An 85,147-nucleotide genomic window follows, 5' to 3' on the forward strand; every position below is an offset into this window, starting at 1 on the left:
ACGTGACCGATTGTGCCCACGTTAACGTGTGGCTTATTACGTTCAAACTTAGCCTTAGCCATGTTCATCTTCCTCGTTTACGTCGAACACAGGTATAAACAACTCAGTATCGACACATCGCCTAAAAAATCAAACACCAAATACTTGAAAAGCAGACTAATAAGCCTGCTTCTTTAAAAATTTGTAGAAATTCTACTAAACTGTAATCTGGAGCTCTTATCGAGATTTGAACTCGAGACCTCTCCCTTACCAAGGGAGTGCTCTACCACTGAGCTATAAGAGCAAATATAAAACTTCAAATGGAGCGGGAGACGAGGGTCGAACTCGCGACATGTAGCTTGGAAGGCTACCGCTCTACCAACTGAGCTACTCCCGCACGATGTTGGTACAAAGACCACTTTCTTAAAGTCTTAAAATTGGTGGTGAGGGAAGGATTCGAACCTTCGAAACTTTCGTAGCGGAGTTACAGTCCGCCCCCTTTGACCGCTCGGGAACCTCACCATTTTACACTTACTTCAGTGTCGCTCTTTACTTAACCCACTCAACTTCCTAAGATGGTGCCGGCACACGGATTCGAACTGTGGACCTACTGATTACAAGTCAGTTGCTCTACCAACTGAGCTATGCCGGCGTTTCTTAGTGTTTCGTACGTTTCGTATCGGAACGGTGTGCAGTTTAGCAAAACTCAAAATCCTTGCAAGTGTTTTTTTCAAAAAAAACGTCAAAAACTCACAAAATCAATCCGTTTGACGATAATTCAACCGCTTTGATCACTGCGCGAGCTTTTATTTGGGTTTCATTCCACTCAGATTCAGGATTTGAGTCATAAACAAGCCCCGCTCCTGCCTGAACATACACCTTATTTTCACGAATAACGCAGGTACGAATCGCAATCGACATGTCCATTTCGCCATGCCAGCCTAAATAACCAACAGCACCACCAAAAATTCCACGTTTTACGGGCTCAACTTGGTCAATAATTTCCATCGCACGGATTTTTGGCGCACCTGAAAGTGTGCCTGCTGGGAAAGTTGCTTTAAAAACATCCAAAGCATCCACATCATCACGAACTTCGCCTTGTACATTGGAAACAATATGCATGACATGTGAATAACGTTCGATCACCATTTGATCAGTCACTTGCACTTTGCCAATTTTCGAGACACGACCGACATCATTTCGACCCAAGTCAATCAGCATTAAATGTTCAGCAATCTCTTTTTCATCCGACAGCAAGTCTTGTTCAAGCGCTAAATCTTCTTCTTTGGTTTTACCACGTGGACGCGTTCCTGCCAGCGGACGTACGGTTGCAATCCCATTTTCAAGGCGAGATAAAATTTCAGGGGAAGAACCGACAATATGAAAAGGCTGATTATTTTCCAAAGTTTGCCCTTGTACCAAGAACAAATAAGGCGATGGGTTCAAATGACGTAGCGCACGATAGACTTGTAAAGGCTCACCATCAAAGTCAGAGACCATGCGATGCCCTGGTACCACCTGCATCACATCGCCCGCACGGATGTATTCTTTCACCGTTTCAATCGATTCTAAGAATTTTGCTTTGCCCGTGAGTGACTCAAAATGCGGTGCAGTATGCGGCGTGGCTTTTAGACTAATGGGCGTTGCGAGTAAATCTTCCAATGCATCCAGTTGCTGCTGAGCTTGGTTATACGCATCCGCGTCAACCACATCGGCATGCACGATCAGGAATAAAGTATCTTTTAAGTTATCAAACACTATCACTGTTTTAGACAGCATCATCCAAATATCAGGCAAACCCACTGGATCTGCTTCTGGCGCGTTGTTTAAACGCGGTTCAATATAACGTACCGCATCATAACCAAAGTAGCCCACCAAGCCCCCTGTAAAGCTTGGCAGAGCAGGTAAATCAGCTTGAGTAGGTACTTTATACCGCGACTGAAAATCCCGGATGAATTGAAACGGATCTGTACAAGGTTGTTTTTCTATGGTGCCGTCGGCTTGTTGAATGGTTAGCTCACCCGCGTTGCATGAGAACACGGTAGATTCACCTAAACCAATAATAGAATAGCGTGCCCAGTTCTCCCCACCTTCCACAGATTCAAACAAATAGGCTTGCTTATGCTCTTTTAGGCGCGCAAAGACGGACAATGGTGTCTCAGTATCGGCTAAGCGCTGACGATAGACAGGAATCAGGTTATAACCTGCTGTTTTGAGTTGATCGAATTGAGTTTGCGTTGTCATGAGTGTTCTCTATTTTTTCAATATGGCGTGATCAGTTTTTAAAATTAGTGCTTGGAGTTTCGCCATCGAAAAGTCATATGTTTACTCATGTTCATTCCTTCGTTTGCAAAGTTACCCGATCAGTTCACACAAATTATCCACCACTTGCTGTGGCTGACAGTCTAAAATATTTTCACCATGATTATAGCCATAGCTGACCACAACACAATCAATACCCGCACGGCGTGCAGCCTCAACATCATTGGATGAGTCCCCAATCATTAAGACCTGACCTTTGCTTTGTGCATATTGCTCAACACAATGTAACAATTGGCGTGGATGAGGTTTGCGCTCTTCGAAACGATCGCCGCCGATGACATCAGCAAAATAATGGGTCATGCCTAAGTGATCGACAATAGCACGTGCAGGCAATTCAGGTTTATTGGTCACGCAAATCATGGTTTTCTTTTGTGCCAAGCCCCATTCTAAAAACTCAAGAATGCCATCGAAAGGCTGAGTTTCCACACATGGGTCGGCATTATAAATTTTTAAAAACGTCTCCAACAATTGTTGTTGCTGGGCAGGATCGACTTTACCCGTTAAATGTTGCAAGGTACTTTGACAAAATAGCGCCGTTCCCTTACCAACCCAGACCCGCACCTGCGCTTCAGTAACGGTAGGCAGTTGCAAAGCATTCAGGCTCATATTCATGGCACGATGCAAATCTGTTGCTGAATCCACCAAGGTTCCATCTAGATCGAAAAGTAAAACCTCTCGCTGTGCCACATTTGCAATATTCATTCACCCTCACCCAATTTTATCGTGTACTGCCCAAAAACAATCAAGGCATGCTTGTGCATGCCTTGATTGTAGTGTGATCTGCGTTTTATTTGAACATCAGCCAAGCAATAATCGCTAAAATAATCAAGACAATAATCGAGATTAACCCCAGCGAGGCATTTTTCTGAGTTTCCACCTCTTGCTCAACCTGTACTTTTGAAGCCTCGTTGTTCTCAACCTGAGGTACGCTAGGCGCAGTCAAATCCACCCCTGCAGGAATAGGAGCGGGTTTCGGAATACCGACATTTTGCGGCATCCCGTCACGCGTTAAACTCACATTACCATCGCGTTCTTTTAGCTCAGGCATACCCTGATCGCTCATATGCTGAGCTGCCGTTTTCGGCAGTTCTGGCTCAACAACAGGCGCATCAGCACTCACTTCCGCTTGAGCCGTTTCTGAAGCAGCTACTGCTTCAGATGGCTGGCTAATCGGTGTTTCAACCACAGCTGCGCCCAAAGTTGCAGCCTCTACCGATTCCACCACATCTTCTAACGCTTTAGCAGGCTCAAAGACCGAAAACTTTAAGCTTGCAAACTGGACGATATCACCCTTCTTCAACAACGTTTCTGCCGCAATTTGCACATCATTCACATACGTGCCATTTGAAGAACCCAAGTCTTGTAGCCATAAAGCCTGTTCTTTCAGTAAAAAGGCCGCATGTTTACGCGAAATTTCAGATTGTTGTAATACAATATCCGCTGCTTGATGACGACCGACCAACATATCACGGTCAATGCTAATTTCCTGACCCGTTAATTCGCCAGTAATTGCTTGTATTTTCCAAGTCATGACTTATCTCTCTATGTGCTGATTTATGATAACACAGAGAATATTCTTTACCATTTCACCTTCCCTCACAGACGAATGGCAGGACAGCTAGGCTGAACCTATCGAGACATTCTCAGTATATCGCTCAGGGATGGAATAGCTTGTCGATACCGCCTGAGCCATGTGTACCACGCGAGCACCTTGGACATTTTGCATCATCAAGTTCAAGCCAATCTGGGGATGAACCATTGGATATAGCTGACGCGAGGTGGTATTTTTAGGAACACTAGCAATCGGCTGTTTACGAATCGCAGGTTCAATAGCCACAGGCGTTGTTTCAACCATCGGTTGCGTTGTGGTTGGACTGCTTGGCACCTGTTGATACGATTGTGGCAAGGTCGGTTTGGTTGATGTCACAGGCAAACGCTGTTGGAAGACATCATCGACATTTTCAGGCAACTTGGCAAAGCTACCATCTTTATCCATGGCCAACTGCAAACTATAAAGCTGACTGTAGCGCTGCTGAGAGAGGCGACGTGCAGACTCTCCATCTCCCACAATCGTCGGATGAATAAAAACCAGCAAATTGCGTTTCTGATCTGACTTGCCATCTGAGCGGAACAAACGCCCCAACCCCGGTATTGCACCAAGGCCTGGGATCGATTGGCGTGAATAAGACGTATTATCTGAAATCAAGCCGCCTAAAACGATGGTATTGCCATGCTCAGCCAAGACCGAAGTTTTAATCGCACGCTTACTGGTGACCAAATCCTGTGCTTCACCTTTATTGGTTTTGACATCCGAGACTTCTTGTTCAATCTCTAAGCGGATAGTTCCACCTTCACCAATATGCGGTACCACCTTAAGCGTTACACCCACATCTTTACGCTCGATGGTGGTGTAAGGGTTGGCTGTACCTGAAGAGGTCGTAGAAACTGAGCCTGTTACAAAGGGCACATTTTCACCCACGACGATATAAGCCTCTTCATTGTCCATAGTGACAATCGATGGGGTAGACAGCAAATTCGACTTGGTATTACTTTTTAATGCTTGGATCATCGCGCCATATAACTGACGCGAGCCATCACTGCCTTCTTTATAATCCCCAAGGATTAACGAACCACCCGCGCCAATTGCACTTGCAGCCCCCGCACCGCCACCCGTTAAATAATTTGCAGCAATGCTTTTAAGACTCGAACCAATATTGTCAAAATTGATAATCCCAACACCACTACTTAAATCACCCATCGCCCATTGCACGCCCAACTGGTCGGCATCGTTACCTTCCACCTCGAGAATAGTCGCCTCAATTAGGACTTGCTGACGGCGGGTATCCAACTGTTGAATAGCCGACTCAATTTCACGCATCAACTGAGGGTCTGCTTTGACCACCAATGCATTTTGCGAACTATCGGCAATAATACTGACCCCATTACTGTTAAAGCTGGTGATGTTGTTCTGATTGCGATTGGACTGGCTATTTAAGTTAATACTTGGGGTGGAAATCTGTGAAGATGAACCTTCACTCACGCTATTATTTTGGTTATAGCTGGAATTGCTATTGTTATTGCTGTCGTTAGACTCGCTAGAATTAACAGCCTGCCCTGAGACCAAACCTTGTAAAATTTCGGATAAGCTTTTAGCGCTGGCATATTTTAAGCGGAACACTTTCAATCCGCCTAGACGCTCCGCAGCAGGTACATCCAGCATCTCGATCATTTGGCGAATACGTTTACGCGTCGCGGTATCCCCTTTTAGAATAATCCGATTGGTACGGTTATCTGCAATGATTCGTATTCTGGAACCCTTTAAATCTTTGATCGAGCCTGTTCCGCTCATACTTTCCAACAACCCAATCATTTCCTCAGCCTGACTCGACTGCAACGACACCGCTTCGATATCATTTTGTCCCGTCCCATCCAAGTTACGGATGATGGTCTCAAGCTGATAAATATTGCTGGCGCGATCAGACACAATCAGTGCATTGGTGCCATTCACCGCAGATAAATGTGCAAACTGCGGCATCAATGGACGCAGTGCAGGAATCAAGTCATTGGCATTGGTGTTTTCCAGCCAAATCACCCGCGTCACAACCTGATCGCCTGTGGCACGGTGACGAACATCATAGGGAATGCCTGAACTTTTAACATTACTGTCAGGCACAATTTTAATGGTCCGACCAGAAGGAATCGCGACCACACCGTTGACATTCAAGACTCCTAAGAACAAGTCGTAGACTTCTTGCTTATTCAACGCTTTGTTTGAAATCACCGTGACATTACCGCGTACCCGTGGATCAACTGCAAAGTTTTTCCCCGTAATATCCGCAACCTCATTAATAAATGCAGTTAAGTCCGCATCGCGCAGATTAATTTTCCACGTTTGTGCATAGCTGGCTGTACTCACCATGGCAAGCAAAGGCGCTGCGATTGTCAGTGCCCAAGCAGGGCGGTGATTCAATAAAGCCATAAATCCAAGTCATTCCTAACTAATATTGGTGATGTTCGATCACTGAAAATTCTGTTGTACCGTAATGATACGATCACCACGTTTCACTTCTATTTTTACTTGTCCTTCACGGCGCGCACGTTCTAACAACTGCGCGTCGTTTTGCCCCTGTCCGATCGTTTGACCATTTAAAGACATAATCTGATCCCCTGCCTGCAAGCCTAAACGGCTTCGCAGTGCAGCTGGTGTTTGCTCAGTGACTTGATAACCTTGCCCTGTATTACTGGTATTTACACCCAAATCTTTTAAATATTGCTCACGATCTTGTTGTAAGTTCTGTACTGCTTGGCCTAATACTTGCTGCTCTTGACTCACAGCAGGCGCTGCAACGGGTGCTGTTGCTGGGGGCACAATTTGCTGATCTAAATTATCAATCCCTTGAAAAAACAATTCTCGGGTTTGCCCACTGTTATTTTTGAGAATCGCGCGATCCCAATACACCTCTGACAAATAATAAGCGCTGCCTTCGATGTTTTCCCCCACCCGATAGCGCTCTGCTACATTATTTGCCTTAATCACAGCAGATGAGAACTGACTGGGTTGCCCAACCACCACCCCTTGTAGCTGTAAATTGAGCTGATCATCTGCGGGATTCTTACTTTGCTCTGCAAATAACGCAAAATTGGTAATATTCGGAACTTGAGGTTGCTGCGAACCCAATTCAACGCGTGGCATTTGCATGACTTGTGGTGGCGCCACCCAAAGCCAAAATAAGCCAGCCAACTTCCAGCATAGTGCCAAGATCAAAAGCATTAAGCACAGTGGTGCTATACGTTCAAACTGTTTGAGATTTAGCTCTGGTAATTTTTGCAGATCAAAACCCATTAAAAGCCCCCACTAAGCAAAGGCTGACGTGAACTCACCACATAACTATCTAGGCCTGCTTTGCCTTGATATGACGGGACATTCAACATGAGACGCTGGGTTAATTGCACATCTAACATCAGACTTGGGTCGATGGTCAGGTTCATCAGTTTTTGTTGTCGTTGATCGCGTAAATCGACTATCAGCTTATTTTGCTCCTGCGACAAACGACCCGCCAACGATGGAATCTGCATTTGTTGTGGGCGCTGCGCAAAGATATACATGAGTTCGCCGCCTGCCCATTGTACCCCCCCATCCACTTGGTCAAATCCCTGCTCTTTTTTATAATTAAAATCAATTTCTTGTAACTGAACCGCATTACTCGGCCATTGCCAATTGGCCAACGACTTTAACGTTTCGGGTGCAATTTGTCCGTTTAAATCACGCACCATTATTTTTTTTCCAAACCCATAGGCCAAAACGCCTTCAAGCTTGGTATTGGCACTATAAATTTCGAGATTGGCACCTGCACGAAGGAGCAGTAAATCTAAAGGTCGGGTGGTCCAAAGCACCGTCCCGCGCAATTTTCCAGTTTGCCAATCAGCCTGTCCATGCCAAATATTACCGCTGACGTTATGTAAAACTTGGTTGTTTTTATAAAATTTTGCAATGAGCCATGCCGCAGGAATTTGCAGCAAAACAAAAATTAAAAACGCAACGACTGCAAACATCCACCACGTGATGTATTTAGGTTTTGTGATTCTCCCACCACGAACTTTCAATTATTCTTCCTTGCTTCATTTCTTGTCTTTCTTTGATAGACATTATGCATAATTTTACAACAACACCAAACTTTAACTATAAAAAAAACCAAGCAGATAATGCTTGGTTTTTTGAGCTTATGTCACATCTGTGACAAGGTGATGACTTAGATTAGAAAATCTTCAAGCTTCGCACCTTTTTCTAACTGAGCCACCAACCAACGTGGTTGCTTACCACGGCCAGTCCATGTCTCAGCAGCATTGCCTTTGTTACGGTAACGCGGTTCAACCGACTTACGTGTGCCTTTTTTACGCTTAGTCGCGCCAAACTCTAAAATTTGTTCAATGCTTAAACCTACATTTTCCGCAATCGCGTTAATTTGGGTATAAGCATCTTCAATTGCTTGATCTTTTTTAGATGCAATTAAAGCTTCCGCTTCGATTTGTAGACGCTTTAACTCTTCTACGGATAAATTACTAATATCTGGCATTACATTAACTCCATTAACCAACATTTTATTTACTGAGTCTATTTAATAATATTTTGATTAGACCAAAGACTCAACTCATCCATGACTTAAACAACAATACTTAGACAGTATTTATATAGTCTAGCGACTTTTAAAATAAATAAAAAGATATTTATATTTGGTGACCGACCGTCAACTCAAATTCTTTGAGTTTTTGACGCACCAGTTCAGGAATTAATGTTTTCTGCATATTGGTTTTATCGACACAAACAATGACCGCTTCTGCTTCCGCAACGAATGATTGTTGCTGTTCACTCCATAATAAATAATGCATACGAAATGCACTATTTCTGAGTTCTTCAATACGCGCACTAATTTTCAATTGATCTGGATAAAATACTGGTTTTAAATATTTGCACTGATTTGATGCAACAACGGTCAATACATCCGCAGATAAAATACCCGTATGTTCAATATAAGCCAAACGCGCACTTTCAACATAACGATAATACATGACATTATTAACATGACCAAAGGCATCCATATCTCCCCAAGCCACGTGTTGAGTATAAACCAATGGGTAATCTAAAACGCTCTGCATTATGCACCTATATTTTCATTTCTACAAAATTTGCATTATTTTCAAAAATTAAATTTAACTGTTTAATTAAATCTTCATCACCATTTAAAGTCGATTTGATTCTTAAATAGTTCATTAATACATTATCGGGATATAAAATTAATAACGCATCTGCCTGCTCTTGCATACCTAAAGCAGTATAAATATGCCACTTGGCAAAACTCAAAACCGGCACACTCGTATACTTTGCTTCCCATGCTTCTATGTGCTGCTGCAAATCCACATAATCGGGTTGCTGTTTCAAAAGCTGTTGCTGGAACCACAAATAAAATACTTCCGAATTAAACTGCTGATTGAGTAAATAAATCGACAAATGTTCGTGCTGTTCACTCATGTCTGGCATACGTGCTAATAACTTAAGCCACAGCAGTTGAACATCATAACTGCGGCTGAAAATCTGATCAGACAAGTCCAAATAACGTTGTTTTAAATCCTCTAAATTTTCATAATTGGCTTGATCAAATTTTATCAACAAACGCTTCAGCCATGCTTTTTTCACATCTTGATCTAAATGACCATATTGGGTTGAGCGTAAATACAGCCACGGAAACTGAATCGCAAAACGCCCCCACAGCTCTTTTAAACACGCTTCATAAGCAGTTTGTACATCTTTAAGCCAAGGTGAAAGTTCATGTTGGTTGAGAAACTCAAGATGGGTTAACGCTTGTTCTGCATCTTCTTGTGCTAAGAACAGCTCAATACGTTGCAGTTCAGCCAACTCAAAGGCCATAGCATTGCTTTGGCTCAAAGCGCTTAAGGCTTCAGGGAACTGCTCCTGCATCAGATATAAACGTGCATCGATAATACTTTTGAGCAAGCCCGACTGCGCGAAGGCATTTTGAATAAAGGCTTGTTGATCTCGGCCTGCATCCAACAACCAAATCACAGCCAGTTGTTCATAAGGATGCAAACTTTTAAAATCAAAAACAGTTTCCGCTTTGCGTTTTTCTCGACTGAGATACCGTTTTAGCCCCAACCAAACCAAATGCAAGCTAAAACTAAGCAGTGCTAGCGCAATAAATACGATCCAGAGATTGGTTTGTAACTGCCAGTCATGCCAAAACACGTAGACATAACCCGCACCATGCCCATAACTCAAGACACTCAACACAGCAATTGCAATTAAACTCACCAAACCATAAGCAATCAGTATTTGTTTCATTCCATTACCCCAACAACGCACGCGTACTTAAAATAGGCGTTGGGACAACCACCAATGTTTTCAGCTTATTCAGCTGTTTCAGCAGCTCTTTGGCTTTAGGGTCTGGAAGTTGCTGGATCAACAGCATTACTTCGGTTAAGTCTTTTTGGTATTCGGTATATTGCCCTGCAGCTAAGGCTTGGCGTGCCAACAATAAGCGTAACTGGGCTTCTTTAAGCACGATTTGTCGTTGCATTAACGCTGTTGCAGGTGCTTGCGCAGGTTCGAGCCTCAACCATTGCTTCCAAAAGGATTCGGACGTATCGCGCGTGGTGTTTAACTGAGGTTGTTGTATTTCTCGACTTAAAGCCTGATCAATCTGTTGCAGCTGGCGGTTAATCAGCGCTTGCTGCTCATTGCGCTCAGCCACAAACTTCTGAATGGTTTGCATATCTCGCGCTATGACCTGATGCAAACTTTGCTTCAACGCCATAGCCAAGTTATATTTTTCCAGCTGCATATCTAAAAAAGCCAACTTATCGGTGGCCACCACATACTGCTGTTGCTTTAAGGCAAACTCAACCAAGTCCAACTGTTGCTTAATAAACAAAATTGGATCAATACCCTCAATCACCAATTCGGCAGGTTGGCTACTCATCGTATTCACTGTTGCAGGGTTTTGTTTCAAAGTTTCTTTTTGACGCTGCATAGCCACGACTTGATCGTTCAAATTGGCGCTGCGCTGTTCGATTTGGTGCATTTCATTGAGCAAAGTAGCTTGTTGTGTACTCAGCCCCCACACGTCATAACTTAGCTTCGCAATCCACGCCAATGCAGCCATCAATACAATGATAAGAATCTTCTTCATGCGTTCCCTTGCTCACTTTGTAACAACTGTACAATCGTGGCTGTCTTTAAATCTTTCAGTACACTCATTTTAAACGGCACATGCATTTGCTGTTGATACTGCTTCAAGATCTGTGCCAAACGCTCACCCAACACCAAAAAGTGTCCTTGTTGCAGAAGCTGAATATTTGAGTCCAGCAGAGCTAACCAATTCAGCCAACTGGCCTCACTGCTGATCAGTGCGACGTAGTGATTATGTTCTGATAAACATTGAATTAATTCAGCCTGTTGCTGCATCGTTTCATTTGGACAGCGACGCTCATACAAAACAAAATTCAGTATAAGACGCCCGTGTTGCATTAAGGTGTCCATCATAAACTGACGCCCACCTTCTCCTCGCCAAAATGCAATACTCGCATCACTGGCCAAGTTCTGCAAAACAGGCAGTTGTAACATCCCTTCAGAGGTTTCTACCTCAGGCACCACACTGCCCAAACCATATTCGGCCAAAGCCTGTGCTGTTTTTTGTCCGACTGCAATCCATTGAATATGCTGTAAATCAGACACCGTTAAACCGCTTTGCAGCAAATGTGCCATACCAAACTGCACAGCACTAGGGCTGACCACCACAATCACTTGGGTGTACACTAGCTGCTGATACAAGCGCTCTAGGTCATGACTCCATGCTCTAGGCAACAACTCCAGTAACGGCAATGGATAGACCTCAACAGCCTGTTGCTCTAGTGCCATCGTGAGGCTTGCCGCGCGATCAACAGGACGCGTATTAATAAACAGCATCGTTAAGCAATATTAGTGATAAAAGGCTTTGAGTAAATCACCTGCACCTTGAGCCAATAACTCTTGTGCAAGGACAACCCCCAAATGTTCAGCTTCAGCGGCATCACCCGCCACTTGTGCTTTGAGGAGCGTTTGCCCATCGACACTCCCCACACGCCCTTCGATCTGGATGAGGTTGTCTGCTAACGTGGCATAGCCTGCAATGGGTACCTGACATCCACCTTCAAGATAAGCATTGAAAGCACGTTCAGCGCGAACACAGGTATCGGTTTCTACATGCAGTAAAGGATGGATCAAATCCAATACCGCTTGATCATTTGCACGGCACTCTAACCCTAAAGCGCCCTGACCCACGGCAGGTAAACTCAACTCAGGTCGAATGGTATGACGGATACGTTCTGCCAACCCCAAGCGTTTTAATCCCGCACTGGCCAAAATAATGGCATCGTACTGACCCGCATCCAATTTAGATAAACGCGTTCCCACGTTACCACGTAAATCGATAATCTCTAGGTCAGGTCGTTGTTTTAAAATTTGGCATTTACGGCGTAAACTCGAAGTGCCGACCTTTGCTCCTTGTGGCAATGCATCAAAACTCGCGTAACTATTCGATACAAAAGCATCTAAAGGATCTTCACGCTCACAAATGACGGCCAGCGATAACCCCTCAGGCAAAGCCATTGGAACATCTTTCATCGAATGCACCGCTAAATCGGCACGACCATCCAATAACGCTGCTTCAAGCTCTTTGACAAATAAACCTTTGCCACCAATTTTTGCCAATGGTGTATCTAAAATTTTGTCCCCTTGGGTAACAAAAGTCACCAACTCTACTGTGAGCCCCGCATGCAGTGCTTCTAAACGAGCACGAATATGTTCAGCTTGCCAAAGAGCAAGCGGGCTTTGTCGAGTAGCGATCTTTAGGGTTTTCATAAATTTTAGTATGTGCCAATAAGAATGAAACTATCTTAAACTGAATTTCCCCCATTGGAAATGTATTCAGCCCAAAGCGCCCCGTCTCATCAGCAGCAGAGTCATTAAATTGGTGTGCTAAAGCTTATGTAAGCGCTCACGCAAACCCGGTAAATGCCGTCGACTCACCGCTAGACGCTCATCTAACTCACGGCAACGCACTTGATACTGCCCAGAGTTGACCACTTCAAGCCCTTCTAAAAAGTGAACTGAAACCAAGGCATTACGGTGAATACGAATAAAGGCCTCCCCAAACTCATGCTCTAAGTCTTTTAAGGTTTCATCAATTAAGACACTGCCGTTTTTGTGGCGTACCGTGACATATTTTTGATCCGCCAAAAAATAATAAATATTTTCAATGGGCACCAATTCCACACCACGATAGGTTTTCGCTGCGATTTGATGTCGCTTTACGTTAAATTCGTCCATATTTTCTTTTTGTTTTATCTCGCTCATTTGAGCTTGGGTTAATTTAGTGAGGTGACCAAGCACCTGTTGCAATTCCTGTTGCATCACTGGTTTTAATAAATAACCTTCAGCATGTGACTTAAATGCATCAAGTGCATGTTCATCATAAGCTGTACAAAACACCAAAGCAGGCATCGGTTCAAGTTGGCGCAAATAATGCGCACAGGTCAATCCATCCATTTCTGGCATCTGAATATCTAAAAGTACCACATCTGGTTCATATTGTTGAGTTAATTCAATTGCTTGTTGACCATGTGAGGCTGTTGCCACCACTTGATGTCCGAGCTGACTCACCAATCTAGACAAACGTTCGATTGCTAAAGGCTCATCATCACAAATTAGGATGTCCATTTATCTCCTCCCCAACAGTCACCTTGTTTATTTTTATAGGTTCACTGCGGCTTATTTATATTGATACTGCACAACAGTGGTATACATTCCCTCCCCTGCATAGGTTTGAAAGCTCACAGTTCGCCCAAAATATGCTTCTAGACGCTGCTTCACATTTTCAATGGCAATACCATGTCCTTGTCGTTTATGAATTGTTTCCTTTGTAAATGGGTTAGTTATGACGATATTAACTTGATTTTGCAATATTTCAATCAGTACACTTATCGTACTCTTAGTTAAAAATTTTTCAACACCATGAAAAATACTATTTTCAAGTAAAGGTTGTAAAGTTAAGAGTGGAATTTGTACCTGCTTACACAATTCGGCATGCTCGATTTTCCATTCAACCTGTAAACGATCCCCCAAACGAATTTGTTCAATCGCCAAATAACGCTGACACAACTCAATTTCATCACTGAGCTTGACCAGTTTTAACTCTTGGAAACTGGCTCTAAACAGACGCGATAGATTGAGCAACATCTGTTCGGCTTTATCTGGATCAATCGCGATCAAGCTAATCACATTGTTTAAACTATTAAACAAAAAATGCGGGTGGATACGGGCTTGCATCGCCTGCACCCGTGCATTCAGCTCACTGTTTTGCTGCCTAAACCACTGTTCTCTTAGATACAAATAACGAAAACAAAAGCTGCCTAACAGCAAGCCATAACCCAAATGCAAGGCCACATCATTCCATAAGATGACCGAAGTCAAACCATTGAAACTAAAATTAGCTCCAAAGAAGATCAGTATATTAAGGCTGAGCGTGGTCACCAACACAATGATCTGTAATAGAAAAAAGCCTGACAATAAAGTCATACCGAGACTCAAATCTTGCAACTTTTTTTGTCCATATTGCATTAGCGCAGCAAAAGACAGTAAAACCCAATTGATGTACAGCATATAGCCCAGCACATGCTCAAACACTAAGTTTGACCAAGACTGTGCCTCGGCCAAAGCCAACAGCATGGCCAACAAATTTCCACCAACAAATAATTCCAACAAATGCGGCCATTGCACGATTTTGCTAAATAAATAAGAGATATTTGGCTTAGCCATGCTGGAAGTTAAACTTTGCGCATCTTGAACTTCGGCAAGTTGTCTTGAATTTGTTATACTCATGCGAGTTCTACCGCTTTTTATCTTATTGAGCCGACATGACCACATCTTCTAATTCCTCAAATCCGTCACAAGCCCAAACTTCGGGTATGTGGGGCGGTCGTTTCTCTGAAGCTACTGATGCCTTTGTTGCTGAATTTACAGCATCTGTACAATTTGACCAACGCTTTTATAAACAAGATATTGCAGGTTCCATTGCTCACGCGACCATGCTTGCTAAAGTTGGCGTTCTAACTGAACAAGAACGCGATGACATCATCAATGGCTTAAACACCATTCAAGCTGAAATCGAAGCGGGTCAGTTCGAATGGCGTATTGACCTAGAAGATGTACACATGAACATTGAGTCGCGTTTGACTCAACGGATTGGCATCACAGGTAAAAAGCTCCACACCGGTCGTAGCCGTAATGACCAAGTGGCAACCGATATTCGCCTCTATGTTCGCGATGAGATCGATGCCATTTTAGAATTACTAAAAAAATTACAAAAAGGTATTTTGAGTATCGCTGCTCAAAACACACACACCATTATGCCGGGCTTCACCCACTTACAAACGGCACAGCCTGTGACTTTTGGTCACCACCTGTTGGCATGGTTTGAAATGTTAGTGCGTGACTCTGAACGTCTCATTGACTGCCGTAAGCGTACTAACCGCATGCCTTTAGGTTCAGCGGCACTTGCAGGCACCACTTACCCAATCGACCGCGCATTTACAGCAGAGTTACTGGGTTTTGAAGCCGTTTCTGAAAACTCACTCGATGCAGTATCTGATCGCGACTTCGGTATTGAGTTCAATGCTGCGGCTTCTCTGATCATGATGCACTTATCACGCATGTCAGAAGAACTGATTATGTGGACGTCTGCACAGTTTAAGTTCGTAAACATTCCGGACCGTTTCTGTACTGGCTCTTCAATCATGCCACAAAAGAAAAATCCAGATGTTCCAGAGTTAGTGCGCGGTAAAACAGGCCGTGTCTATGGCGACCTGATGAGCTTGTTAACACTGATGAAAGGTCAACCATTGGCGTATAACAAAGACAACCAAGAAGACAAAGAACCTTTGTTTGATGCGATTGATACCGTGCGTGGCTCGCTCATGGCTTTTGCAGACATGATTCCTGCTTTGGTGCCAAACATTGAAATCATGCGTGAAGCAGCACTGCGTGGTTTCTCAACCGCAACGGACTTGGCTGATTACCTTGTGAAAAATGGCGTGGCTTTCCGTGATGCACATGAAATTGTGGGTAAAGCCGTTGCTTTAGGTGTTCAAGAGTCAAAAGATCTTTCTGAATTAACTTTAGAACAACTTCAACAGTTTTCTGATTTAATTCAAGCGGATGTGTTTGAAAAAGCGCTGACCCTTGAAGCGTCAGTCAATGCACGTAACCACATTGGTGGAACTGCACCTGCGCAAGTAGAAGCTGCAATTGAACGTGCCCATGCGCGTTTAGAAAAACTTTATGCTCAATAAGGACGTCTAGATATGACTCGACAAGTTTTTTGCCGTAAATATCAAACAGAAATGGAAGGTTTAGACTTTGCACCGTTTCCTGGTGCAAAAGGCCAAGAACTTTTTGAAAGCATCTCCAAGCAAGCTTGGGGAGAATGGTTAAAGCACCAAACCACTTTAATCAATGAAAAACGCCTAAATGTGTTTGAACCTGATGCGAAAAAGTTTCTTGAAGAACAACGTGAGAAGTTCTTTAACAATGATGAAAGCTTAGAAAAAGCAGAAGGCTTAAAGCCTGAGGCGTGATAAAGCGGAGCACTGCTCCGCCACGCTGCAAGATGAAAAGCTATGCTTGGCGTGACCAATAGAGTATTACTCTGAAAATTATCTAAACTAAGCGAAGCACACAGTTTCACATTTGAAAAGCCCCGACATCGGGGCTTTTCATTTTTATTCGTACAATGTTCTATCCAAGTATAGGGATGACCCCCCAAATAGATGACATATTGATGACTCAATCAGACTATAGAACAGCTATTTGTATCTAAATAATTAAGTGTAAACATAGCGCTACACAACCATTGCAAAACTCAACATTACACTACAAGAACCTACATGACGCAGAAAAGCATCTTTCCTATAATGGCATTCAAGGATAGAGGGAAACCTCTTATCGATAACGATAAATATCCCCGATTTTAGTCTCAGATTTCCCCCAAAGTCTGAGATTTTTTTTATCCGAAAATTAAGCAACCATTAAAAAGCACAACCGAAGTTGTGCTTGAAAAATAAGTTTCGCTTTTTTTATTTTTGGATATGTTTTTCAACTTCTTCAAAACTGGTATGACGTACATCCAAACCTTTCACCATGTAAATCACTTGTTCAGAGATATTACGTGCATGATCGCCAATCCGCTCCAATGAACGTAATACCCACATCACATTAATCACACGCGCAATATGACGCGGGTCTTCAATCATATAAGTCATCAAAGTACGCGTTGCAGATTGATATTCACGGTCAATATCAGCATCAGCCATCATCACACGTAGCGCTTGTTCTGCATCTAAGCGTGCAAAAGCATCTAGGGCATCATGAATCATGACACGGACTTGGTTACCAATATGACGCGTTTCCATATAACCGCGAGGGGATTCACCGTCTTCACATAAACTTTGCGCAATACGAGCAATTTTCGCCGCTTCATCACCAATACGCTCTAAGTCGGTATTGGCTTTCGACATCGCAATTACCATACGTAAATCAATCGCAGCAGGATGACGACGCGCCAAAATCAACGTCAAAGCTTCATCAATTTCACGTTCGAGCTGATTCACCGCATTGTCTTTAAACTGAACATCAACTGCTAAGTTGGCATCGGTGTCGAGTAGCGCATGAATTGCATTTGCCACTTGTTGTTCTACCAAACCACCCATGGTCATAAATTTGGTGTTCACATCCTGCAAATCTTCATTGAACTGCGAAGAAATGTGATGGTTTAAAACAGGACTATTTGGCAAAGGACGTACTCCACAGCAACATCATGAGGGACTAAAGATTGAGCGATATTAAAGCATAGCAATTGTGAAGATTTGATGACAAGACCCTTTTATAAGCGTGCTTTGTCCACCAACCATGCATTCATTTCTTGAATATCTTGTTCAGTCAACTTACCCACAGATGCCTTTAAATGCAAGACATTGATCAGATAGTCATACTTGGTGTTGACATAGTCTTGCTTGGCTGAAAAAGCATTGCGCTGTGCCAGTAAAACATCGACCATGGTTTTTAAGCCTTCTTGATACTGCGCTTGTGAGGCACGAGAGACGAGGCTGGATGATTCCATGGCAGCTTTACGTGCTTGCAACTTGGCTTGGTCTGTTTCCACTTGTAAATAAGACTTTTTCACCTCGGTGTTGGCTTTACGGATGGCGGCATCTAGTTCAGCTTCAGATTTTTTGACGTTGACGGCGGCTTTTTGAATCGACTTCTTGGTCCGCCCCCCCGTATAGACATTCCAATTCATCTCAATACCAATCTGATCAAAGTTACCTTGGGCCGACATAATATTCTCAGGAGTCTGCTCACTATAACCATAGCTTCCCACAGCTTCAATTTGCGGATACAACGCAGCTTGTTCAACCCGTTTTTGATCTTCAGCATAGCGCTGTTGCAAGCGTGCCTGCTGAATGCCTAAGTTCTGTGCGAGAGCCAAATTAGTCCATGCCGAAAGCTCTGCTGGATAAGGCTTTTGAAACTGAAAGTCTTCTCGCAACACTGCCAAGTTTTCTTGATAAGGCCCGATCATTTGCGCCAGTTGTTCCTGCGCCAAGACCAGTTGTACATGCGTCGCAATGCGGTTAGCTTGTGCGCTTTGGTACTGTGCATTAGCTTCACTCACATCACTTTTTGCTACCAAACCCTCTCTGAGTTTGGCATTCATCATATTCAGTTGTTCAAGTAAGGCTTGTTCTTCTTGTAAATTGGCTGCGGTTAAACTTTGTTGGCGCAGTACATTAAAATAGGCTTCCGTCACGTCTAAAATGTGTTGCTGTCGCTGTAGCTGTAAATTGACTTCACTTAAACTGAGGGAGGTCTTGACTTGTTTCAATCCTTCCCACGCATCCCAACGAAAAAGGGGTTGGCGCGCCGTAATCGCCACTTGTTTGGTGGTGGTCGTATCGGGCATGGAAAGAACCGAACTCACCTGCCCAATGGGTTGATTTTTTCGAGTCACATTGCCAGACAGACTAATAGTAGGTAGTAAGTTGCCTTGAGCAATGCCTAAATTGAGTTGATCTGCTTCATATTGGAGTAAATTGGCTTGCCAGTTGGGATCATTGACTTTGGCGCGTTGTAAAGCGTCGACCAAATCCAAGGCATGACTCCAAGGTGCGAAAAACAACACACAGCTGGCTAGGATACATTTAATCTTCATTGTTTTCAGTCAACCTTTCCGCCTCACTGGCCTCGTTCTGAGCAACGCTATACTAAAACGAGTCGTCATTTTTTTCGTATATTTTTTATTGCACTGGTTACAGTAGCACGCACTAATTTGTTCATTATGAAGTAAATATTGAACAGTGTCACAGCCCATTAAACAAACTCATTCACAATACTACACATTAAAAATTCCATTCCCCCTATAAAATAAGTTACGGAGAAAGGGAGTTTCTCTACTGTGTTGTCGCTGAACTGAGTTTGTTGATCGAGTCGCTGTGAATCATTCTTCTTTATTTTCGCTTAAACCTTACGTACTGATTTTCATGTGCTCACTGTTGGCTGCCTGTCAAAAACCTGAACCAGTGAGCGTTCAAGAGCCTGCGCAAATTGAAACGTCTTCGCCTCAAACCTTAGACTTAACCGACTTGTGCCAAAAAATTGACAAAAACATGTCAGAAATAAATGCACAACGTACGACTTTTGCTCTAGAACAAATCAATCAAGATCTTAAGCTGTGTTTGCCTTTACTCGGTTTTCCACAACAAAAGCATTTATTGGGTTTATCCAATAAAATGTACCGTGACTTTTTATCGGTTGAACGTACACCGCAACAGCAGCGTGCTTTTGAAAGCTATGCCCTAGAAATGGCTCAATATCCGACCATTCAACAAAGTCTTTTTGAGCAACTCACCATTCGCGACCAATACCTCATCAAACACCAAGGGCAGTCTTATGTCGAGCTGTTTGATGCAGGCGAAGGACAAGTGCATTACCGCCGTAGCCCTGAATATTTAGCCAAAATTTTTGCGCCTTATCTCCCTGTCGCAGAGCAAGAGTTTATTGAACATCTGGCAACACAAAATCAATACCCTGCCGTGATTGGTAGTCAGGTCAAAATTGACGCCAAAGAAATTGCGGATCGTGCGCTGTATTGGGAAAGCTATTTACAGCAATATCCGAAAAGTAGCTACCACCAAGATGCACGTCATCTATTGAATCTATACTGCACCCTCTTGTTTATCGGACTCGATACTCAACGCGTTTACGATGGCTATACCGTGCAAAGCAACTATTTGGAAGAAATTAAACGCCTCGCTGAACTGAAAAATTCAATTGTGACAGATCAAGCGCGCTTATTTTTAAAGTTCGTGGCGCTCAGCCCTGAACAAAGAGCGGCTCAAATCATCTTGCCTGTTTCCGCTCATGCGCAGCGCCTCGGTGCAGATCAACTATTACAAAGACAATTGGCGCATTTTATTCAACTACGTATGGTCCAACCCGATCAAGGCAAAGACTGCTTAAGCGATGCCATTTGCTTAGAACGTTGAACAGATATCCCTTCACACTTTGAATAAAAAGATCGCTGTTTTTAACAACAGTGCATGTTAAGATGATGCATCGCTTGACGGAGCGCGAGTAATTGCTCGCTGAGATCAGCTAAGACTTTTCAATAAAGTTTTGAAGCTGAGTACCGTTGAACCTGATCAGGTTAAGACCTGCGTAGGAATCAAGCCATCTAAAAACTGAACGCCTTTCATTGAACTATTTCCAGTAGAAATACATCCGTTGCATTTGTATCACCAAATCAACAACACACAGAAATAGCTTCAATTGCCATCGTTTTTGGTCGTGCTTGATTCGTTGATGTCATTCATAAGGATCATTGCAATGAACCATTTAACGAATCTTTCCGCTGAAATTTCAGCACAACATGAACAAGATGCCAAAGATCTGACCCGTATCTTGCCTGCCTCTAAAAAAGTCTATATCCAAGGTTCGCGCCCAGACATTCAAGTCCCCATGCGTGAGATTGAACTGACCGAAACCCCAACAGGCTTAGGCGGTGAGTACAATCCACCAGTGATGGTGTATGACACCTCTGGTGTGTATACCGACACCAATGTCAGTATTGATCTGAACAAAGGTCTACCGAATGTCCGTGAAAGTTGGATTGAAGAGCGCAACGATACCGAAATGTTAGACAGCCTCAGCTCAAGCTTTGGTCAAGAACGTTTACGCGATATACGTACCGCTGATATTCGTTTTGCTCACATCCAGAAACCACGTCGTGCCAAAGCAGGCCTCAATGTCACGCAGATGCATTATGCCAAACAAGGCATTATTACTCCTGAAATGGAATACATCGCTATTCGTGAAAATCAGCGTCAACGTGAAGGGGTCGATGCACGTCAACACGCGGGGCAAAACTTTGGTGCGCATAACCTGATGGAAATCACGCCTGAATTTGTGCGCAAAGAAGTGGCTGAAGGGCGTGCCATTATTCCTGCCAATATTAACCACCCTGAAATTGAACCCATGATCATTGGCCGAAACTTCTTGGTAAAAATCAATGCCAATATTGGTAACTCGGCTCTAGGCTCTTCAATCGATGAAGAAGTCGCAAAAATGACGTGGGCAACTCGTTGGGGTGCAGACACCATCATGGACCTCTCCACAGGGAAGAACATCCATGAAACGCGTGAGTGGATTATCCGTAACTCACCTGTTCCGATTGGTACCGTACCTATCTATCAAGCTTTAGAAAAAGTTGATGGGGTGGCTGAAGACCTGACGTGGGAAATCTTCAAAGACACGCTGATCGAACAAGCGGAGCAAGGCGTAGACTATTTCACCATCCATGCAGGCGTCTTATTACGTTATGTTCCAATGACGGCGAATCGCCTCACTGGTATCGTGTCACGGGGTGGTTCGATCATGGCGCAGTGGTGTTTGGCCCATCATCAAGAGAACTTCCTCTATACGCATTTCGATGAAATCTGCGAAATCATGAAAGCCTATGATGTGTCATTCAGCTTAGGTGATGGCCTACGTCCGGGGTGTATCCAAGATGCGAATGACGAAGCACAGTTCTCTGAATTACGCACTTTAGGCGAGCTGACCCATCGCGCATGGAAACATGATGTGCAAGTGATGATTGAAGGTCCAGGGCATGTGCCTATGCATATGATCAAAGAAAATATGGATCTACAACTTGAAGTCTGCCAAGAAGCGCCCTTCTACACTTTAGGGCCATTGACAACCGATATTGCCCCAGGTTATGACCATATTACTTCTGCGATTGGTGCAGCGATGATTGGTTGGTATGGGACTGCCATGTTGTGCTATGTCACGCCAAAAGAACACTTGGGCCTGCCGAACAAAAAAGACGTCAAAGATGGCATCATCACCTATAAAATTGCAGCACATGCGGCAGATTTGGCCAAAGGTCATCCGGGTGCGCAAGTTCGTGACAATGCCCTGTCTAAAGCACGTTTTGAATTCCGCTGGGAAGATCAGTTTAATCTCAGCCTTGATCCAGACACGGCGCGTAGCATGCATGATGAAACCATGCCGAAGGAAGCGCACAAGTCTGCGCACTTCTGTTCGATGTGCGGTCCCAAGTTTTGCTCGATGAAAATCACACAAAACGTGCGTGATTATGCACAAAACCAGCAAAACGCTGCACTGAATAAAATTCAGCAAGAAGAGGTCGAAACTGGTCTCGATAGCATGAAAAAACAATTCCATGCAAGCGGACAAAACTTGTACCAAAAAGTGTAAGTTGATAAAAAACCTTTTGTAATCATGTGATTCTCAGTTAGGATGAAATGATAAATTTCATCCTGATTGCGCTTTATGAACATAATTAAGCAAGCTACATATCACCGTGAAGATGTCCAAATTGTAGACAGAGCCTTTGTTTTTCAGGGTTTTGTTCAAGTAGAAAAAGTAAATTTACGTCATCGCCTGTTTAATCAAACTGAGTACACCGCTGTGATTTCACGTGAGCTTATTCAGCGCCCTGAAGCTGCGGGTGTCTTGATTTATGATGATGCACAACAAAAATTTGCCTTGATTGAACAATTTCGTATTGGTGCTATGGATGATCAAGATTCAGCTTGGCAGCTGGAGATTATTGCTGGAGTACTCGATGGTGATGAATCACCTGAAAGCTGTATTCGCCGTGAAGCATTAGAAGAATCAGGCTGTCAGATTGAACACTTACAACATCTGTTTAGCTTTTATCCTTCTGCAGGTGCCTGTGCGGAACTGTTTCATCTGTATAGTGCTGCGGCCGATTTACCCGAACAAGGTGGTGTATTTGGTATGCCCGATGAAGGTGAAAATATTTTATTACACCTGATTGATTATGCGCAGATCGATACATTACTTTCCAATGGTCGGCTCAGAAATGCGCCTGTCATAATGGCCTTGCAATGGCTACAACAACAGATTAAAACGACAAGGAATGTCTAAGGGGTCAGGCATGACTTTAAATAATGAGAAAAATTGGACCATTATCCAAATTTCAGATACGCACTTGATGGATCAAGATCATCTGGAGTTTGTACGTATGAATCCAGAGCAAAGCTTTCATCATGTGATGCAACATATTGTTGAGCGTCACCCACAGCTGAATGCCATCGTCCATACAGGTGACTTGGCACAAGTACCTGTGCCTCGAACCTATCAACGCTATTTAGACTTTATGCAGAGTTTAAAGACGCCGTTTTATCAGGTTCCGGGCAATCATGACAATGCCGAACACTTCCCTTTTCATCAGCAGCAAAACAAAGTTCATGTGATTCACTTCGGCCCTTGGAGCGTGGTTTTACTTAATAGTGCTGTCAAAGGTAAAATCGATGGCTGGGTCGATGAAGCACAATTGAACCAACTGGAACAAATCCTACAAGAATTTGCCCAGCAACACATTGTGATTGCCTGTCATCATCATCCTTTTGAAATGCAGTCAAAATGGATTGATCAACATAAACTCAAGAACACCCAAGACCTTACTGCGGTTCTTGCGAAATACCACAATGTCAAAATTGTGCTGTCGGGACATGTCCATCAAGAATCATGGCGTGAATGGCATGGTATTCAGTTTTACTCGACGCCGTCTACCAGTGTCCAATTTAAGCCTTTAAGTGATCATTTCGCCTTAGATGAGCAGGCACCAGGTTATCGTATTTTACAATTAAACGCAGATGGCAGCCATGAAACCCACGTAGAACGTGTCTTACACGCACAGCAAAAAATAAATGTTGAAATTTCAGGTTATTAACTTTTCATTTTTATCGTTTTCAATTACCTTAGTTGCTCTTACGAAAAAGTGATCAATTTAATCCAAACATCAAAGACTATCAAAATACTTAAAAAGTCTATATGATGACGACCCCCGAGGGTAAATCTCCTCGAGGGTGGATAAAAACACTTGCATATCACCATATTTTTTGCGTATTAAAGATACGTATATGATGAGGATTGCCCTAAATGGCGAATGACAACCAAAATACTGTCTTAGACGAACAAACTGATGTTGTAGATGAAAAATCTACAAAACGTGTGCGCAAAACTAAGCCTAAAGCGACTGACGGTGGTTCTACTGCAAGCTTATTTGGTATTGAACCTTATCAGCCGAAAAAAAATGAAGAATACATGTCTGAAGGTCAGCTTGAGCACTTCCGCCAAATTTTGTTGGCATGGAAAGCAGAGTTGATGTCAGAAGTTGACCGTACACTCAACACCATGCAAGACGAAAACACCGCTTTGCCTGATGTGAATGACCGTGCGACACAAGAAGAAGAGTTTGCAATTGAACTACGTACACGTGACCGTGAACGTAAACTCATCCGCAAAATCGAGCAATCAATTGAAGCGATTAAAAACGATGACTATGGTTTCTGTGAAACCTGTGGTATCGAAATTGGTCTGCGCCGTTTAGAGGCTCGTCCAACTGCGACTTTATGTATTGACTGCAAAACACTGGCAGAAATCAAAGAGAAGCAAAATAACGGTTAATCATGTTATTCAATAACCCTCCCCCAACCCCTCCTTTACAAAAGGAGGGGGACAACAGGATGGCTTATGTGGGTCGGTTTGCGCCATCGCCAACCGGCCCTTTGCATTTTGGTTCACTCATCACCGCCGTTGCCAGCTATTGCGAAGCTAAAGTACATCAAGGCACATGGTTGGTTCGTATCGAAGATACAGATATCCCGCGTATTTACCCCGGCAGTGAAAGCCATATCTTGCGTTGTATCGAGGCTTTCGGCTTTCAGCCCGATGCGGAGATTATTTTCCAAAAAGATCGTCTCGACCTATATGAAGACGTGATTCAACAACTGCATCAACTCAAACTGGTCTATGCCTGTCAGTGCACCCGAAAAATGCTTGGTTCTAACCACATTTATGCAGGCACCTGCCGTGACCTTGCTCTGCCTTTTGAGCAACAAGCCATTCGCGTCAAAGTGGAAGATGTCGAGATTTGTTTTGATGATCCTCTGCAAGGCAGACACTGCTCACAACTGGCACATGAGCTCGGTGACTTTGTACTGAAACGCCGCGATGGCATTATCAACTATCAATTAGCGGTCGTGGTAGATGACTACCTACAAGGCATCACTCACGTGGTTCGTGGTGCAGATCTATTGGATAATACCGAGCGCCAAATTTATTTAGGTCAACTCCTAGATTACCCACGTCTTAGCTATATGCACCTGCCTTTAGCCATAAATGATCAAGGACAAAAGTTATCTAAACAAAATATGGCACAAGCGCTGGATCTCAGCCAAGCACCCACACTACTCGCTCAAGCAATACGCGCTCTAAATCAGCCAGCTGTCGAGCTAGACACCCCTGAACGAATGTTCCAACAAGCCATCGCACAATGGGATGTTTCGCTGATTCCACACTGTACCACCCTGCCTGGTACCTATTTATAGCAAAACCATTGCGGCAAACACTCAATACTACGCATAGCGCTCAACGTTTCAATTGAAGCAAATTCAAAAAAATTTAGACCATTACAGTCACATTCATCATAAAAGAATGATAGATGCGCTGATGAGAAACACAATTTAGGAAGGGCTCAAACGCTATCCGCATAACGAAAAGTGAGTTTCGTCTGCGGATAGCGTGATGAAAGAACAACCCGCTTAGAAGCTGGATTCTTCTTTGGTTGGATTGGCACTTTGTGTTGTTGCATCAATTTTCAAAATCAAACTGATCATCACTGCGCACATAATCAGTGATGAACCGCCATAACTAATGAAAGGTAGCGTCAAACCTTTGGTTGGCAGCATCCCCATATTCATACCTGCGTTTACCAAAATTTGCAGTAAGAAAATAATCGATACCCCATAAGCCAAATAACCCGCACGCAAGTACTGATTTTTCAAGGCACGATGACCGACTTTGATACAGCACAGCAACATGGTAAAGGACAGAATTAAGACCGTAGTGATCCCGAAAAAGCCAAACTCTTCGCCTAAAATGGCCAACATGAAGTCGGTATGCGCTTCAGGCAAGTAGGCCATTTTCTGTACACTGTGGCCAAGTCCTACACCAAACCATTCACCACGGCCAAAAGCCATCAAGGCATTGGAAAGCTGGTAACCAGTGCCTAGCGGATCTTCCCAAGGGTTTGAGAAAGACATTAGACGTTCAAAACGGTAAGGCTCAAACACAATCAAAAAGACAAAGGCCGCAAAAATTGCACCAAAAGCCATACCAAACTGAATCAACGGCGCGCCAGCAAGGAAGAAGATACCGAGCATCATCAAACTAATCACCACGGTTGCACCCAAGTCGGGCTCCGCGATAATCAAACCCACCGTCAACAGCATAATAATACCGAGACGGATCAAACCTTTGATGTTATTTCTTACTTCTTCGGCACGGCGTACCACATAGTCCGCTGTGAAAATCGCCATCATCACTTTGGCGACCTCAGAAGCCTGTAACGTAAAGCCCGCAACACGAATCCAGCGGGTCGAACCATTGACCTCCGTACCGACAACCAATACGGCGGCCAGCAGTAAGATGGTCAAAATCCACAGCGGAAAGGTGTTGTTGAACCAAACATTGAGTGGAACTCGGTATACCGCATAGGCCAAAACACCAGCCACCGCGATTGAAATCCCGTGACGAAGGACATAGTGAAATGAATTCTCATGAAGGCGTTCAGCATAAGGCATCGACGCAGATGCGACCATGATCGACCCTAAACACAACAATGCAATGACGCAAAAGATCAACACATTACGCGGTGTCACTTCGCTGGGTACACGCGGCGCCCAACGGCTATAAAACTGGTTAATTTTATTGATCGTTGTCTGAGCAAACTCAGCCATCTCAATTTCCTTATTATTTTTAGTGGAGTTCTTGCACACAAGCGACAAACTGATGTCCGCGCTGTGGGTAACCACTGAACATATCAAAACTTGCACATGCAGGTGACAATAACACGACATCGTGGGCTTGGGTATGTTGCTGGCACAGTTTAACTGCCTGCTCTAAAGTGTCGGCATGCTGTAAGCTGGTCGTTCCTGCCACAGCTTTTTCAATCAATGCTGCATCTTCACCAATCAACACCGCCACTTTCACGTATTTGCTCAAAGCTTCACGTAAAGCGCTAAAATCTTGTCCTTTGCCTTGACCACCTAAAATGATCGCGACCTTGCCACCTTTGGCTTCAATCGCAGTACCTAGACCATCAATTGCAGCCAGTGTTGCGCCGACATTGGTGCCCTTAGAATCATTGTAGTAGCGAACACCCTGAACTTCTTTCACAAACTCACAGCGGTGTTCTAAACCTTTGAAGCTTTTCAGCGTTTCCAACATCGACTCAAGCGGAAGATTAATCGCCTCGCCCAAAGCCAAACAGGCCAAAGCATTGGCCACATTGTGTGTGCCTTGAATATACATCTCTGCACTGTTCAATAAACGTGTGCGGCCACGAGCCAACCAGATCGTACCGTCGTCATCTCTTAATACACCGTACTGATTCATATCAGGTGCATTTAAACCAAAGCTTTGCATTGGCGTAGCATCAGGGACCAAAGGACGCGTAAGTGAGTCATCACGGTTATGAACGACTTTTTTTACGCCTTGGAAAATGCGATGCTTCGCAGTGTGATAACCCATCATATCGCCATGACGGTCAAGATGGTCTTCACTCATATTCAGTACCACCGCAACTTCAGCTTGTAAATTTGAAGTGGTTTCTAACTGAAAGCTAGATAGTTCTAAAATGTATAAATCTGGCTGATCTTTGGTTAGGTCCAAGGCTGGGCGACCAAGGTTACCGCCTACCGCGACTTTCACGCCTGCATGTTCAGCCATCAGACCAATCAAGGTCGTCACAGTACTTTTTGCATTAGACCCAGTAATGGCCATGATTGGCTTGTCAGTTGCACGGCGTAAAATCTGAATTTCACTCACAACGGGAATACCTTTGGCAATCGCAGCTTGAATTTCAGGTAGTTTCGGATCGAGCCCAGGGCTAATAACGATTTCTTCAGCAGACAACAACAGCTCTGCGTCAAACTGACCAAAACTGGTTTGTACCTCTGCTGGAATTTGGTCATGACCGGGCGGGGTCGATCGAGAGTCCGTTACTGCAACGCGGTAGCCTTGGTTATGTAAAAAATTGACCGCTGCAACACCAGAAATGCCGAGCCCTGCAACGACCTTAAGTCCACCACGTTGTATTAACATTTTCGCCCCATGCTTGGTCTGAGATTTATCTGCGGAAATGTTAGCACTTTGCTGTTTTGAATGCTTTTTCTGTTTTGACTTTCCTGCACTTTTTTTGTGTCAGTGCGTAAAAAAGCCTCCCTCTTGGACGACTTTTTAATTTGTGAACAAAAATCGTTTTATTTCCACTTCACCGCTTGAACTTCAGGCTTTTTCGCATTGCTGTCTTCTGTTGCCGGACAAGCACAGTTTCCGCCACACCCGCCAGCCATTGACGGCCTTAACCACGTCGCCAAACGGGTCCAACCGCGAGCCTCACACAGCGTGGACAAGGACATGAAAACTGAACCCGATGTCTTAGGAAATACTTTCTTAAATACCACCACTGCACTCCAGATCACTAGAGCAGCAACAATTAGAATTTCAATCATCTCAATCTCCTCGCCTATTTACGCCAATTAGCCCAAATAATGCGTTGCAATTTGATAGGTCAGGAATGACATTAAATAAGCCAAACCAAACAAGTAAATGGTCATAAAACTCACGGTTTTCCATGAACCTGTTTCACGTTTGACCGTCGCCAAAGTCGCCAAACAGTGCGGTGCATAAATAAACCACACCAATAAAGACAGACCAGTCGCCACCGACCAGCCGAGCTCACCGCCACTACTGATGAGCGAAGCCAAACCTTGTGACATGGCATCTTCATCAACAGCGGATAAGGCATATACCGTACCTAAAGCTGCCACCACCACTTCACGAGCAGCCATGGCTGGAATCAAGGCTATACAAATCTGCCAGTTGAAGCCCAGCGGTGCAAAAATTGGTTGCAGTAAATGACCGAGCATACCGGCAAATGAATAATCAATTTCAGGTAAAGTCGCGCCTTCAGGAGCTTGCGGGAAGGTACATAAGAACCACAGCAAAATAGACAACGCGAAAATGATGCCACCCACGCGACGCAAGAAGATCTTGGCACGGTCAAGTAAACCAATCCAAATATTCTTTAAGTCAGGGAAACGATAGCTTGGCAACTCCATCATCAACATATGCTGTGACTTGTCTTTATGGAAGAATTTCAGAACGAAAGATACACACAGTGCACTCACAATCCCGGCCATATATAAAGCAAACAACACCAAGCCTTGCAGATTGAAGATCCCCCAAACAGTTTGTTCAGGAATAAAAGCAGCAATTAACAAGGCATATACTGGTAAACGTGCCGAGCACGTCATGAGTGGCGCCACAAAAATCGTGGTCAAACGGTCACGCGGATCACTAATGGTACGCGATGCCATAATGCCCGGAATTGCACAGGCAAAGCTAGACAACAATGGAATAAAGGCACGCCCAGAAAGACCTGCCTTAAACATCAGCTTATCCAGTAAAAATGCGGCACGCGGTAAATAACCCGACTCTTCTAATACCAAGATAAAGAAGAACAGAATTAAAATCTGCGGCAAGAACACCACGACACCGCCCGCACCCGCAATAATCCCATCTACCACCAAACTGTTAAGTAAAGGGTGGCTAATAGACCCACCGATGGTTTCACCCAGCCAGCCAAAGAAGGTTTCAATCCCATCCATAAACGGTGCTGCCCAAGCAAAAACGGCTTGGAAGACAATAAACATCATGACTGCAAGGCTAACTAGACCCAAAACTGGATGTAGGAAAATCTTATCTAGAAAATCAGTTCGCTTGTCTTCTTCATCGACGTACTGCACAGCGTCATGTAATAAATTTTCTACTTTCTCATGTGCAGTGTCGCCTTTTAGACCCGTCAACTCGGTATAAGGCACGGCATATTTGCCCTGCTCTAAAGCGCTAAGCAGGCTTTCAATACCCGAATTACGCACCGCAACCGTTTCAACGATCGGCACACCCAAACGCTCAGAAAGCTTTTGGGTATTGATTTGCATGCCACGGCGACGTGCTTCATCCATCATGTTTAAAACGATTAACATTGGACGACCCAATGCAATCAGTTCAATCACTAAACCGAGGTGAAGTTTGAGGTTGGTTGCATCAACCACACATAAAAAAGCATCTTGCTGACCTTCGTCTGCAATTTTTCCCATCACCACGTCACGGGTAATCATTTCATCAGGACTAGTCGCATCTAAGCTATACGTCCCTGGCAAATCCAGAACGCGAACTGCTTGACCCGAAGGAAGAGTAAATTGACCAACTTTACGCTCAACCGTTACACCCGCATAGTTACCTACTTTTTGGCGTGTTCCAGTGAGATGGTTAAATAACGAAGTTTTACCGCAGTTTGGATTACCTACAAGGGCAACACGCAAGGCATCACTCATCTAGGTGCTCCTTCGACTTGAATTTCAATTTTTTCAGCTTCAACTTTTCTTAAGGCGAAACGTGTAAAACCCACTTGGATTAAAATTGGATCGCCACCAAAAACACCTTTGGTAATCACCTGTACTTTTGTACCTGCGACAAAGCCTAATGTTTCAAGACGACTAGCCACCAAATCAGTCTGAGCTTCGCCATCCAAAGTATGATTCACTTTGTTAATGATGGCAGTTTGTTTGACTTTTAAATCAGATAAACGCACCGCATCCAACCCTTTAATATTTTGAACAGTATACAAACAAATGAGAATAATTACCAAATCAGATTCGATAATGATTCGCATCTGTTATAACACATCGACAAGCGAGAATGATTACACTACATTGAATAAAACCCCTATTCCTTGTTTTTGTCTTTCCGTGATGATGTGCTTGAGAGCTTTATGTTAAATAAAAAACCGCGTGTGCCTGCGCCTGTTCAAATTCCAACTCGGCTCAGTTTTTTACACGGCTTTAAAGATTATCTCATTGCACAAACCGTCAGCCCACACACCCGAAATGCTTATCTCTCTGACTTATTGCAGTGCAGCGAGTGTTGTAGTCAGGTGAGCATGCCCGAATGGAGCAGTGATGATGTCGCCGATGTTCTGCTGACCCTCACCAAGCAAGGCAAAAGCCCGCGCTCCATTGCGCGCTGTCTGTCTGCTCTGCGTTCTTTTTTTAAATTTCTACGGGAACAAAAACTGCGTTCAGACAACCCTGTCGCACTACATAAAACACCCAAAATTGGCCGTGCACTGCCTAAAGATTTGTCTGAGCAAGACGTGGATGCCTTAATTCAAGCTCCCGATATTGAAACCGCTCTCGGACTCCGTGATCGCGCCATGTTTGAAGTGTTATATGCCTGTGGACTACGCGTATCTGAGCTACTGAATCTACGCCTAGACTTAATCAATTTGAAACAAGGCTATTTAAGGATTACGGGTAAAGGCAATAAAGAACGCTTGGTACCTTTGGGGCAAATCGCAGTGGAATGGGTCGAAAAATACTTAATTGAATCCCGCCCGCAATTATATAAATCTGCAACGGACTATCTATTTTTAACTCAACATGGCGGCATTATGAGTCGGCAAAACTTTTGGTATGCCATTAAACGCTATGCCTTACAAGCAGGGATTCAGGCTGAACTGTCTCCACACACCTTACGACATGCTTTTGCAACGCATTTACTCAATCACGGTGCTGACTTGCGTGTGGTACAAATGCTATTGGGACATAGTGATCTGTCCACGACACAAATTTACACCCATGTTGCACAAGTGCGTATGCAACAACTGCATGCCAGCCATCACCCAAGGGCTTAAGGTCTTGATCATCCATAACTTAAGGCTGTTTTTAGCACGAAGACTACGAAGTATTACCGAGTCCTGTACTTTTTTTGCTATGCTTGGCGCTCTGTTTTTATAAAGTCAAAAGAAAAAGGGTTATCTATGTTATTTACCCGTAAACCATTGTTCATTGCCTGTGCCATTGCTTCAAGTGTTCTATTTACAGCATGTTCAAATAACACTGAAGAAAAAAAACAAGACTCTTTAACGGCAAGCGCACCAGCCACAGGTGAAGCGTCGACTTTGACGGAACGCAATGCAAAGCAACGTTTAATTGATACCCTTCAAAAGCATTTCAAAACAGCCAATATCAATGCCAAAATCATCGATATCAAAACCACTGAAGTGCCAAATTTATTTTGGGTCAATCTTGAAGGGATGAGCTCGGTTTATACCACGGCAGATGGTAAATATATTATCCAAGGTGATGTGATTCGCTTGGGCGATAAAACCCTCCACAACGTCAGCGACAACCTGCAAGCTGAAGCCAACAAAAAACTTCTAGCTGGACTCAAAACTGAAGATCTGCTGGTTTATAAAGCCAAAGGCAAGACCAAACATGTGGTTTATGTCTTTACCGATGCCAGCTGTCCTTACTGCCATAAACTGCACGAGCATATCCCTGAAATCACGGCCCAAGGCATTGAAGTACGTTACATTGCATGGCCGCGTGGCGAACAGTTCATGCCAGCCATGGAAAGTGTGTGGTGTAGCGCAGACCGTCAAACTGCCTTTAATCAAGCAATTTCAGGTGCTCAACTTCCACCAGCGACCTGTAAAAACCCAGTGCGAGATCAATACCAGTTGGGTCTGAACATGGGCGTAAATGGGACACCTGCGATCTACAATGAAGATGGTGAATATCTCGGTGGTTATTTGGCACCAAGTGAATTATTAAATCGCCTTAAATAACTAATTTTTATTTGTTATTTAACTAATATTTATAGTTGAACATAAAATGATTTCTTTCCTAGAGTCTCACAGTTTTTTTAGCTATGATCTAGGCTTGGTTCAATATATATAAGTAAATTGGAGTGTGACGTGAAACCAGTTCGTCTGGCAATCCTCGGTCTTGGTACTGTGGGTGGTGGTGCCCTTAAACTACTAAAAGAAAATGCTGCTGAGATTAAACGTCGCACCGGTCGTGAAATTCAAATTACCTATGTCGGCACACGCCGCCCTCGTCCAGACTTAGACTTAGGCGATGAGGTCAAGCAAAGTGCTGACTTACTCGACATTGTGCGTCAGCCTGATGTCGATGTTGTGGTTGAAGTGATGGGTGGCATCCATCCTGCATATGAAGTGATTAAAGAAGCCATTTTACATGGTAAACAAGTCGTCACCGCGAACAAAGCTTTACTTGCTGAACATGGTAATGAGCTGTTCAAACTGGCGGATGACAATGCCGTGCAAATCGCCTATGAAGCTGCGGTTGCAGGGGGCATTCCCATCATTAAAGTGATGCGCGAAGGTCTAGCTGCAAACAAGATTAATTGGTTAGCGGGTATCATCAATGGTACAGGCAACTTTATTCTGACTGAAATGCGTGAAAAAGGTCGTGCCTTTGCAGACGTATTAAAAGAAGCACAAGAACTCGGTTATGCCGAAGCTGATCCAACTTTTGATGTCGAAGGCATTGATGCTGCACATAAACTCACGATTTTAGCATCGTGTGCTTTTGGTATTCCGCTACAGTTTGACAAAGTCTATACCGAAGGCATCAGTAAAATCACAGCGCAAGACGTGAAGTATGCTGAAGAGCTGGGTTTCCGTATTAAGCACTTGGGGATTGCGCGTCGCGCAGCGAATGGCATCGAACTTCGTGTTCACCCAACCTTGATCCCTGCGGAAGAACTGATTGCCAATGTCAACGGCGTTAAAAATGCCGTCTTGGTACAAGCACATGCTGTCGGCCCAACTTTGTACTATGGCGCAGGCGCAGGTGCAGGTCCAACCGCGTCTGCAGTCGTTGCAGATGTCATTGATATCGTCCGTGATATCTCGTATACCGAAGATGGCGCTGGAACGATTCCACAACTGGCCTTCGAAGCACTGACCAATGTGCCCATTTTAAGCCGTGAAGAGATGACTACAGGTTATTACATCCGGATTAATGCAGAAGATCAAACGGGCGTCTTGGCCGATGTGACCACGATTCTCAGTCGTGCAGGCATCAGTATCGATGCCATCATGCAACAACCACGCTTAAAAGACCTTATTCCAATCGTGATTTTGACTGATCCAGTCATTGAATCAAAAATGGACGAGGCACTTGCTCAAATTCAAGCCTTACCCGTCATTCATGGCGAAATCGTGCGAATTCGTTTAGAATCGCTTGATAATTAATCGGGTTGAGGAAAAGAACGCTCTTCTCTTCCTCACCAAGCTCTACACACAATTGGAACATCATCATGTCGAATGCCAATCGTTATACTGGTTTAGTTGACCGTTATCGCGACCGTTTACCAGTGTCTGCAACTACTCGCGCTATTTCTTTAGGTGAAGGTAATACGCCACTGATTAAACTCGAGAACATTCCACGTTTAATTGGCAAAAATGTTGAAATTTATGTGAAGTACGAGGGCTTAAACCCGACTGGTTCATTTAAAGACCGTGGTATGACCATGGCAGTCACTAAAGCCGTTGAAGAAGGCTCAAAAGCCATTATCTGTGCCTCTACAGGTAATACCTCAGCTGCGGCTGCGGCTTATGCAGCGCGCGCAGGCATCAAAGCGTTTGTGTTAATCCCAGAAGGTAAAATTGCCATGGGTAAAATGGCACAAGCGATGATGTATGGTGCCATCACCATGCAAATCCGCGGTAACTTCGATGACGGTATGCGTCTGGTCAAAGAAATTGCAGATAAAGCACCAGTAACCATCGTAAACTCAATCAACCCGTACCGTTTACAAGGTCAAAAAACCATTGCTTACGAAATCGTAGACGAGTTAGGCCGAGCACCAGATTACCACTGCCTACCAGTGGGTAACGCAGGGAACATTACTGCACACTGGATGGGCTATACCGAAGCGGTTGCTAACCAACCTGCGGATCAATTTGAGCAAGTGATTTACGACGCTGAAACAGATCAGTTCACGGGTCCTAAACCTGAAGGCTTACCAACTATGGTTGGTTACCAAGCAGCAGGTGCTGCGCCATTCTTACGTGGTGCACCCGTTGAGAACCCTGAAACAGTTGCAACGGCAATCCGTATTGGTAATCCACAAAGCTGGAACCATGCTAAAGCGGTGGTTCGTGACTCTCAAGGTTGGTTCGATGAACTGACTGATGCTGAAATACTAGAAGCACAGCGTTTACTTTCAATGTATGAAGGTGTCTTTGTAGAACCTGCTTCTGCAGCGTCGATTGGCGGTGCAATCCGTGACATCAAAGCAGGTAAAATTGCGGAAGGTTCTGTGATTGTCTGTACCGTAACAGGTAATGGTCTAAAAGACCCAGATACTGCAATCAAACAATGTTCTGATGCGGTCATGCTGTCAATCGATGCAACTTTAGAACAAGTTCGCGATTCAATTCTTTCAAACATGTAATTGAGAGAAGACAAAAAAGCCCTGCATATGCAGGGCTTTTTTATGACTCAATTTTTGTTGTTGAGTGAACAAAAACAAAGTCGGGTTAAATACGTTTTGGTAATTGGCTTGCCCAGTTCATTAGGCGCGTTGCATCATTGGTACGTGCTGCAGATGAGTCCGCGCCCAATAACACCACCACTGCTGGACGGTTATTTAAAGTGGTATGCATCACCACACAACGACCAGCTTCATTAATGAAACCTGTTTTTGAAATATTGATATTCCAACCACCATTACGGACTAAAGCATTGGTATTGTTTGATTTCAATACACGATAGCCCAAGTTAAAGTCATAGCTTGCTGTGGTTGAGAACTGACGAATCAGACCATACTGAGACGCGGCATTGACTAAAATACCCAAGTCACGTGCTGAAGCGATATTGCCTGGATGCAGACCTGTCGATTCCATATAATGGGTTGAATTCATACCCAAAGATTTTGCTTTGGCATTCATCGCCGAAACAAAGGCTGAGCGACCACCCGGATACGTCCGTGCAAGCGCTGATGCTGCTGGGTTTTCTGACTTCATTAATGCAAATAACAATGCCTCTGCACGGTTCATACTATCCCCTGCACGCAGTGATGAGCTTGAACTTTTACAACCCGAACAGGAAAAGTCCGCTTGCTGTAAAGTAATGTTTTCAGACATATTTAAACGCGCATCTGAAATCACCACTGCCGTCATCAACTTAGTAATCGAAGCAATCGGCAGCGCGGTGTTACTGTTTTTACTGTAGAGCACTTCACCTGTATTGCCATCCATCACCAGTGCTGCACGAGCATTGACACTGGGTTGGTTTGAATATTTCGACGTATCGAAAATTTGTACCGTTTTCGAGGTACTATTGTTCGTCACCACACCGTTAGAACTGCGAATACTGGTGGTGACTTTTGTTGAACCCTGAGGAGCGTACTCTTCAGGATCTTCCATGAGATCATCATTCAGAAGCTGTTCTGCATCTGCTGCAGACCAGCTCATGCTTGCTTGGCTAGGCCCCGAGCCCGGGTTCATCACCAAGTCTGCAAAGCTATGGGTACTGACCGTCATTGCAATCGACCATCCCAATAGATGCATTAAAAATTTATTTGATTTTTTCACTTTTCTTCACTCAACTTCATAACCCATAAGATACATTTGCGTATTCACGCCAATATGCCTTACATTTGTACACAATGCGAACAGCATTGCCGTCGACAGCGTGCATATCTTTTCAAATAAGCCTAAGAATAGGATTGCTAATTTTGTCGTTTCATTGCAAGCTTATTTTGCTTTATGTAACAAAAAATATGGTTTTTATAGTGAGGAAGAGCTAGGTGATCACAGTTTTAGTGGTAGATGACCATGAGTTAGTACGTACAGGGATTTGTCGAATGCTCGAGGACCATGCCGATGTTCAAGTTATTGGCCAAGCTGAATCTGGTGAAGAAGCAATTAATCTCGTCCGTCAACATCACCCGAATGTGGTTCTGTTAGATGTCAACATGCCAGGTATTGGTGGAGTTGAAACCACACGCCGCTTACTGCAAACCGCACCCGAAACTAAAGTACTGGCAGTCAGTGGTCTAGCTGAAGAACCTTATCCTTCCCTGTTACTCAAAGCTGGCGCCAAAGGCTACATTACCAAGGGTGCACCTGTAACCGAAATGGTACGTGCCATTAATAAAGTGATGCAAGGCGGCAAATATTTCAGCGCTGATATTGCTGAACAGCTAGCCAGTTCTTATCTGTCTGATACACAAACCTCGCCTTTTGATGCTTTGTCTGAACGTGAAATGCAGGTGGCCATGATGGTCGTGAATTGCATCAGTGCACAGGAAATTTCTGACAAGCTTTTTGTCAGCGTAAAAACGGTCAATACCTACCGTTATCGAATTTTTGAAAAGCTCAACATCGACAGTGATGTGAAGCTAACCCACCTCGCTATTCGTTATGGTTTAATCAAACCCTAATGCAAGCTGACTAACACCCGCATGCTGAAATACTCAACCAATATTCAGTTAAATCAATACCGTCTAGGTGTTTGGTATGCATCGTATCGACTGTTTATTGGTTGCTGTTTGTTGTTGGTTTATCTGCTGACTTATGAGCAGCTATTTTCAAATCATCAATATCCAATACTGTATCGTTCCGTCCTGATTGGCTTTATTTTTATTAGTGCCTTTCAGCTATTGAGCCTCAAGCATGTGCGCAAGCGCATACCACTTCAGCTCACCTTGCTGTTTATCGTCGATGTCATTAGCCTCAGTTTACTCACTTTTGCCACCGATGGTCCGAACTTACAGTTAAGCTTATTGTTTGTGATCACGATCTTTGCCGCTTGTGTATTGGTCGATAAACAAAAAGCGCTCATCATTACCTTGATTGCTGTAATTACACTGGTTTATCAACACTTTATTGGAACGCTATTTTCAATTAGTTCATTGAATACCATTGGCAACAGTGCCGTGCTCGCCTTTTTGTTCTTTGTGGTTTATGGGTCTGGACAAATTGCAGTCCGACGTTTTCAAGTCCTTGAAAATTTAAACTTCTATCAGTCCCAAGAGCTGGACCAACTGCAAAACATTAACCGTTATATTTTAGAGCAAACCGAGCTCGGCTATTTGGTGCTCGATGAAAACTGCCACATGGTGCTGAGTAATCCTGCCGCATGTACATTATTGGGCATCTCCCCGATTTATGCCTATGACAAATATCCTTTATATAAGGCACAGCCTGATTTATTTGAACTACTCAAATTCGACCAACTGAAAAATGGGGAAAAATTCCAATTTACATCCCAGCTGAGTCGCTTTCAGATTCAGATCGAAATTCAAAAACTTCAAGTACCGAATCAGACACTGACCTTATTCGTCCTGCAAGATGCACAAAAAATTAATCAACGTGTACAACAACTCAAGCTGGCTGCACTGGGGCAACTTTCTGCCAGCATTGCACATGAAATCCGTAATCCACTGGCAGCCATCACGCAAGCCAATGAATTAATGCAAGTCAATGACCCACAACAAGAACTGTTGCATAACATGATTGCCAAACAAGCCTCACGGATTGATAAAATTATTGGCGATACACTGAGCATGGCACGCAGTAAAGAAACCTATCCGACCTTGATTGATGTCGCCGCTTTTTTAGAACGTTTTATCGTTGAAGATTTGCCCGATGTCAAAGATCAAATTGATTACCGCATTTCCGATCCAGCTCAGATTCAGTTTGATGAACAACAACTGAGGCAAGTGCTGATCAACCTGATTCGAAATGCCATTCGGCATAATGCAGCTGAAGCCGAACATATTCACATTCGCATCTATAGCTATAAAAACCTCGTCCACATTGAGGTCCAAGATTTTGGTGAAGGGGTCGCCACTCAGGATCAAAGCACCCTATTTCAACCGTTTTTTAGTACCTCAATCAATGGAACTGGGTTAGGATTATATTTATCCCATAGTTTCTGCGAAGCCAACCAAGCTAAGCTATACTATGTAGAACAAAAAATAGGGGCATGCTTTCGGATTGAATGCCCCCGTATAAACAATGACGTGTAATTTTTGGGGTTAAACGTGGAAAAAAAACCACTTGTTTTATTGGTGGATGACGAACAAGACTTATGTACACTGATGCAAATGTCTTTAAGTCGGATGGGGATTGATACACATATTGCCTATCGCTTACAAGAGGCGGTTCAAGCCCTGAAAACGCATCAATATGATGCCTGTCTAACCGATCTTAATTTACCCGATGGTAATGGCCTGAGCTTGGTCGATTTTATTGCTCAAAATTATCCTAATTTGCCCGTTGCTGTGCTGACTGCTTACGGCAACATGGATATTGCGATTGCAGCACTTAAAGCCGGTGCTTTTGATTTTGTCAGTAAACCGATCAACCAAAAACATTTAGAGCAACTTTTACAAAAAGCCTTTAATCAGCCCATCAGTCAACTGCATATCCAAGAAGATACGCTTGAACATCGTCTGCTGATTGGTCAGTCCCTTCCTATTCAGCAACTACGCATCACCTTAAAGAAAATTGCACGCTCGCAAGCCCCTGTCTTTATTACGGGTGAATCAGGCACTGGCAAAGAAGTGGTGGCTAATCTGGTACATCGCCTGAGCAATCGCAATGAAGGACCATTTATTGCCATCAACTGCGGTGCCATACCGACTGAACTGATGGAAAGTGAATTGTTTGGACACCGTAAAGGTAGCTTTACAGGGGCGACTCAAGACAAACAAGGGCTGATTCTTTCTGCGCATGGCGGCAGTTTATTTTTAGATGAAATTGCTGAGTTACCACTCACTATGCAGGTAAAACTGCTGCGCGCGGTACAAGAAAAACGTATTCGTCCCATTGGGAGTGATACCGAAATTGATGTCGATTTCCGTGTGATTAGTGCCAGCCATCAAGACTTAGAAGCACTGGTGCAACAAGGCAAGTTCCGTCAGGATTTATACTTCCGCATCCATGTCATGGACATTGTGCTGCCTGCTCTACGTGAGCGTGGCAATGACATTATTCTTTTAGCACAACATTTCATTCAGAAAATCTGCCAAGAATGGGACATCCCAGTCAAACCATTGAGTGAACGTGCACGTGAATTTTTATTGGCCCAATATTATCCAGGCAATGTGCGTGAATTACGCAATATGATGGAACGTGCCATCACTTTAAGTGATGAAAGCAGTATCGACTTACCGCACTTGCAAACAGCCCCACTGCGACCGATTGCTCAGACCCACTATGCCAATGCCACCCAACAATGTGCTGTTGGCAATGATCAACTCAGTCATGTGCCTTCGCGTAAATTGCCCGAAGAGGGTTTAGAGCTGTATTTAGAAAAAATTGAAAAAGAAATTTTGATGAATGCGCTCAATCTCACCCACTGGAACCGAACACTGGCGGCTAAAAAGCTCGGCATGTCTTTCCGTTCTTTACGTTATCGCTTGAAGAAATTCGGGCTAGATGGCGAAGACGATTCCGTTTAGAGACTTAACGACGGTTAATTAGAATCTCTGCCACATGTTCAACATAGCTTTCGTCTTTGAGTTCATGTGGCATTGGATACACTTGATTCGGTGCAATTCCCACCCCTTCAATCATCCGACCACTTGGAGTGTAATAATGCGATACCGTCATTTGCAAAGCTGCACCATTCGATAGTGGAAATAGTTTCTGTACCACGCCCTTACCATAACTTTTTTCACCAATCACCCACGCCCGTCCATGCTCCTTCAGCGCAGCGGTAAACACCTCCGCGGCCGATGCAGAGCGATCATTAATCAGAATCCCTACTTTTAAGTTTTGAAACTCTAGGCTTGGTAGAGCTTGGAACTGTTGATCCCCTTCAGAACGGCTTTGGGTTGAAACAATCACCCCTTGATTTAAGAATAAATCAGCAGATTCAACTGCGGCAGACAACAGCCCCCCGGGATTATTTCTGAGGTCAATCAAGACCGCTTTTAAACGCGAAGACTGATGCTCTTCAATCAGTTGCTGAATTTCATTGGCCGTATCCTGCTGGAATACCCGCACCTTGAGCACCAAAACTTGGTTATTCAACAGTTGCGCCTGAATATCGGTTTCAACTTTTTTGGTTCGGACTAAATTGATCGGCGTTGAGTTGGCTTTCAACTGCAAGCTGACGGTACTACCAATCGCCCCACTGAGTAATTCATTGACTTGAGCATGGTTGAGCTTGCGTAGCTCTTGATCATCCACTTTAAAAACAGAGATCCCATTTTTTAAGCCCAGTTTGCTGGAATCTGAGTCAGGTTTTAATCCACGAATCAGCCATTGTTGTAAACGAGAATCAAACTCTAAACTGAAGTCAACTGAAGCCAAATCCCCTTCGGTATATTGCACCAATTGTTTATATTCTTGAGGAGATAAATAGCGAGAATAGCGGTCTAAGCCACTGACTAAACCTTTAATGGCCTGTTGAAACAGTGCTTCATCACTACGTTCAGCCACATAATTGTCTTTGACTAAACCGTAGATTTGCACAAATTGTTGAATGGATTCAATCGGAACCTCAACATAACCTTGTTCTAACTCATCATCAAAAGCGGGGGCTGCCGCAGTTTTTGCAACAGCCCCCATCGGGTGGATCAGACTCAGACCTAAAGCAATCACTACACCTATTGAAGTCCACGATGCTTTTGCCATTTACCCACCCAAATTGATTTATACGTCTAATGTAATTAAGTTACGACCTTGCATGTCTGCTGGAACAGGAAGATGCATCAAGCTTAACAAGGTTGGTGCGACATCGGCCAATACGCCACCCTCAGCAATGGTTGCTTGAGTTGGGCCGACATAGATAAAAGGCACCAATTCTGTCGTATGCTGGGTATGCACCTGACCACTGTGATAATCCTGCATTTGTTCAACATTACCATGGTCAGCCGTAATTAACATATGGCCTTTTTGTGCCATCACCGCTTCATAGACACGGCCTAGGCATAAATCAACAGCTTCCACAGCTTTCACTGCTGCATTAAACACGCCCGTATGACCAACCATGTCGCCGTTGGCATAGTTCACCACCAATAGATCAAACTCACCTGAGTTAATCGCAGCCACCAATTCATCGGTTACTTCATAGGCGCTCATTTCTGGCTTGAGGTCATAAGTAGCCACATTCGGTGATGGAATCAAAATACGTTTTTCACCTGGATATTCATCTTCACGACCACCACTAAAGAAGAACGTCACATGTGCGTATTTTTCAGTTTCAGCAATACGCAGCTGAGTTTTACCAAGGTCTGAAAGATATTCACCAATCGAGTTTTTTAATGCTTCAGGCATATACGCCACAGGTGCATCAATACTGGCTTGGTAGCGTGTCAACATCACAAACTTAGATAAGTTTGGTACAATTTTACGCGCAAAGCCTGCAAAATCTTTTTCAACAAACGCTTTGGTAATTTCACGCGCACGATCCGCACGGAAATTCATAAAGACAATGCTGTCACCATCTTGAACTTTTACGGCATCGCCAATGCGTGTTGCTTTGACAAACTCATCAGATTCATCTGCTGCATACGCCAAGGCTAAACCTTCAACTGCTGTAGCTGCAGTACGTGTTGCTTCAGACTCAGTGAGTAAACGATAGGCTTGTTCCACACGGTCCCAACGGTTATCTCGATCCATCGCAAAATAACGACCAATCAGACTCACAATACGACCTTGATTTGGATATTGAGCAAACAATGCATCTAATTTTTCTAAAGAGGGCTGTGCGCTGCGCGGCGGGGTATCACGACCATCTAAGAAAGCATGGAGATACACGGTTGCACCGCGTTTTAAAGCAAGTTCAGCCATGGCAACAATATGATCTTCGTGTGAATGCACCCCACCTTCAGACAATAGCCCCATAATGTGCAACGCACCACCCGCTGCTTTGGCTTTTTCAACAGCATCAACCAAAACTTCATGCTCGAAAAAAGCACCCGTACGAATGTCTTTGGTGATTCGGGTAAAGTCTTGATAGAGCACACGCCCTGCACCCAAGTTCATGTGGCCCACTTCAGAGTTGCCCATTTGGCCATCTGGCAGACCCACGTCTTCACCAGAACCTGAAATTAAGCTATGCGGATGCTTTGCTTCAATCGCTGTTAAATTCGGTCGATTCGCTGCTAAAAAAGCATTGTCTTCAATCGCTTCACGGTGTCCCACACCATCCATAATGACCAGTACGTGAGGGATTTTGCCAGCAGTTGCATCCGCCATAATAAGCACTCTTTTTTTGTCTACAAATTCATCGCCCTATCTTACCGAATTTTCGGTCAAGACTCTATGCAGGCATGATGGTTTAACACCATCATCCGCATTGTTTTCTTCAATATCGTACAGTTATCGCGCACGTTGTAATAAATAACCACCTGCGACAAACATCAGTAAAATCGGCACAAAAACAAACCATGCGGGTGAAGGCGAATACACCAAACTTGCATAACCTAAGAAGTCTTGTAGGTAAAAGAAACCTAGGCCTGTAAACAGTGCAATGACCAAACGAAAGCCCATCGATTGTTGGCGCAGTGGGCCAAAAATAAAGGAACAAGCAATCAACACCAAAGCAATCAAGGCAAATGGAGACGCCACTTTCTGCCAAAAAGCCAACTGATAAGTTTTCGGTACTTGGCTGTATTCATGCATATAGCTCATGAAACTGACCAATTGACTCGGTGAAAGGTCTTCAGGGTCAATTGTCACCATGTGCACATATTTCGGTTGCAGTGCCAGTGCCAAAGGTGTTTTAGCGGCCTGTTGTGCCGTGGCGTTGCCTGTCGGTAGTAAATCAACTTGGGCGGTATTTTCTAAAATCCAATGACCATCTTGCACAAACTGACCTTGCTCAGCATTTAAAACGCCTTTTAAACGAGCATTATTGTCAAAGTCGACCACTTGCACATTTTTCAGCTGACCTTGAGAGTTGGCATAATCGACATAAATAAAACGCTGCCCTTCTCGTGTCCAGTAACCACGTACTTCACCGAGCTCAGCCGCTGTTCGATGGCTTTTCACACCTTTGGCTTGCTCATTGGTATACGGAATCACCCATTCACTTAAAGCAAATGACAGTACCACCAAAATTAAAGCCGAACGAATCACCCAACCGACGATTCGCCAGAGACTCACCCCCACCGAGCGCATCACAATCAGTTCACTGTTTGAAGCCAAAGTGCCGAGGCCCAGTACCGAGCCAATTAACGCGGCAATCGGTAGAATCTCATAGAGATATTGCGGCGCCCCCCACAGTACGTAACGTAAAGCATCCCAAGCGCCATAACCTTCTTTAAGAGAGCCTAACTCACCCAAATAGGTAAATAGAATTTGCAAGACCGATAATATAGCGGTAGCACCCAGCATCGCCATCGCGGTGGTTTTGGTCACATGTTTTGCGACTATACGACGTGCGAACATGATTAAGACCCCGCTCGTTGTAATGTTTTCTTAATTTTCGGGGCCAGCTTTTGTTTACGCGAAAACAAAGCCGCTGCTATCGCATAGATCACCAAGATCATTGGATAAGCCCAAATCCCCATTTCTTCTTTACTGACTCGGGTTTTAATGGCCATCAAAGCCACGATTAAACTGGCAAAAATAAGCAATGCAGGGAACAGCTTTAAGTAACGTCCTTGGCGTGGACTCACTTCAGATAAAGCCACAGCGAGAAGCAACGCCACTACAATGGCAAACGGTACAAAAATACGCCAGCCCAACTCACTCGCCACAACAGGATCATGACGATTATCCCAAAGTTTCATGGTGGACAATGCTTCAACATCAGCACTTTCAAACTTCGCTTCTTTATCATTTTCTAAACGTAGGCGATAAGACTGAAACTCGGCTTGGCTATAACGCGGCTGTCCCGGATAAATTTCATAACGGCGACCTTGCACCAAATCCACCACATTGGCGGGATCATTTTCAATTTCAACCCGCGTGGCTTCTTTGGCCAAAATCATCACATCAGGCTTACCTTCTGCTTCAGCGCGTTGATAGAAGAAGATGTCTTTGAGGTTCTTACGGTCTTCGGATAAGTCACCCGCATAAATGGTATAAGGCCCCGATGAAATAAACTCTTTGGGTCGAACCAAATCAAAACCAGTACGCACCGCCTGACTGGTGGTGAGCTGCTCAAACTGACGAACACCCCACGGCGCCATCCAAAGCATCAGCACGGCTTGAACAGCAAGAAACACCACGGTCATAGGAATCAGCAGTCGCCCCAATTGGTTACGACTGACGCCACTACCATTGAGTACTGCCATTTCATGATCGACATACAAACGACCAAAAACCAGCATCAGCCCAATAAAAAAGCCTAGAGGAAGAATCAGCGTTAAAAATTCAGGCAAACGATAGCCAATAATGCTAAATAAAATACCTGCATCTAAGCGACCCTGCGCGGCTACGCCAAAATACTTGATCAAACGACCGCCCATCATGATCAAGGTCAATAAGGCGATCACAACCAAGGATGTCGACACCACTTGTTTGACCAGATAACGCCGAATAATCAAATTAATTCTTCCAAAAATAGGTGAATAAAAACTAGCGCTAGTTTACCCGAATAGTGAAAATATAAAACCTGTACTCTTGTTGCACTTTGCAACTCTATTCATGTTAATGTTTCAGTGGTTTAATCATTTTCAAACTTTATAAGGCTTAAATAAAACTTATGAAACTCTCTATTAATACGTCATTCACAGAGAATACGTCTAGCCAATTTTTGTTGATATTAGTAGATTCTGAAAACACGCAACACCTTGCAAATGCTTATCAAATTAATGATTTAAACAACTTAATTGAAGCGACTCAGTTTAAAGCCGCATTCAATGAAACTTTGAGCCTCATTGGTCAAATTCCAGCAAGCCCCAATGCAGCCTTGGTGGGTGTCGGGAAAGCAGCTGAATTACAAGCAGCAAAGCTGGTGAAAATTGCTCAAACCATTATCAAAGCTTCACAAAAAAAATTCAAACACATCAGCCTTGACCTTTCAGCCCTTCCAGCTGAACTCCATTATTTATTTGCCCTCAGTTTGACGCAAGCGGCATATGCTTTTGATGAATTCAAATCGAAAAAAGCCGACAACGTACTTGAACAGATCAGCCTGATTGCTACTGAGTCACCACTAAACGCTGCCCAGCTTAAATTGATTGAAGCCGTGCAATCTGGTCAAAGCTTTGCTCGTGACTTAGGCAACCGTCCGGGCAATATCTGCTTCCCTGAATATTTGGCAGAGCAAGCCTTAGAACTGGCAGCCCAATATCCTGACCTACTCCGTGTTAATGTCCTTGATGAGCAACAAATGGCTGATCTGGGCATGCATTCCTTCCTTGCGGTGAGCAAAGGTTCAGACCGCCCAGGCCGTATCATTACCCTTGAGTATCAAGCTGAACGTACTGAAGCCCCAGTGGTCTTGGTCGGTAAAGGAATCACCTTTGATACAGGTGGCATTTCATTGAAACCGGGCGCTGGTATGGATGAAATGAAATATGACATGTGTGGTGCAGCATCAGTTCTAGGGACGCTCCGTGCTCTATGTGAATCGCGTTTAGCCATTCATGTCGTAGGTACGATTGCGGCAGCTGAAAATATGCCTTCAGGCAAAGCTACACGTCCGGGTGACATCGTGAGCACCATGAGTGGTCAAACCGTTGAAATTTTAAATACCGATGCAGAAGGTCGTTTGGTGCTGTGCGACACATTGACCTATGTAAAACGCTTTAACCCTGAACTGGTCATTGATATTGCAACCTTAACGGGCGCCTGTGTCGTGGCACTCGGTTCAGTCTTAACAGGTATGTTTACCCCAGATGACAAACTTGCGGCCGAACTATCTGAAGCAGGTCAAAATAGCTTTGACCGCGTCTGGCGCATGCCTGTGATTGATGACTATCAAGAACAGCTAGACTCTCCATTTGCCGATATTGCCAATATTGGCGGGCCTAAAGCTGGTGCTGTAACTGCAGCGTGCTTCTTGCAACGTTTCACCCGTGATTACCGCTGGGCACATTTGGACATCGCAGGTACAGCATGGAACTCGGGTGCCAATAAAGGGGCAACCGGTCGCCCAGTACCCTTATTGATGCAATTCTTAGCTCATCGTGCGCAGTCTAATGGCTAATATTAGCTTTTATCTATTTGAACAAAGTCCTGAACGACAAGTCGAAAGTGCTTGTCGTTTATGTCGTAAAATCTTGCGTCAGCCAGAGCGAATCTGGCTGTATGCAAGCGACCCTGAACTACAACAGCAATTGGATGAACGTTTGTGGAGTTTTGATGACACGAGCTTTATTCCGCATGGCATTGATCAAATCGATGCGCGCATTTGTATCTCAGCCCAACTGCCTGAGCAATCCGATTGGATTGTGTTCAATTTTAACGATCAAGCTCTTGAACAGTTCGAAAAATTTAGCCACATTATAGAAATTATTGAAAATAACGAATCGGCCAAACAACAAGGTCGTGAAAAATTTAAACAATATAGACGTCTCGGGGTTGAAGCTCGAACCTTCAAGCTTTAAATGATTCCCCCGTCTAAATAAGGAGATGCTTAGTGGCATTGAATGTTGGTCCAGATTTTAAACAGCGCTGGTTAAATGTACCTGATGCTGTTCGTCAGGCCTTTATTGATGACCTGAGTCGCGTCTGCGATGTACTCAAACCTGAAACAGGTTTGCACAGTTGGATTGAACAAGACCAACGCGCTCAAGCCGTCTCGACCCAGAAAATTGAACAAGCGTATGCCGATCTGAAAGCACAGCTGATTGAAGAAGCGCGAATTCGTAAACAACAAGCGTTGGAAAAATCACTGGCAGACAAACGCGCAGCGCAGGAAGCTTATGCGGAAAGCCTCAAAAAAGACGAAATCCGTCAGTTCAATGAGCAAACCCAAGCTTTAAATGTGATGCGTCAAAGTGTCGATCAAGAAATTTTGAGCTACACCGCACGCTATGAGAAAACGCCTGAACAAGCTCTGGACTATGCCAAAGGTAAATTTGGCATTGATGACTCACAAATTTTGTCTGAGTTAGAAAGTGTTCGTTTACGTTTAGAGCTTGAAGCGGAAACCTTAATTGAAGAGTCCGTCGCCAGCTACCGCAGTAAGCTCCAAGCCGCGGCTCAAGAGGAAATTGACTATATTTTGAAAAATTCAAACTTTTCTGATGAAGTGGTATCCAACTCTGCCTAACTGGCCTTGGCTTCCGTTCAAACTCACTTCGGTGAGTTTTTTTATGCACTCTTGTTTTTCTCGGCTGATGTGATCTGTCTCGATCTCAAACCAACACATCAACCATAAACGATAAGGTATTGCCCACACCATAACCAATCGCCAACAAACTACCAATCCAAATCAGGCCACCGGTCACGTTATACCACATAAAAGTCGCCAAGCTCATATGTCCTGCGCCCGCAGCAAAAGGCGCGAAAGAACGTACAAAAGGAATAAAACGTGCCACTAAAATGGTTTTACCGCCATGCTTTAAGAAATATTGATTGGTCTTCATCATATATTCGGGTTTCAACCAACGCGAATGCTGATGGGCAAATTTAAAGCCCAGTTTTTGACCTGTATAATAATTGACGATATAACCCAATACCGCAGCAATCATCATCAAAATACCCATGGTGTGGATATGGATTAAATCCGAGCTAGAACATAAGGCACCAATGGCAATCAGTAAACTGTCACCTGGCAAAAAGAACATAAAAACGAAGCCCGTTTCTGCAAAAATAATCAGAAAAAGAATCGCATAAATCCAAAGGCCGTATTCTGCAAGCAGTACGGGCAATAATTGTTCTAGATGGAGAAAAAAATCAATCATTGTCACCTATCCGTGCAATGAACTGCGTACTATCTTTCATCATACTCAATTGCTTACCTATTCATTTCAAAAGAAAAACTCCCTCATTTTGGGCAAATAGGGAGCTCATCTTTTGTCTATTCTTGCTGCAATCTAAACGATTTTTCTATTTCAAGAAACCATTTTGTGCCAAAAAGTCTAAACTAATTTTAGATTGTGAGGGAGTTTCCGCAGCTTTGTCACCCATCATCAGACGTTCAATGTAGCGTGCTAACACATCCACTTCAAGGTTCACTTGACTGCCAGCCTTCCACGTTCCAATGTTGGTTCGTTCAGCCGTATGCGGAATTAAATTGAGGCTTAAAATACGCCCACGCAAATGATTAATGGTTAAACTGATCCCATCGACCGTAATCGAGCCTTTTTCTGCCAAGTAACGTGCAATCTCAGCTGGCGCAGTCACTTCAAAATAAAGCGAACGCGCATCTTCACGCACAACCGTGATTTCACCCACAGCATCGACATGACCTGACACAATGTGTCCACCAAAACGTGTGGTGGGCAACATCGCCTTTTCCACATTGACACGTTGTCCAACTTTCCAATGGGCCAGTGTGGTTCGGTTTAAACTTTCACGTGAGACATCGGCCGCATACCAGTGCTCACCCCAGTCAATCACTGTGAGGCAAATGCCATTGGTGGCAATCGAGTCACCCAAATGGACATCTGACATATCCAGATCCGTACCAATGCGCAAACGCACATCGCCACCGACATTTTGTACGCTTTCAACTGTGCCTAGACTTTCGATGATCCCTGTAAACATTTCTGATTTCTACCTCTATATTTTTACCACAGCGCCAACTGTGTCGTGACCCCAGATGTATCGACCCCGCCCAATTCGGCATAATGGTACAACTGCCCAAGCAGTTGACGAATTGGCGGACCTGACTTGGCATGGGTATCAGTAATCACAATAAACTCTAACACACGCGCACGCTCAGACTGACGCTGTTTACTCACGCGATAACGCGGTACATCCTGCGTTAATAAAGTCACGCGACCTCGCTCCAAATTGGCTTTGAGCAAGTCCCCTGCTTCAATATTACCATCGGTTGAATAACTGGTCAGAATGTAACGTGCATTGATGGTGGAAAGTAATTTTTCGTATGCCTCTTTGGCATACTTTGACGAGTTATAAGGACTCGGACGCTCTTTGCGCCACGCACGGTCAATTCCGCTTTTAAAACCTTTGGTGTCTGGTGTCGGTAAATCTACCTGATCCCATAGTGTTAAAGCATTTAAGACATGATAGTTACTGCTGTAAGCATGCTGGTTATAGGGTGGATCTAGATAGGCCACATCGACCTCAAAACTGCTCATTTGGTTTGCCAAATGCTGTGCATCGACACACCACATTTCAGCCATCGGGTTCTTTTGCTTATTATCACCCACTTCACTAAAGCGACTTGGGGTCAACCACAGCAAGGATTCAATCCGCTCTAGCGCTGTTTGGGTTTTACCGCCCCAACCGTGGTGGAAGCTTTTAAAGACGCCGGAAGTATTGCTGACAAAACTGGCAGAATACAGCAGCGGTGCCAGTAAAGCAGACATCTCCACATCATCGATTGCCCCTTGTGCCTGCCATGTGGCAATTTGCTGACGAATCGCATCAATGCGCATGCCGTTGCGACGCTTAAAGAACAAACGATCTCGGCTTGGATCATAGATTTCATCATTTCGCGGGCACAGATTATGCGTTACCCAGCCCTTAACTTCAGGCAATCGGTTTAAATAATCAATGGCTTTTTGATAACCACCCAACTCTTTAAATGCAGGCGCTTCGGTACAAGCCAAAATGGCATGGTTCAGCGCATGGCTATACGGTTCCCAGTCGTTGGCAATCACGCGATAACCATTTTGACGCGCCAAACGCGAGACCACGCCCGAACCCGCAAAGAAGTCGGCAAAAATAGGCGCACGACCATCTGCACGGTTTAAAGTCCCTGTACTCTCAAGCGCCTCTAAAATCAGATGCAACAGACGGCGCTTATTCCCCAAATAAGGAACAAGTTGATGAAAGAGATATTCATCGGTGGTACGTGCCGCGTGACGACGTTTATGATAAACCGTAGACTCTGAACTCATAATGACTCTTGAGAAGGGATAAGCGTTAAGCGCACATCATCACCCAATTGTGTGACATCCATAAGCTTAAAGCGGAGTTGCTCTGCCATCTGAGAAAACTCAGCATTGAACATTGCACGTGCAGACTGACCCAATAAGGTCGGTGCTACATAACTAATCATTTCATCGACCAACTTCTCTTGTAAAAAAGCCGTCGATAACGTTGCACCTGCTTCAACCATGACATCGTAAATCTGATGCGATTGAACCAACTGCTTTAATAACTGATCTAAAGGCTGTACAGCAAACTGTAGCACGCCTAAATCAGCCAATGCTTGACGATAAGGCCCCATCACCATCACAGTATCAGGCTGTTGTAAAATTTGAGCCATCAGCGGCAAGCGGCCTTGACGGTCCAACACCAGACGTTTCGGTTGTACAACCGTTGTCAGATCCGCAACACTCGGAAGCTGTCTGACATTGAGCTGAGGATCATCGGCCAATACGGTTTCAATGCCCGTGATCACGACACCAGAAATGGCACGAAAATGCTGGACATCCAACCGTGCTGCTGGGCCTGTAATCCATTTCGACTCACCCGAAGCCATCGCTGTTCGACCATCTAAACTAGAGGCAACTTTTAAACGCACATAAGGCATGCCAGTCGCCATGGCTTTTAAAAAACCAGCATTCAACTGATGTGCTTCGGTTTGACAAATACCGACATCGACCTCAATGCCTGCTTCTTTTAAAATTTGTACCCCTTTACCGGCAACCAAGGGGTTAGGATCTGGACAAGCAATCACAACGCGCGCCACACCTGCCTCGACCAAACCTTTGGCACACGGCGGTGTACGCCCATAATGCGCACAAGGTTCTAAAGTGACATAAGCCGTTGCGCCTTGGGTCTGCTCACCCGCTTCGCGCATCGCAAAAACTTCTGCATGTGGCTGACCCGCTTTAGGGTGATAACCCATCCCCAACAACTGCCCATCTTTGACAATGACACAGCCTACATTTGGATTTGGCTTGGTGCTGTATTGACCTTGCAGTGCTAAAGCAATCGCTTGTTTCATCCAAGCTTGGTCAGCTTGTAAAGCACTAGACTGTAATTCAGACATGGATGCCAACTCGCTTAATGTTCACGTTGTTGCATTTGTTCAATTTGGTGACGAAAGGCATCGACATCTTGAAAGTCTTGATAGACCGATGCAAAACGTACATACGCAACATGATCCAACGAAAATAAAGATTGCATGACAATTTCACCAATGGTGCGTGATTTCACATCACGCTCACCTAAACGGCGGATTTGCAGCTGAATATCGCTCAAGACGGTTTCAATTTGCTCTTGCGTCACGGGACGTTTTTGTAAAGCATGCATCAAGGAACGACGCAATTTTGCTTCATCAAAAGGTTCACTTTTGCCATCCGACTTGATCACACGAGGCATGACCACTTCATAACTTTCAAAGGTTGTGAATCGTTCACCACAACTAATACATTCACGACGACGACGAATTTGACAACCTTCAGCGGCCAAACGTGAATCGATCACTTTACTGTCTTCAGCGTTGCAAAATGGACAATGCATAGTGGTTAAATTGAACAAATTTGAATGGTTTTAGAGTGTAGCAAAAATTCAGTGTTTTGTAGAGTTTTACGCTAGATATAGAAAAAAAACAGCCCTTTCGGGCTGTTTCACACAATATATTGATTATACTGTTTATTTATTATTCTATTGATTAGTCTACGCGTTCGCCATGTTGGCTCAAGTCTAGGCCCATACGTTCATCATCAGATTCAACGCGAATTCCAATCACCAGATCAATCACTTTTAAGATAATGAAGGTTAATACTGCTGAGTATGCGATCGTTGCCAATACCCCTTCAACTTGAACCCAAAGTTGATGCATCACATCACTTGGTGCTTTGTCGCCCATGATGAAGTCGCTTGCAAAGAATGCTGTTAAGATTGCACCGACAATACCACCCACACCGTGTAAACCAAACGCATCTAAAGAGTCATCGGCTTTTAAAGCACGTTTCAATGCACTGATACCCCAGAAGCACACCACACCACCGATTAAACCCATCGCCAGCGCACCGCCGACAGTCACAAACCCTGCTGCTGGTGTAATCACTACCAGACCAGCAACCGCACCAGATGCAGCACCAAGTACTGAACCTTTACCACGTGCAACTTTTTCAGTAATTAACCAAGAGATTGCCGCTGCTGCTGCTGCTACTTGAGTCACGAGCAATGCATAACCTGCTGAGCCGTTTGCGCCCAATGCAGAACCACCGTTGAAACCAAACCAACCAACCCACAGTAAGCTTGCACCCACAACGGTTAATGCCAAGTTGTGTGGAGCCATTGATTCACGGCCTAAGCCCATACGTTTGCCCAGCATATATGCAGCAACCAAACCTGCCACACCTGAGTTGATGTGTACAACGGTACCGCCAGCAAAGTCGAGTGCACCATCATTTGCTAACCAGCCACCGCCCCATACCCAGTGAGTAATTGGTGCATAAACCACGACTACCCAAATCGAGATGAAAGCGATAAATGCGCCGAATTTCATCCGTTCTGCAATTGAACCACTAATAATGGCAACCGTAATGATGGCAAAGGTCATTTGGAAAATAACGAATAGAACTTCAGGAATCGTCCCTGTGAGTGCATCTGTGGTAATCCCAGTCAGCATGAACTTATCTAAGCCACCGATAAAGGCATTACCCTCACCAAAGGCCAATGTATAACCAATGATGACCCATGCAATACTCACCACTGCCGCAGCAACAAAGCTATGTGCCATAGTGCTTAAGACGTTTTTCTTACGAACCATACCGCCGTAGAATAATGCTAAACCTGGAATGGTCATTAATAAAACCAGTGCTGTGGAGACTAAAATCCACGCCGTATCACCTGTATCTAATGTTGGTTCTTCTTCTGCAGGTGCGGGTGCTTCTACTGGAGCAGCAACGGCTTCAACCGCTTGTACCGCTGGAGCAGCCACATCCGTTGTTTCAACCACTGTGACTTGTTCTGATGGCGTTGGCGCTGTTGCTGCTTCTTCAGCCCAAGCAACAGAACCACCTAAAAGTGCGCCAGATAAGCTCAGCGCGAATAGCATCTTTTTCATTCGTATCCCCCAACCTAATTTGTGCGAGTTATGTGTTACTCAGCAAACTTCATGCCAAATTAAACGGCATCGGCACCTGTTTCACCTGTACGGATACGGATGACTTGCTCTAAATTTGTGACGAAAATTTTACCGTCGCCAATTTTTCCTGTGCTAGCAACACGTGTGATTGACTCAATCACCGCGTCGACCATTTCATCACTGATCGCGATTTCGATTTTTACTTTTGGTAAGAAATCAACAACATATTCAGCACCACGATAAAGTTCAGTATGACCTTTTTGACGACCAAAGCCTTTGACTTCAGTTACCGTGATCCCTTGAACACCAATTTCAGACAGTGCTTCACGCACATCATCCAATTTAAACGGTTTTACAATTGCAGTTACGAGCTTCATGTTTGTTTTCCTTCGGCTTATTTCACCAGTAAGGTTTTATGTTCAAATTTCATGCCAAAAATTCTTAGGTTGGGGGGAAAAGAAAGTCTGACATGAGTTTTCTTTATACCCTATTCTATACATTTAAATGCGTTTTGAGCTTCAAAATTCAGGTTTTTTAGTCGAAGATTTATGATTTTTTTACAATCGATGAAATCATATTTCATCTGAAAGGCTATAGAGTCAGAAGCAGCAATGGTACACTGCTGTCACTTCTCCAACTGTTGGATATAGAAATGATTGAAACTTTATTACAAGCCATACTGGAACAAGTCGAACAACCTAAACAAGACTTAGAACATAATTTACGCGCACTGCTGAATGAAGCGGTGACCAAGATGGATTTGGTTTCCAAAGATGAAATTGAGCGTCAACGTACTGCACTGAATAATGCCAATTTGCGTTTAAATGACTTATTGAAACAAGTGGAAGCTTTAGAGTTACGCATTCAGAACAAAAAATGAGCACCTGTTTGGTGCAACAAAAGACGCATAACGAATTAAAATAATGCACTATAATGGAACAAAAGATGTCTTTTGCCAAAATTTACACTCGAGCTTTGCTCGGTTTACACGCACCTTCGGTTGAAGTTGAAGTTCATCTGAGCCAAGGACTACCCTCTTTAACCATTGTGGGGCTTCCTGAAGCAGCCGTTCGGGAAAGCAAAGATCGGGTGCGCTCCGCCATTATCAATAGTGGCTTTCAGTTTCCGACCAAACGCCTCACCATCAACCTTGCACCCGCAGACCTGCCCAAAGACAGTTCACGGTTGGATTTGCCTATTGCACTGGGTATTTTAATTGCCTCTGGTCAGCTCCCTGAGCAAGGAACTGAAAATTTTGAATTTATAGGTGAGTTGGCACTTGATGGGCAACTGCGACCAATTTCAGGTACTTTAAGTATTGCAATTGCCTGCCAGCAAGCTGGGCATCAACTGATTTTACCTGAGGCCAATGCGCAAGAAGCCTCTCAACTGCCCAACTTTCAAGTATTTGCAGCGCAACATTTAAAACAAGTCTGTGAGCATCTGTCGCAAAACCATCTCATCCAACAGTTTCAACCCACGGCGCTAAAAGCCTCACAGCACTACAAATTTGATTTGGCCGATGTTAAAGGTCAACTGCGTCCGAGACGTGCCTTAGAGATTGCGGCGGCAGGTGGTCATTCTTTACTGTTTAAAGGACCGCCAGGGACAGGGAAAACCCTATTGGCTTCACGTTTAGCCAGTATTCTACCGCCCTTGAACACGCAAGAGAATTTGGAAGTGGCGAGTATTTACTCGGTGGCCAATCATCAACATCCTTTTGGGCAGCGGCCATTTCGTGCACCGCACCATACAGCTTCTGCAGTTGCCTTAGTCGGTGGCGGGTCACAACCCAAACCTGGTGAAATTACTTTGGCACATAAAGGTGTACTGTTTTTAGATGAACTACCAGAGTTTGACCGCAAGGTTTTAGAGGTTTTAAGACAGCCGATTGAAGCCAAAGAGATTGTGATTTCGCGTGCTTCACGGCAGATCACCTTTCCAGCCAATTTCCAACTGATTGCTGCAATGAATCCTTGTCCCTGTGGTTATGCTTTTAATCAAGATAGCCGTTGCCAGTGCTCAGCCGAGGCGATTAAACGCTACCAAAACCGTATTTCAGGGCCGTTACTGGATCGGATTGATTTACATATTGATGTACCACCCTTGCATGCTTCTGAATTGCAGGACACACAAGTCGTAGAAGACTCGGCAACTGTACGTGAGCGCGTGATTCAAGCTTATCAATGGCAAATGCAGCGCCAAGCTTGTCTCAATATGGCTTTATCACCCAAACAACTCGAACAATTCGCACCGCTAGATGGACAAGCGGCTTTAATCTTTGAAAAAGCACAACAGCGTTTAAATTTGTCTGCTCGGGGTTATCACCGCATTTTAAGAGTCGCCAGAACCATTGCGGATTTGGCCCAATCAGAGCACATCCAAACAGGACATTTGACTGAAGCTCTCTCCTACCGACAGCAAAATGCCTAAAAATCGCTAAATTCCACATAGAAAAACCCCTCCAGTCCTATGGACTAGAGGGGGTTTGGAGATGCTAAAACTTAGAAAGTTTTAGTTAAAGTAAACACGGCACCTGTTTCTACACCACGTGCTGTCGCATGATTCATATCATCAGTATCAATATTGGTTCCTACTGCTGCCAATTCTGCTGTTGCACCAGGAATAGACTGGAATGCATAGGTCACACCCACTTTCCAATCGACATAATTGTCATCATCACCAAATGAATATTTATCTTCATCACTGACCACGGTATAACCCACATTCGCAACGCCACCAAAGCCCGTTGAACCAAATGGAATTGCATAACCTGCATTGATGTTCCAGCTGTCTGTATCTGCTGCAACATAATCATTGGTATAGTTTACATTGGTCAGTAGGCTGTCCCCTTCAGTAAAGACACTTGCAAAGGTTAATTTGCCATAAAACTCTAACCAGTTCAGATCATCTGCACTTGGATAGTTGTAGTACACCATACCCACATCAAGCACTGGCTTGCTGGCAAAGCTTTCTAATGTTGTTGCAAAACCAATCGATGGATCGAGCTCTAAGCTCGGTGAGCCTTCACCAAAATCAACATTTGAACCCCAAAGACCCAAATACAAGCCTGAGTCATGTGCCAAAGTAAAGCCCGCTTGTACCGCTGGATCATTTTGGGTTTGAGTTAAACCACGGAAACGATAGTCAGTTGTTACAGCAGCACTTCCACTAAAAGAGAAACCAAACGGTAATGCTGGCTCGTCATCTGCGAAAGTGAATGTAGAAGCTGAAGCCACCACAGCTAAAGATAATGCTTTAAGTGCAAATTTCATTGTTTGATTCCCCCACATCGTATCCGACGTTTTTTGGTTATTTCGATAAACTCATGTAGGTAGTAGCAATAGCTATGCCACATTCAACTCAACATCAGACACGCCCTTTACAAAATCATTATAAATGATTGTTTTTGTTAAAATTATATAAAATATAAGAAATTGAACTCGCACTCAACTTGATCGTTAAATATCTTCGCGGTGAATTGAAGCCAAGCCCATCAAGCAAACATAATTGTTTACAATATGCGCTATTTTGAGACTCATCTTTGGAACGTACGTTTTTAAGTGCATAAAAAAAGTGCATCCCCAACCGATCAGGATGCACTTTTCATATCTACAGAATTTAGAAGTTGTAAGTTAAACCCAGTACCAGATGGTCCTCTAAATCCTCTCCCATACGATTATGCACACCATAAATATAATCCGCAGACATCTCGATACCTGTCTCTGCAAAGGGTCTACTCAGCCCTAAGCGAACTTCATTAACAGTAAAGTTCTTCTCTGTAGTGAGTATGGCATCACCATGCTGACGATAAATCGATGCACCAATTGAACTATTGAGTTGAAAGTTTTGTGGAAGGGCATAATGATGTGCAAGGCTTAAATAAGTATCGCCTGCATTGGCATAACTCACATCCACTAAAGCCACCGTGACGCCTACATCAAAGTCTTTATAGCTCAGACTATTTACAAATTCCGCTCCAGTCGTACTTCGGCGTTCTGTGCGATCTTCACTATAGACCGAGCCGCCATCATTATATAAATAAGTCACAATATGTGAGCGATAGCTTACATCTGGACTGAGTGTGCCTGCATAACCCATATAAAAATCATGCTCAACACCGTGATCTTTGCTGATATCCGCTGCATCATAATTCAGTGTGGAAGCCCAATAACCGGCATATAAACCCGATGCATGTTCATATTCAAGCCCCGCTTGCAAGGTAGGTTGGTCATTTTCAACACCGCCACGATAGATATACTGACTGAGCACAGCAAGGCTTCCACTAAGTCTGCCATCTGAGCTTTGTTGCTGGGGCTCGCTTGCATTGACCGATACACTGCCAGTGAAAAAAATTAAAAATAGTGCAATTTTATGTGAATTTTTATGCATTTAAGCTCTCAAAATTTCTTTAGACATGAATCACTTACTGATTCTATACCCATAAATTTTAAAGCTATTTTTTAACAATAGGTCAATTTTACTTAGGCAACTGCTGTGTAATTCATCGTTCGCCAATCTGGGTATGGGTTATTCTGAACCGATTCCAGACGACTAGAAATGACTGAACACTTTGATTCATAAGCTAAAATGACCTCACAGTCTATATATTATATTCTGCAATGCATAGCACAAAACAGAATGAGGGAGAGAAAAATAATTCAATGTTTTATAAAGATTTATTTTAGTAAACCGAATATTTTAACCAAAATTAAAATATTTCAAACATATCGCTTACAAAAAAATGCATTACTTTAGTTGAATATGTTAAATAAAAATGACAATTTTTCAGCGATTACTTATACAATTGCTGTTCTCTTTCCATCCAATTTGTATAAGGTTCGCTCCCCAATGCAAAACACAAAAAAATTAGCATTAGCAGTTTTAGTACAAACTGCACTTATATCAACAGCTTTTGCGAGTGAGCAAAGTGAATCTAAAGGTTTCGTTGAGGACGCTGAAGGATCAGTGTTATTCCGTACTGGTTATTTAACCCGTGACAAGAAAAATGGTGCAGCTGATACAAGTTCAGCAGCTCAAACCGCGATGGTCAAAATTGAGTCTGGTTATACTCAAGGTACTGTTGGCTTTGGTGTCGGCATTATTGGCGATACATCATTTAAATTGGGGAAAAATGGTCACACTGACAACCAAATGATCCCAACACATCCGCAAAACAATGCTGATGGCACAAAAGATGCGTATGACTACTGGACACGTGGTGGCGGTATCGTAAAAGCACGTATTTCAAATACTGAAGTACGTTACGGTACACACGTTCTAGACTTACCAGTACTAGCAAGTAACACAACACGTTTAGTGCCTGAATACTTTGAAGGTGTTTTGGCTACAAGTCGTGAGATTAATGGTCTTGAATTAACAGCTGGTAAATTTACTAAAGACCAAATGTCACACCAAATCAATACTGATGGTAACCATTTAGACCGTGCTGTGGTTTGGGGTGCAAAATATAAGTTTAATGATGCATTCAATGCATCTTACTTTGGCTTAGACAGCAAAGATACATTAGATCGTCACTATGTGAATGCCAACTATAAGCAAGCTTTGGCAAACAACAGCTCTTTGACCTATGACTTCAGTGGCTATCACACTGAGTGGGATAAAGGCGCAAGTGCATCTTCTTCTACTTTACCGAGCACTTCATCTGACCGCAGTAACAATATTTGGGCATTGTCTGGTACATATAACCAAGATGCACACAATGTTATGCTTGCTTACCAACAAAGCACTGGTAACACAGGCTATGCATACGGTGAAAATGCCGACGGTTTCCAAAGTATTTATCTACCAAACTCTTACCTTTCAGACTTTAACGGTCGTGGTGAGAAGTCTGTGCAAGTTCAATATAGCCTAGATTTTGCAGGTTACGGCGTTCCTGGTCTAAGCTGGACGACTGCATATGTTTATGGTTGGGATATTGATACAGCAACTGATGACAACGCGAAAGAAAGCGAACTCTTTAACCAAGTGAAATATACAGTTCAATCTGGTTTTGCTAAAGATGCAAGCTTACGTTTACGTTACTCTCACTATCGTAATGATGATGCTTACGCAAACGATTACTACATGCCAGACACCAACGAATGGCGTATTTGGTTAGACATTCCTGTGAAATTCTTCTAATTTCTACGGAAAAGCTAATCTAATAAAAAAACCTGCACATTGTGCAGGTTTTTTTATTGAAGCCTACAATCAAACACAGTTCAATCAAGGCTTCACAGACAGGATTATTTTGCTGCTTCGATTGCTTTAAGCACTTCTTGCTTAGCAACTTCAGAACCTTCCCAACCTGTTAATTTAACCCACTTCCCTGGCTCTAAGTCTTTATAGTGAGCGAAGAAGTGTTCAACTTGTTGAATGAGTAAAGGTGGAAGATCGGTATATTCTTTCACGTCTTTATAAATTGGCGTTAACTTGTCATGTGGAACTGCGATTAATTTCGCATCGATACCACCGTCATCTTCCATGTTCAATTTACCCACAGGACGGCAACGAATTACTGAGCCTGGTTCAACTGGATGTGGCGTTACAACAAGTACATCTAATGGGTCACCATCTTCAGACAAGGTGTTTGGTACATAACCATAGTTCGCTGGGTAGAACATTGCTGTCCCCATGAAACGATCTACAAAAAGTGCATCCGAATCTTTATCAATTTCATATTTGATTGGTGCTGCATTTGCAGGAATTTCGATGATCACGTAGATATCGTTCGGTGCATCTTTACCCGCAGGGATATTGCTGTAGCTCATAACATCACTCTTTAACAAGTTAAATCTTTTAAAAACCGCATCGATTATAACGGTTTTTGAGAAAAAAATATTTCTGCGATTATACATCCACTGGGTGAAAATATGTATGTTTCGCACTTAGCCCATCGTCAGTCGAATGACCAACAATAATAAACAAATTGGGCAAAGCAGTGACAACAGCCAAACGATCGATCGAAGCGTCGACCAATTGGCCAAATAGCAAATGCCATACACCACACGAAAGACAAGATAGGCAATACCAAACGTCATGGTGACCACTTGCGGAATCACCATATATTCAGCCATTAAGATAGCGGCAATAAATAACGGTAAACTCTCAAAACTATTTTGCTGTGCCGCATTGGCACGTGCAGCCAGACCAGTCGTTTTGGCGAGAAATTCACGCGGATGTTGATTATCTTTGGCGCGAAATCCTGCTGTTTTTTTAGCAATGATTGTAAATACGTAAGGCAGTAAACAAGCAATTAAAATGAGATAAATAATCCCGCTAATGCTTTGCATTGGTTTTTTCTCATCAAGATCATTTCGAAGGCTATCATAGCATGGCATTCCGAGGATAAATTTGGTTAAATTATAGTGTTTTTATAATTTCCCGATGAGACTCCTGCATGGCTAGCCCTGATCAAAAAGAAATGTTCGACGTGCTCGAAATTCAGCGTCAACATCAACGCCAAGTGGATCGTGTTTTAAAGATTGTGCTTCCCGTTACGGCTTTTTTATTGGCGGTCATTTGTGCCAATATGAATATTGGTTCGACCCTTGGCACACTGGTCATGCTGATCATTGCATTTTGGATGGTCGGGATTAAACGTCAAAACCTATGGTCTTGGTTGCTTGCAGTGACCGTCTATTGTCTGATCGATAATATCCTGAGTTTTGGTAGTTTTGCTTTCCCAGCTTTTAGTCGTCAGTGCGGTACGATGCTGACCTTTGTTGGCATTTTGGGCATTGGCCGTCCCTATATCGACCGCTGGTTAATGAAGAATTAAATGTGAACATGAAAAAAAAGCGCCTGACGGCGCTTTTTTTATTTGAACTTAAGCTGTTTTACGTAAATCTTTACGCAGGATTTTACCTACGTTTGATTTCGGTAACTCATCCAAGAATTCAACATAACGCGGACGTTTGTAACCCGTTAAGTTCTCTTTCGCAAAGGCCAAGACTTCTTCTGTCGTTAAAGATGGATCTTTCTTCACCACAAACAGTTTTGGTACTTCACCTGATTTTTCATCAGGTACACCAATGGCAGCCACTTCCAATACTTTAGGGTGCTTTGAAACCACTTCTTCGATTTCTGAAGGGTAAACGTTAAAGCCTGACACCAAAATCATGTCTTTTTTACGGTCTACAATTTTCACATAGCCGCGAGCGTCCATGACACCAATGTCACCCGTACGGAAGAAACCATCTTCAGTCATCACTTTAGCTGTTTCATCTGCACGGTTCCAATAGCCACGCATTACTTGTGGGCCACGGATTGAAATCTCACCTTGTTCACCCAATGCAACTTCCTTACCGTCATCATCCAAAATTGCAACTTCAGTTAATGGCAATGGAATACCAATCGTGCCGCTGAATTCTTCAGACGCTGGTGGATTTGCCGTTGCCACAGGTGAAGTTTCGGATAGGCCATAACCTTCAATGATGTTGGTTCCAGTAATTCGCTTCCACGCTTCTGCTGTAGAAGGAAGCACAGCCATACCACCACCCATCGCCATTTTCAATTTGCTGTGGTCGAGTTGCTTAAACTCTTCATTGTTCACTAAAGCATTGAATAGCGTATTCACTGCTGGGAAGAATGACGGTTGATATTTACGTAATTCTTTCATCACCGCAGGTAAGTCACGCGGGTTTGGAATCAAAACGTTGGCTTGGCCTTTGTACATACCGTACATCGCACAGACCATGAACGCAAAAATATGATATAGCGGTAATGCACAGAAAATGCGGTCATCAGGTTGACCATCTTGTGCACCAAATTTACTTTGGAAAATACCGTCACACTGCAACATGTTCGCCACAAGGTTGCGATGCGTCAGTTCTGCACCTTTTGATACCCCTGTAGTGCCGCCAGTGTACTGAAGCACTGCTGTGTCACTTAACGTTAAGTTCGGGCGCTTATAGTTACTCGCACTAACTTTCGACATTGCCGCATTAAAGCGAATATGGCCAGGAATATTCCATGCTGGAATTTGCTTACGCACTGAACGTAATACAAAGTTCACCAGTGTGCCTTTTAATGCACCCAACATGTCACCTACAGAGGCAATCACTACATGTTTAACTGGCGTTTTACCATTAATCGCTTGGTAAACAGAGGCAAAGTTTTCAATGATCACCAAAACTTCTGAGCCCGAGTCATTTAACTGATGTTCAAGTTCACGCGCGGTATACAGTGGATTGACGTTAACCAATACTAAACCTGCACGGAATACACCCAAAGCAACAATAGGATACTGAAGAACGTTCGGCATCATTACAGCGACACGTGAGCCTTTTGCTAGACCCAAACTTTGTAAATACGTTGCAAATTTACGGCTTGCTTCTTCTAACTCATTAAAAGTGAGCACTTTATCCATAAAGATAAAAGCATCACGAGAGCCAAATTTTTGGAAATTTCGTTCAAAAACATCTACTAATGACGTGTTTTCTGGTGGCAATTCTACAGTCTCTGGAATCCCCGTTTTTTGGTATTCTGCGAACCAAATTTTTTCCATATCGCCCGATTCTCCTATCAGTAATCCTTAAATTTCAACTATTGTTCTCAATATTAAGCGCTCTTTATTTAACTTCTGTTGCTTAATACTGCATCCATTTCCCGCATACATACCATATATAACGTATTTTGATCGATGGATGCTAGTTTTATCTCTGAACTAACAGTTTATTTGCTTTTTGATAACCACGTGGTAATAACTGCCCTTTTGATGCTCTTTTGCCTATGTATTTTTGCAAGTCATCACCCTTCAATTTTAATTGCTGCTGTCCTGCAACGACTTGCAGTATTTCATCTAGCGTTAATCTTGTCATGAATACAATTTGATCTTTCTCTTCAAGTTGTATCAATTTATTACCTTTACCTTTATTCAAAACAGGCAACTCTGACAACTCTAAAATCAACAAACGACCCGTTGAGGTCAATAACGCCAAATGGGTGGCCTGATCAACACTGGTTAACGGCATAACTGTGGCTTTTTCAGGTAAAGTCAGGAAGGCTTTACCTGCTTTTGCATTTGTATCTAACTGTTTTGCCTGTGTTTTAAAACCATATCCTTTACTGCTCAGCGCCACGACTTCGGTTTCATCATCAGCAATAAAGACTTGTTTAAAACCGATACCACTGGCTGGGGACAATTTTGAACTCAACGGTTCTCCCAGACCACGTGCGGACGGTAGGCTATTAATGGCTAGTGCATAACTACGCCCTGACTCATCCAGCACATACACGCGCTGATTAGATTTGCCTTGCGCATGACTGAGGTATTGATCGCCTGCACGGAAGTTCAAGTTTTCAGCATCAACTTCATGACCTTTGGCTGAACGAATCCACCCCGCTTCAGACAAGACCACGGTCACAGGATCAGCAGGCATGAAATCTTGCTCACTCATCGCCGTCGCTTCTGCACGATGCACGATTGGTGAACGACGGTCATCGCCGTATTTTTTCGCATCATCTTTGAGTTCATTGATGATCAAAGCTTTTAAAGACTCTGGATTAGCCAACTGTTCACGAATCAGTGCAGCTTTGGCCTCTAACTCTTCTTGCTCACGGCGCATTTCCATTTCTTCAAGTCGGGCCAAATGACGCAACTTGAGTTCTAAAATGGCTTCGGCCTGAATATCATCAATATTAAAATGTGACATCAACTCCGCTTTGGGCTGTTCTTCTTCACGAATAATACGAATCACTTCATCAATATTTAAATAGGCAATAATCAAACCGCCCAAAATATGTAAACGTTTTTCAATTTTATTCAGGTGATATTGCAACCGACGGGTAACGGTTTCCTTTCGAATTTCAATCCACTCCAGCAAAATACGACGAATCGATTTCACTTGTGGACGACCATCCGCGCCAATCATGTTCATATTGACCCGATAACTCGACTCAAGGTCAGTGGTGGCAAAAAGATGACTCATTACCGCTTCAGCATCAATCCGATTTGAGCGCAGTACGATTACCAAACGGGTTGGGTTTTGATGATCCGATTCATCTCGTACATCGCTCACCAAAGGCAGTTTTTTCGCCTGCATTTGATCTGCAATTTGCGAAATAACTTTCGAGCCTGACACTTGATAAGGCAAGTCCGTGATCACAATTTCATTTTTTTCGATGCGATACACCGAACGCATACGATAACTACCACGCCCTGTACTTTGAATTTTTAACAGCTCTTCAGGTGGCGTAATAATTTCTGCTTTGGTCGGCAAATCGGGTGCAGGAATATATTCTGCAACTTTTTCATCGCTTAAATTTGGATTGCGAATTAAGGCAATGGTGCCTTTCACGACTTCACGCAGGTTGTGTGGTGGAATGTCCGTAGCCATACCAACCGCAATGCCCGTAGTGCCATTTAACAAAATATTCGGAATACGTGCAGGTAAAGTCACAGGCTCTTTCATCGAACCATCAAAGTTATCCTGCCAGTCACAAGTCCCCTGTCCCAGTTCAGACAAAAGCACTTCACTATATTGAGATAATTTGGCTTCGGTATAACGCATCGCAGCGAATGATTTCGGATCATCGGGAGAACCCCAGTTACCCTGACCTTCAATAAACGGATAACGATAACTAAAAGGCTGCGCCATCAGCACCATCGCTTCATAGCAGGCCGAATCACCATGCGGGTGATACTTACCGAGCACATCGCCGACGGTACGCGCAGATTTTTTGGGTTTACCGCTGTGTTTCAGCCCCAATTCGCTCATGGCATACACAATACGGCGTTGTACAGGTTTTAAACCATCGCTGATATGCGGTAAGGCACGATCCATGATCACGTACATGGCGTAATTGAGATATGCTTGTTCAGTAAATTCTGCTACGGAACGGTTTTCTGTCGCTTGATGCGCAAGGTTCGTCATAACAACCTGTCATCCTAATTAATCGTTTTTTGTTTAAGTTCTTATGCTATGTCGCAGGCTCTGCCTATACAAGTGAAAGCGTACACCACTACGACAAATTGCGTCTTTAGATGTTCCTAGTGTCGTAAAATTATCCATTTTTTTTAAAATGAGCAACTAATTATTTTGAAGTTCAGTTCCTGTGTTCATCTCTGCTCGTCAATGAAAACAATGAAGCAACTTCTGCCCACTCAACTTGACCCATACGATCGACAAAAAATCGGGGCATCCTCGCCCAAAATACGACACAACCAATTGGATAAATTGCATCAATCAAGTCGCAGCTATTTAAATAGCCTCATCATGCACGGGGCTAACTTTTATCAAAATGCAGCTTTGAGAGGCTACGTTTTGGCCGAGCAGATTGAATTTTTTATTGCTGAGTTGGATCTTGTTATCCGCTATTTTCAGATCCATCATCTAAATTTTATGTTGAAGTGTATTGAAGACTGAGAGTCTCAGCACATTTGACTCTCAATCTTCAGCACGGACTAAATTACAGTCCAATTTCTTCCAATGTTTTGCCTTTGGTCTCTTCACCCAAAATCAAAATTACCGCTACAACCGCAAGCAATACCGCGGTAAACATCATGAAAATCGCACTAAATCCATTGCTCTGTACCATCATATGCGTCACCACCATCGGTGCGACAATGCCGCCCATACGACCAATGGCCGATGCCCAGCCCGAACCAAAAGCCCGGATATTGGTTGGATATTGCTCTGGGGTATAGGTATACAACACGCCCCATGCACCGAGGTTAAAGAATGACATCAAACAACCCCAGAACATGATCATGCTCACAGTATCAGCTTGACCAAAGAAATACGCGGAAACTGCACACATGCCAATAAAACCAGCCAAGGTTGCTTTACGTCCCAGCTTTTCGACCAGCCATGCTGCGGCCACATAGCCTGGCAGCTGTGCCAAAATCATCACCAAGACATACTCAAAAGACTGAACAATGCTATACCCCTGCTTCACCAGCAAACTCGGTAACCATGTAAAAATGCCATAATACGAGTAGACAATACCAAACCAAATCAACCATAACATCAAGGTTCTACGCGCAAATGCCCCCGACCAGAGCTGGGTAAAAGACACGGTCTTTTTCTCTGCCACCGGTTTAACAACGATATGCTCGATCACTTCCACACCGCATTGACGTTCAATCTGCTGCACCAAAGCATGCGCTTCCACAATACGACCTCGGTTAATGAGATAAGGAATTGACTCAGGCACTTTGAACCAAATCACAATGGCGTACAGTGCAGGAATTCCACCGATTAAGAAGGCCATATGCCAGTCAAATTTTGGAATCACAAAATACGCCACCAATGCAGCGCAAAGCCAACCTAAGCCCCAAAAACTTTCTAGCAGCACGATAAAACGTCCACGCACCTGCGCAGGAATGTATTCACTAACCAAGGTCACCGCTACTGGCAACTGTCCACCTAAGCCTAAACCCACAATAAAACGAAACACCAATAACCACGTTAAGTTCGGGGCAAAGGCACAGGCTGCCGTCGCTAAACTGTAAATCACTAGGGTCGCGGCAAAAACTGTTTTACGTCCGATGCGGTCGGCCAAGCCCCCTGAACACACTGCACCAATCGCCATTCCGACAAAGCCAATGGAGACCACCCAACCTTTTTCGGTTGGGCTCATGTGCCAGTCTTCGGCCATTTTTGCCAAAATAAAAGAAATCAGCCCCGTGTCCATGGCATCGAACATCCAGCCCAAGCCAATGACCCACAACAAGGTGTAGTGAAATTTACCGATCGGTAAGCGTTGTATGCGAGAAACTAAATCCATAGCTCGGCCTCTAAAGCGGGAAAAGATAGCAGGCTGCTTTCTCAACAGGCTTTATCATTATGTGCTTTTTTTATACAAATAAGGCAGTCAAATCACTGCTATTTTAGCTGGCATCTTTCGAGGAAGCAGATTGCTCATCATCGTCTTGATAAATGAATTTTGGCATTTCTAAGCCAAAGTAAATCGCGATTAGACGTAAGCTAAAACCAAAGATCAAAGTCGAAATCACGGTCAGCTCAAGTGATAAACTGAGCTGAATGCAGCCCCAATAGAAAATCACCGCGACAAAAGAAATACTGGCATACAGTTCACGGCGGAAGACCAAAGGGACGTCATTACACAAAATATCACGTAAGATACCGCCTGATACCCCTGTCAGAACTCCTGCGACCGCAGACACCACAAAACCATGTCCCATTTCTAAGGCAATTTGACAGCCGATGATGGTAAAACCGATCAGGCCCAGAGCATCGAGCACCAAGAAAATGTTGCGTAAATGACGCATCCACTTAGCAATCAAAATCGTCATAAAAGCGGCAAAACAGGTCAGCATCAAATATTCAGGATGCTTGACCCAAGTCAGCGGATAATGTCCCAATAACACATCGCGGACAGAACCGCCGCCTAGCGCTGTGACACAAGCAATAATCACCACACCAAACCAATCCATACTACGCCGACCCGCCGACAGTGCACCTGTCATTGCCTCTGCTGTGATCGCTATAATATAAATAATAGTGAGTAACATCGCCTGGATTCCATATAGGCTAATTGATGCGCGCTATTCTAAGCCAAATTTGCTTAAAATTATAAAAATTGTGCACAACATTGTTTAAATTTTTTCCCTGAACCGCAGATGCACGCTTGTTTCATGGTGATTTGCATTTCAGTGGTTGGGTCTAAAAAATACCACGCCTCGGCATGTTTCACAAAATGTGAAATTTCATGATGTATCTGTGGCGATGTGCCATCATGATAATAGGCCTTGAACTCGACCATGGCATGGTTTTTATCGAGTTTTTCATTGGCCTGCACGACGTCTAACTTCAACCATTGGTTGCTTCGACTCCACTTTGCAATTGCTGCAACATCTAGAGCCTGTTGCTGCACCAACGCTGTGGTTTTCACAATGTAATCAATTTGCTGTTTGGCAAAAGCACTATAACGTGAGCGCATAAGTTGAGCAGCACTCTGCGCACGGCTTTGTCCCAAGTGCAAAGGCTGACAGCACTGCTTATATTCACCCTGTCCACATGGACACTCAACATTACTCATGATTTTTCCATAAAAAATAGCTCGACATTGCGAGCTATTTTAACCTGTTCAAACCAGATTAAGGTTTGTTTTAAGATGATTCCTTGTGCAGATCTGACTTGGGAATCACATGCACCTTTTCAATTTTGTGCCCATCCATCGTCACCACCTCAAAAATACAACCATCTGCTTCAAGGCTAGAGCCATTTTCGGGTAAACGACCTAAATGAAAGAGGATATAGCCTGACAAGGTTGAGTACTGATCAGACTCGTCGACCAAATCACGATCCAACAATAACGACACATGGCGAATATCAGTGGAACCATCGAGCATCAAACTGCCATCTTCCAAACTTTCAGCCACATTGTCTTCAGCATCTTCATCGGGGAACTCCCCTGCAATCGCTTCCAATACGTCAATCGGCGTGGCAATCCCTTCAATCGAGCCATATTCATTCAAGACCAAAGCCATTTGTAACGGCGCTTGACGCAATTGTTCCATCACCATCAGGACTTGCGCATTTTCATGCACAATCACAGGTTCACGTAAATGTTTATCAAAATCAAGAACACCGGTTTCGATATATTCATTCAAAACTTTATGGGTCAGCACCACACCTGCGATGTTGTCTAACTCGCCCCGTGCCACAATTAAACGCGAATGCGTAATGCTGAGTAGTTGTGATTTGATTGAAGCTTCTTCATCCTCTAAATCAATCCACTCCAACTCTGGACGTGGGGTCATCACGGACTTCACTGGACGTTCAGACAAACCCAGCACCCCTTGCACCAAGACACTATGATAGACCCCATTTTCAGGATCAAATACTTCATCCGCATAAGCGCGAGTTGCCAATACATCTTCAGGCTCAGAGGCATGATCACTACTTTTACCGCCCAACATTCGCAGCACCGCAGATGCAGTTTTATAGCGAAGGTCTGTGGTGGTGACCATTTTTTCTTGATTACGGCGCATGGTTTGGTTGATGAATTCAACAATTACCGAGAAACCAATCGCGGCATATAAGTAGCCTTTTGGAATATGGAAACCAAAGCCTTCTACAATCAATGAGAAACCGATCATCATCAAGAAGCCGAGACACAAAATCACCACGGTCGGATGTTTGTTGACGAATTCCATTAAGGCTTTCGATGCCCACAGCATAATGCCGACGGCAATAACCACCGCAATCATCATCACAGACAGGTGTTTAACCATACCGACTGCGGTAATCACCGAGTCTAAGGAAAACACAGCATCCAAAACCACAATCTGAACGATCACCATCCAAAACACAGCATTGGCTGGACTTTCTTCTTTCTGAACCACTTTGGCGTCAATACGTTCATGCAGTTCCATGGTGCCTTTAAACAGTAAGAACACCCCACCAAACAGAAGAATCAAATCCCGTCCTGAGAAAGGATGATCGAAGATATGGAACAGCGGCTCGGTCAGTGTCACCACCCAAGCAATTGAGGCCAACAGCACCAAACGCATTAAGAGTGCAAGGATCAAACCAACAACACGGGCCGTATTACGTTGTTCTGGTGGAAGTTTCTCCGCCAAAATCGCAATAAAAACCAAGTTATCAATCCCGAGCACAATTTCCAGCACCACTAAGGTGAGTAACCCCACCCACGCAGAAGGATCAGACATCCATTCAAATATCATGTGATCTGCTCCTGTCGAGGGGAAATATACGGTGCATAACGCAACTTAAGCGGATGAAAAGGAAGATTCAGCACCAATGGCTGTAATTTTTTTTCGGAAAACTGAAGATGTCTTGAGCGACAACTACCACTACCCATGTTCGTTCTTGTGTTGTAAAACAGGAAATAAGTATAGGCAAGATCTACATGAAATTCATCTTTTTTTCAAAAGCGCACTGTTTTAAAAGATTTAACAAATTATTACCCGATTGTTAGATTAAATACAGCTTGCCGTCACATTTCTTGCTTAAACTAAGAAAGAAAAAGTAGATAAAGCAAAAGGTAAAAACATACGCCATGAATAGTGAATTAAAAATATCCTCTCTCAACACTGAAGTAAATGTTCAAACCACTCAGCCTCTGATCGCACTTTACTGCGGTTCTCGTTCAGGTAATAAACCGATTTATCAAGAAAAAGCGATTGCACTGGCACAAGGTTTAGCTAAACAGGGTTTTGGTCTGGTTTATGGGGGGGCCAGTATTGGCCTCATGGGACAAGTGGCCGATGCCATGATTAGCCACGGCGGTGAAGCAGTCGGCGTCATTCCAGAATTTATGCTGGATTATGAAATTGCGCATCACCAACTGACCGAATTACATGTTGTACAAACCATGCATGAGCGCAAAGCCTTAATGGCCGAGCGTGCAAGCGCCTTTGTCGCACTACCCGGCGGTTTAGGCACTTTTGAAGAAATTTTAGAAGTGGCAACCTGGGGACAACTGAACCAACATCAAAAACCGATGATGATTTATAACGTCAATGGTTTCTATGACGCACTGATTGCCCAGTTGGATCATGCAGTAGAAGAAGGTTTTCTACCGCCACAGCACCGCGCAAAACTGATTGTGTGCAACCATGCTGAACAGATTTATTCAGCCATTGCCAACCTCGGCAGTCCAGCGCACTTTGCCATTTAAACCCTGTTCTTAATGCCATAAAAAAGCGAGCCTAGAGCTCGCTTTTTTAACATATACGGTTATTGCCCATAATGAGTAACAAAGTTATAGAACCACGGCAGTGTGGTCGCCAAAATCACGGACATGGCTAAGCCAAACATCAATTTCATCGCATCTTTACTGACGTTACGCGAAGTGCGATGTTTGTTCACTTCATCAAAAATCATCGACATTGCAAACTCACGACCTGCAAGTAAACCTAAGAATACCCATGTGGTACTCATTGGAATATTACTCCACTCTTTGAAGACCAACAAAATGAGGGCATACATAAAGTCAATAATGGTTGCTGCACGAATATCAGTAACACCTGTTTTGGTATCAACAATCTTCTGAATCGCACCACCACGTTGGTACAAAATCACCGCCAACAACACCACAAAGACCGTGATGGCAAACAGTAAAAATGAAAACGGCACTTGACGGGGTACATAGACAAATATATTGGCCAAATCTTGAATTAGCCACTGACTCCACAGAAAAGCCGTAGAGACCCACTGTAGCCCAATCCAAATATGCGACGGTTCTTGATTACGGGTTTTCGCAAAATACTTCGCGACTTGGCGCATCACAAAACGATAGACAATAATCGCAACCACAAAGGCCACCGCATAGCCCATCATCGATTTCACCATCATCGAGCCTAAACTTGCAGGCGAGAAAATGGTTAAAACCAAGAAAGTGGTACTGACGGGAATTCCGTATTTGGTTAAAAATAACAGTAAAATCGGTGGCACAATATAAAGCCACGTGACCCCACCCTCAGGAAAAGGGATCGTTTCTAAACGGCCATATGATGCATCTCCCACACCGGATGCATACCAACCATAAATCAACACCACAACCAAAATGCTGCTGATAAAGAGCCAAAGCACCCACCATGGACGGTGTGCATTGGATGAAATAAACGTACCTAATGTCTGTGGCACATCATTTCCGACGATAGAATAAGCGGCTAAACAAAAGCCTATCACCATCAAAATTTCGATTGTCATAAAACCAACCTTTTGAATAATTTATTCCAAGACAGTGCCCTTGGACGTTTGCCAAAGATTATGACTGTTTTATTTCATTTTCATGACATCCCTGTCATATATTTTTTGTAGCGCCATAAAAAAAGAGCACCGCAGTGCTCTTTTTTCAAATTCAAAACTCAGTTTTTTAATTGAGTTTGACTTTATAAACCGCTGTACTACCACTGACTTCATTTCCCACCACCAACAGCGGGTGACCATTTGGTGAATTCTTCGCCGCGATGAAAATCAAACCTTCTGGGCCTAAGTCACCTTGCTTCGTGACTTCTGTTTCATTAGTGTTGCGATGGTTCAGATACTGAACAAATTTAGCCTGATTCGGGTTGCTAATATCGTACACCATGATGCCACTGGCACGCTCAAGTCCAATAAAGGCAAAGGTCTTTTCACCAATTTTACCCAAAGTCACGCCTTCAGGTTCAGGACCTTTATTGTCACTACGGTCATCAAATTTAAATGCTTCATGATTGCTATTAAATTGCTCTGGGAACAGCTCCGCAATTTTTTGCTCAAACTCACTCCCCGAGTCCCATACAATCTGTTTGGTTTCAGGGTCGACAATACTCACCGAACGGCCACCATAGGCATATAATTTGTCATAAGTCAGACGACCATTTTCATCCAACTTTGGCAGACCAGTCAGTAGATCTTTTTGATAACCTTGCGTCCAACTAATGGTCAAACGTCCAATTTGTGAATCTTTAATTAAATTATCCGCGCAGACTTCTGTTGCGTCAGTCGTTTGACAAGGTTTAAACACCTCTGGGTTTAATTTTGCCCCTTTCACGCCCGGTGCAAGCTGACGTAAATGCGCGGCATAATCACCTTTGGCGTCAAAACCTGCTTTTTTAAACAAATGTTTGATGCGTATCTCTTCAGCATAACCAGCATTTAAGTCCCCGCCTTCAAAGTATTTGGCTTCATCCCTTAGCCATTCACGGGCATCCCCCTCATTGGCCGTGACCAAATAGGTTTTGCCGTTGGCTTGATATTGTGCAATGGCATCGGGCATATACATGCCATATAGACCCGGCCAAGAGCTGATATTAATCATGCCGGCATCTTTTGCACATTCTGTAATACTACGCCCCAAAGAGTCTTGACCAATAGCACAGTCACGGTCACTTCCATCCAAGGCATTTTCAGGCAAACTATGGTCCTTGTAGCCCATCGGGAAAAGATCAACAAATTGATTTTTTGCTAGGTCTAAAACCCCAATGGCATTATTTTCCTGCAAACTAACCCATGCTTTTTTACCATCAGCACTGACTGCGATATACTCAGGCTCTAGGTCTTGTGCAACTGTGGTCGTTTGAATACCTACGGCAGCTACATTTGGGTATTGACTGATGTCTGGGCCAAAAATACGAATGCCTGCATCTAATAAGTCTTGTTTACGGTCATTCCATGTGTGGAAGCCCGCAATAGTTGCTGTTGGTTTTTGAATATCTGAAATATCAATAATGCTGACGGAACCTTCGGGATCGACTTGATACCCTTCATTCGGTTCCGCTTCATTCGCTACCAGTACTTTTCGACCATCAGGCGTGAAGGTCAACATATCTGGCAAAGCTCCCACGTTGACTTGACTGATAAAAGAGAGATCCTGTGCTTTAAAGAAAGCCACAATACCGGTTTGGGTTTTATCCTCAGCCTGAACCGCCAGTGCCACGATGCCATTATGTACCGCGACGCTATTCACTTCGGAATTGGCTAAATAAGTTTTGGCATCCAAAGATTGGATATATGTCGGTTGCGCTGGTTGGGAGAAATCTAAAACATCGACCATACCTTTTTGTGCATTCACCACGAACAGACGCTTACTCGCAGCATCATAGGCGGGGATTTCAGCTGCACTCTGTCCAAATATCCCCGACTCATAACTTGCAAGATGAACCAGTTCAATACTATTCGGCGTGGCTTCCTCTAGCACAGGCGGTGATGTGATGGTTTGCGCATCATCACTGTCATTACACCCCGCTAAGCCCAACCCCATGCATGTTAAAAAGACAACACTATATGTTTTATTCATCATGATCTAAATATCGGTTCAAATTTGACCAATGTATGACGTACGCGTTGCAAACACATGACGTAGAGATGTCAATTTGATGGCATGTGATAAATGCACATTCGCAACAACAGTCCAACTTAAATTAAGCTAAACTGTTTAAAAATTTCACTTTGTTGTATCTATGAACCAAACGCCGACCCATCAAGCACTCGCTTCTGAGTACCGTCTTTTGGTACTTCTGGTTTCGATTGGCTTTTTTATGCAAGGCTTAGATACCACCATTGTGAATACCGCTCTACCGGCTATGGCAGCCAGTCTGAATGAAGACCCGCTGCAAATGCATAGCGTGGTAGTGGCCTATGTGCTTGCCGTTGCTGCCTGTATCCCCTTGAGTGGCTGGCTCGCCGACCGTTTTGGAGTGCGCAATACCTATTTCAGTGCCATCATCATTTTTACCCTTGCCTCACTGGGCTGTGGCTTTTCTGAAAGCTTGAATGAGTTATTGTTCTATCGCGTATTGCAAGGCATCGGTGGTGCATTATTGCTCCCTGTTGGCCGTTTAGCTATGCTCAAGGTCATTCCGCGGACGCAGTTCTTATCGGCCATGAGTTTAATGAGCCTTGCGGGACTAATCGGCCCTCTAATTGGTCCAACACTCGGGGGCTGGTTGGTCGAAGTCAGTACATGGCATTGGATTTTCCTGATTAACCTCCCCATGGGGCTGTTAGGGGTCCTGATTAGCTTTAAAGCCATGCCGAATGTCACCGAGCAGAATGTGCCGCGTTTTGACTTTTGGGGTTTTATCCTGTTGGTGATCACCATGGCAGGACTATCTTTAGGGATTGAAAATTTTGCCAGTCCGCACCTGACTTTATGGTGGAGTATGGGGCTGATTGTGCTGAGCTTAGTAACTGCGCTTTGGTATGCCTATCATGCACATACGCATCAAAATGCGCTATTTCGCAGTAAACTGTTTCGTAACCGCATTTATGCCGTGGGTATTTTAGGTAACTTCTTTGCTCGCCTCGGTGGCAATGCCATGCCTTTTTTGATGCCACTCATGTTACAAGTGGCTTTCGGTTTTGAACCCTTTGTGACAGGGCTATTGATGATTCCGACCGTGCTGGGTTCACTGGCCTCCAAACCCATCATTCGTCACTTGATTCAGCGCTTTGGTTATCGCCACGTACTTTTGGTTAACACCTTGTTGGTCGGTGCATGTATCGCCAGTTTTGCTCTCAATACCGCAGACACCCCAACCTGGCTGCGCGCGCTGCATTTCTTTGTTTTTGGTATGCTGAATTCCCTACAATTTGTGTCTATGAATACCCTCACGCTGAAAGATTTACCGCAACAAGATGCCAGTAGTGGCAACAGTTTCTTGTCGATGATCATGATGGTGTCGATGAGTATTGGTGTGGCTCTGGCAGGTACTTTGGTTAATGTCTTTACGGCATATTTGGGTACAGATCACATCGTCATGGCATTCCATAACACCTTAATTGTTTTGGGCTGTATTAACCTGATTACCGCAGCCATTTTCTGGCACATCCCTAAAGATACCGTGGATGAATAACAGATACAAAGTCTGCCATTCACTGACCATAATCATCATGGTCAGTTCCACAAATTCGAGCTATGATGATGAGCTAAAAACCAATACCTGCAAAAGCATGTCCGCAAGAAAAAAAGTTTCCACGCCGTCAAAAACCTCATATCCCTATTACATACTTGCCTGTGTAGTGATGCTATGTGTCGGACTGGGGATCACCTATTTTTTCTTGCAGAACAATATCGCATCTGCCCAAGAGTATCCGATAAAAGGCTTTGATGTGTCTCATCATCAGGGCGACATCCAATGGCAATCCATTTCTCCCCAAGAGTTTAAATTCGTTTATTTAAAAGCCACCGAAGGGGGAGATTTCAAAGACCGTAAATTTCAGGACAATTGGCTCAAAGCTCGTGAACAAGGCTTTTTGGTCGGGGCTTATCATTTTTATCGCTTATGCCGTGATGGCCAGATTCAGGCGCAGAACTTTATCGAAACTGTACCGAAGAAAACCGATAGTTTACCGCCTGTGATTGATTTGGAATATGACAGCACCTGTATCAACACCTACACCAGAGAACAGCTACTCAAAGAAATTCAGGTCATGCACGACCAACTGTATCAACACTATGGTTTGCAACCCATTTTTTATACCTCTAAAGCATTTTATAATATTGTTTTGGTCGATGAATTTAAAAAAACTCCCCTTTGGATTCGTGAATATCAGGGCCAGCCTGAGCTCAAAGGCAATCCGAAATGGACCTTTTGGCAACACACCAGCCAAGGTCAAATTAAAGGCATACCAACCTTGGTGGATCTCAATGTATTTCAAGGCTCAGAGCAAGATTGGATCAGCTTTTTAGAGCGCCAAGGGCTTTATCAACTGCCACAAAACTTACCAATCAAGTAAGCAGTTCCAAGCTCAGCATTGAAATTCAAATACTAAAATACCAAGTCAAACTATGTCGCTTATGCCGCATGTAGAACTACGCAATCGATCTGAATAGTGCAATACTGGCTTAGGTTTCAATATTAAAATTCAGCATGCGAAAAATCATTCACATCGACATGGATGCCTTCTATGCCTCTGTGGAGTTACTTGATCGTCCCGACTTAAAGCATTTACCTGTGGTGATTTCTTCACACCATCCCCGTGCTGTCATTGCAGCCGCATCCTACCCTGCACGTCGCTACGGACTCCGCTCTGCCATGTCGATGACTCAAGCCAAAAAACGCTGCCCTCAAGTGGTGGTGATTGAACCTAATTTCTCTAAATATCGTGCGGTCTCAGAGCAAATTCATGCAATTTTTCAGCGTTATACCACACTCATTGAACCGCTTTCCTTAGATGAAGCTTATTTAGATGTGACGGAAAATTTACAACAACTGGCCAGCGCCACAGAAGTTGCTGAACGCATCCGTGCTGATATTTTTCAGAGCACAGGACTGACCGCCTCTGCGGGTGTTGCACCGAATAAGTTTCTAGCCAAAGTTGCGTCGGACTGGAATAAACCCAATGGTATCTGCGTGATTAAACCCTCACAAGTTCAACAGTTTATTCAGCACTTGCCGCTTAAAAAAATTCCTGGGGTGGGTAAGGTCATGCAAGAAAAATTATATGCGCTCAAACTTGAAACTTTAGGTGATTTACAGCATGTGGATGAAAATATCCTGATTCATCATTTTGGCAAGTATGGCAAACAGCTCTATCTCTATGCACAAGGGATTGATGAGCGTCCTGTACAAGCGGAACGAGAACGTCAGCAAATTTCAAAAGAAACCACTTTTGATGATGACTTAACCCTTGAACAATGTCTCCCATTTTGGCCCAAGTTGATTGCACAAGTCTGGCAAAGCTTAGAGAAAAAGCAACTGTATGCCCGCGGTGTCACCGTCAAACTGAAACTGAAAAACTTTCAAACCCTACAGCACAGTAAAAGCTTCAAAATGCCATTAAAGCATCAAACTGAACTGCAAATGACCTTAGACATCTTACTCAAAGAAATGCAAATCACACCAGATCAACAATTTCGTCTGATCGGTGTTGGGGTGTATGCACTTTCGACTCAAGAGCCTTTACCCCAGCTCTCTTTATGGTCTGACTGATTGCTCAATGAGTCACTTTTTAACCAAAAGAACAAAAATAATGCAATTTAGCATTCACAAACTGTGTTTTTAGAGTAATCTAATGACGCGCTGCATTTATCCATGTAACCGCTGAGATGCTAAAACTTACCTTTACTTTTAGCATACGTCCTGTGATTGGCGTGACGATCAAATCCGAAGATTACAGGACATCTCTGATATTTATCATGGTATTTCCCCTCTATATTACAGAGCAGCGCTCTAGCATCAGAATAATCCAATATTTAAAAATATACTGTTATAAAGTCCGCATAAGATTGACCTATTAATCGCGTTCCTTCATCTTTTGTAATTCCCACGTCGAAATATTGAATTCATCCTCTGTTCACATGTACTTACAGCAAGAGATAGAATCCTTCACGCTGTAAAATTCTGCACCTGATTGAAAGCCAAGATCACAGCCATCTGTCATACATCAGTTTGTGGTAGGCTATTGAGCTACATTATTATGTTCTATTTTTATACTCATCACACAGGATGCATACATCATGACGGTTCAACGTTTGCATGTCTCAAATCGTTTTTCTGAAGTTGCGATTGCTGGCAACCTCGTTCATTTGGCAGGTCAACTGGCGTCTGACTTTGATCTCGATATTAAAGGTCAAACCCAACAAACATTCGACATGATTGACCAATTTTTAGCTGATGCAGGCACAGATAAAAGTCAGATTTTATCGGTGACGATTTATTTAAAAGACATTGAAAATGACTATGCAGCGTTCAATGAAGTTTGGGATGCTTGGGTTGCAGACATTGATGCCTTACCCCGTACCTGTGTTGAAGCTAAACTTTATGATCCACGAGTATTGGTAGAGTTAACCGTTGTTGCAGTGAAACCTGCATAAAAATACGCGTATCATAAAAACATGAGTTTTCATGTTTTTATGATACGCGCTGAGATTCAGTTAGCCGATCAGACGTAATTTTCGAGTTTGTGCTGCATTATAGTAATCATATTTTTTGGCTACACGCGTATCTTTAGTCAAACGCGACGAAGCATAGAGATCGCCATAAAAATCTTCACGTAACTGATGATAGTCAGGCACTTCTTCATAACGAATCACTTTATAACCAGCCATATCGAGGATCGCATCCTGAAACTGTGCCTTTTGTGGACGTTTCAGTGAAAGCGGATCTTCTAAAGCAACCACTGCCAAAACTTGTTGTGCACTATCCACAATGACAAAATCGGCCACCAAATTGCGGTATTTGTTTCGCGTACGCGAAAATTTTGTAGTTAGTAAGGCATCATAAGACACATGTGCCAGCACAGTATGATGCGGTAAAATTTCTTTCAAACGAGTGTAAGTCAGTTGCTCATGCATACTAAAAATAGCACGTTGTCTTAATGCACTATCTTGCTGCTTGGTCTTAGGGATCAACGCTTTACTCGCTAAAATCATGACCAGTATCAACAACACGCTACCAATTACCATATAAGTTGTCATATTTGTATCCTTTTCATCTTTATTATAATTTTCGGTATCACACCGATTTTTATCCGATCAGTATAACCTACTGACCATTTACCCAAACCACGCAATAAAAAAACTAAAGCTAAAATCAAACAAACGCTGATAAAACTAAACAATTTTTTGCAATGTCATTCGTTGTAACACGTTTTGTTTTAATCCGAATGAAATTTTGGCTCTTTCGCCTATCTACACTGTAATAGAGTGATTCATTCACGTGCAATATGATTCTTCGGATTGACCCAATTTTCCCGACGGATGGCAGAAAAGCCAATCTTTGAGCTATTTTTCTAACGCAATAAAAAGATTGATCCTAAAAAAGGATGCCGTAGCATCCTTTTTTATATTCAGTTGCGATTAAGCACGTGACTTAGACTTCGGTTTTGATTTTGAATGTCCAAATGGCTTCTTGGCATCACCTGTTTCACGCGGTGGTAAACCTGTATGTTGCGTTAAAATCTGACCGCGCTCAGGACGCTTTTTGGTATTCGATGGACGCGATTGATTTTTCGCTTGTTGGTTACGGCTATCACCATTACGTTTTTGCGAATCACCATCCACGGTTGAGTTTTTCTTCCGAGCAGACTGATACTGACCTTCTGTCCCTTGCGGTTGATAGGTTGGAATCAAATGCTGTTTCGAGTTACCAATCAAGTCTTGGCGGCCCATCTCTTTTAAAGCTTCACGTAATAATGGCCAGTTGTTTGGATCATGATAACGCAAGAAGGCTTTATGCAGACGACGACGCTTCTCACCTTTCACAATATCCACATCTTCAGTATATCGCGCCACTTTGGCTAATGGGTTTTTACCCGTGTGATACATGGTGGTCGCGGTTGCCATTGGCGATGGATAGAAAGTCTGTACCTGATCGGCACGGAAACCATTTTTCTTCAACCAAATCGCCAAATTCATCATGTCATATTCAGTCGTACCTGGATGTGCTGCGATAAAGTACGGAATTAAATACTGCTCTTTACCTGCCTCTTTACTGAAACGATCAAACATTTGCTTGAAACGATCATAGGTCCCGATGCCCGGTTTCATCATCTTAGACAATGGACCTTTTTCGGTATGTTCAGGCGCAATTTTTAAATAACCACCAACATGATGCTGAACCAATTCTTTGACATATTCAGGATTTAACACCGCTAAGTCATAACGCAGACCCGAACCAATCAGAATCTTTTTGATGCCTTTAAGGGCACGTGCTTTACGATATAACTGCGTTAAAGGTGCATGATCGGTATGTAAATTTTGACAAACACCCGGATAAACACATGATGGTTTACGACAGTTCTTTTCAATTTCAGGGTCTTTACAGTGCAAACGATACATGTTTGCTGTAGGCCCACCCAAGTCAGAAATGATGCCAGTAAAGCCTGGTGCAGTATCACGAATCTTTTCAACTTCACGTAAAATTGATTCTTCAGAGCGGTTTTGAATAATACGCCCTTCATGTTCTGTAATCGAGCAGAAGGTGCACCCCCCAAAACAGCCACGCATAATGTTGACCGAAAATTTGATCATGTCAAATGCAGGGAAACGCGCATCAGCATAGACAGGATGCGGTAGACGTGCATAAGGTAAATCAAACACATAGTCCATTTCTTCCGTCGTTAACGGAATCGGTGGAGCATTTAACCAAACATCACGCTCGCCATGCTTTTGTACCAAAGCACGTGCATTTCCCGGATTGGTTTCAAGGTGCAAAATACGGTTGGCATGTGCATATAAAACTGGATCATCTGCTACTGCTTCAAATGCAGGCAAACGAATCACAGCCAGTTCACGCGGCGGTAATTTATGTTTAATTGCCTTTGAAGACGGCTGTAATTGCACAATTTGTGTATCAGGATCAAGTTGATCCCCTTCACGAACAATTTGATTCGTCACAATTTCTTTTTGGAAATTTTGGTATTGGGTTAAAGAATTACCCTTATCTTTTTCAATTTCACAGCCATCTAAATCTTCAGTCATCACATAAGGATTGATAATCGGATCAACACGGCCAATGGTATCTACATCATTTGATGCAATTTCCACAAACTTGGCTTTAGATGGACGGTTTAACTTATTCACGATAAATGCCGTGCCACGCACATCGGTGATTTCGTGAATTTTTTCGCCTTTGGCTAAGCGATGCATCACTTCAGTAATTGAACGCTCACCATTACCATACATCAAAAGATCGGCTTTTGAGTCCATCAACACTGAACGACGAACTTTGTCTGACCAATAGTCATAATGTGCAATACGACGTAAAGATGCTTCAATTCCACCTAACAATACAGGTACATCTGGAAATGCTTCGCGTACACGTTGGCAATATACGGTTGCTGCACGGTCTGGACGTTTATTGGGTAAATTATCTGGTGAATAGGCATCATCAGAACGAATTTTACGATCAGCCGTATAACGGTTGATCATCGAATCCATATTCCCAGCGGTCACACCCCAAGCGATATTGGGCTTACCCAAAACTCGAAATGCTTCAACATTAGTCCAATCAGGTTGTGCAATAATCCCGACACGGAAGCCTTGTGCTTCTAAAGTACGGCCAATAATGCCCGAACAAAATGATGGATGATCGATATACGCATCACCACAGACCAAAATAAAGTCACAACTATCCCAACCGAGTTGGTCCATTTCCTCGCGCGACATCGGCAAAAATGGCGCAGGTTCAAAACATGACGCCCAATATTTGTCGTAATCAAACAACGCTTTAGGCGCGGTCTGCATAGTATAAGCAGTAGACATGGCTAGCAATTCTCGGCTGGCAGATGAAAGATCTCAAATAAAGATCAAAGATGAAAGCCGATCATTTTACCATGAATTACATTCAGCTTGCTTGGTTAAAAAAGCATCATATACAGCACGTTATCATTTATTTTTTTATGCAAACGTAATTTCGAAGTTTTTATTTAAAAAGAAAAAATTCGACAGTGAAGAGACAAAAGCTGGCCCTTCATTACTTAAAGAATAAAGACTAAGGTCCAATCACTTGGGACAGCAAGCAATACATCGAGACCCAACAGATTCCGCTAAATTATCCAGCAAAGAATGAAAAAAGTAACATCAACTATAGCTATGCCGATCTCTCAGAATATCCCTCACTTTATATAGTTTTTATTTAAGATCTCATCCATTTCCCTATAAGATTCTGATATTTAGATTAATGAAAGATGCTGCTAAAAATAAACACCATCTTTCATGATGTAAAAACTCAAATCAGTTCAGTTCTTTCATACCAACTTTATTCTTTTTGAGCGGTCGATAAGTCCATAATCAACTTTGTCGCTAAATATAAACGCGGCACAATACTTTCGACCAGAATATATTCAGCATTATTCGAATGTGCACCATCACCAGATAAGCCCATGCCTTCTAAAATCGCTGCTTTCGAATTTAAGCCAGCAAATGCGGCATCTGTACCACCACCTGTTGCTTCAGCTAAGACCTTCATTGGTAAGTTAAAATCAGTTTTGTAAATAAGCTGTGCTTGTTCAGCCAATTTTTTTGCCTGTGGGTTTGCCATTAAAGGTGGGCGACGTATTTCAAACTTTAACTTAACTTCACTATCAGCTAACTTTTTATGTTTAATCCTTTCCTGTAATACACGTTCCACTTGCTGAAAATCTTTAACTTGCAAGGCACGAACATCTGCTTGTGCAGTTGCAAGGTCTGGAATCACGTTACGCACTTTACCTGCACTCGCCACCGTCCAGTTTAATTTCAATCCTGTTTTAGGATTCGATAAATCTTGTAACTGTAAAATTTGATGTGATAATTCTGTCAGTGCATTTATGCCTGCTTCAGGCTTAACCCCTGCATGTGCAGATTTCCCGTGAACCTCTAAATATGCTGCACCAATCCCACTGGTGGCTAAACGTAAACTGCCATCTTTACCGCCACCCTCAAATGACAGAACCACATCTTGGTCTTGTGCAGTTTCAGTAATCAGTTTGCGTGAACCTGGCGAACTAATCTCCTCATCGGAGTTAAGTAAGACTGTAATCGTGCCATAGTCTTGATAATTCAGCTTTTTCAAAAGATCAAGCGTATGAATAATTGCAGCAACTCCCTGTTTATCATCTAAGATTCCAAGACCAAAAACTTTATCCCCTTCCATTTTAAAAGGTTGGTCTTTCAACATCCCTGTTAAATACACCGTATCCATATGAGCAATTAGCATAATTTTACTACTGCCTTTACCCTTTAAAACAGCTTTTACCATTGGACCAGTCTGTTGGGGCGTATCATCCATACGATATATATCTTTGGCTTCTACAATACTGACCTCAGCACCTGTCGTTTTTAATTGTTCGGCGACATATTTAGCGATCTTATTCACGCCGACAAAATCTTTACTCCCCGACTCAATATTGACTAAAGCCTCTAGAGTATTTAAATAATTCTTTTTTTCTGATTCAACCAGTTGTTTGACCTGATCATTAGATACAGCATGTACTTGCCCAAAAGCCAAACAGCTCAACAACGCACATGAAATTAAAGGAAGTTTTTTCAGTTGATATTGAATTTTATTAGGCATACTCATTATTCCATTTAAAGATATTGCTAACAAACTATGAACATTTGATCGACTATCCAATATTTTTAAAAAATCTAAAAATAAAAATGTTAGATAGATTAAATGTCATGATCGATAAATAAGTAAATCAGTATGTAGAAACCAATCCTAAATCTCAATTAGACGATTGATTCGTATATTATTTTAATCTTTTCAGCATAAAAAAATCCCCCTAACCGTTAA

The 85,147-nt window shown here is 43.5% G+C and carries 77 protein-coding genes, 4 tRNA genes, 1 pseudogene and 1 riboswitch; of the genes and pseudogenes, 29 read left to right on the plus strand and 53 right to left on the minus strand.

The genetic code is table 11. The features are described 5' to 3' along the window. The 19 genes and pseudogenes from PTT44_RS00695 to PTT44_RS00785 form a co-directional block, all read right to left on the minus strand. Positions 1-62, minus strand: a pseudogene (locus tag PTT44_RS00695) (GTP-binding protein); the annotation flags it as partial. Between the two features lie 146 nt (positions 63-208). Then, positions 209-283, minus strand: a tRNA-Thr gene (locus PTT44_RS00700). 17 nt (positions 284-300) lie between these two features. Further along, a tRNA-Gly gene (locus PTT44_RS00705) sits at positions 301-376 on the minus strand. A gap of 41 nt (positions 377-417) precedes the next feature. After that, positions 418-501, minus strand: a tRNA-Tyr gene (locus tag PTT44_RS00710). A 54-nt stretch (positions 502-555) separates the two neighbouring features. Next, positions 556-631 (minus strand) — tRNA-Thr (locus PTT44_RS00715). 98 nt (positions 632-729) lie between these two features. Then, positions 730-2,223 carry an anthranilate synthase component I gene (gene trpE / locus PTT44_RS00720; protein WP_148826887.1) on the minus strand — a complete coding sequence of 498 codons (1,494 nt, stop codon included), beginning with the start codon at positions 2,221-2,223 and terminating at the stop codon, positions 730-732. A gap of 111 nt (positions 2,224-2,334) precedes the next feature. After that, on the minus strand, positions 2,335-3,003 hold the full coding sequence (locus PTT44_RS00725) for an HAD-IA family hydrolase (protein ID WP_168159843.1): 669 nt from the start codon (positions 3,001-3,003) through the stop codon (positions 2,335-2,337). An 85-nt stretch (positions 3,004-3,088) separates the two neighbouring features. Beyond that, positions 3,089-3,832: an FHA domain-containing protein gene (locus PTT44_RS00730; RefSeq protein WP_273795511.1), complete on the minus strand. Its 744-nt coding sequence runs from the start codon at positions 3,830-3,832 to the stop codon at positions 3,089-3,091. A gap of 87 nt (positions 3,833-3,919) precedes the next feature. After that, positions 3,920-6,280 carry a type II secretion system secretin GspD gene (gene gspD / locus PTT44_RS00735; protein WP_168159845.1) on the minus strand — a complete coding sequence of 787 codons (2,361 nt, stop codon included), beginning with the start codon at positions 6,278-6,280 and terminating at the stop codon, positions 3,920-3,922. 39 nt (positions 6,281-6,319) lie between these two features. After that, positions 6,320-7,144 carry a type II secretion system protein N gene (locus tag PTT44_RS00740; protein ID WP_168159846.1) on the minus strand — a complete coding sequence of 275 codons (825 nt, stop codon included), beginning with the start codon at positions 7,142-7,144 and terminating at the stop codon, positions 6,320-6,322. After that, the gene (gspN, locus tag PTT44_RS00745) at positions 7,144-7,854 is read right to left on the minus strand and encodes a type II secretion system protein N (RefSeq protein WP_148827120.1); all 711 of its coding nucleotides are present in this window, start codon (positions 7,852-7,854) and stop codon (positions 7,144-7,146) included. Before gspN ends, PTT44_RS00740 begins: the two co-directional genes overlap by 1 nt. Before the next feature lie 197 nt (positions 7,855-8,051). Next, positions 8,052-8,375, minus strand: a complete 324-nt coding sequence (locus PTT44_RS00750; RefSeq protein WP_004692786.1) for an H-NS histone family protein — start codon at positions 8,373-8,375, stop codon at positions 8,052-8,054. A gap of 151 nt (positions 8,376-8,526) precedes the next feature. Further along, complete coding sequence (locus PTT44_RS00755) at positions 8,527-8,955, minus strand: acyl-CoA thioesterase (protein ID WP_010325723.1); 429 nt, start codon at positions 8,953-8,955, stop codon at positions 8,527-8,529. A 7-nt stretch (positions 8,956-8,962) separates the two neighbouring features. Beyond that, on the minus strand, positions 8,963-10,156 hold the full coding sequence (locus tag PTT44_RS00760; RefSeq protein WP_148826893.1) for a heme biosynthesis protein HemY: 1,194 nt from the start codon (positions 10,154-10,156) through the stop codon (positions 8,963-8,965). A gap of 4 nt (positions 10,157-10,160) precedes the next feature. After that, on the minus strand, positions 10,161-11,003 hold the full coding sequence (locus PTT44_RS00765) for a hypothetical protein (protein WP_168159847.1): 843 nt from the start codon (positions 11,001-11,003) through the stop codon (positions 10,161-10,163). After that, the gene (locus tag PTT44_RS00770; RefSeq protein ID WP_168159848.1) at positions 11,000-11,779 is read right to left on the minus strand and encodes a uroporphyrinogen-III synthase; all 780 of its coding nucleotides are present in this window, start codon (positions 11,777-11,779) and stop codon (positions 11,000-11,002) included. The genes PTT44_RS00765 and PTT44_RS00770 overlap by 4 nt, the downstream gene beginning before the upstream one ends. Before the next feature lie 12 nt (positions 11,780-11,791). After that, complete coding sequence (gene hemC, locus PTT44_RS00775) at positions 11,792-12,712, minus strand: hydroxymethylbilane synthase (RefSeq protein WP_148826896.1); 921 nt, start codon at positions 12,710-12,712, stop codon at positions 11,792-11,794. Positions 12,713-12,829: 117 nt separating this feature from the next. After that, positions 12,830-13,570 carry a LytR/AlgR family response regulator transcription factor gene (locus PTT44_RS00780; protein WP_004978616.1) on the minus strand — a complete coding sequence of 247 codons (741 nt, stop codon included), beginning with the start codon at positions 13,568-13,570 and terminating at the stop codon, positions 12,830-12,832. Between the two features lie 51 nt (positions 13,571-13,621). Then, positions 13,622-14,776 (minus strand): sensor histidine kinase, encoded by a 1,155-nt coding sequence (locus PTT44_RS00785; protein WP_168159849.1) that lies wholly within the window; start codon positions 14,774-14,776, stop codon positions 13,622-13,624. Between PTT44_RS00785 and argH the strand changes: the two genes are divergently transcribed. Together argH and PTT44_RS00795 are read left to right on the plus strand one after the other, a co-directional pair. Continuing rightward, positions 14,767-16,200: an argininosuccinate lyase gene (gene argH / locus PTT44_RS00790; protein WP_171527565.1), complete on the plus strand. Its 1,434-nt coding sequence runs from the start codon at positions 14,767-14,769 to the stop codon at positions 16,198-16,200. The two genes, PTT44_RS00785 and argH, sit on opposite strands and share 10 nt — an antisense overlap. 12 nt (positions 16,201-16,212) lie before the next feature. Then, positions 16,213-16,485, plus strand: a complete 273-nt coding sequence (locus PTT44_RS00795; RefSeq protein WP_004978611.1) for an oxidative damage protection protein — start codon at positions 16,213-16,215, stop codon at positions 16,483-16,485. Between the two features lie 498 nt (positions 16,486-16,983). Here PTT44_RS00795 and phoU read toward each other — a convergent pair whose 3' ends face one another. Continuing rightward, complete coding sequence (gene phoU, locus PTT44_RS00800) at positions 16,984-17,700, minus strand: phosphate signaling complex protein PhoU (RefSeq protein WP_004692799.1); 717 nt, start codon at positions 17,698-17,700, stop codon at positions 16,984-16,986. 89 nt (positions 17,701-17,789) lie between these two features. After that, complete coding sequence (locus PTT44_RS00805; protein WP_168159850.1) at positions 17,790-19,118, minus strand: TolC family outer membrane protein; 1,329 nt, start codon at positions 19,116-19,118, stop codon at positions 17,790-17,792. A gap of 280 nt (positions 19,119-19,398) precedes the next feature. On the opposite strand from PTT44_RS00805, the gene PTT44_RS00810 reads away from it, so the two are divergent. From PTT44_RS00810 to gluQRS, 6 genes are all read left to right on the plus strand, one after another. After that, on the plus strand, positions 19,399-20,451 hold the full coding sequence (locus PTT44_RS00810) for a hypothetical protein (RefSeq protein WP_273795517.1): 1,053 nt from the start codon (positions 19,399-19,401) through the stop codon (positions 20,449-20,451). Positions 20,452-20,519: 68 nt separating this feature from the next. Continuing rightward, positions 20,520-20,647: riboswitch (TPP riboswitch) on the plus strand. A gap of 144 nt (positions 20,648-20,791) precedes the next feature. Then, positions 20,792-22,684, plus strand: a complete 1,893-nt coding sequence (gene thiC, locus PTT44_RS00815) for a phosphomethylpyrimidine synthase ThiC (RefSeq protein WP_168159851.1) — start codon at positions 20,792-20,794, stop codon at positions 22,682-22,684. A 75-nt stretch (positions 22,685-22,759) separates the two neighbouring features. Beyond that, entirely contained in the window at positions 22,760-23,380 is a 621-nt protein-coding gene (locus PTT44_RS00820) for an NUDIX domain-containing protein (protein WP_168159852.1), read from the plus strand. A gap of 10 nt (positions 23,381-23,390) precedes the next feature. Then, complete coding sequence (cpdA, locus tag PTT44_RS00825; protein ID WP_078425930.1) at positions 23,391-24,188, plus strand: 3',5'-cyclic-AMP phosphodiesterase; 798 nt, start codon at positions 23,391-23,393, stop codon at positions 24,186-24,188. A 209-nt stretch (positions 24,189-24,397) separates the two neighbouring features. Continuing rightward, on the plus strand, positions 24,398-24,925 hold the full coding sequence (gene dksA / locus PTT44_RS00830) for an RNA polymerase-binding protein DksA (RefSeq protein ID WP_004692816.1): 528 nt from the start codon (positions 24,398-24,400) through the stop codon (positions 24,923-24,925). A gap of 2 nt (positions 24,926-24,927) precedes the next feature. Next, entirely contained in the window at positions 24,928-25,848 is a 921-nt protein-coding gene (gluQRS, locus tag PTT44_RS00835; protein WP_252726163.1) for a tRNA glutamyl-Q(34) synthetase GluQRS, read from the plus strand. Between the two features lie 213 nt (positions 25,849-26,061). Here the strand turns inward: gluQRS and ftsW are convergent, their stop codons facing one another. The 5 genes from ftsW to PTT44_RS00860 form a co-directional block, all read right to left on the minus strand. Further along, positions 26,062-27,258: a putative lipid II flippase FtsW gene (ftsW, locus tag PTT44_RS00840; protein ID WP_010325707.1), complete on the minus strand. Its 1,197-nt coding sequence runs from the start codon at positions 27,256-27,258 to the stop codon at positions 26,062-26,064. 19 nt (positions 27,259-27,277) lie between these two features. Further along, positions 27,278-28,624, minus strand: a complete 1,347-nt coding sequence (gene murD, locus PTT44_RS00845) for a UDP-N-acetylmuramoyl-L-alanine--D-glutamate ligase (RefSeq protein ID WP_168159854.1) — start codon at positions 28,622-28,624, stop codon at positions 27,278-27,280. Between the two features lie 158 nt (positions 28,625-28,782). Then, positions 28,783-29,034: a DUF6587 family protein gene (locus PTT44_RS00850; RefSeq protein WP_125273417.1), complete on the minus strand. Its 252-nt coding sequence runs from the start codon at positions 29,032-29,034 to the stop codon at positions 28,783-28,785. 27 nt (positions 29,035-29,061) lie between these two features. Next, positions 29,062-30,921, minus strand: coding sequence for a ferrous iron transporter B (feoB, locus tag PTT44_RS00855; protein ID WP_062033278.1), 1,860 nt, complete (start codon positions 30,919-30,921; stop codon positions 29,062-29,064). Further along, a complete protein-coding gene (locus PTT44_RS00860) occupies positions 30,918-31,178 on the minus strand; it encodes a FeoA family protein (protein WP_010325703.1) in 261 nt (86 codons plus the stop codon). The genes feoB and PTT44_RS00860 overlap by 4 nt, the downstream gene beginning before the upstream one ends. Before the next feature lie 180 nt (positions 31,179-31,358). On the opposite strand from PTT44_RS00860, the gene xerD reads away from it, so the two are divergent. The 4 genes from xerD (at position 31,359) to thrC (ending at position 35,854) form a co-directional block, all read left to right on the plus strand. Then, positions 31,359-32,279, plus strand: coding sequence for a site-specific tyrosine recombinase XerD (xerD, locus tag PTT44_RS00865; protein WP_168159855.1), 921 nt, complete (start codon positions 31,359-31,361; stop codon positions 32,277-32,279). A gap of 126 nt (positions 32,280-32,405) precedes the next feature. Next, positions 32,406-33,215, plus strand: a complete 810-nt coding sequence (locus tag PTT44_RS00870; RefSeq protein ID WP_168159856.1) for a DsbC family protein — start codon at positions 32,406-32,408, stop codon at positions 33,213-33,215. 129 nt (positions 33,216-33,344) lie between these two features. Then, entirely contained in the window at positions 33,345-34,649 is a 1,305-nt protein-coding gene (locus tag PTT44_RS00875) for a homoserine dehydrogenase (RefSeq protein ID WP_168159857.1), read from the plus strand. A 65-nt stretch (positions 34,650-34,714) separates the two neighbouring features. Next, entirely contained in the window at positions 34,715-35,854 is a 1,140-nt protein-coding gene (gene thrC, locus PTT44_RS00880) for a threonine synthase (RefSeq protein WP_004692833.1), read from the plus strand. A gap of 85 nt (positions 35,855-35,939) precedes the next feature. Here thrC and PTT44_RS00885 read toward each other — a convergent pair whose 3' ends face one another. Then, a complete protein-coding gene (locus tag PTT44_RS00885) occupies positions 35,940-36,995 on the minus strand; it encodes a serine hydrolase (RefSeq protein WP_005400997.1) in 1,056 nt (351 codons plus the stop codon). A 215-nt stretch (positions 36,996-37,210) separates the two neighbouring features. Between PTT44_RS00885 and gacA the strand changes: the two genes are divergently transcribed. The 3 genes from gacA to PTT44_RS00900 all read left to right on the plus strand — a co-directional run bounded on the left by gacA (position 37,211) and on the right by PTT44_RS00900 (position 40,873). Next, positions 37,211-37,846, plus strand: a complete 636-nt coding sequence (gacA, locus tag PTT44_RS00890) for a response regulator transcription factor GacA (RefSeq protein ID WP_004692836.1) — start codon at positions 37,211-37,213, stop codon at positions 37,844-37,846. Between the two features lie 21 nt (positions 37,847-37,867). Beyond that, the gene (locus PTT44_RS00895) at positions 37,868-39,436 is read left to right on the plus strand and encodes a sensor histidine kinase (RefSeq protein ID WP_168159858.1); all 1,569 of its coding nucleotides are present in this window, start codon (positions 37,868-37,870) and stop codon (positions 39,434-39,436) included. A gap of 72 nt (positions 39,437-39,508) precedes the next feature. Next, the gene (locus tag PTT44_RS00900; RefSeq protein WP_252726165.1) at positions 39,509-40,873 is read left to right on the plus strand and encodes a sigma-54-dependent transcriptional regulator; all 1,365 of its coding nucleotides are present in this window, start codon (positions 39,509-39,511) and stop codon (positions 40,871-40,873) included. 4 nt (positions 40,874-40,877) lie between these two features. Here the strand turns inward: PTT44_RS00900 and PTT44_RS00905 are convergent, their stop codons facing one another. The 4 genes from PTT44_RS00905 to lptF all read right to left on the minus strand — a co-directional run bounded on the left by PTT44_RS00905 (position 40,878) and on the right by lptF (position 45,916). Further along, positions 40,878-42,053, minus strand: a complete 1,176-nt coding sequence (locus PTT44_RS00905; RefSeq protein WP_168159860.1) for a S41 family peptidase — start codon at positions 42,051-42,053, stop codon at positions 40,878-40,880. An 18-nt stretch (positions 42,054-42,071) separates the two neighbouring features. Then, on the minus strand, positions 42,072-43,619 hold the full coding sequence (gene gpmI, locus PTT44_RS00910; protein WP_168159861.1) for a 2,3-bisphosphoglycerate-independent phosphoglycerate mutase: 1,548 nt from the start codon (positions 43,617-43,619) through the stop codon (positions 42,072-42,074). Between the two features lie 123 nt (positions 43,620-43,742). Further along, positions 43,743-44,813: an LPS export ABC transporter permease LptG gene (lptG, locus tag PTT44_RS00915; RefSeq protein WP_168159862.1), complete on the minus strand. Its 1,071-nt coding sequence runs from the start codon at positions 44,811-44,813 to the stop codon at positions 43,743-43,745. A gap of 2 nt (positions 44,814-44,815) precedes the next feature. After that, positions 44,816-45,916, minus strand: coding sequence for an LPS export ABC transporter permease LptF (gene lptF / locus PTT44_RS00920; RefSeq protein ID WP_004978580.1), 1,101 nt, complete (start codon positions 45,914-45,916; stop codon positions 44,816-44,818). 158 nt (positions 45,917-46,074) lie between these two features. Between lptF and PTT44_RS00925 the strand changes: the two genes are divergently transcribed. Genes PTT44_RS00925 through blhA form a run of 3 tightly spaced genes read left to right on the plus strand, consistent with a single transcriptional unit; the run spans position 46,075 to position 48,591 of the window. Further along, a complete protein-coding gene (locus PTT44_RS00925) occupies positions 46,075-47,523 on the plus strand; it encodes a leucyl aminopeptidase (RefSeq protein ID WP_168159863.1) in 1,449 nt (482 codons plus the stop codon). Continuing rightward, entirely contained in the window at positions 47,516-47,923 is a 408-nt protein-coding gene (locus PTT44_RS00930) for a DNA polymerase III subunit chi (protein ID WP_004692846.1), read from the plus strand. Before PTT44_RS00925 ends, PTT44_RS00930 begins: the two co-directional genes overlap by 8 nt. 32 nt (positions 47,924-47,955) lie before the next feature. Further along, positions 47,956-48,591 carry a cell division protein BlhA gene (blhA, locus tag PTT44_RS00935; RefSeq protein ID WP_168159864.1) on the plus strand — a complete coding sequence of 212 codons (636 nt, stop codon included), beginning with the start codon at positions 47,956-47,958 and terminating at the stop codon, positions 48,589-48,591. A gap of 85 nt (positions 48,592-48,676) precedes the next feature. Here the strand turns inward: blhA and PTT44_RS00940 are convergent, their stop codons facing one another. The 7 genes from PTT44_RS00940 to glnK all read right to left on the minus strand — a co-directional run bounded on the left by PTT44_RS00940 (position 48,677) and on the right by glnK (position 54,878). Continuing rightward, complete coding sequence (locus tag PTT44_RS00940; protein WP_004692848.1) at positions 48,677-49,225, minus strand: VTT domain-containing protein; 549 nt, start codon at positions 49,223-49,225, stop codon at positions 48,677-48,679. Positions 49,226-49,370: 145 nt separating this feature from the next. After that, positions 49,371-50,030 (minus strand): riboflavin synthase, encoded by a 660-nt coding sequence (locus tag PTT44_RS00945; protein ID WP_005401000.1) that lies wholly within the window; start codon positions 50,028-50,030, stop codon positions 49,371-49,373. Positions 50,031-50,053: 23 nt separating this feature from the next. Continuing rightward, positions 50,054-51,352, minus strand: a complete 1,299-nt coding sequence (locus tag PTT44_RS00950; RefSeq protein WP_004692850.1) for a DNA adenine methylase — start codon at positions 51,350-51,352, stop codon at positions 50,054-50,056. Next, positions 51,349-52,452 (minus strand): bifunctional diaminohydroxyphosphoribosylaminopyrimidine deaminase/5-amino-6-(5-phosphoribosylamino)uracil reductase RibD, encoded by a 1,104-nt coding sequence (ribD, locus tag PTT44_RS00955; protein WP_168159865.1) that lies wholly within the window; start codon positions 52,450-52,452, stop codon positions 51,349-51,351. Before ribD ends, PTT44_RS00950 begins: the two co-directional genes overlap by 4 nt. A 14-nt stretch (positions 52,453-52,466) precedes the next feature. Continuing rightward, positions 52,467-52,925 carry a transcriptional regulator NrdR gene (gene nrdR, locus PTT44_RS00960; protein WP_004692852.1) on the minus strand — a complete coding sequence of 153 codons (459 nt, stop codon included), beginning with the start codon at positions 52,923-52,925 and terminating at the stop codon, positions 52,467-52,469. A 151-nt stretch (positions 52,926-53,076) separates the two neighbouring features. After that, positions 53,077-54,480, minus strand: a complete 1,404-nt coding sequence (locus PTT44_RS00965) for an ammonium transporter (RefSeq protein ID WP_010325684.1) — start codon at positions 54,478-54,480, stop codon at positions 53,077-53,079. A gap of 59 nt (positions 54,481-54,539) precedes the next feature. Further along, positions 54,540-54,878, minus strand: coding sequence for a P-II family nitrogen regulator (glnK, locus tag PTT44_RS00970; protein ID WP_004281042.1), 339 nt, complete (start codon positions 54,876-54,878; stop codon positions 54,540-54,542). Between the two features lie 275 nt (positions 54,879-55,153). Between glnK and PTT44_RS00975 the strand changes: the two genes are divergently transcribed. Continuing rightward, on the plus strand, positions 55,154-55,381 hold the full coding sequence (locus tag PTT44_RS00975; RefSeq protein WP_004692854.1) for an accessory factor UbiK family protein: 228 nt from the start codon (positions 55,154-55,156) through the stop codon (positions 55,379-55,381). A gap of 65 nt (positions 55,382-55,446) precedes the next feature. Beyond that, complete coding sequence (locus PTT44_RS00980; protein WP_062033311.1) at positions 55,447-56,934, plus strand: YifB family Mg chelatase-like AAA ATPase; 1,488 nt, start codon at positions 55,447-55,449, stop codon at positions 56,932-56,934. Positions 56,935-57,005: 71 nt separating this feature from the next. On the opposite strand, the gene PTT44_RS00985 is transcribed toward PTT44_RS00980, so the two are convergent. Both PTT44_RS00985 and PTT44_RS00990 read right to left on the minus strand, forming a co-directional pair. After that, on the minus strand, positions 57,006-57,776 hold the full coding sequence (locus PTT44_RS00985) for a TorF family putative porin (RefSeq protein ID WP_168159866.1): 771 nt from the start codon (positions 57,774-57,776) through the stop codon (positions 57,006-57,008). Between the two features lie 346 nt (positions 57,777-58,122). Further along, positions 58,123-58,893: a TorF family putative porin gene (locus PTT44_RS00990; RefSeq protein ID WP_168159867.1), complete on the minus strand. Its 771-nt coding sequence runs from the start codon at positions 58,891-58,893 to the stop codon at positions 58,123-58,125. A 459-nt stretch (positions 58,894-59,352) separates the two neighbouring features. On the opposite strand from PTT44_RS00990, the gene PTT44_RS00995 reads away from it, so the two are divergent. Continuing rightward, the gene (locus PTT44_RS00995; RefSeq protein WP_159153618.1) at positions 59,353-60,645 is read left to right on the plus strand and encodes an OprD family outer membrane porin; all 1,293 of its coding nucleotides are present in this window, start codon (positions 59,353-59,355) and stop codon (positions 60,643-60,645) included. 104 nt (positions 60,646-60,749) lie between these two features. Here the strand turns inward: PTT44_RS00995 and ppa are convergent, their stop codons facing one another. Both ppa and PTT44_RS01005 read right to left on the minus strand, forming a co-directional pair. Then, the gene (ppa, locus tag PTT44_RS01000) at positions 60,750-61,274 is read right to left on the minus strand and encodes an inorganic diphosphatase (RefSeq protein WP_004692877.1); all 525 of its coding nucleotides are present in this window, start codon (positions 61,272-61,274) and stop codon (positions 60,750-60,752) included. A 117-nt stretch (positions 61,275-61,391) separates the two neighbouring features. Continuing rightward, positions 61,392-61,796: an MAPEG family protein gene (locus PTT44_RS01005; RefSeq protein WP_005401007.1), complete on the minus strand. Its 405-nt coding sequence runs from the start codon at positions 61,794-61,796 to the stop codon at positions 61,392-61,394. Between the two features lie 107 nt (positions 61,797-61,903). On the opposite strand from PTT44_RS01005, the gene PTT44_RS01010 reads away from it, so the two are divergent. Then, on the plus strand, positions 61,904-62,284 hold the full coding sequence (locus PTT44_RS01010; RefSeq protein ID WP_062033321.1) for a hypothetical protein: 381 nt from the start codon (positions 61,904-61,906) through the stop codon (positions 62,282-62,284). 48 nt (positions 62,285-62,332) lie between these two features. On the opposite strand, the gene PTT44_RS01015 is transcribed toward PTT44_RS01010, so the two are convergent. Together PTT44_RS01015 and parC are read right to left on the minus strand one after the other, a co-directional pair. Beyond that, positions 62,333-64,012 (minus strand): AMP-binding protein, encoded by a 1,680-nt coding sequence (locus PTT44_RS01015; protein WP_168159868.1) that lies wholly within the window; start codon positions 64,010-64,012, stop codon positions 62,333-62,335. Between the two features lie 148 nt (positions 64,013-64,160). Beyond that, entirely contained in the window at positions 64,161-66,380 is a 2,220-nt protein-coding gene (parC, locus tag PTT44_RS01020; RefSeq protein ID WP_168159869.1) for a DNA topoisomerase IV subunit A, read from the minus strand. Positions 66,381-66,590: 210 nt separating this feature from the next. Between parC and PTT44_RS01025 the strand changes: the two genes are divergently transcribed. After that, entirely contained in the window at positions 66,591-66,872 is a 282-nt protein-coding gene (locus PTT44_RS01025; protein WP_168159870.1) for a hypothetical protein, read from the plus strand. A gap of 43 nt (positions 66,873-66,915) precedes the next feature. On the opposite strand, the gene niaP is transcribed toward PTT44_RS01025, so the two are convergent. The 4 genes from niaP to PTT44_RS01045 all read right to left on the minus strand — a co-directional run bounded on the left by niaP (position 66,916) and on the right by PTT44_RS01045 (position 71,161). Continuing rightward, positions 66,916-68,235: a niacin transporter NiaP gene (gene niaP, locus PTT44_RS01030; protein ID WP_168159871.1), complete on the minus strand. Its 1,320-nt coding sequence runs from the start codon at positions 68,233-68,235 to the stop codon at positions 66,916-66,918. Between the two features lie 103 nt (positions 68,236-68,338). Beyond that, positions 68,339-68,983: a trimeric intracellular cation channel family protein gene (locus PTT44_RS01035; protein WP_168159872.1), complete on the minus strand. Its 645-nt coding sequence runs from the start codon at positions 68,981-68,983 to the stop codon at positions 68,339-68,341. 59 nt (positions 68,984-69,042) lie between these two features. Continuing rightward, the gene (locus tag PTT44_RS01040; protein WP_168159873.1) at positions 69,043-69,510 is read right to left on the minus strand and encodes a YchJ family protein; all 468 of its coding nucleotides are present in this window, start codon (positions 69,508-69,510) and stop codon (positions 69,043-69,045) included. 70 nt (positions 69,511-69,580) lie between these two features. After that, positions 69,581-71,161 carry a TerC family protein gene (locus PTT44_RS01045; RefSeq protein ID WP_004692886.1) on the minus strand — a complete coding sequence of 527 codons (1,581 nt, stop codon included), beginning with the start codon at positions 71,159-71,161 and terminating at the stop codon, positions 69,581-69,583. Between the two features lie 335 nt (positions 71,162-71,496). Between PTT44_RS01045 and PTT44_RS01050 the strand changes: the two genes are divergently transcribed. After that, positions 71,497-72,117: a TIGR00730 family Rossman fold protein gene (locus PTT44_RS01050; RefSeq protein WP_168159874.1), complete on the plus strand. Its 621-nt coding sequence runs from the start codon at positions 71,497-71,499 to the stop codon at positions 72,115-72,117. A gap of 59 nt (positions 72,118-72,176) precedes the next feature. On the opposite strand, the gene PTT44_RS01055 is transcribed toward PTT44_RS01050, so the two are convergent. Together PTT44_RS01055 and PTT44_RS01060 are read right to left on the minus strand one after the other, a co-directional pair. Further along, the gene (locus PTT44_RS01055; RefSeq protein ID WP_004978518.1) at positions 72,177-73,151 is read right to left on the minus strand and encodes a hypothetical protein; all 975 of its coding nucleotides are present in this window, start codon (positions 73,149-73,151) and stop codon (positions 72,177-72,179) included. 166 nt (positions 73,152-73,317) lie between these two features. Continuing rightward, entirely contained in the window at positions 73,318-75,225 is a 1,908-nt protein-coding gene (locus PTT44_RS01060; RefSeq protein WP_168159875.1) for a choice-of-anchor I family protein, read from the minus strand. A 160-nt stretch (positions 75,226-75,385) separates the two neighbouring features. Here PTT44_RS01060 and mdtD point away from each other — a divergent pair, with 160 nt between their 5' ends. The 4 genes from mdtD (at position 75,386) to PTT44_RS01080 (ending at position 79,743) form a co-directional block, all read left to right on the plus strand. Beyond that, on the plus strand, positions 75,386-76,780 hold the full coding sequence (mdtD, locus tag PTT44_RS01065; RefSeq protein WP_168159876.1) for a multidrug transporter subunit MdtD: 1,395 nt from the start codon (positions 75,386-75,388) through the stop codon (positions 76,778-76,780). Positions 76,781-76,877: 97 nt separating this feature from the next. Further along, positions 76,878-77,663 (plus strand): glycoside hydrolase family 25 protein, encoded by a 786-nt coding sequence (locus PTT44_RS01070; RefSeq protein WP_435781942.1) that lies wholly within the window; start codon positions 76,878-76,880, stop codon positions 77,661-77,663. A gap of 134 nt (positions 77,664-77,797) precedes the next feature. Then, complete coding sequence (dinB, locus tag PTT44_RS01075) at positions 77,798-78,859, plus strand: DNA polymerase IV (protein WP_168159877.1); 1,062 nt, start codon at positions 77,798-77,800, stop codon at positions 78,857-78,859. A gap of 527 nt (positions 78,860-79,386) precedes the next feature. Next, positions 79,387-79,743 carry a RidA family protein gene (locus tag PTT44_RS01080; protein ID WP_168159878.1) on the plus strand — a complete coding sequence of 119 codons (357 nt, stop codon included), beginning with the start codon at positions 79,387-79,389 and terminating at the stop codon, positions 79,741-79,743. A 60-nt stretch (positions 79,744-79,803) separates the two neighbouring features. Here PTT44_RS01080 and PTT44_RS01085 read toward each other — a convergent pair whose 3' ends face one another. Both PTT44_RS01085 and PTT44_RS01090 read right to left on the minus strand, forming a co-directional pair. Continuing rightward, a complete protein-coding gene (locus PTT44_RS01085; RefSeq protein WP_010325668.1) occupies positions 79,804-80,346 on the minus strand; it encodes a DUF2726 domain-containing protein in 543 nt (180 codons plus the stop codon). 381 nt (positions 80,347-80,727) lie between these two features. Next, entirely contained in the window at positions 80,728-83,133 is a 2,406-nt protein-coding gene (locus PTT44_RS01090) for a YgiQ family radical SAM protein (protein ID WP_168159879.1), read from the minus strand. On the opposite strand from PTT44_RS01090, the gene PTT44_RS01095 reads away from it, so the two are divergent. Next, positions 83,132-83,359, plus strand: a complete 228-nt coding sequence (locus PTT44_RS01095) for a hypothetical protein (RefSeq protein ID WP_252726164.1) — start codon at positions 83,132-83,134, stop codon at positions 83,357-83,359. The two genes, PTT44_RS01090 and PTT44_RS01095, sit on opposite strands and share 2 nt — an antisense overlap. Before the next feature lie 270 nt (positions 83,360-83,629). Here the strand turns inward: PTT44_RS01095 and PTT44_RS01100 are convergent, their stop codons facing one another. Continuing rightward, positions 83,630-84,925, minus strand: coding sequence for a M20/M25/M40 family metallo-hydrolase (locus PTT44_RS01100; RefSeq protein ID WP_168159880.1), 1,296 nt, complete (start codon positions 84,923-84,925; stop codon positions 83,630-83,632). Between the last annotated feature and the right edge of the window lie 222 nt (positions 84,926-85,147).

The organism is Acinetobacter sp. Gutcm_16, assembly GCF_028649355.1.
Taxonomy (GTDB): domain Bacteria; phylum Pseudomonadota; class Gammaproteobacteria; order Pseudomonadales; family Moraxellaceae; genus Acinetobacter; species Acinetobacter johnsonii.

Coding starts and splice junctions, on each gene's coding strand:
- trpE (WP_148826887.1), bottom strand. CDS start 2,223: ATGACAACGCAAACTCAATTCGATCAACTCAAAACAGCAGGTTATAAC.
- PTT44_RS00725 (WP_168159843.1), bottom strand. CDS start 3,003: ATGAATATTGCAAATGTGGCACAGCGAGAGGTTTTACTTTTCGATCTA.
- PTT44_RS00730 (WP_273795511.1), bottom strand. CDS start 3,832: ATGACTTGGAAAATACAAGCAATTACTGGCGAATTAACGGGTCAGGAA.
- gspD (WP_168159845.1), bottom strand. CDS start 6,280: ATGGCTTTATTGAATCACCGCCCTGCTTGGGCACTGACAATCGCAGCG.
- PTT44_RS00740 (WP_168159846.1), bottom strand. CDS start 7,144: ATGGGTTTTGATCTGCAAAAATTACCAGAGCTAAATCTCAAACAGTTT.
- gspN (WP_148827120.1), bottom strand. CDS start 7,854: ATGTTTGCAGTCGTTGCGTTTTTAATTTTTGTTTTGCTGCAAATTCCT.
- PTT44_RS00750 (WP_004692786.1), bottom strand. CDS start 8,375: ATGCCAGATATTAGTAATTTATCCGTAGAAGAGTTAAAGCGTCTACAA.
- PTT44_RS00755 (WP_010325723.1), bottom strand. CDS start 8,955: ATGCAGAGCGTTTTAGATTACCCATTGGTTTATACTCAACACGTGGCT.
- PTT44_RS00760 (WP_148826893.1), bottom strand. CDS start 10,156: ATGAAACAAATACTGATTGCTTATGGTTTGGTGAGTTTAATTGCAATT.
- PTT44_RS00765 (WP_168159847.1), bottom strand. CDS start 11,003: ATGAAGAAGATTCTTATCATTGTATTGATGGCTGCATTGGCGTGGATT.
- PTT44_RS00770 (WP_168159848.1), bottom strand. CDS start 11,779: ATGCTGTTTATTAATACGCGTCCTGTTGATCGCGCGGCAAGCCTCACG.
- hemC (WP_148826896.1), bottom strand. CDS start 12,712: ATGAAAACCCTAAAGATCGCTACTCGACAAAGCCCGCTTGCTCTTTGG.
- PTT44_RS00780 (WP_004978616.1), bottom strand. CDS start 13,570: ATGGACATCCTAATTTGTGATGATGAGCCTTTAGCAATCGAACGTTTG.
- argH (WP_171527565.1), top strand. CDS start 14,767: ATGACCACATCTTCTAATTCCTCAAATCCGTCACAAGCCCAAACTTCG.
- PTT44_RS00785 (WP_168159849.1), bottom strand. CDS start 14,776: ATGTGGTCATGTCGGCTCAATAAGATAAAAAGCGGTAGAACTCGCATG.
- PTT44_RS00795 (WP_004978611.1), top strand. CDS start 16,213: ATGACTCGACAAGTTTTTTGCCGTAAATATCAAACAGAAATGGAAGGT.
- PTT44_RS00805 (WP_168159850.1), bottom strand. CDS start 19,118: ATGAAGATTAAATGTATCCTAGCCAGCTGTGTGTTGTTTTTCGCACCT.
- thiC (WP_168159851.1), top strand. CDS start 20,792: ATGAACCATTTAACGAATCTTTCCGCTGAAATTTCAGCACAACATGAA.
- PTT44_RS00820 (WP_168159852.1), top strand. CDS start 22,760: ATGAACATAATTAAGCAAGCTACATATCACCGTGAAGATGTCCAAATT.
- cpdA (WP_078425930.1), top strand. CDS start 23,391: ATGACTTTAAATAATGAGAAAAATTGGACCATTATCCAAATTTCAGAT.
- dksA (WP_004692816.1), top strand. CDS start 24,398: ATGGCGAATGACAACCAAAATACTGTCTTAGACGAACAAACTGATGTT.
- gluQRS (WP_252726163.1), top strand. CDS start 24,928: ATGTTATTCAATAACCCTCCCCCAACCCCTCCTTTACAAAAGGAGGGG.
- ftsW (WP_010325707.1), bottom strand. CDS start 27,258: ATGGCTGAGTTTGCTCAGACAACGATCAATAAAATTAACCAGTTTTAT.
- murD (WP_168159854.1), bottom strand. CDS start 28,624: ATGTTAATACAACGTGGTGGACTTAAGGTCGTTGCAGGGCTCGGCATT.
- PTT44_RS00850 (WP_125273417.1), bottom strand. CDS start 29,034: ATGATTGAAATTCTAATTGTTGCTGCTCTAGTGATCTGGAGTGCAGTG.
- feoB (WP_062033278.1), bottom strand. CDS start 30,921: ATGAGTGATGCCTTGCGTGTTGCCCTTGTAGGTAATCCAAACTGCGGT.
- xerD (WP_168159855.1), top strand. CDS start 31,359: ATGTTAAATAAAAAACCGCGTGTGCCTGCGCCTGTTCAAATTCCAACT.
- PTT44_RS00870 (WP_168159856.1), top strand. CDS start 32,406: ATGTTATTTACCCGTAAACCATTGTTCATTGCCTGTGCCATTGCTTCA.
- thrC (WP_004692833.1), top strand. CDS start 34,715: ATGTCGAATGCCAATCGTTATACTGGTTTAGTTGACCGTTATCGCGAC.
- PTT44_RS00895 (WP_168159858.1), top strand. CDS start 37,868: ATGCTGAAATACTCAACCAATATTCAGTTAAATCAATACCGTCTAGGT.
- PTT44_RS00900 (WP_252726165.1), top strand. CDS start 39,509: ATGCAAATGTCTTTAAGTCGGATGGGGATTGATACACATATTGCCTAT.
- PTT44_RS00905 (WP_168159860.1), bottom strand. CDS start 42,053: ATGGCAAAAGCATCGTGGACTTCAATAGGTGTAGTGATTGCTTTAGGT.
- gpmI (WP_168159861.1), bottom strand. CDS start 43,619: ATGGCGGATGCAACTGCTGGCAAAATCCCTCACGTACTGGTCATTATG.
- lptG (WP_168159862.1), bottom strand. CDS start 44,813: ATGTTCGCACGTCGTATAGTCGCAAAACATGTGACCAAAACCACCGCG.
- PTT44_RS00925 (WP_168159863.1), top strand. CDS start 46,075: ATGAAACTCTCTATTAATACGTCATTCACAGAGAATACGTCTAGCCAA.
- PTT44_RS00930 (WP_004692846.1), top strand. CDS start 47,516: ATGGCTAATATTAGCTTTTATCTATTTGAACAAAGTCCTGAACGACAA.
- PTT44_RS00940 (WP_004692848.1), bottom strand. CDS start 49,225: ATGATTGATTTTTTTCTCCATCTAGAACAATTATTGCCCGTACTGCTT.
- PTT44_RS00945 (WP_005401000.1), bottom strand. CDS start 50,030: ATGTTTACAGGGATCATCGAAAGTCTAGGCACAGTTGAAAGCGTACAA.
- PTT44_RS00950 (WP_004692850.1), bottom strand. CDS start 51,352: ATGAGTTCAGAGTCTACGGTTTATCATAAACGTCGTCACGCGGCACGT.
- ribD (WP_168159865.1), bottom strand. CDS start 52,452: ATGTCTGAATTACAGTCTAGTGCTTTACAAGCTGACCAAGCTTGGATG.
- nrdR (WP_004692852.1), bottom strand. CDS start 52,925: ATGCATTGTCCATTTTGCAACGCTGAAGACAGTAAAGTGATCGATTCA.
- PTT44_RS00965 (WP_010325684.1), bottom strand. CDS start 54,480: ATGAAAAAGATGCTATTCGCGCTGAGCTTATCTGGCGCACTTTTAGGT.
- glnK (WP_004281042.1), bottom strand. CDS start 54,878: ATGAAGCTCGTAACTGCAATTGTAAAACCGTTTAAATTGGATGATGTG.
- PTT44_RS00975 (WP_004692854.1), top strand. CDS start 55,154: ATGATTGAAACTTTATTACAAGCCATACTGGAACAAGTCGAACAACCT.
- PTT44_RS00980 (WP_062033311.1), top strand. CDS start 55,447: ATGTCTTTTGCCAAAATTTACACTCGAGCTTTGCTCGGTTTACACGCA.
- PTT44_RS00985 (WP_168159866.1), bottom strand. CDS start 57,776: ATGAAATTTGCACTTAAAGCATTATCTTTAGCTGTGGTGGCTTCAGCT.
- PTT44_RS00990 (WP_168159867.1), bottom strand. CDS start 58,893: ATGCATAAAAATTCACATAAAATTGCACTATTTTTAATTTTTTTCACT.
- PTT44_RS00995 (WP_159153618.1), top strand. CDS start 59,353: ATGCAAAACACAAAAAAATTAGCATTAGCAGTTTTAGTACAAACTGCA.
- ppa (WP_004692877.1), bottom strand. CDS start 61,274: ATGAGCTACAGCAATATCCCTGCGGGTAAAGATGCACCGAACGATATC.
- PTT44_RS01005 (WP_005401007.1), bottom strand. CDS start 61,796: ATGCAAAGCATTAGCGGGATTATTTATCTCATTTTAATTGCTTGTTTA.
- PTT44_RS01010 (WP_062033321.1), top strand. CDS start 61,904: ATGGCTAGCCCTGATCAAAAAGAAATGTTCGACGTGCTCGAAATTCAG.
- PTT44_RS01015 (WP_168159868.1), bottom strand. CDS start 64,012: ATGGAAAAAATTTGGTTCGCAGAATACCAAAAAACGGGGATTCCAGAG.
- parC (WP_168159869.1), bottom strand. CDS start 66,380: ATGACGAACCTTGCGCATCAAGCGACAGAAAACCGTTCCGTAGCAGAA.
- PTT44_RS01025 (WP_168159870.1), top strand. CDS start 66,591: ATGAAGCAACTTCTGCCCACTCAACTTGACCCATACGATCGACAAAAA.
- niaP (WP_168159871.1), bottom strand. CDS start 68,235: ATGGATTTAGTTTCTCGCATACAACGCTTACCGATCGGTAAATTTCAC.
- PTT44_RS01035 (WP_168159872.1), bottom strand. CDS start 68,983: ATGTTACTCACTATTATTTATATTATAGCGATCACAGCAGAGGCAATG.
- PTT44_RS01040 (WP_168159873.1), bottom strand. CDS start 69,510: ATGAGTAATGTTGAGTGTCCATGTGGACAGGGTGAATATAAGCAGTGC.
- PTT44_RS01045 (WP_004692886.1), bottom strand. CDS start 71,161: ATGATATTTGAATGGATGTCTGATCCTTCTGCGTGGGTGGGGTTACTC.
- PTT44_RS01050 (WP_168159874.1), top strand. CDS start 71,497: ATGAATAGTGAATTAAAAATATCCTCTCTCAACACTGAAGTAAATGTT.
- PTT44_RS01055 (WP_004978518.1), bottom strand. CDS start 73,151: ATGACAATCGAAATTTTGATGGTGATAGGCTTTTGTTTAGCCGCTTAT.
- PTT44_RS01060 (WP_168159875.1), bottom strand. CDS start 75,225: ATGATGAATAAAACATATAGTGTTGTCTTTTTAACATGCATGGGGTTG.
- mdtD (WP_168159876.1), top strand. CDS start 75,386: ATGAACCAAACGCCGACCCATCAAGCACTCGCTTCTGAGTACCGTCTT.
- PTT44_RS01070 (WP_435781942.1), top strand. CDS start 76,878: ATGTCCGCAAGAAAAAAAGTTTCCACGCCGTCAAAAACCTCATATCCC.
- dinB (WP_168159877.1), top strand. CDS start 77,798: ATGCGAAAAATCATTCACATCGACATGGATGCCTTCTATGCCTCTGTG.
- PTT44_RS01080 (WP_168159878.1), top strand. CDS start 79,387: ATGACGGTTCAACGTTTGCATGTCTCAAATCGTTTTTCTGAAGTTGCG.
- PTT44_RS01085 (WP_010325668.1), bottom strand. CDS start 80,346: ATGACAACTTATATGGTAATTGGTAGCGTGTTGTTGATACTGGTCATG.
- PTT44_RS01095 (WP_252726164.1), top strand. CDS start 83,132: ATGGCTAGCAATTCTCGGCTGGCAGATGAAAGATCTCAAATAAAGATC.
- PTT44_RS01090 (WP_168159879.1), bottom strand. CDS start 83,133: ATGTCTACTGCTTATACTATGCAGACCGCGCCTAAAGCGTTGTTTGAT.
- PTT44_RS01100 (WP_168159880.1), bottom strand. CDS start 84,925: ATGCCTAATAAAATTCAATATCAACTGAAAAAACTTCCTTTAATTTCA.